The 113271-nt window shown below is 56.2% G+C and carries 120 protein-coding genes, 1 tRNA gene and 5 pseudogenes (2 of these 126 cut by a window edge); 43 read left to right on the top strand and 83 right to left on the bottom strand.

The features are described from left to right. Positions 1-767 carry the 5' end (the start) of an ATP-dependent endonuclease gene (locus MKR05_RS19895; RefSeq protein ID WP_023289003.1) on the bottom strand. 892 nt of this gene lie to the left of the window's left edge, so only the first 767 of its 1659 coding nucleotides appear in the window; its start codon is at positions 765-767; its stop codon lies beyond the left edge, outside the window. A 418-nt stretch (positions 768-1185) separates the two neighbouring features. Between MKR05_RS19895 and aqpZ the strand changes: the two genes are divergently transcribed. The 4 genes from aqpZ (at position 1186) to hcr (ending at position 5671) form a co-directional block, all read left to right on the top strand. Next, a complete protein-coding gene (gene aqpZ / locus MKR05_RS19890; RefSeq protein WP_004201355.1) occupies positions 1186-1881 on the top strand; it encodes an aquaporin Z in 696 nt (231 codons plus the stop codon). 115 nt (positions 1882-1996) lie between these two features. Then, positions 1997-2896 (top strand): lysine exporter LysO family protein, encoded by a 900-nt coding sequence (locus MKR05_RS19885; protein ID WP_023289001.1) that lies wholly within the window; start codon positions 1997-1999, stop codon positions 2894-2896. A 143-nt stretch (positions 2897-3039) separates the two neighbouring features. Further along, complete coding sequence (hcp, locus tag MKR05_RS19880) at positions 3040-4692, top strand: hydroxylamine reductase (protein ID WP_023289000.1); 1653 nt, start codon at positions 3040-3042, stop codon at positions 4690-4692. 10 nt (positions 4693-4702) lie between these two features. After that, positions 4703-5671: an NADH oxidoreductase gene (hcr, locus tag MKR05_RS19875; RefSeq protein ID WP_238875050.1), complete on the top strand. Its 969-nt coding sequence runs from the start codon at positions 4703-4705 to the stop codon at positions 5669-5671. A gap of 86 nt (positions 5672-5757) precedes the next feature. Here hcr and MKR05_RS19870 read toward each other — a convergent pair whose 3' ends face one another. Beyond that, entirely contained in the window at positions 5758-6192 is a 435-nt protein-coding gene (locus tag MKR05_RS19870; RefSeq protein WP_032455253.1) for a DoxX family protein, read from the bottom strand. A gap of 151 nt (positions 6193-6343) precedes the next feature. Here MKR05_RS19870 and poxB point away from each other — a divergent pair, with 151 nt between their 5' ends. The 4 genes from poxB to MKR05_RS19850 all read left to right on the top strand — a co-directional run bounded on the left by poxB (position 6344) and on the right by MKR05_RS19850 (position 11656). Then, on the top strand, positions 6344-8062 hold the full coding sequence (gene poxB, locus MKR05_RS19865; protein WP_238875052.1) for a ubiquinone-dependent pyruvate dehydrogenase: 1719 nt from the start codon (positions 6344-6346) through the stop codon (positions 8060-8062). Positions 8063-8100: 38 nt separating this feature from the next. After that, complete coding sequence (gene ltaE / locus MKR05_RS19860) at positions 8101-9102, top strand: low-specificity L-threonine aldolase (RefSeq protein WP_238875055.1); 1002 nt, start codon at positions 8101-8103, stop codon at positions 9100-9102. Between the two features lie 10 nt (positions 9103-9112). Further along, on the top strand, positions 9113-10555 hold the full coding sequence (locus MKR05_RS19855; RefSeq protein ID WP_048297143.1) for an SDR family oxidoreductase: 1443 nt from the start codon (positions 9113-9115) through the stop codon (positions 10553-10555). Between the two features lie 87 nt (positions 10556-10642). Further along, a complete protein-coding gene (locus MKR05_RS19850) occupies positions 10643-11656 on the top strand; it encodes an NAD(P)-dependent oxidoreductase (protein WP_002896399.1) in 1014 nt (337 codons plus the stop codon). Here MKR05_RS19850 and MKR05_RS19845 read toward each other — a convergent pair. Then, a complete protein-coding gene (locus MKR05_RS19845; protein WP_044521894.1) occupies positions 11653-12483 on the bottom strand; it encodes an N-acetylmuramoyl-L-alanine amidase in 831 nt (276 codons plus the stop codon). The genes MKR05_RS19850 and MKR05_RS19845 overlap by 4 nt on opposite strands. A gap of 31 nt (positions 12484-12514) precedes the next feature. Then, complete coding sequence (locus tag MKR05_RS19840) at positions 12515-13654, bottom strand: GGDEF domain-containing protein (RefSeq protein WP_044521893.1); 1140 nt, start codon at positions 13652-13654, stop codon at positions 12515-12517. A 361-nt stretch (positions 13655-14015) separates the two neighbouring features. Between MKR05_RS19840 and yahO the strand changes: the two genes are divergently transcribed. The 7 genes from yahO to artJ all read left to right on the top strand — a co-directional run bounded on the left by yahO (position 14016) and on the right by artJ (position 19071). Next, positions 14016-14288, top strand: a complete 273-nt coding sequence (gene yahO / locus MKR05_RS19835) for a DUF1471 family periplasmic protein YahO (RefSeq protein WP_023288992.1) — start codon at positions 14016-14018, stop codon at positions 14286-14288. Between the two features lie 254 nt (positions 14289-14542). Beyond that, complete coding sequence (locus MKR05_RS19830; RefSeq protein WP_023288991.1) at positions 14543-15058, top strand: lipoprotein; 516 nt, start codon at positions 14543-14545, stop codon at positions 15056-15058. 226 nt (positions 15059-15284) lie between these two features. Beyond that, a complete protein-coding gene (gene artP, locus MKR05_RS19825; RefSeq protein WP_032428704.1) occupies positions 15285-16013 on the top strand; it encodes an arginine ABC transporter ATP-binding protein ArtP in 729 nt (242 codons plus the stop codon). A gap of 20 nt (positions 16014-16033) precedes the next feature. After that, positions 16034-16765, top strand: a complete 732-nt coding sequence (gene artI, locus MKR05_RS19820; protein WP_002896390.1) for an arginine ABC transporter substrate-binding protein ArtI — start codon at positions 16034-16036, stop codon at positions 16763-16765. 6 nt (positions 16766-16771) lie between these two features. After that, positions 16772-17488 (top strand): arginine ABC transporter permease ArtQ, encoded by a 717-nt coding sequence (gene artQ / locus MKR05_RS19815; protein ID WP_023288989.1) that lies wholly within the window; start codon positions 16772-16774, stop codon positions 17486-17488. After that, entirely contained in the window at positions 17488-18156 is a 669-nt protein-coding gene (artM, locus tag MKR05_RS19810) for an arginine ABC transporter permease ArtM (RefSeq protein WP_004201338.1), read from the top strand. The genes artQ and artM overlap by 1 nt, the downstream gene beginning before the upstream one ends. A gap of 183 nt (positions 18157-18339) precedes the next feature. Continuing rightward, a complete protein-coding gene (gene artJ, locus MKR05_RS19805; RefSeq protein ID WP_032455247.1) occupies positions 18340-19071 on the top strand; it encodes an arginine ABC transporter substrate-binding protein ArtJ in 732 nt (243 codons plus the stop codon). An 84-nt stretch (positions 19072-19155) separates the two neighbouring features. Here artJ and MKR05_RS19800 read toward each other — a convergent pair whose 3' ends face one another. The 12 genes from MKR05_RS19800 to MKR05_RS19745 form a co-directional block, all read right to left on the bottom strand. After that, positions 19156-20628 carry an ATP-binding protein gene (locus MKR05_RS19800; protein ID WP_238875057.1) on the bottom strand — a complete coding sequence of 491 codons (1473 nt, stop codon included), beginning with the start codon at positions 20626-20628 and terminating at the stop codon, positions 19156-19158. Beyond that, positions 20625-21341: a response regulator transcription factor gene (locus tag MKR05_RS19795; RefSeq protein ID WP_023288987.1), complete on the bottom strand. Its 717-nt coding sequence runs from the start codon at positions 21339-21341 to the stop codon at positions 20625-20627. The genes MKR05_RS19800 and MKR05_RS19795 overlap by 4 nt, the downstream gene beginning before the upstream one ends. Positions 21342-21419: 78 nt before the next feature. Beyond that, a complete protein-coding gene (rlmC, locus tag MKR05_RS19790) occupies positions 21420-22547 on the bottom strand; it encodes a 23S rRNA (uracil(747)-C(5))-methyltransferase RlmC (RefSeq protein WP_238875059.1) in 1128 nt (375 codons plus the stop codon). 41 nt (positions 22548-22588) lie between these two features. Beyond that, positions 22589-23077 (bottom strand): YbjO family protein, encoded by a 489-nt coding sequence (locus tag MKR05_RS19785; RefSeq protein ID WP_023288985.1) that lies wholly within the window; start codon positions 23075-23077, stop codon positions 22589-22591. Positions 23078-23134: 57 nt separating this feature from the next. Continuing rightward, a complete protein-coding gene (gene potI, locus MKR05_RS19780) occupies positions 23135-23980 on the bottom strand; it encodes a putrescine ABC transporter permease PotI (protein ID WP_023288984.1) in 846 nt (281 codons plus the stop codon). Further along, positions 23977-24930: a putrescine ABC transporter permease PotH gene (gene potH, locus MKR05_RS19775; RefSeq protein ID WP_004201331.1), complete on the bottom strand. Its 954-nt coding sequence runs from the start codon at positions 24928-24930 to the stop codon at positions 23977-23979. The genes potI and potH overlap by 4 nt, the downstream gene beginning before the upstream one ends. Before the next feature lie 10 nt (positions 24931-24940). Next, positions 24941-26074: a putrescine ABC transporter ATP-binding subunit PotG gene (potG, locus tag MKR05_RS19770; protein ID WP_044521950.1), complete on the bottom strand. Its 1134-nt coding sequence runs from the start codon at positions 26072-26074 to the stop codon at positions 24941-24943. Positions 26075-26235: 161 nt separating this feature from the next. Then, on the bottom strand, positions 26236-27348 hold the full coding sequence (potF, locus tag MKR05_RS19765) for a spermidine/putrescine ABC transporter substrate-binding protein PotF (RefSeq protein ID WP_102005528.1): 1113 nt from the start codon (positions 27346-27348) through the stop codon (positions 26236-26238). Between the two features lie 348 nt (positions 27349-27696). Beyond that, positions 27697-28176, bottom strand: a complete 480-nt coding sequence (locus MKR05_RS19760; protein WP_002896365.1) for a YbjN domain-containing protein — start codon at positions 28174-28176, stop codon at positions 27697-27699. Positions 28177-28264: 88 nt separating this feature from the next. After that, positions 28265-29167 carry a 30S ribosomal protein S6--L-glutamate ligase gene (gene rimK / locus MKR05_RS19755; RefSeq protein WP_023288981.1) on the bottom strand — a complete coding sequence of 301 codons (903 nt, stop codon included), beginning with the start codon at positions 29165-29167 and terminating at the stop codon, positions 28265-28267. 114 nt (positions 29168-29281) lie between these two features. After that, positions 29282-30004: a nitroreductase NfsA gene (gene nfsA, locus MKR05_RS19750; protein ID WP_101861861.1), complete on the bottom strand. Its 723-nt coding sequence runs from the start codon at positions 30002-30004 to the stop codon at positions 29282-29284. After that, on the bottom strand, positions 29988-30275 hold the full coding sequence (locus MKR05_RS19745) for a YbjC family protein (RefSeq protein ID WP_004201326.1): 288 nt from the start codon (positions 30273-30275) through the stop codon (positions 29988-29990). The genes nfsA and MKR05_RS19745 overlap by 17 nt, the downstream gene beginning before the upstream one ends. Before the next feature lie 202 nt (positions 30276-30477). Between MKR05_RS19745 and MKR05_RS19740 the strand changes: the two genes are divergently transcribed. Next, entirely contained in the window at positions 30478-30741 is a 264-nt protein-coding gene (locus MKR05_RS19740; protein WP_002896352.1) for a GrxA family glutaredoxin, read from the top strand. A gap of 6 nt (positions 30742-30747) precedes the next feature. On the opposite strand, the gene ybjM is transcribed toward MKR05_RS19740, so the two are convergent. Beyond that, the gene (gene ybjM, locus MKR05_RS19735) at positions 30748-31131 is read right to left on the bottom strand and encodes an inner membrane protein YbjM (protein ID WP_002896351.1); all 384 of its coding nucleotides are present in this window, start codon (positions 31129-31131) and stop codon (positions 30748-30750) included. Between the two features lie 267 nt (positions 31132-31398). On the opposite strand from ybjM, the gene MKR05_RS19730 reads away from it, so the two are divergent. Continuing rightward, positions 31399-33084, top strand: a complete 1686-nt coding sequence (locus MKR05_RS19730) for an aspartate:alanine antiporter (RefSeq protein WP_004179131.1) — start codon at positions 31399-31401, stop codon at positions 33082-33084. A gap of 178 nt (positions 33085-33262) precedes the next feature. On the opposite strand, the gene MKR05_RS19725 is transcribed toward MKR05_RS19730, so the two are convergent. Beyond that, on the bottom strand, positions 33263-33826 hold the full coding sequence (locus tag MKR05_RS19725) for a TetR/AcrR family transcriptional regulator (protein ID WP_044521890.1): 564 nt from the start codon (positions 33824-33826) through the stop codon (positions 33263-33265). 82 nt (positions 33827-33908) lie between these two features. Here MKR05_RS19725 and MKR05_RS19720 point away from each other — a divergent pair, with 82 nt between their 5' ends. Continuing rightward, positions 33909-35111, top strand: coding sequence for an MFS transporter (locus MKR05_RS19720; protein ID WP_044521889.1), 1203 nt, complete (start codon positions 33909-33911; stop codon positions 35109-35111). Beyond that, positions 35111-35923 carry a Cof-type HAD-IIB family hydrolase gene (locus tag MKR05_RS19715; RefSeq protein ID WP_238875353.1) on the top strand — a complete coding sequence of 271 codons (813 nt, stop codon included), beginning with the start codon at positions 35111-35113 and terminating at the stop codon, positions 35921-35923. The genes MKR05_RS19720 and MKR05_RS19715 overlap by 1 nt, the downstream gene beginning before the upstream one ends. A gap of 38 nt (positions 35924-35961) precedes the next feature. Here the strand turns inward: MKR05_RS19715 and kdeA are convergent, their stop codons facing one another. Next, the gene (gene kdeA / locus MKR05_RS19710; protein WP_004201293.1) at positions 35962-37194 is read right to left on the bottom strand and encodes a multidrug efflux MFS transporter KdeA; all 1233 of its coding nucleotides are present in this window, start codon (positions 37192-37194) and stop codon (positions 35962-35964) included. Between the two features lie 326 nt (positions 37195-37520). Here kdeA and ybjG point away from each other — a divergent pair, with 326 nt between their 5' ends. Next, positions 37521-38114, top strand: a complete 594-nt coding sequence (gene ybjG, locus MKR05_RS19705; RefSeq protein WP_023288976.1) for an undecaprenyl-diphosphate phosphatase — start codon at positions 37521-37523, stop codon at positions 38112-38114. Positions 38115-38216: 102 nt separating this feature from the next. Next, the gene (gene deoR / locus MKR05_RS19700; protein WP_023288975.1) at positions 38217-38975 is read left to right on the top strand and encodes a DNA-binding transcriptional repressor DeoR; all 759 of its coding nucleotides are present in this window, start codon (positions 38217-38219) and stop codon (positions 38973-38975) included. Positions 38976-39028: 53 nt separating this feature from the next. Here deoR and dacC read toward each other — a convergent pair whose 3' ends face one another. The 3 genes and pseudogenes from dacC to MKR05_RS19685 all read right to left on the bottom strand — a co-directional run. Further along, on the bottom strand, positions 39029-40231 hold the full coding sequence (gene dacC, locus MKR05_RS19695; RefSeq protein ID WP_004201290.1) for a serine-type D-Ala-D-Ala carboxypeptidase: 1203 nt from the start codon (positions 40229-40231) through the stop codon (positions 39029-39031). Between the two features lie 1053 nt (positions 40232-41284). Next, positions 41285-41707: a hypothetical protein gene (locus tag MKR05_RS19690; RefSeq protein WP_284118564.1), complete on the bottom strand. Its 423-nt coding sequence runs from the start codon at positions 41705-41707 to the stop codon at positions 41285-41287. A 77-nt stretch (positions 41708-41784) separates the two neighbouring features. Further along, positions 41785-41955, bottom strand: a pseudogene (locus tag MKR05_RS19685) (helix-turn-helix domain-containing protein); the annotation flags it as partial. 17 nt (positions 41956-41972) lie between these two features. Between MKR05_RS19685 and MKR05_RS19680 the strand changes: the two are divergent. After that, positions 41973-42068: pseudogene (locus MKR05_RS19680) on the top strand (hypothetical protein); the annotation flags it as partial. A 197-nt stretch (positions 42069-42265) separates the two neighbouring features. Here the strand turns inward: MKR05_RS19680 and MKR05_RS27070 are convergent. The 50 genes and pseudogenes from MKR05_RS27070 to MKR05_RS19435 all read right to left on the bottom strand — a co-directional run bounded on the left by MKR05_RS27070 (position 42266) and on the right by MKR05_RS19435 (position 77015). Next, on the bottom strand, positions 42266-45670 hold the full coding sequence (locus MKR05_RS27070; protein ID WP_284118588.1) for a hypothetical protein: 3405 nt from the start codon (positions 45668-45670) through the stop codon (positions 42266-42268). Between the two features lie 98 nt (positions 45671-45768). Next, positions 45769-45966, bottom strand: coding sequence for a hypothetical protein (locus MKR05_RS19670; protein ID WP_004152577.1), 198 nt, complete (start codon positions 45964-45966; stop codon positions 45769-45771). After that, positions 45966-46832, bottom strand: coding sequence for a hypothetical protein (locus MKR05_RS19665; RefSeq protein WP_151819803.1), 867 nt, complete (start codon positions 46830-46832; stop codon positions 45966-45968). Before MKR05_RS19665 ends, MKR05_RS19670 begins: the two co-directional genes overlap by 1 nt. After that, positions 46832-47605, bottom strand: coding sequence for a DUF2612 domain-containing protein (locus MKR05_RS19660; protein WP_284118562.1), 774 nt, complete (start codon positions 47603-47605; stop codon positions 46832-46834). The genes MKR05_RS19665 and MKR05_RS19660 overlap by 1 nt, the downstream gene beginning before the upstream one ends. Next, positions 47602-48798: a baseplate J/gp47 family protein gene (locus MKR05_RS19655; protein ID WP_284118560.1), complete on the bottom strand. Its 1197-nt coding sequence runs from the start codon at positions 48796-48798 to the stop codon at positions 47602-47604. The genes MKR05_RS19660 and MKR05_RS19655 overlap by 4 nt, the downstream gene beginning before the upstream one ends. Further along, positions 48798-49151 carry a hypothetical protein gene (locus MKR05_RS19650; protein ID WP_004152573.1) on the bottom strand — a complete coding sequence of 118 codons (354 nt, stop codon included), beginning with the start codon at positions 49149-49151 and terminating at the stop codon, positions 48798-48800. The genes MKR05_RS19655 and MKR05_RS19650 overlap by 1 nt, the downstream gene beginning before the upstream one ends. Position 49152: 1 nt before the next feature. After that, on the bottom strand, positions 49153-49806 hold the full coding sequence (locus tag MKR05_RS19645; protein ID WP_224050055.1) for a Gp138 family membrane-puncturing spike protein: 654 nt from the start codon (positions 49804-49806) through the stop codon (positions 49153-49155). A 62-nt stretch (positions 49807-49868) separates the two neighbouring features. Then, the gene (locus tag MKR05_RS19640) at positions 49869-51098 is read right to left on the bottom strand and encodes a GIY-YIG nuclease family protein (RefSeq protein WP_171879177.1); all 1230 of its coding nucleotides are present in this window, start codon (positions 51096-51098) and stop codon (positions 49869-49871) included. 87 nt (positions 51099-51185) lie between these two features. Next, entirely contained in the window at positions 51186-51518 is a 333-nt protein-coding gene (locus MKR05_RS19635; RefSeq protein WP_032419940.1) for a hypothetical protein, read from the bottom strand. After that, entirely contained in the window at positions 51518-52582 is a 1065-nt protein-coding gene (locus tag MKR05_RS19630; RefSeq protein ID WP_114262518.1) for a hypothetical protein, read from the bottom strand. The genes MKR05_RS19635 and MKR05_RS19630 overlap by 1 nt, the downstream gene beginning before the upstream one ends. A gap of 2 nt (positions 52583-52584) precedes the next feature. Next, positions 52585-52887 (bottom strand): phage baseplate plug protein, encoded by a 303-nt coding sequence (locus tag MKR05_RS19625; protein ID WP_039108748.1) that lies wholly within the window; start codon positions 52885-52887, stop codon positions 52585-52587. Then, positions 52888-53463 carry a phage baseplate protein gene (locus MKR05_RS19620; protein WP_025269945.1) on the bottom strand — a complete coding sequence of 192 codons (576 nt, stop codon included), beginning with the start codon at positions 53461-53463 and terminating at the stop codon, positions 52888-52890. Beyond that, positions 53463-55385, bottom strand: coding sequence for a hypothetical protein (locus tag MKR05_RS19615; RefSeq protein WP_284118557.1), 1923 nt, complete (start codon positions 55383-55385; stop codon positions 53463-53465). The genes MKR05_RS19620 and MKR05_RS19615 overlap by 1 nt, the downstream gene beginning before the upstream one ends. Further along, the gene (locus MKR05_RS19610; RefSeq protein WP_114507749.1) at positions 55375-55527 is read right to left on the bottom strand and encodes a DUF6889 family protein; all 153 of its coding nucleotides are present in this window, start codon (positions 55525-55527) and stop codon (positions 55375-55377) included. Before MKR05_RS19610 ends, MKR05_RS19615 begins: the two co-directional genes overlap by 11 nt. A gap of 41 nt (positions 55528-55568) precedes the next feature. Continuing rightward, a complete protein-coding gene (locus tag MKR05_RS19605; protein WP_284118556.1) occupies positions 55569-56018 on the bottom strand; it encodes a phage tail assembly chaperone in 450 nt (149 codons plus the stop codon). Between the two features lie 3 nt (positions 56019-56021). Next, positions 56022-56462 (bottom strand): DUF3277 family protein, encoded by a 441-nt coding sequence (locus MKR05_RS19600; RefSeq protein WP_025269949.1) that lies wholly within the window; start codon positions 56460-56462, stop codon positions 56022-56024. Positions 56463-56472: 10 nt separating this feature from the next. Then, positions 56473-57624 carry a DUF3383 family protein gene (locus MKR05_RS19595; protein WP_284118555.1) on the bottom strand — a complete coding sequence of 384 codons (1152 nt, stop codon included), beginning with the start codon at positions 57622-57624 and terminating at the stop codon, positions 56473-56475. A 1-nt stretch (position 57625) separates the two neighbouring features. Beyond that, entirely contained in the window at positions 57626-58177 is a 552-nt protein-coding gene (locus tag MKR05_RS19590) for an LIC_12616 family protein (RefSeq protein WP_284118553.1), read from the bottom strand. Beyond that, positions 58170-58574, bottom strand: coding sequence for a hypothetical protein (locus MKR05_RS19585; protein WP_009652660.1), 405 nt, complete (start codon positions 58572-58574; stop codon positions 58170-58172). Before MKR05_RS19585 ends, MKR05_RS19590 begins: the two co-directional genes overlap by 8 nt. Then, a complete protein-coding gene (locus MKR05_RS19580; protein ID WP_284118551.1) occupies positions 58574-59071 on the bottom strand; it encodes a hypothetical protein in 498 nt (165 codons plus the stop codon). Before MKR05_RS19580 ends, MKR05_RS19585 begins: the two co-directional genes overlap by 1 nt. Then, positions 59068-59487 (bottom strand): DUF4054 domain-containing protein, encoded by a 420-nt coding sequence (locus MKR05_RS19575; protein WP_040181211.1) that lies wholly within the window; start codon positions 59485-59487, stop codon positions 59068-59070. Before MKR05_RS19575 ends, MKR05_RS19580 begins: the two co-directional genes overlap by 4 nt. Continuing rightward, on the bottom strand, positions 59456-59737 hold the full coding sequence (locus tag MKR05_RS19570; RefSeq protein WP_040181209.1) for a hypothetical protein: 282 nt from the start codon (positions 59735-59737) through the stop codon (positions 59456-59458). The genes MKR05_RS19575 and MKR05_RS19570 overlap by 32 nt, the downstream gene beginning before the upstream one ends. 39 nt (positions 59738-59776) lie before the next feature. Next, positions 59777-60718 carry a DUF2184 domain-containing protein gene (locus MKR05_RS19565; RefSeq protein ID WP_110247629.1) on the bottom strand — a complete coding sequence of 314 codons (942 nt, stop codon included), beginning with the start codon at positions 60716-60718 and terminating at the stop codon, positions 59777-59779. 11 nt (positions 60719-60729) lie between these two features. After that, complete coding sequence (locus MKR05_RS19560) at positions 60730-61224, bottom strand: hypothetical protein (RefSeq protein ID WP_000528476.1); 495 nt, start codon at positions 61222-61224, stop codon at positions 60730-60732. 3 nt (positions 61225-61227) lie between these two features. Beyond that, positions 61228-62430, bottom strand: a complete 1203-nt coding sequence (locus MKR05_RS19555) for a DUF2213 domain-containing protein (protein WP_243237710.1) — start codon at positions 62428-62430, stop codon at positions 61228-61230. A gap of 55 nt (positions 62431-62485) precedes the next feature. Then, positions 62486-62908 (bottom strand): hypothetical protein, encoded by a 423-nt coding sequence (locus tag MKR05_RS19550; protein WP_072040652.1) that lies wholly within the window; start codon positions 62906-62908, stop codon positions 62486-62488. A 38-nt stretch (positions 62909-62946) separates the two neighbouring features. Beyond that, positions 62947-63495: a phage minor head protein gene (locus MKR05_RS19545; RefSeq protein ID WP_135653351.1), complete on the bottom strand. Its 549-nt coding sequence runs from the start codon at positions 63493-63495 to the stop codon at positions 62947-62949. Positions 63496-63550: 55 nt separating this feature from the next. Beyond that, positions 63551-65002 (bottom strand): DUF1073 domain-containing protein, encoded by a 1452-nt coding sequence (locus MKR05_RS19540; protein ID WP_135653311.1) that lies wholly within the window; start codon positions 65000-65002, stop codon positions 63551-63553. 237 nt (positions 65003-65239) lie between these two features. Further along, on the bottom strand, positions 65240-66640 hold the full coding sequence (locus MKR05_RS19535) for a PBSX family phage terminase large subunit (RefSeq protein WP_047664966.1): 1401 nt from the start codon (positions 66638-66640) through the stop codon (positions 65240-65242). Next, on the bottom strand, positions 66591-67079 hold the full coding sequence (locus tag MKR05_RS26990) for a hypothetical protein (RefSeq protein WP_004218030.1): 489 nt from the start codon (positions 67077-67079) through the stop codon (positions 66591-66593). Before MKR05_RS26990 ends, MKR05_RS19535 begins: the two co-directional genes overlap by 50 nt. A 345-nt stretch (positions 67080-67424) precedes the next feature. After that, the gene (locus tag MKR05_RS19525; RefSeq protein ID WP_124982883.1) at positions 67425-67676 is read right to left on the bottom strand and encodes an Rz1 lytic protein; all 252 of its coding nucleotides are present in this window, start codon (positions 67674-67676) and stop codon (positions 67425-67427) included. Further along, the gene (locus MKR05_RS19520; RefSeq protein ID WP_185954831.1) at positions 67561-67950 is read right to left on the bottom strand and encodes a DUF2570 domain-containing protein; all 390 of its coding nucleotides are present in this window, start codon (positions 67948-67950) and stop codon (positions 67561-67563) included. Before MKR05_RS19520 ends, MKR05_RS19525 begins: the two co-directional genes overlap by 116 nt. Next, a complete protein-coding gene (locus tag MKR05_RS19515; protein WP_135653350.1) occupies positions 67947-68444 on the bottom strand; it encodes a lysozyme in 498 nt (165 codons plus the stop codon). Before MKR05_RS19515 ends, MKR05_RS19520 begins: the two co-directional genes overlap by 4 nt. After that, positions 68422-68691: an HP1 family phage holin gene (locus tag MKR05_RS19510; protein WP_012542609.1), complete on the bottom strand. Its 270-nt coding sequence runs from the start codon at positions 68689-68691 to the stop codon at positions 68422-68424. Before MKR05_RS19510 ends, MKR05_RS19515 begins: the two co-directional genes overlap by 23 nt. Positions 68692-68898: 207 nt before the next feature. Continuing rightward, positions 68899-68973 (bottom strand) — tRNA-Gly (locus tag MKR05_RS19505). Positions 68974-69142: 169 nt separating this feature from the next. Then, a complete protein-coding gene (locus tag MKR05_RS19500) occupies positions 69143-69721 on the bottom strand; it encodes a DUF1133 family protein (RefSeq protein WP_101837499.1) in 579 nt (192 codons plus the stop codon). Between the two features lie 17 nt (positions 69722-69738). After that, positions 69739-70377: pseudogene (locus MKR05_RS19495) on the bottom strand (phage N-6-adenine-methyltransferase); the annotation flags it as partial. Next, positions 70370-70678 carry a Ref family recombination enhancement nuclease gene (locus tag MKR05_RS19490; protein ID WP_025713730.1) on the bottom strand — a complete coding sequence of 103 codons (309 nt, stop codon included), beginning with the start codon at positions 70676-70678 and terminating at the stop codon, positions 70370-70372. The gene MKR05_RS19490 and the pseudogene MKR05_RS19495, both read right to left, overlap by 8 nt. A gap of 145 nt (positions 70679-70823) precedes the next feature. Next, positions 70824-70991: a hypothetical protein gene (locus tag MKR05_RS19485; protein ID WP_162921945.1), complete on the bottom strand. Its 168-nt coding sequence runs from the start codon at positions 70989-70991 to the stop codon at positions 70824-70826. 552 nt (positions 70992-71543) lie between these two features. Then, positions 71544-71813, bottom strand: a complete 270-nt coding sequence (locus MKR05_RS27065) for a hypothetical protein (protein ID WP_032454813.1) — start codon at positions 71811-71813, stop codon at positions 71544-71546. Positions 71814-71859: 46 nt separating this feature from the next. After that, on the bottom strand, positions 71860-72255 hold the full coding sequence (locus MKR05_RS19480; RefSeq protein WP_064162773.1) for a hypothetical protein: 396 nt from the start codon (positions 72253-72255) through the stop codon (positions 71860-71862). Next, positions 72245-72718, bottom strand: a complete 474-nt coding sequence (locus MKR05_RS19475) for a hypothetical protein (protein ID WP_064176219.1) — start codon at positions 72716-72718, stop codon at positions 72245-72247. Before MKR05_RS19475 ends, MKR05_RS19480 begins: the two co-directional genes overlap by 11 nt. Continuing rightward, positions 72715-73095, bottom strand: coding sequence for an HNH endonuclease (locus tag MKR05_RS19470; protein ID WP_284118544.1), 381 nt, complete (start codon positions 73093-73095; stop codon positions 72715-72717). Before MKR05_RS19470 ends, MKR05_RS19475 begins: the two co-directional genes overlap by 4 nt. Beyond that, complete coding sequence (locus MKR05_RS19465) at positions 73095-73571, bottom strand: hypothetical protein (RefSeq protein ID WP_284118543.1); 477 nt, start codon at positions 73569-73571, stop codon at positions 73095-73097. The genes MKR05_RS19470 and MKR05_RS19465 overlap by 1 nt, the downstream gene beginning before the upstream one ends. Next, positions 73564-74355, bottom strand: coding sequence for a hypothetical protein (locus MKR05_RS19460; protein ID WP_029499288.1), 792 nt, complete (start codon positions 74353-74355; stop codon positions 73564-73566). Before MKR05_RS19460 ends, MKR05_RS19465 begins: the two co-directional genes overlap by 8 nt. Then, on the bottom strand, positions 74348-74569 hold the full coding sequence (locus MKR05_RS19455) for a hypothetical protein (protein ID WP_023158880.1): 222 nt from the start codon (positions 74567-74569) through the stop codon (positions 74348-74350). Before MKR05_RS19455 ends, MKR05_RS19460 begins: the two co-directional genes overlap by 8 nt. After that, the gene (locus MKR05_RS19450; RefSeq protein WP_064162771.1) at positions 74569-74964 is read right to left on the bottom strand and encodes a hypothetical protein; all 396 of its coding nucleotides are present in this window, start codon (positions 74962-74964) and stop codon (positions 74569-74571) included. Before MKR05_RS19450 ends, MKR05_RS19455 begins: the two co-directional genes overlap by 1 nt. A 26-nt stretch (positions 74965-74990) precedes the next feature. Then, complete coding sequence (locus MKR05_RS19445; RefSeq protein ID WP_152843176.1) at positions 74991-76085, bottom strand: hypothetical protein; 1095 nt, start codon at positions 76083-76085, stop codon at positions 74991-74993. A 265-nt stretch (positions 76086-76350) separates the two neighbouring features. Continuing rightward, complete coding sequence (locus MKR05_RS19440) at positions 76351-76764, bottom strand: toxin YdaT family protein (RefSeq protein ID WP_064175994.1); 414 nt, start codon at positions 76762-76764, stop codon at positions 76351-76353. Further along, positions 76764-77015 carry a YdaS family helix-turn-helix protein gene (locus MKR05_RS19435; RefSeq protein WP_044351551.1) on the bottom strand — a complete coding sequence of 84 codons (252 nt, stop codon included), beginning with the start codon at positions 77013-77015 and terminating at the stop codon, positions 76764-76766. The genes MKR05_RS19440 and MKR05_RS19435 overlap by 1 nt, the downstream gene beginning before the upstream one ends. 106 nt (positions 77016-77121) lie before the next feature. On the opposite strand from MKR05_RS19435, the gene MKR05_RS19430 reads away from it, so the two are divergent. From MKR05_RS19430 to MKR05_RS19385, 9 genes and pseudogenes are all read left to right on the top strand, one after another. Then, positions 77122-77523 (top strand): helix-turn-helix domain-containing protein, encoded by a 402-nt coding sequence (locus MKR05_RS19430; RefSeq protein WP_064175995.1) that lies wholly within the window; start codon positions 77122-77124, stop codon positions 77521-77523. A gap of 173 nt (positions 77524-77696) precedes the next feature. Further along, on the top strand, positions 77697-77873 hold the full coding sequence (locus MKR05_RS19425) for a hypothetical protein (protein WP_160124493.1): 177 nt from the start codon (positions 77697-77699) through the stop codon (positions 77871-77873). 428 nt (positions 77874-78301) lie between these two features. After that, on the top strand, positions 78302-78595 hold the full coding sequence (locus MKR05_RS19415; protein WP_130948995.1) for a host cell division inhibitory peptide Kil: 294 nt from the start codon (positions 78302-78304) through the stop codon (positions 78593-78595). Between the two features lie 72 nt (positions 78596-78667). Then, positions 78668-78889, top strand: coding sequence for a hypothetical protein (locus MKR05_RS19410; protein WP_284118541.1), 222 nt, complete (start codon positions 78668-78670; stop codon positions 78887-78889). 231 nt (positions 78890-79120) lie between these two features. Then, positions 79121-79347: pseudogene (locus MKR05_RS19405) on the top strand (hypothetical protein). Continuing rightward, a complete protein-coding gene (locus MKR05_RS19400) occupies positions 79344-79688 on the top strand; it encodes a hypothetical protein (RefSeq protein ID WP_064175997.1) in 345 nt (114 codons plus the stop codon). The pseudogene MKR05_RS19405 and the gene MKR05_RS19400 overlap by 4 nt, the downstream one beginning before the upstream one ends. An 87-nt stretch (positions 79689-79775) precedes the next feature. Beyond that, positions 79776-79991 carry an excisionase family protein gene (xisR, locus tag MKR05_RS19395; protein ID WP_023297262.1) on the top strand — a complete coding sequence of 72 codons (216 nt, stop codon included), beginning with the start codon at positions 79776-79778 and terminating at the stop codon, positions 79989-79991. Then, positions 79991-81277, top strand: a complete 1287-nt coding sequence (locus MKR05_RS19390) for a site-specific integrase (RefSeq protein ID WP_087776126.1) — start codon at positions 79991-79993, stop codon at positions 81275-81277. Before xisR ends, MKR05_RS19390 begins: the two co-directional genes overlap by 1 nt. Positions 81278-81374: 97 nt before the next feature. After that, positions 81375-82001: a glutathione S-transferase family protein gene (locus MKR05_RS19385; RefSeq protein ID WP_023288974.1), complete on the top strand. Its 627-nt coding sequence runs from the start codon at positions 81375-81377 to the stop codon at positions 81999-82001. A 2-nt stretch (positions 82002-82003) separates the two neighbouring features. Here MKR05_RS19385 and MKR05_RS19380 read toward each other — a convergent pair whose 3' ends face one another. Further along, entirely contained in the window at positions 82004-83113 is a 1110-nt protein-coding gene (locus MKR05_RS19380) for a PQQ-dependent sugar dehydrogenase (RefSeq protein ID WP_044521879.1), read from the bottom strand. A 115-nt stretch (positions 83114-83228) separates the two neighbouring features. Beyond that, positions 83229-83612 (bottom strand): biofilm formation regulator BssR, encoded by a 384-nt coding sequence (gene bssR / locus MKR05_RS19375; RefSeq protein ID WP_023288972.1) that lies wholly within the window; start codon positions 83610-83612, stop codon positions 83229-83231. Positions 83613-83983: 371 nt separating this feature from the next. On the opposite strand from bssR, the gene MKR05_RS19370 reads away from it, so the two are divergent. Continuing rightward, complete coding sequence (locus MKR05_RS19370; RefSeq protein WP_044521877.1) at positions 83984-85225, top strand: oligosaccharide MFS transporter; 1242 nt, start codon at positions 83984-83986, stop codon at positions 85223-85225. 235 nt (positions 85226-85460) lie between these two features. Then, a complete protein-coding gene (rimO, locus tag MKR05_RS19365; protein WP_044521875.1) occupies positions 85461-86786 on the top strand; it encodes a 30S ribosomal protein S12 methylthiotransferase RimO in 1326 nt (441 codons plus the stop codon). Positions 86787-87717: 931 nt separating this feature from the next. Here the strand turns inward: rimO and gsiD are convergent. The 5 genes from gsiD to iaaA form a co-directional block, all read right to left on the bottom strand. After that, complete coding sequence (gsiD, locus tag MKR05_RS19360) at positions 87718-88629, bottom strand: glutathione ABC transporter permease GsiD (protein WP_023288969.1); 912 nt, start codon at positions 88627-88629, stop codon at positions 87718-87720. Position 88630: 1 nt separating this feature from the next. After that, on the bottom strand, positions 88631-89551 hold the full coding sequence (gene gsiC / locus MKR05_RS19355; protein WP_130952937.1) for a glutathione ABC transporter permease GsiC: 921 nt from the start codon (positions 89549-89551) through the stop codon (positions 88631-88633). 72 nt (positions 89552-89623) lie between these two features. Then, complete coding sequence (gene gsiB / locus MKR05_RS19350; protein ID WP_044521865.1) at positions 89624-91165, bottom strand: glutathione ABC transporter substrate-binding protein GsiB; 1542 nt, start codon at positions 91163-91165, stop codon at positions 89624-89626. Positions 91166-91197: 32 nt separating this feature from the next. Continuing rightward, positions 91198-93057 (bottom strand): glutathione ABC transporter ATP-binding protein GsiA, encoded by a 1860-nt coding sequence (gene gsiA / locus MKR05_RS19345; RefSeq protein ID WP_023288967.1) that lies wholly within the window; start codon positions 93055-93057, stop codon positions 91198-91200. A 16-nt stretch (positions 93058-93073) separates the two neighbouring features. Further along, a complete protein-coding gene (gene iaaA / locus MKR05_RS19340) occupies positions 93074-94015 on the bottom strand; it encodes a beta-aspartyl-peptidase (RefSeq protein WP_238875157.1) in 942 nt (313 codons plus the stop codon). A 235-nt stretch (positions 94016-94250) separates the two neighbouring features. On the opposite strand from iaaA, the gene moeA reads away from it, so the two are divergent. From moeA to MKR05_RS19310, 6 genes are all read left to right on the top strand, one after another. Continuing rightward, complete coding sequence (gene moeA, locus MKR05_RS19335) at positions 94251-95486, top strand: molybdopterin molybdotransferase MoeA (protein ID WP_238875154.1); 1236 nt, start codon at positions 94251-94253, stop codon at positions 95484-95486. Further along, positions 95486-96241: a molybdopterin-synthase adenylyltransferase MoeB gene (gene moeB / locus MKR05_RS19330; RefSeq protein ID WP_023288964.1), complete on the top strand. Its 756-nt coding sequence runs from the start codon at positions 95486-95488 to the stop codon at positions 96239-96241. Before moeA ends, moeB begins: the two co-directional genes overlap by 1 nt. A 156-nt stretch (positions 96242-96397) precedes the next feature. After that, positions 96398-97297, top strand: coding sequence for a glycyl-radical enzyme activating protein (locus MKR05_RS19325; RefSeq protein ID WP_072413642.1), 900 nt, complete (start codon positions 96398-96400; stop codon positions 97295-97297). A gap of 5 nt (positions 97298-97302) precedes the next feature. Then, complete coding sequence (locus MKR05_RS19320) at positions 97303-99735, top strand: formate C-acetyltransferase/glycerol dehydratase family glycyl radical enzyme (protein WP_248569286.1); 2433 nt, start codon at positions 97303-97305, stop codon at positions 99733-99735. A gap of 179 nt (positions 99736-99914) precedes the next feature. Next, the gene (locus MKR05_RS19315) at positions 99915-100730 is read left to right on the top strand and encodes a Cof-type HAD-IIB family hydrolase (protein ID WP_023288961.1); all 816 of its coding nucleotides are present in this window, start codon (positions 99915-99917) and stop codon (positions 100728-100730) included. Between the two features lie 140 nt (positions 100731-100870). Further along, positions 100871-102136 carry a DUF1479 domain-containing protein gene (locus tag MKR05_RS19310; protein WP_044521849.1) on the top strand — a complete coding sequence of 422 codons (1266 nt, stop codon included), beginning with the start codon at positions 100871-100873 and terminating at the stop codon, positions 102134-102136. Here the strand turns inward: MKR05_RS19310 and MKR05_RS19305 are convergent. Continuing rightward, positions 102133-103206: a LacI family DNA-binding transcriptional regulator gene (locus MKR05_RS19305; protein ID WP_238875150.1), complete on the bottom strand. Its 1074-nt coding sequence runs from the start codon at positions 103204-103206 to the stop codon at positions 102133-102135. The genes MKR05_RS19310 and MKR05_RS19305 overlap by 4 nt on opposite strands. Before the next feature lie 300 nt (positions 103207-103506). On the opposite strand from MKR05_RS19305, the gene MKR05_RS19300 reads away from it, so the two are divergent. Both MKR05_RS19300 and MKR05_RS19295 read left to right on the top strand, forming a co-directional pair. Further along, on the top strand, positions 103507-104808 hold the full coding sequence (locus MKR05_RS19300) for an MFS transporter (protein WP_004886240.1): 1302 nt from the start codon (positions 103507-103509) through the stop codon (positions 104806-104808). Positions 104809-104823: 15 nt separating this feature from the next. Beyond that, the gene (locus tag MKR05_RS19295) at positions 104824-107187 is read left to right on the top strand and encodes a glycoside hydrolase family 31 protein (protein WP_238875148.1); all 2364 of its coding nucleotides are present in this window, start codon (positions 104824-104826) and stop codon (positions 107185-107187) included. 375 nt (positions 107188-107562) lie between these two features. On the opposite strand, the gene MKR05_RS19290 is transcribed toward MKR05_RS19295, so the two are convergent. Further along, entirely contained in the window at positions 107563-109155 is a 1593-nt protein-coding gene (locus MKR05_RS19290; RefSeq protein ID WP_023288955.1) for an ABC-F family ATPase, read from the bottom strand. Positions 109156-109203: 48 nt separating this feature from the next. Between MKR05_RS19290 and MKR05_RS19285 the strand changes: the two are divergent. Together MKR05_RS19285 and ldtB are read left to right on the top strand one after the other, a co-directional pair. Continuing rightward, positions 109204-110118: pseudogene (locus tag MKR05_RS19285) on the top strand (tyrosine-protein phosphatase). A 177-nt stretch (positions 110119-110295) separates the two neighbouring features. After that, positions 110296-111210, top strand: coding sequence for a L,D-transpeptidase (gene ldtB / locus MKR05_RS19280; RefSeq protein ID WP_032428696.1), 915 nt, complete (start codon positions 110296-110298; stop codon positions 111208-111210). 147 nt (positions 111211-111357) lie between these two features. Here ldtB and MKR05_RS19275 read toward each other — a convergent pair whose 3' ends face one another. Both MKR05_RS19275 and MKR05_RS19270 read right to left on the bottom strand, forming a co-directional pair. Next, a complete protein-coding gene (locus MKR05_RS19275; RefSeq protein ID WP_044521840.1) occupies positions 111358-112074 on the bottom strand; it encodes a GntR family transcriptional regulator in 717 nt (238 codons plus the stop codon). 68 nt (positions 112075-112142) lie between these two features. Then, on the bottom strand, positions 112143-113271 hold the 3' portion of the coding sequence (locus MKR05_RS19270; RefSeq protein ID WP_032455223.1) for a glycoside hydrolase family 1 protein. The gene runs 248 nt beyond the window's last position; the window shows 1129 of its 1377 coding nt (coding positions 249-1377); the start codon falls outside the window, past its right edge — the gene reads right to left on this strand; the stop codon is at positions 112143-112145.

The raw sequence follows: 113271 nt of genomic DNA, 5'->3' as shown, positions 1-113271 counted from the left end.
TTGTCGATCATCCGGTTGATAATATCCAGATAACGCCAGCTACGCTGTTCATCATGGGAACGCCGCCGCATCAGGCGATGTCGCGTCTGGGCGCTGCTTTGCTCGGCAAAATAATGCTCCAGCAGCTGCACCATGGCCGACAACCCCTCGCGGATCTGACCGTCGGATAAATTTTGCGGGTGGCTGACCAGTTCGCGGGACAGAAAATCCAGCTGGCGGGCGGTGATCTCTATCTGCGGCGAGTGCGGTACCGTTCCGTTATGAATACGCCGCATAAAGCGCGCGTCGCGCAGGCGCAGCACCGGCATCAAACGCACCAGGTGTCTGGCCAGCTCATCGATATCCTCCAGCGCCAGCGCTTCGCCTTCGCCATCGATAAAACTGCGCAGGGTCATCACGCTGTCATCATCGGCGAGTTCGCCTTCCAGGCGGTAGAACACCCGGTGATACCCGTCATCACAGGGCACCCAACAGCGCTGAAGCGGACGGAAACGCCGCACCCGATGGCGTCCCGGCTCCGTTTCGCGGAAGGTCAGAATAATATGCAAATGGTGCTCGCGCCCCTGGATGTCGCCCGCGGGGAACCAAAAGTCATCGCGAACAAAGTGATAAAGATCGAACTCTGGCGACAAAAGCAGGGTCAGCGCATCAAGCAGACTGGACTTCCCCCACGCGTTTTCCCCGATCAGGACGTTATTTTGCTCAAGCATCAACGACAGACGATTGATACCGCGAAAACCGACGATTTCTACGCGCTCAAGAAGCATATCCCCTCCGCTACACCACCACTCTCCTTCAGTAATCAACAGTATAGCGAGGGCGGCGGCAAGATGACACTCCGCTTAGTCACCTCGCGCATCCTATTCAGCAGGTTAAATATATTCATAAAATTACACATTTACCGCCTATTAACCGCTGTTGATTATTCATCAAACAAAATAGTTTTATTTCAGACGTTATGTTCTACACTATTGATAATCTTGGATGGATATAGGAATAGTTAAACTGGCAAACGCAATCCCTTCACCTTGCCCTAAATCAAATAATATCAATATATTTAACTGGCTCTGGGATGGCGATTATCTCTAGAATAACGCCGCTTTATTTTTATCGTCGTCCCTTATCACGATAAATAAAGAACGGCACGGTCCGCTCGTGCGCGTATACATTTAAATTGAGGTGGTTATGTTCAGAAAATTAGCAGCCGAATGCTTCGGCACCTTCTGGCTTGTATTTGGCGGCTGCGGTAGCGCCGTCCTTGCCGCAGCATTTCCCGAGCTGGGTATCGGTTTTGCCGGCGTGGCGCTGGCATTTGGTTTAACCGTATTAACCATGGCGTATGCGGTTGGCCATATTTCCGGCGGTCATTTCAACCCGGCGGTGACCTTAGGCCTGTGGGCCGGCGGTCGTTTCCCGGCGAAAGAGGTCATTGGCTATATTATCGCCCAGGTGGTCGGCGGAATTATTGCCGCCGCGGTGCTGTACGTAGTGGCCAGCGGTAAAGCCGGCTTTGATGCCGCCGCCAGCGGTTTTGCCTCCAACGGCTATGGCGAACACTCCCCGGGCGGCTTCTCTATGCTGTCGGCTATCGTTATTGAAATCGTACTGACCTGCGGCTTCCTGCTGGTTATCCATGGCGCTACCGACAAACACGCGCCTGCGGGCTTCGCGCCGATCGCTATCGGCCTGGCGCTGACCCTCATCCATTTGATCAGCATTCCGGTCACCAACACCTCGGTCAACCCGGCGCGCAGCACCGCGGTGGCGATTTTCCAGGGCGGTTGGGCGCTGCAGCAGCTGTGGCTGTTCTGGGTCATGCCGATCGTCGGCGGGATCCTCGGCGGCGTGCTGTACCGCACTCTGCTGGAAAAACGCGATTAATCTTTTCTAAAGCCCGGGTCCCCGGGCTTTTTCTTTCTGGCGACAGCTTTACTCGGCCCGGCTATTTGGATAGTGTCATGAGCGCTATTCTCATCATGCAAGGGTTGCATCGTTCATGTTCTCAGGACTGTTCATCATTCTGTTGCCGCTGGTCGTCGGCTATTTACTGCCTCTTCGTCACTCCTCCGCGTTAAAACTGATTAACCGGATGCTGAGCTGGATTGTCTATGTGATCCTCTTTTTTATGGGTATCAGCCTGGCGTTTCTCGACAATCTGGCCAGCAATCTGCTGGCGATATTGCATTACGCCGCGGTGAGCGTGGTCATCATTTTACTGTGTAATATTACCGCTCTGCTGTGGCTGGAAAGAAAAATGCCCTGGCGCAGTCTGCATCGTCAGGAGAAATTACCCTCGCGCCTGGCCATGGCCCTGGAATCACTCCAGTTGTGCGGTGTGGTGGTGCTCGGTTTCTTGCTTGGCCTGACCGGCCTGTCTTTTTTACAACACGCCACCGAAGCCAGCGAATATACGCTGATCTTTCTCCTGTTCCTCGTCGGTATTCAATTACGCAATAATGGAATGAGTCTGCGACAAATAGTCCTCAACCGGCGGGGAATGATCGTCGCCGTGGTGGTCACGGCCAGTTCATTACTCGGCGGCATCCTCAACGCCTTTATTCTGGATTTGCCGCTAAAGACCGGTCTGGCGATGGCCAGCGGCTTCGGCTGGTATTCACTCTCCGGTATTTTACTGACCGAATCCTTTGGCCCGGTGATCGGCAGCGCCGCCTTCTTTAACGACCTGTGCCGCGAGCTGCTGGCCATCATGTTAATTCCGGGCCTGATTCGCCGTAGCCGCTCCACGGCGCTGGGGCTGTGCGGCGCCACCTCCATGGACTTCACCTTACCGGTGCTGCAGCGTTCCGGCGGCGTGGAGATCGTCCCTGCCGCCATCGTGCACGGTTTTCTGCTGAGCCTGCTGGTCCCGATCCTGATCGCCTTTTTTGCCGCCTGAGCAGGCGCTGGCGGCAGACTTCCTGCCGCCAATTTTGCGCTAAATCAATCTCCCTTTAAGTTGTATCAGAAATACCTTTTCTCCTCACGCGCTCGGGCATAACCTTAAACATGTATATCAAATATAACTTTAAAGGTGTGACCATGTTTTGTGTGCAATGTGAACAAACCATTCGTACCCCGGCCGGCAACGGCTGCTCTTACGCGCAGGGGATGTGCGGTAAAACAGCGGAAACCTCCGATCTGCAGGATCTGCTGATTGCGTCATTGCAAGGCCTCTCCGCCTGGGCGCTCAAGGCCCGCGAATATGGCATTATCGACCACGACGTCGATAGCTTTGCGCCGCGCGCTTTTTTCTCTACGCTGACTAACGTTAACTTCGACTCCCCGCGTATCGTTGGCTATGCGCGCCAGGCTATCGCCATGCGTGAAGCGCTTAAAGCGCAGTGCCTGAACATTGATGCCCACGCGACGGTTAACAATCCGATGGCCGCTCTGCAACTGGCTAGCGACGATCTGGGCGACCTGCAGCGTCAGGCGGCGGAATTTACCCCGAATAAAGACAAAGCGGCCATCGGCGACAACATTCTCGGCCTGCGCCTGCTGTGCCTGTACGGCCTGAAAGGCGCTGCGGCTTATATGGAACACGCGCACGTTCTCGGCCAGTACGACAACGACATCTACGCCCAGTACCATAAAATCATGGCATGGCTGGGTACCTGGCCTGCCGATATGAACGCGCTGCTGGAGTGCTCAATGGAGATCGGCCAGATGAACTTCAAAGTCATGAGCATTCTGGACGCCGGTGAGACCAGCAAATACGGTCATCCGACCCCAACCCAGGTCAACGTTAAAGCGACCGAGGGCAAGTGCATCCTGATCTCCGGCCATGACCTGAAAGATCTCTATAACCTGCTGGAGCAGACCGAAGGCACCGGCGTTAACGTCTATACCCACGGGGAAATGCTGCCGGCGCACGGCTATCCGGAGCTGCGTAAATTCAAACACCTGATTGGGAACTACGGCAGCGGCTGGCAGAACCAGCAGGTGGAGTTCGCCCGCTTCCCGGGCCCCATCGTCATGACCTCTAACTGCATCATCGACCCCACCGTCGGCGCCTACGACGATCGTATCTGGACCCGCAGCATCGTCGGCTGGCCGGGCGTGAACCACCTGGAAGGTGAAGACTTCGCGCCGGTTATCGCCCAGGCGCAGCAGATGGCGGGCTTCCCGTACAGCGAAATCCCGCATCTGATCACCGTCGGCTTTGGCCGTCAGACCCTGCTCGGCGCGGCGGACACACTGATCGATCTGGTCAGCCGGGAAAAACTGCGTCACATTTTCCTCGTCGGCGGCTGCGATGGCGCCCGCGGGGAACGTAACTATTTCACCGATTTCGCCACCAGCGTGCCGGACGACTGCCTGATCCTGACCCTGGCCTGCGGTAAATACCGCTTCAACAAGCTGGACTTCGGCGATATCGAAGGCCTGCCGCGTCTGGTGGATGCCGGGCAGTGCAACGATGCCTACTCGGCGATTATTCTGGCGGTCACGCTGGCGGAAAAACTGGGCTGCGGCGTCAACGATCTGCCGCTGTCGCTGGTGCTTTCCTGGTTCGAGCAGAAAGCGATCGTCATCCTGCTGACGCTGCTGTCTCTCGGCGTGAAAAACATTGTCACCGGCCCGACGGCGCCTGGCTTCTTCACTCCGGATCTGCTGGCTATCCTCAATGAGAAGTTTGGTCTGCGTTCCGTGACCACCGTGGAACAAGATATGCAGCAGCTGCTGAGCGCGTAAGGAGTCCCTGATGACCATGCCAACCTCACAATGCCCGTGGCGAATGCAGGTGCATCACATCCATCAGGAAACGCCGGATGTGTGGACCGTTTCATTGCTCTGCCATGACTATTATCCGTACCGTGCCGGGCAGTACGCCCTGGTCAGCGTGCGCCATTCGGCAGAGACCCTGCGCGCTTACACTATTTCGTCCACGCCGGGCGTCAGCGAATATATTACGTTGACCGTTCGCCGTATTGACGATGGCGCGGGCTCACAGTGGCTCACCCGCGACGTAAAGCGCGGCGACTATATCTGGCTGTCAGACGCGATGGGGGATTTCACCTGCGAGGATAAAGCGGATGATAAGTTCCTGCTGCTGGCCGCTGGCTGCGGCGTCACACCGATCATGTCGATGCGCCGCTGGCTGGCGAAGTACCGTCCGCAGGCCGACGTGCAGGTGATCTATAGCGTTCGTTCGCCGGAGGATGTGATCTTTGCCGAAGAGTGGCGCAACTATCCGGTTACCCTGGTGGCGGAGCACCACGCGACGCACGGTTTTGTCGCCGGCCGTCTGATCCCGGAACTACTGCAGAGCGTGCCGGATATCGCCAGCCGCACCGTGATGACCTGCGGGCCAGCGCCGTATATGGAGAAAGTTGAACAGGACGTTGCCGCCCTGGGTGTTACCCGCTTCTTTAAGGAGAAGTTCTTCACCCCGGTGGCGGAGGCCGCCACCAGCGGGCTGAAATTCACCAAACTGCAGCCGGCGCGAGAATTTTACGCGCCGGTGGGCACCACCCTGCTCGATGCGCTGGAGAGCAATCAGGTGCCGGTGACCGTCGCCTGCCGCGCCGGCGTCTGCGGCTGCTGCAAAACCAGAGTCGTTTCCGGGGAGTATAGCGTCACCAGCACCATGACGCTGACCGACGGCGAAATCGCCGACGGCTATGTGCTGGCCTGCTCCTGTCACCCGCTGGGCGATCTGGTTCTGGCCTGACCTTAAAAGGCCGGATGACGCTATGCTTATCCGGCCTCTGTTTCTGCTTTACGTCGTACGCAGTTGTTCCGCCTTTCGGCGCATGGCTATCGCCAGACCGACTGACCGGCCAGCGAGTAACGCCCGGCGCCCAAAAGCGCTATCGCCAGCGCGCCAACAAAAAAATAGACCAGATTCTCGATCGCCCACGCGCCCACCGCATCAAGCGCAAACGTCTTGCCGAGACCGACCATCAGCCACGCCACTACCATGGTGAAAGCCAACACCAGCGCCGCTGGGCGCGTCAGGATGCCGACAATCAACAAACAGGGGGCAACCACTTCCCCCACCAGCACACCGTAGGCGATAAACCCCGGCAACCCCTTCGCCACCAGCATCCCGCTAATGCCGTCCACGCCATCCAGCAGCTTGTGCAAACCGTGAAACAGCATTAACCCGCCGACGGCGAGTCGTAACAAGAGTTTACCGGCATCTTCATGCGACAGCGTTCTGTTTACTGTGTTTAACAATCCTTTAACCATTTGATGTGCTTCCTGTTTTACACCCTGTGAGACCCCAGAGTATGCCCAATACTTCAGCAATAAAACCAGCGAAAAATTGAGGGAAATCGGCAACGTACGCTGCAGTTTCATCTAAGCTTGAAGGCGTTATCAAAAAAAGGAGATGGAGATCATGAAACAAACCGTGGCCGCATACATTGCCAAAACGCTGGAACAGGCCGGCGTGAAACGTATCTGGGGCGTCACCGGCGATTCCCTCAATGGATTGAGCGATAGCCTGAACCGCATGGGCACCATCGACTGGATGGCCACCCGGCACGAAGAGGTCGCCGCTTTCGCCGCCGGCGCGGAGGCGCAACTGACCGGCGAACTGGCGGTCTGCGCCGGTTCCTGCGGACCGGGTAACCTGCACCTGATCAACGGTCTGTTTGACTGTCACCGCAACCATGTCCCGGTGCTGGCCATTGCCGCCCACATCCCTTCCAGCGAGATTGGCAGCGGCTATTTCCAGGAGACCCATCCCCAGGAGCTGTTCCGCGAATGCAGCCACTACTGCGAGCTGGTCTCCACCCCGGAGCAGATCCCGCAGGTGCTGGCGGTGGCGATGCGTAAGGCGGTGATTAACCGCGGCGTTTCGGTGGTGGTTCTGCCCGGCGACGTGGCGCTGAAAGCCGCCCCGGAGAGCGCCAGCAACCACTGGTATCATGCGCCGTTGCCGACGGTCTCCCCGGCCGACGAGGAGCTGCGCAAGCTGGCGCAGCTTATCCGCTACTCCAGCAATATCGCGCTCATGTGCGGTAGCGGCTGCGCCGGCGCCCACCAGGAGCTGGTGGAGTTCGCAGCGAAAATTAAAGCCCCCATCGTCCATGCGCTGCGCGGTAAAGAGCATGTGGAGTATGACAACCCGTATGATGTGGGCATGACCGGGCTGATTGGCTTCTCTTCTGGCTTCCACACCATGATGAATGCCGACACCCTGATCCTGCTCGGCACCCAGTTCCCCTATCGCGCCTTCTATCCGACCGACGCCAAAATTATTCAGATCGACATTAACCCCGGCAGCATCGGCGCGCACAGTAAGGTTGATATGGCGCTGGTGGGCGACATCAAATCAACGCTAAAGGCGCTGCTGCCGCTGCTGGAAGAGAAAACCGATCGCCGCTTCCTCGATAAGGCGCTGGAGCACTATCGCGACGCGCGAAAAGGACTCGACGATCTGGCGAAGCCCAGCGAGAAGGCGATCCACCCGCAATATCTGGCGCAGCAGATCAGCCATTTTGCCGATGAAGACGCCATTTTCACCTGCGATGTCGGCACCCCGACCGTCTGGGCGGCACGCTATCTCAAGATGAACGGCAAACGCCGCCTGCTGGGTTCATTCAACCACGGCTCCATGGCCAACGCCATGCCGCAGGCCATTGGCGCCAAAGCCACCGCGCCGGAGCGTCAGGTGGTGGCCATGTGCGGCGACGGCGGGTTTAGCATGCTGATGGGGGATTTTCTGTCGCTGGCGCAGATGAAGCTGCCGGTGAAAATTATCATCTTTAACAACAGCGTGCTGGGTTTCGTGGCGATGGAGATGAAGGCCGGGGGCTATCTCACCGACGGCACGGAGCTGCACGAAACCAACTTCGCCCGCATCGCCGAAGCCTGCGGTATTAAAGGTATTCGCGTTGAGAAAGCCGCCGAGGTGGATGAAGCGCTGCAGACCGCCTTCCGCACCGACGGTCCGGTGCTGGTCGACGTCGTGGTCGCCAAAGAGGAGCTGGCGATCCCGCCGCAGATCAAGCTGGAGCAGGCGAAAGGCTTTAGCCTGTATATGCTGCGGGCGATCATCAGCGGGCGCGGCGATGAAGTCATCGAACTGGCGAAAACCAACTGGCTCAGGTAAAACAGAAGCAATACTCTGAACCAGAACAAGGAAAAGCCGTGATCGATCTGCGCAGTGATACCGTTACCCGTCCCGGGCGCGCTATGTTGGAAGCCATGATGGCCGCCCCGGTCGGGGACGATGTGTATGGCGACGACCCTACCGTCAATGAACTTCAGCGCTACGCCGCCGACCTGGCCGGCAAAGAGGCGGCGCTGTTTCTGCCCACCGGCACCCAGGCCAACCTCGTCGGCCTGCTCAGCCACTGCCAGCGCGGCGAAGAGTATATCGTCGGCCAGGGGGCGCATAACTATCTGTACGAAGCCGGCGGGGCGGCGGTTCTCGGCAGTATTCAGCCGCAGCCGATTGACGCCGCGGCGGACGGCTCGCTGCCGCTGGATAAAGTCGCAGCGAAAATCAAACCTGACGATATCCATTTTGCCCCGACCCGCCTGCTGAGCCTGGAAAACACCCATAACGGTAAGGTGCTGCCGCGCGACTATCTCCAGGAAGCCAGGGCGTTTACCCGCCAGCGCGATCTGACGCTGCACGTCGACGGCGCGCGCATCTTTAACGCCGTGGTCGCCTACGGCTGTGAGCTGCGCGATATCGCCCAGTACTGCGACTCCTTCACCATCTGCCTGTCAAAGGGGCTTGGCGCCCCGGTTGGCTCGCTGCTGGTCGGCAGTGAGGCGTACATTCGCCGCGCCGTTCGCTGGCGGAAAATGGTCGGCGGCGGGATGCGCCAGGCGGGCATTCTGGCCGCCGCCGGGCTGTACGCGCTGAAAAATAACGTGCAGCGCCTGCAGGAGGATCATGATAACGCCGCGTGGATGGCGGATCAGCTGCGCGCCACCGGCGCCGACGTCACCCGTCACGATACCAACATGCTGTTCGTTCGCGTCGGTGATGAACAGGCCCGGGCGCTCGGCGAGTTTATGCAGGCGCGCGGCGTGCTGATCAACGCCTCGCCCATCGTCCGTCTGGTCACTCACCTGGATGTCAATCGTCAGCAGTTGAGCGAAGTGGTCGCCCACTGGCAGGCTTTTTTACAACGCTAAGGAGTCAGGCGTGTCGCAATCGGTTTTGGTGCTCGGCGCCAGCGGCTATATTGGTCAACATTTAGTCCGCGAATTAAGCGCGCGGGGTTATCCGGTGCTGGCGGCGGCGCGCCATACCGACCGACTGCAAAAACTCGCTTTGCCCGGCGTCACCTGCCGGTCAGTCGATCTCAATCAGCCGCAGGCTCTGCCTGCGCTGCTCACAGGTATCGATACCCTTTACTATCTGGTACACGGCATGGGCGAAGGCGGCGATTTTATCGCCCATGAGCGTCGGGTGGCGACGCATGTTCGCGATGCCCTGCGCCAGACGCCGGTGCGTCAGATTATTTTTCTCAGCTCGCTGCAGGCTCCAGCGCAGGAGCAGTCCGACCATCTGCGCGCTCGTCAGGTCACCGGCGATCTCCTGCGCGAGTCGGGCGTGCCGGTAACCGAGCTGCGGGCCGGAATTATCGTCGGCGCCGGCTCCGCCGCCTTCGAGGTGATGCGCGACATGGTCTATAACCTGCCGGTGCTGACCCCCCCGCGCTGGGTGCGTTCGCGTACCACCCCTGTCGCGCTGGAAAACCTGCTCGTTGACCTCGTTGAGCTACTGAATCATCCTTCCGACGCGCACCGCGTCTTCGAAGCCGCCGGTCCGGAGGTGTTAAGCTATCAGCAGCAGTTCATTCGCTTTATGGCCGTCAGCGGCAAACACCGCCCGCTCATTCCGATTCCCCTGCCGACGCGCTGGATCTCGGTGTGGTTCCTCAATGTCATCACCTCGGTGCCGCCGACCATCGCCAAAGCGCTAATTCAGGGGTTGAAGCACGATCTGATCGCCGATGACCGGACGCTGCGGGCGCTGATCCCGCAAACGCTGGTCCCCTTCGATCAGGCGGTTCGCCGCACCCTGAAAGAAGAAGAGCAGCTGGTAAACTCCAGCGACTGGGGCTACGACGCCCAGGCTTTCGCCCGCTGGCGACCGGAGTATGGCTATTATCCGAAACAGGCAGGCTGCACCATCACCACTCAGGCGAGCCGCAAAGCCCTGTGGCAGGTCGTTAACCAAATCGGCGGTAAAGAGGGTTATTTTTTCGGCAATCTGCTGTGGAAAACCCGCGGCGCGATGGATCTGCTGGTCGGCCACCGGCTGGCCAAAGGGCGACCGCAGCGCGACTATCTGCAGACCGGCGATACGGTCGACAGCTGGAAGGTGATTATCGTGGAGGAAGAAAAACAGCTCACTCTGCTGTTCGGCATGAAAGCGCCGGGACTGGGCCGGTTAAGCTTTACCATTAACGATAAAGGCGATCGTCGTGAACTGGACGTCCGCGCCTGGTGGCACCCGCACGGTATGCCGGGCCTGGTCTACTGGCTGCTGATGATCCCGGCGCACCTGTTTATTTTCCGCGGTATGGCGCAACGCATCGCCCGGTTGGCCGAACAAATCTCAGGCAGAGTCGAAGGATAAGCATTATTCTTTCATGATTCTCATTGCATAGTCGGGAGAATCACGGAAAAATGCGCACGAAATTCTTTTCTGGGACAGTAGAGTAATATGAAGGTACTGGTTACCGGTGCGACCAGCGGATTAGGCCGCAACGCAGTGGAATATCTGCGCAACAAGGGCATCAGCGTGCGAGCGACCGGGCGCAACGAAGCGATGGGTAAGCTTCTGAGCAAAATGGGGGCGGAATTCATCCCGGCAGATTTAACCGAGCTGGTCTCTTCGCAGGCTAAAGTGATGCTCGCCGGTATCGATACCCTGTGGCACTGCTCAAGTTTCACCTCGCCCTGGGGCACGCAACAGGCTTTCGATCTCGCTAACGTCCGCGCCACCCGCCGCCTCGGCGAATGGTCGGTAGCATGGGGCGTACGCAATTTCGTCCATATCTCTTCGCCCTCGCTCTATTTTGATTATCACCACCATCGCGATATTCAGGAAGATTTCCGCCCGCACCGCTTCGCCAATGAGTTTGCCCGCAGCAAGGCGGCCAGCGAAGAGGTGATCAACCTGCTGGCGCAGGCCAACCCGCACACCCGTTTTACCATTTTGCGCCCGCAGAGCCTGTTCGGGCCGCACGATAAAGTCTTTATTCCCCGGCTGGCGCAAATGATGCAGCACTACGGCAGCGTCCTGTTGCCGCGGGGCGGCAGCGCGCTGGTCGATATGACCTATTATGAAAATGCCGTCCACGCGATGTGGCTGGCGAGCCAGCCTGCCTGCGATCATCTTCCCTCCGCCCGCGCGTGGAATATCAGCAATGGCGAACCGCGCACCCTGCGCAGCATCGTGCAGAAACTGATCGATGAGCTGGGCATCAAATGCCGGATCCGTTCAGTTCCCTACCCGATGCTGGATATTATCGCCCGCAGCATGGAGCGTTTTGGCGATAAAACGGCCAAAGAGCCGGCCTTTACCCACTACGGCGTCTCTAAACTTAATTTTGATTTTACGCTCGATATCACGCGCGCGCAGGATGAGCTGGGCTATCAGCCGGTGGTGACGCTGGACGACGGGATTGTGCGTACCGCCGCCTGGTTACGCGACCACGGTAAACTTCACCGCTAACCCTGGCCATATTTCTCTAACAGCGCCTCGGCTATCGCTTCGGTTTGCGCATCCGCTACGCCATCCCAGCGCTGGGGGCGGAAGTGCATCTGGAAGGCGATAATTACCCGTTTCTTCTGCGCGGGAGTCATCTCCGGCGTGACCTGATAGCCGTAGCGCGCCAGCAAATCCAGCACCTCCTCAGGGTCCACTGGCTCACTGGGCGGCCGCCCGTTCAGATAAAAAGCCACCCGCTGCTCGTCCGGCCAGGCGCCAATCCCCTGCTGCGCCAGCTGTTGCCAGGGGAACAACGGCCCCGGATCGTCTTTGCGCTGCGGGGCGATATCGGCATGGGCCACCACGTTCTGCGGCGCGATGTGGTAGCGGGTGATAATATCGCGCGCCAGCGGGATCAGGGCCGCGATCTGTTCCGGGTGAAAGGGGGTAAAGCTTTTACCTCCCGCGGTCTTCTGCCAGCCGCGGTTTTCCAGTTCAATACCGATGGAAGTATCGTTGATGCGCGTGCTGCCGCGCCAGTAGCTTACACCGGCGTGCCAGGCCAGATCCTCTTCCGGCACCAGCTGCCAGATCCGCGGTTTATTATGGTGGCGCGGCGGCTGTTCAGGAATTAAATAGTGGGAGCTGACCTCTTTATCGGTCAGGGTCGCCAGAGAAGTATCAAAGTTGTCTGCCGTATAGTGGATCACCAGCACTTTTATTCGCGGATAGGCCGCCTGCGCCGGATGGCGGATGTCCAGCTGGTATCCATCGCGATCGATAATCCCTTTTTCGCCGGCACAGCCGCTTAGCAGTAACGCCAGCAGCGCGATCAGCGCAATCCGTGTCATTCTTTCATCCTTGCCCGGCAGCGTCTCCGGGTTAATAAGACCATCGATTTCGTCCTTTATTTTTCGCCTGGTACAGCGCGCTGTCCGCCCGGGCGATCAGCGTCTCCATCGGAACCGTGCCGTCGGAGGCGACGACCCCCATACTGACGGTCACCACCGAGGCCACCGCCGAAGCCTCATGGGGGATCGCCGCCTCGCTAATTTTCTGCTGAATGCGCTCGGCAATGGAGGTGGCTCGCGCTAAGGAAACCCCCGGCAGCGCGATGACAAACTCTTCGCCGCCGTAGCGGGCGACCAGATCGCCCTCTGCCCGTACCGCCATTTTAAGCACCTGGGCGACAGTCGATAAGCAATCGTCGCCAGCCTGATGGCCATAGTGGTCGTTGTAACGCTTAAAGTAATCGACGTCGATCATCATCAGCGCCAACGGCGTTTTTTGCTGCCAAATCTCCGCCAGATAGGCATTCAGCGCCCGGCGATTCGCGGTCCCGGTTAATGCATCCTGGTTGGCAATACTTTCCAGCCGCTGAATAAGCCGCATATTTTCCTGATGCGTCTTCCAGGCCTCATCATACCAGCGCTTAAGAATACGCCTGCCATAGAGTAAAATCGCCGTAAAAATGCCCCACAGGATCAAAAAGCGGACCTCAGTGTGAGGGTGGTTCTGTATACCCGCCAGCAAGGCGGTTCCCCATAGCGGAAGCATAAAAGCGATAATGCCGGGCCAATGGTGATACAGCGCGGCGAGGCCGGTGGTCATTAATATCACCAGCAGCGGCCAGGCGAAGGGCAGTGTCCAGAAAAAGATAAAACAGTAATTACTCAGGGACCAGCACAGGCTGAGTGCCAGCTGCAGGCCGGTGATAATACTCAACGTATAGCGCCCCTGCGCCAGGCGCGGCGTGACGGCAATAATGGCTAAAATTACCGAAATAATAATAACCGCGATCAGCGCGACTTCGACATAAGGAATAACCGCCTGGTGCGTTAACAGCTTCTTATCAAAATGAGTAAAGATAAAATTGCGGAAGAAAACCATTAACGCAAAAGCGATATTGACAAAGGCCAGCCAGGGCATACTCATGGATAGCGCATGGCGCTGGACATTATCTCTGGTGGCCCACAGCTCGGTTCGCAGCTGGCGGACGCCCTCTTGCTTATTTGTTAACATCTTATCTCCCTGGTGACCTGCATGACCATGGGCGCAGACCCTGCTTTGCTTTATGATAAACCATGTTTCCGGGAATGTCTGTCAACGCTGCCCCCCTTTCTGCCCCGGCGCCTTAAGCTGATTTTCTGCTAACGTCAGATGAAAAGGGTCTGGTCCTCTCCCTATGTGTATCCGGCAAAAAAAAGCAAGCATTATCAATGCGAAATACGTCATCTTTTCTTTAAAAAAGAGTTAACTAACCGTCATAAAATTGCAGTATTCCACTTGAAAAAAAAACGGTGTTAGTACAATCTGAAACCGCTCATTGGTGAGATAAAACAAGAGCATGATGATAGCAAGATAAACAATGGAGTCTAAAAATATGAAATATGCAGCTTTAGTGGCAGGTGCAGCATTGTTTTTAACGGCGAACGCCTTCTCTGCAGAAATTTTAACGAAAGAAGCCTTCGATAAGGTCCATACGCAATATACTAAAATCGGTACCATTTCTTCTACCGGTCAGACTGCACCCAGCGATGCCCGTGAAGAACTGATTAAAAAGGCCGATGAGAAAGGCGCAGACGTTATCGTGCTCTCTTCCGGTAATACCGATAAAAAACTGCACATCTCCGCTAACATCTATAAGAAGAAGTAATTAATCTTATATTTCAAGAAACATTATCATATTGCCCGGGTAATGTTTCTTGTTTGCCCAAAAAGTCTGTTAATTTTTAAACGGCCCCCAGATTTTCCTGCCTTAATATCATACAGCGATCTCCCCTGTCGATGTCCTGCCCTAAGGCCGTAGTCACATCAAGGACTTAGCTCTTTGCGTCAAGTACAATCCGCACGCTATACGCTATGCTTTAACGGAAACTGAAAACGTAGTTCGCTTATAAGGAAATCATCATGCGCTACAAACTTCTTGCAGCACTTCTCCCTTGCGCGCTGGCGCTCAGCGCCTGTACGACCGTCACCCCGGCCTATAAAGATAATGGCACCCGCAGCGGCCCCTGTGTCGAAGGCGGCCCTGACGACGTAGCGCAAAAATTCTACGACACCCAGCTCCAGAACCGTACGCAGGATCCGGCGGCGCTGCGCCCCTATCTCAGCGACGGCCTGGCGAAGTTACTCAATGACGCCCGTCAGGATCCGGCCAACAGCAAACTGCTGCAGGCTAACCTGTTCTCGAGCAGCAGCACCCCGGCGGACAGCGCCGTCGTCGCCAGCGCCTCAACCATCCCTAATCGCGATGCGCGCAACATTCCGCTGCGCGTGGAGCTAAAGCAGGGAACCCAGAGCTGGAAAGACGAAGTGCTGATGATCCAGGAAGGCCAGTGCTGGGCCGTCGATGACGTTCGCTATCTCGGCAACAACAGCCACGCGCCGGCCGGGACGTTACGACAGAGTCTGGAGAAACGTTAGTTCCGGAGTTGAAGCGACGTCGCTGAAACGATAACCCCGGTAAAATGTCGGTATTCGCCCCGAGAATGCCGACATTTACTCCCCCCTCACCCACCAGGCAATATTTTGTGCTAACTTTAAAGCTAAACGTGGTTTAGATTTAACTTTTAACGCATAAATATTGCATAACTATTCTGCCAAAGGTAGTATTTGCGGCCTCAATAGCTATTCGTATCAGACTGCCCAGATGAGTATTAAACTAAACGGCATTAATTGCTTCTACGGCGCGCACCAGGCGCTGTTCGACATCACGCTGGATTGCCCGCAGGGGGAAACGCTGGTGCTGCTCGGCCCCAGCGGTGCCGGGAAGAGCTCGCTGCTGCGCGTACTCAACCTGCTGGAGATGCCTCGTTCCGGTTCATTAACCATCGCCGGTAACCATTTCGACTTCACCAGAGCGCCGTCCGATAAAGCGATTCGCGAACTGCGGCAGAACGTCGGCATGGTCTTTCAGCAGTACAACCTGTGGCCGCACCTGACGGTACAGCAGAACCTGATCGAGGCCCCCTGTCGCGTACTGGGGTTAAGCAAGGATCAGGCGCTGGCTCGCGCAGAGAAGCTGCTGGAGCGCCTGCGTCTGAAGCCCTACAGCGATCGTTACCCGCTGCATTTATCCGGCGGTCAGCAGCAGCGTGTGGCGATCGCCCGCGCGCTGATGATGGAGCCGCAGGTTCTGCTGTTCGATGAGCCTACCGCGGCGCTCGACCCGGAAATCACCGCCCAGATCGTTAGCATCATCCGCGAGCTGGCTGAAACCGGCATCACCCAGGTTATCGTCACCCATGAAGTTGAAGTGGCGCGCAAGACGGCAAGCCGGGTGGTGTATATGGAAAATGGCCATATCGTCGAGCAAGGGGATGCCTCCTGCTTCACGCATCCGCAAACTGACGCGTTTAAAAACTATCTTTCACACTGATGTTTTTCGGGGAAATGACGATGAAAAAAGTACTGATTGCCGCCCTGCTCGCAGGCATGAGCCTCTCCGCTTCCGCCGCGCAAACCATTCGTTTCGCCACCGAGGCCTCCTACCCTCCGTTTGAGCTGGTGGATGCCAACAACCAGATCGTCGGTTTCGATGTGGATCTGGCTAACGCGCTGTGTAAAGAGATCGACGCCACCTGTACCTTTACCAACCAGGCCTTTGACAGCCTGATCCCGGGCCTGAAATTCCGCCGTTTCGACGCGGTCATGGCCGGGATGGACATCACGCCTGAGCGTGAAAAGCAGGTCCTGTTCTCCACCCCGTATTATGACAACTCGGCGCTGTTCGTCGGTCAGCAGGGCAAGTTCACCAGCATTGACCAGCTGAAGGGCAAAAAAGTGGGCGTACAGAACGGCACCACCCACCAGAAATTTATCACGGATAAACATCCGGAAATCACCACCGTGCCTTACGACAGCTACCAGAATGCGAAGCTGGATCTGCAGAACGGTCGTATTGACGCGGTCTTCGGTGATACCGCCGTGGTCACCGAATGGCTGAAGAGCAATCCGAAGCTGGCGGCCGTGGGCGATAAAGTGACCGACAAAGCCTATTTCGGCACCGGGCTGGGCATTGCCGTGCGTCAGGGCAACACCGACCTGCAGCAGAAATTTAACGCTGCGCTGGAAAAAGTGAAGAAAGACGGCACTTACCAGACCATCTATAACAAATGGTTCCAGAAGTAAGACTGAATGAACGAAATTTTTCCATTAGCAAGCGCCGCCGGGATGACCGTCGGCCTTGCCGTTTGCGCGCTCGCCATCGGCCTCGTCCTGGCGATGCTCTTCGCGGTACTGGAGTCAGTGAAATGGCGCCCGGTAGCCTGGCTTGCAACCGGCATTGTGACCATTCTGCGCGGCCTACCGGAAATTCTGGTGGTGCTGTTTATCTATTTCGGCTCTTCCCAGCTGCTGCTGACGCTCTCTGACGGTTTTACCATCCCGCTCGGGTTCACGCAGATCCCGGTGCAGATGCAGATTGAGAACTTTGACGTCAGTCCGTTCCTCTGCGGGGCGATCGCCCTGTCGCTGCTGTATGCCGCCTACGCCTCGCAAACGCTGCGCGGCGCGCTGAAAGCCGTTCCGCAGGGTCAGTGGGAGTCCGGCCAGGCGCTGGGGCTGTCGAAAGCGGCCATTTTCTTCCGCCTGGTGATGCCGCAGATGTGGCGCCATGCCCTGCCCGGTCTCGGCAACCAGTGGCTGGTGCTGCTGAAGGACACCGCGCTGGTGAGCCTGATCAGCGTCAACGATCTGATGCTGCAGACCAAAAGCATCGCCACCCGCACTCAGGAGCCCTTTAACTGGTATATCATTGCCGCGGCAATCTATCTCGTCATCACCCTGTTGAGTCAATACATCCTTAAGCGGATTGACCAGCGTGCGACGCGCTTCGAACGGAGACCAGGCTGATGCTCGACTACTTACCCGAACTGCTGAAAGGCCTGCATACCAGCCTGACGCTGACCGTGGCGTCGATTATCGTGGCGCTGATCCTGTCGCTGATCTTTACCATTATCCTGACGCTGAAGACGCCGGGGCTGGTGTGGATAGTGCGCGGCTACATCACCCTGTTTACCGGTACGCCGCTGCTGGTGCAGATCTTCCTGATCTACTATGGCCCCGGGCAGTTTCCTTCGCTGCAGGAATATCCATGGCTGTGGCATCTTATCTCCGAGCCGTGGCTGTGCGCCCTGATCGCCCTGTCGCTTAACAGCGCCGCCTATACCACCCAGCTGTTTTACGGCGCCATCCGGGCGATCCCCGACGGGCAATGGCAGTCGTGCAGCGCGCTGGGGATGAGTAAAAAGGATACCCTGGCGATCCTGCTGCCGTACGCCTTTAAACGCGCGCTGTCGTCCTACTCCAACGAAGTGGTGCTGGTGTTCAAAAGTACTTCTCTGGCCTACACCATCACCCTGATGGAAGTGATGGGTCACGGCCAGCTGCTGTACGGACGGACCTACGACGTGATGGTGTTCGGCGCCGCCGGGATTATTTATCTCATCGTCAACGGGTTGCTGACCCTGTTGATGCGCCTGGTGGAGCGCAAAGCGCTAGCTTTCGAACGGCGTAACTAGCGCCTGGCGTATTTGCATAATAAGCGAACAACAAGACGGACAAGTCTAATACCTGTCCGTCTTTTTTTATATCAAATAAAATATTTAATCATTTTTATTGCATACAAATTCATTTAATGGCATTGTCACCCTATGCCGCAGACACGGCGAATAATCATAAGATTGACAGACGGGAGTTCCACGATGAAAAAGTTAGTTCTGGCTGCACTGCTCACCACGTTCACCTTCGGCGCCGCCGCCGCGGAGAAAATCAGCTTCGGCGTGTCCGCGACCTATCCGCCGTTTGAATCGATGGACGCGAATAACCAGATTGTCGGCTTTGATATCGATCTGGCCCATGCGCTGTGCAAACAAATGCAGGCAGACTGCACCTTTACCAACCACGCGTTTGACAGCCTGATCCCGGCGCTGAAGTTTAAGAAGTATGACGCGGTGATTTCCGGAATGGATATTACGCCGGAACGCAGCAAGCAGGTGGCCTTCACCGACCCGTACTACGCCAACTCCGCGCTGGTGATCGCCAAAAAAGACGCGTTCCACTCGTTCGATGATTTGAAAGGCAAACGGATCGGCATGGAAAACGGCACCACCCACCAGAAATATCTGCAGGATAAACATCCTGAGGTGAAGACCGTCGCCTATGACAGCTACCAGAACGCGATTATCGACCTGAAAAATGGCCGTATCGACGGCGTGTTCGGCGACACGGCGGTGGTCAACGAGTGGCTGAAAACCAACCCGCAGCTGGGGGCAGCCACGCCGAAAGTAACCGATCCGCAATACTTCGGCACCGGCCTTGGGATTGCCGTGCGCCCGGATAACAAGGCGCTGCTGGAGAAACTGAACGCCGCGCTGAAGGCGATTAAAGCCGACGGTACCTACCAGAAAATCAGCAACCAGTGGTTCCCGGAGTAACTTTTTTGCCGGGGGGGCGCTGCGCTTACCCGGCCTGCTCCGTCCCCGTAGCCGGGTAAGGCGTGGCCGCCACCCGGCAATTTCTCAAAGTGGCACGAAGAACCTGAACCGCGCCCCGCTTACCGACTCCACCAGCCGGATCCCGCCCCCATGCAGCTCCAGCATCCGTTTCACAATCAGCAGCCCTAACCCACCGCGATCCTCCCGCGACGCCTGGGTAGACAACGCCGACGGCCGCTGGAACAGATCATCGCGCAGCGCGGCATCGACGCCCGTTCCGTTGTCTGCCACTTCAACCTGGAGCTGTTGATTCTCCTGCCAGACCGCCAGACGGATCTCCCCGCCGACGGGAGTATGCCGCATCGCGTTATCGAGCAGGTTGGTCACTACCCTCTCAATCATCGACACATCGGCGTTGATCAGCGGCAACGGCCCCGGCACATCAATTTGCAGGTTCACCGCGCGCGTGCGGGCGGTGAGTTCAAACTTCTGCGCCACGTCGGAAATCAGCTCCCCCATCGCGAAACGCTCGCGCTGCGGCTTAATGCCCCCGTGCTCCAGTCGCGCCAGCTCAAACAGCTGCTGTGAAAGATGGCGCACCTTGTTGCCCTGGCGCAGGGCGATGGTGAGATACTGCCTGCGCTCCTCGGCGGTCAGCCGTTCGTCCTTCAGAGTCAGCGTTTCCAGATACCCCAGCAGCGAAGTCAGCGGTGTGCGCAAATCGTGGGAAATATTGGCCACAAATTCTCGGCGCTGGCGGTCGCTGTCGGCCAGCCGATCCCACTGACCGGCTATCTGCCGGGCAAGGTCAATAAAGCGGTTCTCAAGGACCGCTACCTCGTTACCTGGCTGTGGCTCCGGCGTGCGGGCCGCCAGGGTTTTGATGGCGCTGATGCTGTCCCGATCGTTCGCCGCCACCTGGGCGGTGAGCTGGCGGACAGGCCGGGTAACCCAGAACCATGCCAGGCCTCCCGCCAGCAGACCAAACAGGGCCACCAGCAGCAGGGTCCACAGAACAATGCTCCACAGCGTTTTTTGCCAGGCGTCGGCCGCCAGCTGATTAAAGGTCTCCCCCTGCAAAATGATATACAGGTAGCCGCGCAGCTGGCCGTTGACGCGCAGCGGGGCGGCGCTGAAGACTTTTCGCCCGTCAAGGCTGCGGGGATCGTCGCCATACACCGGCGACGTACTGCCGGTGAGAAAAACCTGTACCGGCGCCATGTCGATCCGCTGGCGTTGGATATGGCCCGGCGGCGCCGCATCGGCCAGCAGGTCGCCATCCGGCGACAGCAGATAGAGCTCCACGCTGGGATTAAAAGTCATCAGGCGGTCAAACAGCGACTTCAGGGTTTGCCGGTTGACCTCGCCGTGGGCGTCCAGCAGCGGTTCGCGGGCCACAATTTGCTGAGCCAGCCCGGCGGAGAGGCGCTGCACCATGGCGTTGCCATACTGCGCGCTGCTGTGTAACTGAACGGCGCACACCGCCGCCGCGCACAGCATCAGCAGGGAGACCACCACCAGCGCCAGCCGCTGGCTGAGGCTCAGTCGGCGGATCACGGGGCGGCCTCCTGGGTCACCGGGGCGAACTTATAGCCTTTTCCCCAGACGGTCAGAATGATGTCCGGCTCGGCCGGGTCACGTTCGATTTTGCTGCGCAGGCGGTTGATATGAGTATTGACCGTGTGCTCATAGCCCTCATGCTGATATCCCCAGACCTGCTCCAGCAGCGCCAGCCGGGAAAACACCTCCCCGGGATGGCGGGCAAAGTAATACAGCAGCTCGAATTCGCGCGGGGTGAGGTCCACCATCTCGCCGCGCAGCCTCACTTCGCGGGACAACGGATCGATGCTCAGACCATGGCAGGACAGGCGCCCGGCGTCCATCAGCAGGTTCTGCCCCATCGCCTCCTGGCGACGAAACAGCGCTTTAACGCGGGCGATAAGTTCCAGTAACGAAAAGGGTTTCGCCAGATAGTCGTCGGCGCCCATCTCCAGGCCCAGCACACGGTGCATTTCGCTGGTGCGAGCGCTGATGATGATCACCGGCAGATAGCGGGTCATCTGGCGGATGCGCCGGCAGATCTCCAGGCCATCGACGCCGGGCAGCATCAAATCGAGGATCACCGCATCCCAGACCCGCGTTTCCAGTCGGGCGAGGGCCTGGCCGCCATCGGCCTCATGCACAATCTGATAGCCCTCATCCTGCAGATTGAGCCGCAGCAGCGTGGCTATATCCTCATCATCTTCCACCAGCAGAATGGTTTTGGCCATTAGATTCCCCCCACCAATAACAAAACATGCTGCGTCAAGCTTACCCGATTTCGGCGGCGCAAAGCCTTCACATTTTGTTTAAACTTCGCGGACCAGCAGGGTCAGCACTTCGTAGTGGGCGGTATGAGGGAACATATCAAACAGCTGGACCCGCTCGACGCGATAGCCGCTAAGACGGGCAATGTCGGTCGCCATGGTGCGGGCGTTACAGCTGGAATAGATAATGTAGGGCGGCGCCATGCGGCTTAAATAGTCGCACAGTTCAGCGCCAATGCCGCGTCGCGGCGGGTTGACCAGCACCAGCTGCGGGATATCCGCTTCATGCGTGGCGAACCGCGTGGAGTCCAGCGCCTGAAAATGCAGATTGCCGAGCCCCAGCTGCGCGGCAGACTGCCTGGCGCAGGCGATCGCTTCCGGGGCAATCTCTATCCCGGTCAGGCGCATCGCCGGCGTCGCGCAGTGCAGGCCAAAACCGCCGACGCCGCAAAACAGATCCCACATATGCTGGACCGGCAGCGCGCGCACCCAGTCGCGGGCGGTGGCGTACAGCCGGCTGGCTACCGTCGGGTTAGTCTGAAAGAAGCTTTGCGGACGGATCCACAGCGGCACCTCATTAAAGACCTCGCCCAGCGCCTGCTGTTCGGTGAAGAAGATCTCCTGTTCGCCTTCCATGATTGCCATATGCACCGGCTGGATATTCGCCGTGATCACCTTGAGCTGCGGGAGCTGTGCCTGCAGCCAGGGCAGCGCGGCGCGCAGCTGGGCCACCTTGGCCTCTGAGCGCAGCACAAAGCGCAGCATCATCTCCCCCTGCTGGCTGGCGGTCAGCAGCAGATATTTCAGCTCCCCGCGCTTGCGCGCGACGTTGTAGGGAGTTAACCCGGCGCGGGCGATAAAGGGCTTCAGGCCGGCAAACACCGGCGCAAACTCGGCGGGATAGAGCGGGCAGTCGGTGAGGTCCACCGGGGTGCCATCGCGGTGCAGCATCCCCAGCAGCGGACGCTCAACGCTGCCGCTGACCACCATTTTGGCCTTGTTACGGAAAGCCGCCTCCGGCCCGCTGACCGGCTCGCCCCAGTCGGCGACGGGGATTGCCGCCAGCAGCGTGCGCAGGTCGGCCATTTTATCGGCGAGCTGTTGCGGAACCGACCGTTCCAGCCATTGACAGGAACGGCAGCGGCCGACGTCGTAGAGTGCGCAATGCATAATTGACCTTCAAAATTCCAGGGGCGGGGATTGTATCACCGTTATTGCAGGCGGAAAAACCGACGGCAGGTCGCTGGCACAAACAGCAGCGTCAGGACCAGCAGATCCGGCAGTTTTTGCATCACCAGCGAGTGGAAGATCTCCCGTTTGGATTCGCCGGGAATACTGAACAGCTCCGGATACCCGTAGCCCAGCGACGCCGCCCACAGGTAGCCGGCGGCTATCATCTGCGTCAGCAGATAGACCCAGCGCGCCCAGTTGCGCCCTTTCACCAGCGAGAAGGCGCACCAGATTTCGATAAACACCAGCGCCAGGCTGCCGAGGAAGACCAGCGTCAGGTTCCAGGTCTGGACGCTACGGTGTATGAATTCGTTCAGCCCCTGCAGGCCCAACAAATTGAGGATCATCAGCAGATCCAGACCGCGAATCAAAATAATCGCAAAGGCCGCCACCTGCACCAGCGCAGGGACGTTAAGGCGGGCATGCGATGAGCGAGTTTTCGTAAACAATCCCAACGTAATGTCTTCCATGAAAACGGCGCCACAGAGTGGCGCCGACCGGAGGCTGCTGTACCGATTTTAGGTGGTTCAGCCTTGTCTTGCACGCTGGATATCGCGCACTCGCTGCTTTTCTGCGCGGGCCATCAAATACCAGGCGATAAAACCAACAACGCCGACCACGCCGAGGATGAGCGTCGCCAGGGCGTTAATCTCCGGGTTGACCCCCATGCGCACGCTGGAGAAGACCAGCATCGGCAAGGTCGTGGCCCCGGGACCGGAGACAAAGCTGGCGATCACCAGGTCATCCAGCGACAGCGTGAAGGCCAGCAGCCAGCCGGAGATCACCGCTGGCATAATCATCGGCAGCGTGATGACGAAGAAGACCTTCAGCGGCGCGGCGCCCAGATCCATCGCCGCCTCTTCGATCGAGTGGTCCAGCTCACGCAGGCGCGAGGAGATCACCACCGCCACGTAGGCGGTACAGAAGGTGACGTGCGCCAGCCAGATGGTCAGCATCCCGCGATCCGACGGCCAGCCGATAGCATGTCCCAGCGCCACGAACAGCAGCAGCAGCGAGAGCCCGGTGATCACGTCCGGCATGACCAGCGGCGCGGTGATCATAAACGCGAAGCCGTTGGAGCCGCGAAAACGTCCAAAGCGCACCATCACCACCGCGGCGATGGTGCCAAGGATCGCCGCCGCCGTCGCCGCGCAGGCGGCGATAGTCAGGCTGAGCCCCACCGCGCTCATCATCGCGTCATCGTGGAACAGCTCGCTATACCAGCGCGTTGACCACCCGGCCCAGACCGTCACCAGCTTTGAGCTATTGAAGGAGTAGATCACCAGCATCAGCATCGGGGCATAGAGGAAGGTGAACCCGAGCACGAGGATCAGAATGCGCCACGGCGAGCGTACTACCGGCAAGTCGTTCATCCCTGCTCTCCCATCTGTTTTTGCTGGTGCTTATGGAACCACATGATCGGCACGATCAGCAGCAGCAGCATGACAATCGCTACCGCCGAAGCCACCGGCCAGTCACGGTTGTTAAAGAACTCCTGCCACAGCACGCGGCCAATCATAATGCTGTCCGGCCCGCCCAGCAGCTCCGGGATCACGAACTCCCCCACCGCCGGGATAAACACCAGCATGGAGCCAGCGATAATCCCCCCTTTGGTGAGCGGAACGATCACCTGAAAGAAGGTCTTCAGCGGCCGGGCGCCGAGATCCAGCGAGGCCTCCACCAGCGAATAGTCGATGCGGGTCAGCGCGGTGTAGATAGGCAGCACCATAAACGGCAGATAGGCATAGACGATACCGATATATACCGCCAGGTTGGTGTGCAGGATCTCCAGCGGCTGATCGATAACCCCTAGCCACAGCAGGAAGTTATTCAACACCCCGTTGCTTTTCAGCAGTCCCATCCAGGCATAGACGCGGATCAAAAACGACGTCCACGACGGGAGGATCACCAGCAACAGCAGAATATTGCGCGTCGACGGCTTGCTGTGCGCCACCGCCCAGGCCAGCGGATAGCCCAGCAGCAGGCAGCAGAGCGTCGAGATGCCCGCCACCTGCAGCGACTGCAGATAAGCCTCAAAATAGAGCGGATCGTCGGTCAGCTGCAGGAAGTTGGCAAAGTTAAGGGTCAGCGTCAGCTGACCATCCGCCCACTCCATCAGATCGGTGTAGGGAGGGATCGCCCGCGCCATCTCGGCAAGACTTATCTTGAACACGATCAGGAACGGCAGCATAAACAACAGGATCAGCCACAGATAGGGCAGCGCGATCACCAGCTTGCGGCCATGCGCCATCTGCAGGCGCGCCGCCCACAGCGCGAAGCCGCCCGGTTTTTTCGCCCCTGACGGGGATTCAACGGTACTCATCGCCCTCTCCTTACACCGTCAGTACAACGCAGCTGTCCGCATCCCAGCATAAACGCACCTCGTCACCCCAGGTGGGCGTTCCTTTCCGATGGCGGTGCTCATTCTGCAGCTGGGCGCTGATCATCTGCCCGCTTTGCAGGCGCACATGGTAGATGGAGAGATCCCCCAGATAGGCGATATGAATCACCTCGCCGACGGCAAAATTGTAGCCATCCGCCGGCGGCTCATCGCACAGCATGATCTTCTCCGGACGCAGCGCCACCCACACCGGCACGTTGTCCACCACCGAGGCGTCGGGGTCGACCTTCAGCGGATGCACCAGTCCCGGCGAGCGCAGCACCAGGCCATCTTCCAGACGCTCTTTCACCAGCCCTTCAAAGACGTTCACCGAGCCGATGAACTCGGCGCTGTAGCGGGTGGTCGGGTGCTCGTAAATCTCTTCCGGTTCGCCAATCTGCACAAACTTGCCGCGGTTCATGATGGCGATACGGCCCGCCATGGTCATGGCCTCTTCCTGATCGTGAGTCACCATCACGCAGGTCACGCCAACGCGCTCAAGAATATCCACTACTTCCAGCTGCATGCGATCGCGCAGCTTTTTATCCAGCGCCCCCATCGGCTCGTCGAGCAGCAGCAGCTTTGGTCGTTTCGCCAAGCTGCGCGCCAACGCGACGCGCTGGCGCTGACCGCCAGAGAGCTGGTGCGGCTTACGTTTAGCGAACTCCTGCATGTGCACCAGAGCCAGCATCTCCTGCACCCGGGCGGTGATTTCCGCCTTAGGCAGACGATCCTGCTTCAGACCGAAAGCGATATTCTGCTCAACGGTCATATGGGGAAACAGGGCGTAGGACTGGAACATCATATTGATAGGCCGCTGATAGGGCGGTACGCGCGCCAGATCCACGCCGTCGAGCATAATCTGTCCGGCGGTCGGTTGCTCAAAGCCCGCCAGCATGCGCAGCAGGGTCGATTTCCCGCAGCCTGATGCGCCCAGCAGAGCAAAAATTTCGCCTTTATAAATAGTGAGACTGACATCGTCGACAGCGTGCTGGCCATCAAACGACTTGGTTAAGTTACGGATTTCCAGCAGCGGGGTCAGCGCTTTGGGGGCTTTCGCCTGTGGGCGGGGCATTACGTCGTTCAATCGGGTGCTCTCCGGCAAAAAAACGATCACCATATGGTCCGGTGCCATACTTCGTGCTTAACAGTGCAGGTGCACCATCCTGGTGCTTCTGCTCGCCGGGCGCGCTGCCATTTCCCGGCGAGTGCCGTTCTGATACGGCCCGCTTACCGGGCCGTCAGAGTTTATTTACCGCTCTTCACTTTGGTCCACGCGCGGGTGCGCACGCGGTCGATCTTCGGATCCTGCACCTTCAGCGTGAACAGTTTGGCGAACACATCCGCTGGCGGATAAATCGCCGGGTTGTTACGGATAGTCTCGCTGACCAGCGGCGTAGAGGCCTTGTTGCCGTTGGCGTAGAACACCTGGTCGCTGATTTTGGCGATCACATCCGGGCGCATCAGATAGTTAAGGAACTGATAGGCCTCATCTTTATTTTTAGCGTCGGCCGGCATCGCAAAGACGTCAAAGAACGCCAGGGCGCCTTCCTTCGGAATAAAGTAGGAGACGTTGACGCCGTTCTTCGCCTCTTTCGCGCGGTTCGCCGCCTGCCAGACGTCCCCTGCCCAGCCGATCGCCACGCAGATGTCGCCATTGGCGAGGTCGTTAATATATTGCGAAGAGTGGAAGTAGCGGATGTTCGGCCGCAGCTTCAGCAGCAGATCGGTGGCCGGACCGGTGTAATCATTCGCTTTGCTGCTGTTCGGATCCTTGCCAAGGTAGTTCAGCACGGTGGCGAAAATCTCTTCCGGCGCGTCGAGGAAGGAGACGCCGCAGCTTTTCAGTTTTTCAAGGTTCTCCGGCTTCAGCACCAGATCCCAGCTGTCGACCGGCGCATCTTTGCCGAGGACGGCTTTCACTTTATCAACGTTGTATCCAATGCCCGTCGTCGCCCACAGGTAAGGCATGGCGTATTTATTCTCCGGGTCATGCTTGGCGACCAGCTTCAGCACTTCGGGGTCGAGATTCTTCCAGTTCGGCAGCTTGCTCTTATCCAGCGGCTGGAACACGCCCGCCGCCAGCTGGCGCTCAAGGAAGCTGGCCGATGGCACCACCAGATCGAAACCGGTGCTGCCGGCCATTAATTTACCTTCCAGCACTTCATTGGAATCAAAAACGTCATACACGACTTTAATCCCGGTCTCTTTTTCGAAATTGGCCACAGTGTCCGGCGCAATATAATCAGACCAGTTATAGACATGCAGGTTTTTTTGTTCGGCGGCGAGCGAACCGGCAGAGACGGCCATCAGCGCACCCGTAACCAGACCTGTTAACCATTTTTTACCAAAGGCGGTCATATCTCTTTTCCTTCTCAACGCCCGTTAACTTACGGGCTCAAATATACGCATTTCTACGCATGCAAAAATCATGCATATTTTTTCATTGCCTGAGAAAAGGAGAGCGGATCTCTCCCGGAGTGGTTGCTCGCAACTGGAAGCATCGCCAGAATAACTGTAGCCAGAATAAGAGGCTATAGCCCAGGTAAAAAAACGCCTTTTATCAAATTTTTATGCAATAACGGTCTACGTGATAAGCCAAAACGGCCTGAATGGCGGTGAATAATGCTTTAAAGAAAGGTTAAATGCAGAATAAAAGCGGGTAATACGCAGCCGCTGCGGTAGTGGCTGCGCTAATTTTAGGCAGGTTTAGTGAAGAAAATGGTATTGCACGTTTTCTGCGGCCGGCTCTTCTTCTTCGCCTTTGTACAGCAGCTGATTGGCGCCGGCTTCGAGGATCACCATCGAGATCTGCTCCTCGCTTTGGCGGAAGAACCAGGCGAACTGCTCCATCGTCACCCCGGGGCCGATAGACAGCGACTGGCAGACCACCAGCTTGGGCAAATTATCGTCCTGAATGTCGATAAACGCCTTCACGGTTAACGAACTGGCGTTGATGGCCGAGAGATCCGCCGACAGCGCCAGTAAAGCAGACGGCTTTACCTCCGCCAGGGCGGAAAAGAGCACCACGTTATCCACCAGGTCAATTTTGGCATCAAAAATACCGTCGAAATTCTGCATATGCGGCAGGTGCAATGCCTGACAGGAATCGCACTCAAAAAAGCTGATGCCGATCTCATCCAGCCAGCGACGTAGCGTATCCAGACCTGGAACGACCAGTGAATCCATAGTGCCTGTGACCTCTTACAGTGGAAAAACGACGCCATAGCTTACGCAAAAAAAGCGCCGCATACCATGACAGTCTTGCATCCGGCGGTTAGCCGCCTATTTTCAAACAGAATTCCGGTGTCGCCTGGCGCTCGATCCAGGCGATCATCCTGCTGGCGATGTCCACGCCGGAGGTGGTTTCCACGCCTTCCAGTCCGGGCGAGGCATTCACCTCCATCACCAGCGGCCCGCGGGTGGCGCGTAAAATATCGACACCGGCGACGTCCAGGCCCAGGGTTTGCGTCGCCTTGATGGCAATGGCGCGCTCCTCATCGCTAATCTGCGCCACCGTAGCCATGCCGCCACGGTGCAGGTTAGAGCGAAAATCGCCCTCTTTCGCCCGCCGTTCGATCGCCGCCACCACCTCATTGCCGACCACCAGGCAGCGAATATCGCAGCCTTTCGCCTCGGCAATGTACTCCTGCACCAGGATGTGGGCGTTCAGCCCGCGAAAGGCGTCGATCACGCTCTCCGCCGCCTGGCGGGTCTCCGCCAGCACCACGCCGATCCCCTGGGTGCCCTCCACCAGCTTCACCACCAGCGGCGCGCCGCCGACCATGGCGATCAGATCGCTGGTGTCATCGGGGGAGTGAGCGATGCCGGTCAGCGGCAGATCGATGCCCTGGCGCGCCAGCAGCTGCAGCGAGCGCAGCTTATCGCGAGCGCGGGTGATGGCGACCGATTCGTTCAGCGGATAGCTTCCCAGGAGCTCAAACTGACGCAGGGCCGCGGTGCCATAGTAGGTAATCGCCGAGCCAATGCGCGGGATCACCGCATCAAAGTGCGGCAGCTGGCGCCCTTTATAGTGGATCGAAGAGGCCACCGGGCTGACGTTCATATAACAGGAAAGCGGATCGAGGATCTCGACCTGATGCCCGCGCTGTTGCGCCGCTTCGCGCAGGCGTCGACATGAATAAAGCGTTCCATCCCGGGATAATATGGCAATTTTCATCCTGCACCTCTGCAAAAAGACCCGCACTGGCGGGCCTCAGCTATCGAACACACTTCCACCTTTCCTGCCGCCAGCGGCGGATACCGCCTGGCCGGAGCAGCAGTGTACACGTAATCAGCGCGTTGCCCACCCCTGCTTATGCAGATAGTCGAGAATAAACGGACGACTCTCTTTCACGATAGTGCGACGGATATGATCGCTCCAGGTATCGCGGCGGGCGTTGCTGCCGCGCGACAGATAATAGTGCGCCAGCTGTTCGTCATACTCCCCCAGCAGCGCGTTATCCAGCGGCTGATAGCGGTTCTCATGCACCAGCATGGCGGCCGGCATCCGCGGCTTGATGTCCGGGTTATCCGCCGGCCAGCCAAGGCAAAGACCGAACAGCGGCAGGACGTGCTGCGGCAGCTCCAGCAGCTCGGTCACCGCCTCAATGCTGTTGCGCAACCCGCCGATATAGACGCCACCCAGCCCGAGGGACTCGGCGGCGGTCAGCGCGTTTTGCGCCAGCAGCGCCGTATCGACAACGCCGATCAGCAGCTGTTCCGCCAACCCCAGCTCCGCCTGCGGGCAGATCTGCAGGTGGCGGTTAAAGTCGGCGCAGAAGACCCAAAACTCCGCCGCCTGGGCGACGTGCTGCTGGCCGCCGGTCAGCGGGACCAGACGTTCACGCAGGGCCGGGTCGGTAATACGGATGATGGAGGTGCACTGTAAAAAACTCGAGGTAGATGCCGCTTGCGCGCTGGCGATAATCGCCGCGCGCTGTTCGTCGCTCACGGGCGCATCGGTGAAGTGGCGGATAGAACGGTGGCTGCGCAGCAGCTCAATGGTCGGCGTCATTTCGTTTTTCTCTGTCAGACAAGGATTCAGGCTCAGGAGAGTGGGTTAACTGCGGGGCCACGATCTGCGCCATCCGCCACATCACGACGATGGCGGCGGGGATCATCAGCACGATCCCGGCAAAGAGCATCACCAGCGCCGCGGTCGGGCTGGCAATGGGCGCAGGCAGCTGGACATACTGGTTAAGCGAGAGCCAGGCGAGGGTTAACAGCCCCATCCCGAGGATCTCAACCAGCAGTATGCTTTTTGGCAACGGGGCAAATTTTCGCATCACGCCTCTCCGGTTGATAAACGCGGCGCGCCAGCCAATGCCACCGCGCCGCCGGGTCAGTATACGGGTTTTGATAGTACGACATTTATCAAACATAGCCGTAAACCATCGAAGCAAAAGGCAGAACCTTCTTTCCCTCACCGGCCAATGCAGGCATCATAAGCGCCATTCGCCATCCGGCTGAGGTTTAAGGAGAGAAGCAATGTTTACCGTTATTTTTGGTCGTCCAGGCTGCCCTTACTGCGTTCGCGCCAAAGAGCTGGCAGAAAAACTGACCAACGAGCGTGATGACTTTAACTACCGTTACGTGGATATTCACGCCGAAGGCATCAGCAAAGCTGATCTGGAAAAAACCGTCGGCAAACCGGTTGAAACCGTACCGCAGATTTTCGTCGACCAGAAACACATCGGCGGTTGCACCGATTTCGAAGCCTGGGCGAAAGAGAACCTTGGCCTGTTTGCCTGAGTAAATTTATTTACTCGATGAATGACTGCGCCAGGTATCAAGCCAGGCGCAGATAAACAAAAAGCACAACGCCCCGAGCGCACACCAGAACACCGCGCTCAGTACCCACGCCATCTCCTGCCAGAACGTCCGGTGCGTGACGAAAAACAGCCGCATCGTCACCATACAGACCGGCGCCGCCAGTATCGCGCCGAGCAAAGGACGCAGCACCCGCCGTCCGGGAGAGAGACAGCTCGCCGCCGCCCCTGGCAGCAAAAAGAAGAGCAGGCCCAGCTCCGGGTTGCCGCTGGCGCGAAAGGCCCCTTTCATATGTAACAACAACGATAAGCACACCACAATGAACAGAACGAAGCCACAGATAATGCCGGCCCAACTACGCTCAGATTTCACCGTATCCTCCTGATGTTGCCTCTAACTCACGTCCACGTCGCCCAGTCAGATAAAGCATTTCGGCAATCCATGCCAATAACTCCCCTACCAGCCTAAAAACGATTGTCACTAGCCGCCGCATCCAGGAAGGATTAAACTAGCGGGTATATTTTTGCTGGTTATAACAGGGTGCCAGAATAGGTTCGCGACAACGCGAACGCCTGAGCAACCTTAGACCAAATAACCATTTCCTTCAACAACTTACTAGTAAACGAGAAGTTGGCTTTCGTGAATATAAACGTCGCAGATTTGTTAAACGGGAATTACATCCTGTTATTATTCGTTGTACTTGCATTAGGACTATGCCTGGGAAAACTGCGTCTCGGCTCAGTACAACTTGGTAATTCCATTGGCGTTTTAGTCGTTTCTCTATTATTAGGTCAGCAGCATTTCGCGATTAACACCGATGCCCTTAATCTCGGCTTTATGTTGTTTATTTTTTGCGTCGGCGTGGAAGCCGGTCCTAACTTTTTTTCGATTTTTTTCCGCGACGGGAAAAACTATCTGATGCTGGCCCTGGTGATGGTCGGCAGCGCGATGCTGATCGCCATGGTGCTGGGTAAAGTGTTCGGCTGGGATATCGGGCTCACCGCCGGTATGCTGGCGGGGGCGATGACCTCCACCCCGGTGCTGGTGGGCGCGGGGGACACCCTGCGCCATTTCGGCCTGCCCAGCGATCAGCTGGCGCAGTCGCTTGACCACCTGAGCCTCGGCTATGCCCTGACCTACCTGGTTGGTCTGGTGAGCCTGATCGTCGGCGCCCGCTATATGCCCAAGCTGCAGCATCAGGATCTGCAGACCAGCGCCCAGCAAATCGCCCGCGAGCGCGGCCTCGATACCGATTCCAAACGTAAAGTCTACCTGCCGGTGATCCGCGCCTATCGCGTCGGCCCGGAGCTGGTGGCATGGGCGGATGGCAAAAATCTGCGCGAGCTGGGCATTTATCGCCAGACCGGCTGCTATATCGAACGCATCCGCCGCAACGGCATTCTGGCCAACCCGGACGGCGACGCGGTGCTGCAGATGGGCGACGATATTGCGCTGGTGGGCTACCCGGACGCGCACGCCCGCCTCGACCCGAGCTTCCGCAACGGTAAAGAGGTTTTCGACCGCGACCTGCTCGACATGCGCATCGTCACCGAAGAGATTGTGGTCAAAAACCACAACGCCGTCGGCCGCCGCCTGGCGCAGCTCAAGCTTACCGATCACGGCTGCTTCCTGAACCGGGTCATTCGCAGCCAGATCGAGATGCCTATCGACGACAACGTGGTGCTGAATAAAGGCGACGTGCTGCAGGTCAGCGGCGACGCCCGCCGCGTGAAGACCGTAGCCGACCGCATCGGCTTTATCTCCATTCACAGCCAGGTGACCGATCTCCTCGCCTTCTGCGCCTTCTTTATCGTCGGCCTGATGATCGGCATGATCACCTTCCAGTTCAGCTCCTTCAGCTTCGGCATCGGCAATGCCGCCGGCCTGCTGTTCGCCGGCATCATGCTTGGCTTCCTGCGCGCCAACCACCCAACCTTTGGCTATATCCCGCAGGGGGCGCTGAACATGGTGAAAGAGTTTGGTCTGATGGTGTTTATGGCCGGGGTCGGGCTCAGCGCCGGGGCCGGGATCAATAACGGGCTGGGCGCCGTCGGCGGCCAGATGCTGGCGGCCGGGCTTATCGTCAGCCTGGTGCCGGTGGTGATCTGCTTCCTGTTCGGCGCCTACGTGCTGCGCATGAACCGGGCGATGCTGTTCGGCGCCATGATGGGGGCCCGCACCTGCGCCCCGGCGATGGAGATCATCAGCGATACCGCGCGCAGCAACATCCCGGCGCTCGGCTATGCGGGCACCTACGCCATCGCCAACGTGCTGCTCACCCTCGCCGGGACGCTCATCGTGATCATCTGGCCAGGGCTACAATAAATTTTTTGCGAAAAAAGCCGCCACAGGCAGAACTTTTTCTCAGGGCATCAGTCATAAGTAATGCCACTGCTTTTCTTTGATGTCCCCATTTTGTGGAGCCCATCAACCCCGCCACTTCGGTTCAAGGTTGATGGGTTTTTTGTTGCCTGCGTTTAGCCATTCCGGCTGAAACGCCGCCTCAGCGCCCCTCTTCCTGCGCCCTCTCCCCTGCCAGCTGCCCGACCATCATGCGGATCGCCGCCTTCGACAGCGGCGCGCGGTCGGTGACAAAGTGCAGGGTCATCCCTTCAATAAAGGCGTCAAGGCCGCGGGCGGTGTCGGGGGCAAACCACTGCTCCAGCGTCTGCTGGCTGCGCCGCATCCAGTTCTGCATCACCGCCTTCAGCGCTGGCTGGCTGCTGCAGAACGCGTACAGCTGGTACATCAGCTCCATATTGCGCGCCGTGGTCACCTGGGCGCTGAAGATCAGCTCCGCGATGGCATCGCAGGCTTGTTGCCGGTTCGTTACTCCGGCGAAGCTTTGCTGATACTGCGCCGACATCTCGGCGGTAAACAGGTTGAACGCCTCCGCGATCAGCGCCTCGATGCCGCTGAAATAGTAGGTCAGCGACCCCAGCGGCACATTCGCGCAGGTGGCGATTTTACGGTGCGTCACCGCATGGACGCCGTGCGCCGCGATGGTGTCCAGCGTCGCCTGCAGGATGCGCTCGCGGCGCTGCGGATCGTTCGGTCTACGGGCCATGATTTTCCTCTTCCGGTTTATGTACAAATGTACACATGCTTGCTACTGTTGTCTTCACTCTTCTCCTTTAAGGCGTTTACGGATGACGACGCAATCTTCGCGCAGAGCGCTCCAGCTTCGACTGTGGGCGCTGTTTATGTTCTTTTTCATCCCCGGCTTATTAATGGCCTCCTGGGCCACCCGCACGCCGGCGATCCGCGATCTGCTGGCGCTTTCTACCGCAGAGATGGGCGTCGTGCTGTTTGGCCTGTCGGTGGGATCGATGAGCGGTATTCTCTGCTCGGCGTGGCTGGTGAAGCGCTTTGGCACCCGCAAGGTCATCCGCACCACCATGTCCTTCGCCGTACTCGGCATGCTGGTGCTCAGCCTGGCGCTGTGGGTCACCTCCGCCCCGCTGTTCGCCTTCGGTCTGGCCATCTTTGGCGCCAGCTTTGGCTCGGCAGAGGTCGCCATTAACGTCGAGGGCGCGGCGGTTGAGCGGGAGATGAATAAAACGGTGCTGCCGATGATGCACGGCTTCTACAGCTTTGGCACCCTGTTCGGCGCCGGGGTGGGCATGGCGGTGACCGGGTTCGGCCTGCCCGCCGCTCCGCATATCCTGGCGGCCGCGCTGGTGGCCATTCTGCCCATCGCCATTGCCATCCGCGCCATTCCGGAGGGTACCGGTAAAAATGCCGCCGAAGCCGCCCACGGCGAGGCGAAAGGTCTGCCGGTATGGCGCGACGCGCAGTTGCTGCTTATCGGGGTCATCGTCCTGGCGATGGCCTTTGCCGAAGGCTCGGCCAATGACTGGCTGCCGCTGCTGATGGTGGACGGCCACGGCTTTAGCCCCACCTCCGGCTCGCTGATCTATGCCGGCTTCACCCTCGGCATGACGCTGGGCCGCTTTACCGGCGGCTGGTTTATCGATCGCTACAGCCGGGTGACGGTGGTTCGCGGCAGCGCGGTGATGGGCGCCCTGGGTATCGGCCTGATTATCTTCGTCGATAACCCCTGGGTGGCGGGCATCTCGGTGCTGCTGTGGGGCATCGGCGCCTCGCTCGGCTTCCCGCTGACTATTTCCGCCGCCAGCGATACCGGTCCGGATGCCCCTAAGCGCGTCAGCGTGGTGGCGATTACCGGGTATCTTGCTTTCCTCGTCGGGCCGCCGCTGTTGGGCTTCCTCGGCGAGCACTTCGGCCTGCGCAGCGCGATGCTGGTGGTGCTGGGCCTGGTGATGGTGGCGGCGCTGGTCGCCCGCGCGGTGGCTAAGCCACAGTCTGAACCCGTTATGGAGAACAGCTAATGAGCATCAAACTGATTGCGGTGGATATGGACGGCACCTTTTTAAGCGATGCCAAAACCTACAACCGGCCGCGCTTCCTCGCCCAGTATCAACGAATGCGCGAGCAGAACATTCGCTTCGTGGTCGCCAGCGGCAACCAGTACTACCAGCTGATCTCCTTCTTTCCGGAGATCGCCCACCAGATCGCCTTCGTGGCGGAAAACGGCGGCTGGGTAGTGAGCGGCAATGAAGATGTCTTCAACTGCCAGCTGCCGGTTCACCATTTCAACGCCGTGGTCGATCATCTGCAGACGCTGCCGAATATCGAAATCATCGCCTGCGGGAAGCGCAGCGCCTACACCCTCAACCGCTACAACGACGCGCTGAAGACGGTGGCGGCGAAGTATTATCACCGCCTTGAACTGGTGGTTGATTTTAACCATCTCGATGACACCATCCTCAAATTTGGTCTCAACGTGCCGGATCGCCTGATCCCGGAAATTCAGCCGAGGCTGCACGCGGCGCTGGGGGACATGGTGACCGCAGTGGCCACCGGCTACGGCAGCATCGACTTAATTATCCCGGGGGTGCACAAAGCCAACGGCCTGCGTATTTTGCAGCAGCGCTGGGGCATCGAGGATCATGAGGTGGTGGCGTTCGGCGACAGCGGCAACGATATCGAAATGCTGCAGCACGCCGGGTTTGGCTTCGCCATGGCCAACGCCCGGGAAGACGTCAAAGCCGTCGCCCGCTATCATGCGCCGCACAACAACGAAGAGGGGGTTCTGCAGATTATCGATAAGGTGTTGGATCGCGAAGCGCCGTTCGCCTGATAAGACCCGGATGCAAGCGCATCCGGGTTGAAAACCGGTTACCCCTGCTGCGAATTGCCGACGCTTTTATCTTTCAGGAAGTAGATCATCAGCCCCAGCCACAGCACCCCGCCCAGCAGGTTAAACAGGCTGAACAGCCCATTGCCGCCCAGCTCGTAAGCATGTTTGCTGAGCTCGATGCCGACGGTGAAGATCAGCATCTGCAGCATTCCCATCGCCGCCGAAACCGTGCCTTTGCTCATCTCGCTGGCGAACAGGGTTAAGCGCACCAGGCCGGCGTTCGCCAGGCCAATCCCGAAGGCGTAGAAGCTCAGGCCGGCGGTCATCCACAGATAGGCGTGGGAAGAGACCACCGTCGCCGCCGCGGAGAGGAGCAGGCCAAACACGATCGGCCAGCCGCCCATGATAATCAGCGAGCGCACGGTACGGCGCGAAGTCAGGCGCGCCAGCACCAGGTTGCCGGCAATCAGCGCGCCGAAAATCGGCACCTGCAGCATGCCATACTCATAGCTGGTGGCTTGTTCGCCGCTGATAATAATGACCGGCGACTGGGCAATCCACGCCAGCAGCGGCAGGCTGACAAAGCCGGTGGCCAGCGCGCCGGCGACGAAGCGCAGGTTTTTCAGCACCAGGCGATAATCGCGGCCCAGCTCTTTGACCGACAGCTTTTCACCCAGCCGCGTCGCGGTCTCCGGCATCGCCCGCTGCAGGCCGACAAACGAGATGGCCGCCAGCACGGCGAACAGCACGAACATCATCTCCCACGGCAGGATATGCACCCAGGCGGCGCCCACCAGCGGCCCCAGCAGCGGAGCAATCAGCGCCACGTTGGCCATCAGGGCAGTGATTTTAATACACACCGCCTCCTCAAAGGACTCCTGGATCGCCGCGTAGCCGACCGCGCCGATAAAGCACAGGCTGATCCCCTGCAGGAAGCGCAGCAGGGTGAACTGCTCAATGGTCTGCGCCAGCAGCGTCGCCAGGCAGGTGACGATAAACCACACCACCCCGGTCAACATCACCGGACGGCGGCCAATACGGTCCGACAGCGGCCCCAGCAGCCACTGTAAAAACATGCCGCCGGCCAGATAGGCGGTCATCGAGGTGGGTACCCACTCGTTGCCCACCTGGAATTCCTGAACCACGGCCAGCATACCCGGCTGGATCATATCGTTGCCGATATAGGTGGAAAACTCGTACAGCACCAGACATAGCGGGAACAGCAGCGCCTGCCTTCCGAGGCGGCGGCCTGAAAGCGAATAATTTTGCATGAAATCTCTTATCTATCAAAAATCGCGCAAAGTGTAATGAAACTCCCGGCGCGGAGATAGTGAATTGTGGGTGACACCGCACAATATTGCGAGTTGCGCGCCACCGTCAGGCTTCTTCTTTGCAATTCACTCGGCGTATATATTCCGTTTATGTTTCAGCAATGTGACAAAGGATATACTGACGCTTTTCAGGGGGTTAGCGCCGCGCCTCAGGAGGCGACATTTCATAACAACCTGATCTTTAAGACAATGCTGCTTTATCTCCGCACCGCTTTTATTTAGGGTAGGCGGCTTATTTGCTATCGGACCAACGAGCCTGGAAGTCTATGCTGGAAAATATAAACTACGCGCTGTTCGCCCTGCTCAACGCGACCCCGGCCTCGCCGCAGTGGGCCATTGAGGTGGCGATTTTCATCGCTAAAGATCTGATTCTGATCGTGCCCCTGCTGGTGGTGACCTTGTGGCTGTGGGGGCCTGCCCAGCGGCAGATGGTTTTTAAGCTGATGCTGGCGCTGACGATCAGCCTGACCGTCTCATGGGCGATCGGCCACCTCTATCCGCACGATCGGCCATTTGTCGCCGGCGTGGGCTATAACTTCCTGCACCATGCGGCGGACGACTCCTTCCCCAGCGACCATGGCACCGTCAGCTTTACCTTTGCCCTGGCCTTCCTGTTCTGGCATCGCCTGTGGTCCGGCGCCCTGCTGATGGCCCTTGCCGCCGCCATCGCCTGGTCCCGCGTCTATCTCGGCGTCCACTGGCCGCTGGACATGGTTGGCGGCCTGCTGGCCGGGATGTGCGGCTGCCTTGGCGCGGCGCTAATCTGGCATACTGTCGGCCCGGCGCTGTACCGTCAGCTGCAGCGCCTCTATCGCCTCTGCTTCTCCCTGCCGATCCGCAAAGGCTGGGTGCGCGGCTAAACGCCGACCGTCGCGGCGGCCACCGCGTGACTAACCCGCAAGCGACAGGTAAAATCCCGCTAACGCCCTGCCTCCGCAGGGCGATTTTAGCGCAGAGGGAATATGGAAACTCGCCGTGACGAACGCATCAGTCAACTCATTCAGGCACTCAAGCGCAGCGATAAGCTGCATCTGAAAGAAGCGGCCTCCCTGCTTGGGGTGTCGGAAATGACCATTCGTCGCGACCTCAACGGCCACAGCGGTCCGGTCGTGCTGCTCGGCGGATACATTGTGCTGGAGCCGCGCAGCGCCACCCATTACCTGCTCAGCGACCAAAAGACCCGGCTGGTCGAGGAGAAACGCCGCGCCGCCCGCCATGCGGCTGCGCTGCTGGAGCCCCATCAGATGGCCTTCTTCGACTGCGGGACCACCACCCCGTGGATCATCGACGCCATTGACGATGCCCTGCCCTTCACCGGCGTCTGCTACTCCCTGAACACCTTTCTGGCCCTGCAGGAAAAGCCCCAGTGCCGCGCGGTCCTGTGTGGTGGAGAATTTCATGCCAGCAACGCGATTTTTATGCCGCTGAGCCTTGAGGATACCCTCAGCCATCTGAGCCCTGACATCGCCTTTTACTCGGCGGCGGGCATTGACTGCGAACAGGGGGCGACCTGCTATAACCTGGAGGAACTGCCGGTCAAACACTGGGCGATGCGACACGCACGCTACCACGTGCTGGTGGTCGACCACAGCAAGTTTGGCAAAGTGCGTCCGGCGCGCATGGGGGCGTTAGCGAAGTTTGACGTGATCGCCAGCGATATCTGCCCGGATGATGAGCTGGTGGCGCTGGCGAAGGCACAGCAGATCTCCCTGCTGTATTGAAGCGTCACTATTGAAGCGTAACTGACCGCGCCCCGCCGGGCGCGGTCATGGCATCAGGAGAACCAGCTGCCGAACCAGCCGTGCAGTTTCATCAGTACGAAGTCGATCATCCGGCTGAAGAAGCCGCCCTCTTTCACCGGCTCCATGACGATCAGCGGGCGCTGCTCGATGGTTTTATCATTCAGCTTAAAGTCGATAGTCCCGACCACCTGCCCCTTCTCCAGCGGCGCGGTAAGCTGCGGCTGGTTTAAGGTGTAGCTGGCTTTCAGGTTTTTCAGCTGGCCCTTCGGCAGGGTGATAGAGCCCGCTTCGCCGGCCCCCAGTTTCGCTTCGCTGCTGTCGCCAAACCACACGCGCTGGGTGACGAAGGTGGCATCCGGTTTAATCGGCGTCACGGTTTCATAGAAGCGGAAGCCCCAGGTCAGCAGTTTTTCCGACTCGTTAAAGCGAATGCGGTCGGTTTTGGTCCCCAGCACCACGGCAATCAGACGCATATCGCCCTGAGTGGCCGAAGATACCAGGTTATAGCCGGCCCCGGCGGTGGTCCCGGTTTTCACGCCATCGGCGTTGAGGTTGGTGCTCCACAGCAGGCGGTTACGGTTTGGCTGGCGAATTTTATTAAAGGTAAACTCTTTCTCTTTATGTACCGCGTACTCTTCCGGTACGTCGTGGATCATCGCTTTGGTCAGTAACGCCATATCGCGGGCGGTACTGAACTGCCCCGGCGCATCGAGGCCGTGGACGGTCATAAAGGTGGTGTTGGTCAGCCCCATTTTTTTGGCGTAGCCGTTCATCAGGCTGACGAAAGCGTCCTGGCTGCCCGCCACGTAGTCCGCAATGGCAATGCTGGCGTCGTTTCCGGACTGAATGATGACCCCTTTGTTCAGATCTTCTACTGAAACCTGCATGCCGGGCTTGAGGAACATCACCGATGAACCGCGCAGCGCTGGGTTGCCGGTCGCCCAGGCATCGCGCCCGACGGTCACCATATCGGTCAGTTTAATTTTTCCCGCTTTTATCGCCTGCCCCACCACGTAGCTGGTCATGATCTTCGTCAGACTGGCCGGGTCGAGTTTTTCATCGGCATTGCCTTCGCTCAGCACCTTCCCGCTGGCGTAGTCCATCAGGATCCAGGCGCGAGCGTCAATCGAAGGGGCGTCGGGGAGTTGTTCTGCAGCCTGCACCGCAGGTGCGACAAGAAATAACAGCGCGCAACCTGCCGCGAGGCCGCGAAGGGAAAAAGCGTCATGCATCATAAGAGCCACCCAAGTATCCTTTCCAAACAAAATATGCCGCGCCACTCTGACCGCGCCGCAGCAACCGGTGAGTAAAGCGTACAAATGACCTTAAAGAAACAGCGAGTTGGTAAAGTTTTTAAAGTTTACGCAATAACATGCCGCTGTGCTTTAATCAGAACAATTTTTTTGATCGTGATTGCCTAAATATTAACTTTATTATGGCAAGAAAAAACTTACCGTTCAAAAATCAATGATATAGCCACATTTCAATAAGATACAAAAATTTATGGCAAGACAAATGCGGACAAATGCGGACATTTGGTTGCCCCAAATCATGCCCCAAAAGCCGATTTGCCCCAAAATCTGCCCCACGATTACAGCCCTTCATTCGGGTTGTAAAGCTGGAACGTGCGATCGTCACCTTCTGAAAACACTGTTTATATATACAGTATTTTTATTCTCTAATCTGATCAATAGAGGTTTCAACTATCAATCAGGCGCACCGAGAGGAAACCTGTCACCTTTGAGACACAGAAATTGGTTTCACTTAGTGATTATGTTGTCTATGTGCCAGCGATGAACTATCTTTTCTCAAAACCTGCTACTGCAAAATGGATTTAAGATGTCACAGACGGACTTGCTGATTGTTGTTTTTACTCTGGGCATTTTAGCCTTTGGCTATTCCATATGGTTCATTTCGAGCAGAATACTTTTATCGATATTTCATAGACTTACAAAGAATATATGAATTGGGATGGTATAGACCCAAATTCATGGTCCTTGCCCCTCGACGTCGGAAGGTACTTACAGATCATCTTCGCTCTTAACCTATCACATCGGCACCTACTCCATGATGTAACAGCTCAGACCTGAAATATCTGGAAGCTTTAGGCATATTCTTGGAAGATAGACGAGCGCAAAGACGCACACAGCAATGATGTTATGTAGTATTTTCCCCTTGAGTGTGCCTGCTCAAGGGGATTTTTTATCGCCGTATTGTACTGGCAAATATTTGTAAATCGTCTTCACTCCCACGCCTGTCACATCGGCCACACGCTACTGGACAGGCGCTTAGTCCGGTATGTTTCTCGCGCTACTACTGCTTACGTTAACGTCTGGTAATGATCTAGCGGCGCGACGTAAAGCGGCGTTGAAAGCAATTATAGTGACCGGCCGGCGATGGTACTTCACACGGTTAGAATGACTCTGAAATAAATAAACATCTTCTGGATAGCGTTCTCTTCTACGAGCAATCATCGCCTCCACTGAAGGGGTTGATTTAACACGTAGCTCCTTCAGGTGACCCTGTTTTCGTATCAGTATCAAGTCACCATCAATATCATCATATCGAATACTCAGCAGCCTTCCAGCGCTTAAACCCGTGTGAAAAATTAACGCCCACAAGTCAGCCCATGTATCTGAGATGGAAACAAGATTGCTGTTAATAGTTAAAAATTGCTCAAAACTTATTGTTTTCTTACCGTTCACGAACAAACCAAACTGTTTTCAAAGCTGAATGAATTGATTAAGCCAAACGTAACATATCAGGAAAAGTAGTGAAATCTTTGTCTTCAAGTCGCCGGGAGGTACTTGTAGATTGTTTTCACGTCTACACCTATTACATCAGCTACCTGCTGCCGGGTTGCGCCCGTACTCAACATCCTGCGGCACCGCTCCACCACTTCTTCAGTCATTACCCGGCGGCGGCCGCCGACTCTCCCTGGCACGTGCGCAGCACCGAGGAGATCCTCGCCGCGTTCTGATTTATATTGGGCTTCCCAAGTTGGTGCACCCGAAATGGGTGCGCCTTGGCATCACCAGCCTTGAAGAGTATGCCCGCCACTTCAATTGCGTGACGCGGTAAATTTAAAAATCGACAAATATCGTCCAGGAGCGCCATTTTTAATGGCTGGAGATAGCATCCAACATACGTTGTTTGCAATGTTTGGCGAAATTTAATGATTTTTCATGCCCCATCCATGCCCCAAATATCAATTCTTCTTTGTTCTTGATAAAGCGCGGCCATCAACTCCATGGCAGCCGCTATCACAATTAACCTACAACTCTCCCCTTTGCGAGCTGATGCACAAAATACCCAGCCATCATCTCAATCATAACCTTGTTATGACTTGAGATTGTCGTTGGTATGCCAGAGGCAAGACGCGGAGAGAAGTCATAGAAACGTCCGGACGAATACGGGTTGGTAAGATAATCTTTTTCATAGGCCTGAACACAAGCCAGCAAGGCGTTCCCGGTAGATACTCGTCGAACCAGCATCATCGTCAATGCAACGCTAACCGGAGTCGAAATGATCCCCCTTCGGCTTTCAGAGATAATGAAATCAATCCCCCGTAGCCTGCCATCACCGCACAGTCCCTGAAGTCCATAGTTGACGTTGTTAAACAGGGGCGTTCCGCCGAGTAACTCCGTCATCATGAGGTAGTCAGGCGCCAGGTCCATGTCGTAGTTGTACCACCGGCTCCTTGCCAGGGAGGTGCTGACAGGCATCGAATCCAGCATGCTTGGCAGATAGCGACCAACAGTGCTGCTATTGGTCAGATTCGTCATCACCGTGTTATAGCATGACTGGTACGAACCATCAGTATCCATCCCGGCGTGGATTGCCAGCGCGATAAGCAGCATGCCGTAGATATTAATATTCACAGCTGCGCTTACCGCAGTCGATGAATAGGTGTTAGGCACACCTCCTTTTGCTGCGACCGCTGTTACCATCGCGTCAGCCCAGGACTTAATATACGGCTGCATCGCTGTCGTTGTTGTAGTGTCCCCCATAAACTCAGCCGCACGATATACAGAAACACACGGCTTGAATACAGGAGTGACTAAATCAGCGACGTTAAGTACACCCTCCAGATAACGCGTCCCGATATTTGTGGTGCGCCAGTTATCATCCCAGCACCGTTTAAATCTTGCCCATACTGCCGCAATATTAGGTGATGGCTTTTGCAGTTCACGATACGCAAGATATCCCCACGGGGTGGCTACGTCATATTGACCGGCGTTAGCATCCATGCCGCCAATTCCAGCTGAATCTCCATTCATCCAGAAGTCAGCAACCCCATCAAGCAGCTCCTGCAGTTTCCGCTCCGCTTCTTTCACTGCGAAGTTTGGAAGCGCTCCGCCCCGGGCAAAACCAACCGGACGGTTATAAACTTTCTTCGCAAGTGTCAGTGGGTCAGTTTCTGTTTCATTGGCGTTCAGCCAAATCTCGATTGACCACGTCCAGTTTTTCTCAACTGGCCAGTTCAGTAAAGAGTAATCGGTAAAGGATGAATATTGCCATCCAGTGGTTACACCCAGCGTATAAGACGAAGCGGTATTGGTCATCGTGATGCCGGTAGGCCTTGTCGGGCCTGCAGATGTTCCGTCCCTGTGAATATCACCATTTACAATGGTGGGCACGTAAGAGAATTTACCACCGCCTGCGGTATTTCCATTGGTAATTGCAGCTGCCGCTGTTCCCGTATAGGCAGGAGTCGTTCCAGTTGGATATATGATATTTGATCCAATGGTTTCACCATACATTTTTCCTACAGGTATTTCCTGAAGGGCGGTAACCATGTTTTTCACAATGACCACGCCGTTCTTAAAGATACGGTAACGAGTGGTCGCCTTGAGAACACCGGCAGAGTAAACAGCACTGGCAGCATTGTAGCCAATGCGCTCAACTTCGGTAAAAAGCGGACCGGAATTGATGACCTTCAGCGTAACGTTATCGGTGAAATACTCGATAACCTGAGCACCTGCGTTCACATAGCGGTGTTGCGGACTAAGGGAACAACGAATTCTGTTAGTGTCATCATTTTTAGCGGCATCAATAGACGTGAGCCCATATGCTCCGCCAGCAAAGCCAAAGCGGTAATATAAATTACCCACTTTAATGTTGTAGCGCTTCAGGGCATCAGAAGGGGCGTAATACTCAAGCCCATCTGTGTACACTGTATCGTCATAGCGATAACCATAAACATCGACGTTATAATATTTCTTTTGTCCCGCAGCTACAGAGTCAATAATCCAAACCGAGCCTGTCTTGAACGATCCATCAGGGTGATAACCCTCATTTGACTGAAACCGAAGGTTAACGAAATCATCCGCAGAGAACTGAGCGTCGAATACGTTTCCAGCAGAGTCTGATACTTTAATGCAGTTTTGACCAAAGACCATTCCCTCAGGGAAGCTTACCTTTAGCTCGATAGGTCCGCTATAATTAGATGCACTGTCGTTTGCCACATCCGTAACAAAACGGGTAAACGGATTGTTGTTAGTATCCTGCCTGGACACTCCGTTGTAATAAAGAATGTCAGCATCAATAGTCAGATAAGCATTTACAGAAATAGTCGCAGGCTCAGCGCTTAACTTAGCAATATATGCAGTTTTAGCTACCGAAACATCGGTACTTCTGTAATAAAGATTAACGTCATTGAATGAATTATAGAAATAATTCTTAACCCCTTCCTTTGTAAGGTCATATCCAGCCCCGGTAATAACAGAGTACGGGAACGTCAGCTGAATTGACGTTGAACTGTCAGAGTTGGTGTACAGCGTGCAATAGTTACCATCAGTACCATACGCACCGGCATTACCAGAAATAAAATCACCAGACTTGTCGATGACGGCATAAGCAGTGATCGATTTGTAGGTATTGATAAGCGGTACGTTGGTAAATATTGCTCTGGCAACTGAATTGGTCGCATCAAACAAAACTGTTGCTGGTCTTAACTTTGCCAGTTGAACAGAGTGATAAGGAGAATTAAGAACATTATCGGCAAAGTATTCAGCTGGTAGTAATTCAGCAACTATAGTGGTTACACCACTTTGTAAATCAGTTACCTTCAGCGTATTTTTCTGATTGCGAGCATCAGACGTTTCAGCTGCTGACAGAGAATTAATAAGTAAAACGGATTCTTTGCCGACATTTACTACAGTGTCACCAGGGGTGGTAATGCTTGTAAACTTAGTTAACGGAAGCGCTAAAATCTCGCTTAGCAAAACGTTTGTTGAACCAATTTTAGCATTTAAGTCTTCATAAGCAGCGCTTACTTTTACATTAACCAATTCAGTGGAAGGCATTTTCCTTCCAGTTTCCTCAAGTGTACCGCCGTTATTGATCACCTCAACCGCAAGAGCGCTGTCGTCAGGGCTGCGGTAATAGGTGGCACTACCATCGGGAATGTTGGCAATATCAGCCTGCGCTGCCGCAAGTGTCATATACTGCCGGCTGAGAGGGATCAGGTTCTGCCTGGTTTCCTCAACTACAGCATCCCTTTCTTCTTGCGAGGTTTCAAAATCTGCTTGCTGCTGCGTTAGCTGGTTGTCCGCCTTAACATTAACGCCATGCAAAGTATCTAACTGTTCGCCTGTGCGTGTGGTAATGGTTTCATCGCTGCTATTAACGAACTTGTCAATAGACTGCATATTATCCCATGCATCAGGCATGGATGCAGACGGCACAGGATTGCCGGTATCGTATTCACTCATGGTCGCCCCAATAAAAAAAACCGGCATATGCCGGTTGATTGGTAATTTACATGCACTTAGATGATGTTATTTATTTTTGAGAACTCTTTGTCGTCATAGAATAAACCATCATCTTTGTTATAAAACATTCCGGGCTGGCAAAATATGTTTTCTTGATATTCCACAAGGTCTGCACCAGCGTACTCATAACCATTTTCTGCAATAATTATATTGATGACTATCCCGTTTTCAATGACCGCATAATTTCCTGCCATTATGCCAGCTCCTCAATGATAACGTAGCCATTAGCCCCTTTCCCTGACGCCCTGGCCACTGAGTCATACGATGCACCAGCACCGCCGCCACCGGGAAAGAAACCATCATCTCCAGATGTACTGACGTGAGGAAGACCACCATAACTGCTGTGAGACGCGCCACCCACACCGCCCAATGCGCCGACCGCCCCCTGGCCACCTTGCCCGACCACTGAAAAAATAGTCCCTACAGAGGGCGCGCCGGGAGTACCTCCAGCAGAATTACCCGTTGAATTGCCGCCCTTCCCACCGCCTGCAGAAATGCCAAGATCAACAATGGTAGTATCACCACCATCGCCACCGTTTCCGGAATTTCCTGCCACAACAGCAGCGCCACCAGCACCGATAACGATATTTGCTCCAGTGATGCTACTTACATCATACAAGCCCTCCACATAAGCCCCACCAGCGCCACTTGATGCTCCCGCCCCTGCTGTGTCCGTTCCCTTCCCACCCCCGCCTGCACCCCATGCCTTAATTCTGACTTTTTTAGTGCCAGCAGTTTTTACCCATGCTCCGCTAGCGGTAAAAACCTGAATGCGGAGCAGGCGTCCTTCTGCCTGATTATTAAGTGCGGACTTGAGAATATTTAGTAACGTGGCAATGTTCCCATTATCCAGGACATCGCTTCCTGTGCTATCCGCCATAAATTGTGCAAGGACGGCAGCAATTGTAGAGGATTGCCGGAGTGCTTTATTTACTTGTGCTGACGAGGCTTTGCCGGAAAGAAACCCTGATGCCAGTGCAGATAGCGCTTCATAATCAGCCTGTGATAATACGTTTGCCCCGCTACCAGTAGCGAAGGGCTTAAAATCGTTAGTCGCCATTAAAATCTCTCTCCCCATGACCCGCGGTCGAAACCAGCGATATAGTCATTTTCGATATCGAAGCCAAAAAACTGATAACCATCACTGACGGCCTCTATTTCACGGACACGAACTCCGGCGGCCTTAACCGTCATATAACCGTTTTGAATCGCCCACCATAGCTCGCTGTTAACCTGGTCAATCGGGTTAATGTCATAGCGCGATGGTACGTAACCTGCCGGTAATGCGATAAAGGGGCCTTTATTGACGGCGCTATCCAGAATTAACCGGTCTATTTCACTTAGAGCTACCGATGGGTCACCGAGTATCCAGATGGAAATCGACATATCCTGGTTGTCGACAATAGCCATTCGGATCCCGGACCCGGCAAGGGCGGTATCAAGAATTGGAGGAAGCGAGTCGTTCTGTCCATCCCAGTTGTTTATCGCCACTTTCACCTTCAGCATTAGCCGATATATTTCATCGCTTAGATCGATAAAACCGTCGTTTGGGTCATATGGGCCCTGCCAGACTCCCTGGTCCCAGCCAACCCGCTCGGTGTCCCACGAAAAATAAATCCCGGTTACTGGTGTAGCCACGCGCCGGGAGCGCCCAACCCATTCGCCCACGACGTCGAGCTGTACGCCTACGGCGGTATCAATATCAAAATCAGGGATTAGCCGCGACATTGCATCGGAAACATCACTCAGTGGCCTGGTGGATAGATCGACGTGGGCAAAGAACTTTGGTTTACCGGCGTGGTAGTTGGTTATGCGGTCAGTGTATCTGCTCATGAGACCACCAGATTAATATTGCTGACGGCGCAGGATGCCGACTGGTCAAAGGCAATATCCACGTTTGCCGCAGCTACGCCACTGGCAGACGTCCCGATCAGCAACTCGGTAATGTCGTAATACCGGGCATTGCCTCCACTAACGACGCCCAGGTTAGCCGGTGAGTAAACGCGACTGAGAAGAACGCTGGCGCCGATTGCCAGAGAGTTAATGTAGGCAGATACAGCCGCCTTTATCTCTTCGCCAACCTGGGATGTGTAACCCGTAAGAGGCTCGATAGTGATTTTGACGTAAATGGGTACATCTACCGGCCTTGAAAAACCTACCGGATGAGGGTTTCCGTACTTATCAGGCACAACAATCACCGTACTACCGTAGGGTGTTACGCCCTGCCCTTTCACACCACGAATGCTGTTTGCAATGACCGTCGCATCACCACCTTCAACAATGGCGGCGATTGAGTGCGGCGGCAGGCCATTTGCATCAGTGGTATCTGTATCGTTCTCATACAGCTTGTGTCGCGTTACGCCGTTGATATTTGCTATCGCGCCATCTACCGCCTCAAACGGCGTCAGAGACGGTAAAGCAACGCTCTGTGATTGCCGGACACGCAATTCAGCATTTGTTTCGGCAGCAACGCCAACGGTGGCCGCTTGCGGGTTAGTTACTGATACCCAGCCCCGTGTCGGGGTGTTTATCTTATTGACTGACCCGGCATGGGCCGCCACAGCGCCAGCAACAGAACACGTCGCTGTAGCAATAACCGTCCCATCAATACCAATTGTCACCTGAGCAGGAAGATTCCAGATGATGCCGTTGGCATCTTTCACAGAGCCATTTGTGATTAACGTTCCGGCCTCACCCTCGATCAGCTCATCGACCGTAGAGTTTGTCGCAGCACGGCGAGTGATGCCGTTAATTTTGACGTTACTGGTTAATGCATCGTCCAGCGCCGTCGACGGAGAAAATGACCGGTAAACAGAAATGGCCGTGTTGTTGGCATCGTGAATGGCCAGAGCCACCAGAGCGACCATCTGGCCGTCTTTGCTGTCAGGGTCGAGATAGGCATCACTGCCATAAATCTGCTGAAAATAGCCGGTGATGGTGTCCAGAACGGTCTGATAGTCGGGCGCACTTATCCCCTCAGCGGTTACCGTTGCCGATAAGCCGAGTGTGTCGAGGTCCAAAGACATTACGCCTCCGAAGTTACTGTGGTTGTCCCGTAGATGGTTTCCACCGTTGCTGTGAACGTTACACGGCGCGTGGTGCCGTCAACGGTGGTATTAAATGCAGTGATTGAGCTAACCCCCTGCGTTTCGAGGATCCGCTTACGGATAGCGAGGTTGTAGGTATCCGGCTTTTGCTTACCCAAAACGGACTGAATCCACGGGGTTCCCTCCGTGGTATCGAGGAACCACTGCCCGTACCAAAGCAGAAAGCGCGTTTTAATGGCCTGTGCGACAGCCTCGGGGGAGTTAACCAGCCAGGTATCATCACCCTGACCGAAGGTGTAATCCCCATCGTCATCTTCTCGACGGTATCGCATATCATCCTCCGAGTGGTGCTGTACTGCTGCCACCAGACTCAACGCCACCATGCGTATGCTTATCAACGATTGAGCCATCCACCAGCTGCAGGCGGCCGTCCGAAAGAATTTTAAGCCCGTTCAGGTTAAAACCTCCCGGCGCCGTGCCGTTGATAGCTCCACTGGCAGGATTGAGGCTCAACTTTGTTTCCCCGTCATCACTGCGCAGCTCTACCGCATTGGTGCTGATACCGCCGATTTTCTTCGCTTGCGACTGCGGACCCACGATACAAAATGCATCCGACAAATCATGCATGCGGCCGTCTACTGGTTCCTGTACCCCGCCACTCTGCCACCAGAAATCAATGCAGCGGTCGGCAAAGATAACCAGGCACTCATCACCTTCTTTGATCGGGAAAGTCAGCGTACAGCCGCCGCCACGAGGAAAGACGACGGGAACATCCACCAGCAGCGGATAGTCCTTTGTGCTTTTGTTGCCGTCGTTGTCACGCTCGATGTAGCGGATCGCCGGCTGAACAACAGCCGTAATTGATGCGGGGTCGAATGACTGGATGATACCAGGTAGCGCAACGCGCAACTGTTCGTTTAGTGTCTTCCGTTCAGACGCCAGAACCTCCGCCAGCGCACCACTACGGGTTTTATCGGATACGGCCATTTGCTTTACTCCGGGCATTAAAAAACCCGCCGAAGCGGGTCTGTTTTATGTATTAGTAAAATCTAAGACGCAACTAATAGTTCTTTATTATTTTGGGCTTCTTCTGCTATCTCAAGAGAGCGGTAGTATTGCAATGCAGCGGGATCTGCAACGTATTCAACTTTACCGTGATGCTCCTCAACGCACTGAATTATTTTGTTTAATTCCGTTTTAAAGAACTCTTTGCGAAGGTTAACCTTATTCATTCGCTCACTGCTTAGTTTGTTATGCAATGCATACTCAAGGGCTGGCGCATCGTCACAGCTAATCATTGCGTGCACATCGAATTCGAATGGCACGCTTGCTCCGCTTAGCTCACTTACTCGGTCGAGTGGCTCCAGGCGGCGCGTCATGCCTATTTTGAATACATTTTCACCAAATGAACCGATATTTGAAATGATATAAACATGGCCCTGTTTAGTCATCTGAGCCATTGATTTCGCTCGCTCATACTGCTTGTGAACGTCCTCAATCTCTTGCTCCAACTGACGGCGGGTTTCTTCTAGTTCCTGGCGGTGTTCTTCATCAGCAGCCAATAGCGCTTCTTCTACTGCTTTGCGCCGTGCTTCAAGCTCTTGCTCTTTGGCTTCAGCTTCTTGTTGCTGCCTTTCCAACTCTTCAGCACGCTGCCTTTCCTCTCGCATTTGACGTTTAATTTCATTCTGGGCGTCACGCTCATCCTGTGCAGCCTGCAGTTCCAGGACCTTATCCCTAAATTCTTTTTCTACCACCTTCCAGTCAGAATGGTCGCGTAGTTGGAAGAAATCATATTTAGCAATTAACGTCTGGTAAATTGCTTTTTCTCTTCTGATATCTTCGAGTTTTTTCTCGAAGTTTCTCAGAGTGACAGAAGCGAGAAGGGTCTTACGTTTGTATCGGTAGGTATCATCAAGAACCTTCTGTATCTCTTCTTGTGCTGAGTGGTGCTGTTCACGGAATATGGTTTCAAAATCAAACGCAAAATCGACAGCCTTACCGAGGATTTCCTTACTTTTTATCCTATTTATCTCGATAATCTGCCTGAGCTCGTTTTTCAGATTGTTATGCTCAACTTCACGAGCAATATCTTTATTCTTATACTTTTCAATTACTTCTTCTTTTTCTTCAATTTCAGCCGCCAGTGATTTTTGATTCCTTAGCTCAAGATACTCAACAACCTTTTTATGCTTGCTTATCAAATACCTATAAGTTATATAAGCACCTATAGCAGCCCCCACTCCTAAGACTATCAATATTGGATACAGCGCTTCCATTTACAGTTACCCCAGATTAACAATTAGAATCATCTGGAATATACAGGATCTAACCTTTAGAGCGCCATACCAAGGCGGCCTTATAGCTTAGCCAGAGACCTTTTTGCAGGGGAAGGAACCTATGATCTTCGGGGCATCCATGCTGTTTTGCAATAGCTGGACGTTGAGGAATGCCTTTCCGTCGCGCTTTACAAACTCAAAGCCATAGTTGTTACCATCACGCGCAGGCATAAGGCCCATGTCCATTTTCATGTTCGCGTAGTCGCCACTCTTACCCAAAAACTTTATTTTCTGAGATGTGACTGTTTCTCCGTTGATAACGGTCATTCCATCACCTGTCATCACATAATTTCCACACTGAATTGCAGCCATTACTGGGGTTGAAATCACCGAGAACAACGCCAAACAGAAAATTTTCATTAAAGCCCTCTTTCCCTCGCCGATGAGGAAACAAGATCCATCGCGCCACGCGCCTCACACATCATATCCATGTACCACGCCTGGCCCCTTGTGTCGCCAGTGTACATAATGCCACGGACAATATAAACGCCGTCAGTCGCAATACTGGCAGGCTGCGCAGTGGTGCCTTCAATGGTGATGTTTCCGTTGTTGTTCTGGTCAGTGATACGCCCTTGGGTCATGGCGATATCGTTATTCCCCAGCGCGGTACGGAACACGGAAGCCTGATTCAGCTCGATCAGGCCATTAACGCGGATGTTAGGGTTAATCAGGCAACGGACGTTAACGCCGCTACCAATGGTCTGCTGAGGCATACCCACAAGGCCGGTGGCGCTGTTCAGTTTAATGGCTTCGTGAACAACCTCATTTTTCGCCACCATTTCCCGCTTACCGTCGACAAACATCCAGTCAGCCTTGCATTGCTCGGCGACGTTATCCATCAGATGCCGGGTCATACCAAAAAGCACCCTGCCGCGAGGAAACACCGTTGCAGGCATTGCAGGGGTATTCCCTTCCGTGGCCCCGTTAGCGTTGAAGTCCTTCATGAGCACTGCATTGACGTCAGAGACCGTATAGCCAGCCGCCAGCGTCTGCGCAGTGATCGAGGTGGCGAATGCCCGATCAGAATCAGCCGCCTGAATGAGGACAAAGCTATCAACGGGGTTATCTTTCCCTGTGATGGTGTACCGGATTTCCCCGTCGAAAATCAGCCCATAATTTCGACCATCCATCTGCCCGACTTCATCGGGGTTTACTGTCCTGACGACGCCTACCTGGCTGGCGGGAACGTCAGCTGCAATGCCATCGTAACCAGCGATAACCCTAATCCGGGAGAATTCCTCTCCGACGATCCGGTTTACGGTATCAGCTGAAAGGTTATAGATTTTAAAAGTTCCTACTCGCGTTTCGCTGCTGAGGTTAAACCAGTCGATAGTAAAAGTGCTCTTAAAGCTACCAAAATCAGTAGCATTCCCCTTCGAATCGACTAACTGCAATTCGAAGTGCCGCATCCAGTTCTGAGACATTTTTACTCCGTTACCGCATAAAGATGGCTATAAATCCCCAGATCGGCCTCAGTGGGATTTTCGCTGGACTGGTTGTCGCAGCCCACATAAAGCGAAAAGCCAAGCCCGAGATAGCGATACTGCGCCAGCAGGTCGGTGCCGGTGATAAGCGGGATCCCCTTTATCAGGTCCGCACCGCTGCTATCCATAATATCCAGACACCAGAAAGCAGCACGCCAGGTCACAGCCATTTGCAGACTTTGACCTGCCACGGATATGGAGAATCGCTGGTTTTCCGGGGAAAGAGGGATTTCGCTGATCGTCATTTACCCTCCCGCTACAAAGCCACTTAACCGGCTCAATATTGATTCATTTTTTTGAACTGGCGTTTTCACCCCGGAGTTTTGCACAGCAGAGGTGTTCGCTCCTAACTTCATATTGGACTTTGGAGCCACCTGCGTGGTGGTTGTGCTTGTGATAATCACTTCCCGGAGCGTCAGCACGGCAGAGAGAATATTTTCCGACGTCCTGTCGGTAGTGACCTCAAGCGCACGGATCAGCATATTGGTGTAAATCCGCTTACCGGTCACCACATCTAAAGGCACCCTGCTGCTCTGCAGATTTAACAGCTCCTGATAAGTCTCCTTCGGGCCAATACCAACGCTTAGCCCAAGAGAAGATGTATCTACGAAGTCAAGTAAGGAACCGCCACCAGCAAAACCGACCTGCATTACCACTTCCGAAGGACGTCGAAATGCATGGTCGGAAATTGCTGCGCCTACCTCTACGGGATGCTCAGTTATTTCAAGAGAGTCATCGTGCTTTTCCGAAATAACAACACTGGGGACTATCAGCCCGATCCGCCTGCTCTGCTGCTGAAAGAGAGTAGAAAGAATATCCATCATCCTGCTCCAGTTTGGTTATTTCTCAGCACCCTGGCATTAGCATCAAGCTGTCGGCGACTGACTTCCTGCCCAATTTCCTGAGCATTACCGCCATAGATGTTGTAGGTGTTTTGCTGATTCACCTGCGCTCCAGCAGCCTGATGGGCAAGCGGGCTATTCCAGTTCGAATACCCCTCTTTGCGGGCCATAGACTGCATGAGCATAGCCATCGTATTGGGGTCGGACAGGTTTAATGCTGCCGTCGGCGATACACCCATCCAGCCAGCAACATCACGGGCATATTTGGCAGGATCGTTGTTATCGGCCGCAGGTGCCCAGGTGCTGACGATATCCATGATAGTCTGCAGGCGGCGCCCGGTCGTTTTACCAGTAAAGTACCGCATGAGCTGGTTTTTCATGGCCTCCCAGCCTTCCAGCGCAGAACCAAACGCACGAAAACCACCACCGCCTACGGGCCGAATATTGCCGGGGTTATTGTTGCGATCGGCAAGCGTGTTCTGCTCATGCTGATACCAGCCGCCATCACTGAAACGGGATTTAACCTCCTCCCAAAATCCCAGAACTTTACCTCGCGCATTGACTGCGCTACTGGTAACACCAGGAAGGACGTCAGGTTGATCGCTACCTTGTTTGAGAAGAGCCTTACCAATACTTGCAGCATCTGACCATCGACCGTCCTTGATAGCGTTAAGCAGGTCGCCGATCATACTCAGCATCTTGCTAAACTCACCCATCTGGGTAATGAAGTTGCTGAAATCCCATTTTAAAGACCAGGATTTAGGATCGATATTGAGTAGCTTTGCCAGCGCTTTTCCGAGATCGAGGACAGTCTGTTTCAGGTCACCGACCATTTTCAGTGCTGCGTCTACTTCAGGCTTCCATTTCCCCCAGTCAACGAGGCTCTTACCGCCCTCCTTCCAGGTCTGGTAATCCTCCCATAGCAAAGCGATGGCAGCGGCAAGACCGAGAACCCACGTAATCGGCGATGCGAGCATAGCGCGGTTGAGCATCCACCACGCTGCGGTTAGCGCTCCAATTAGTTCGATCAGCTGCTGCGACTGCTTATCAAGAGAGTCCCACCAGTCGCTGATACTCTGACCCAGCTGGATGAGGCGGTAAATTACCCTGCCTACCATCTCACCAGCCCAGAGAATCCCTTTGACGGTGCTGGTTATCGCGCCTTCAATTTTCGGGAAGTTTTCCAGAATTTGTCGACGCAGCCTGTCCAGAGAGCCAGCAAGGCCATCAGCGAGGCTAGAGCCTATTTTATCCCGCGCCATGCCTGCCATCAGCCCAAAGGAGCGCAGCGAGGTCATGAATTTATTGGAGCTGACGGCGGCCACATCGGCGTTATAGCCGATCGCCTTCGTCATCGCGGTGTATTCGCCACTAAACTGGCCGATACCGCGACGCATTGCCATCAGGGTGTTTTCATCCAGGCCCAGCATTTGAGCGTACTGGTTCGCGCGGTAATACGGCATGCTGCTAAGACGCTGGCCGACGCCGGTAAAGATCGTCGCCATATCCCTCATGTTGCCGCTGGCATCACGCGTTTGAACCCCCAGCCGGTTCAGGAAACCCTCAGCGCCGGGATTGTTACGCATGAACCTGGCAAGATTTTCGAGAGAGCCGCGGGCCCCGTCGACACTGCCGCCAACCTGACTAACCGCATACCCAATCTGCTTAATGCCCTCCACCGTCGCGCCTGTGCGCTGAGAGGCCCAGTACAGGTCGTCGAGACCGCTGGCAATTTTCGCGGTGAATGCAACGACGGAAAGCGCCGCCGCCTCAACTTTGACGCCCAGTTCAATCGCTTTAAGCGTTGTCCCGGCAACGACGGCATCGAATTTTCTGGCGCCAGCCTCATCAACTTTGAACCCAAGCGAGATCAGAAAGTCCTTGAGCGTTTCAGCGTTCATTAGCCTCTCTCCATTTCGCTATACGGTTTTCGTTATCGGCTTTCAGGTCCAGCCAGTCATTCAAACGGGCAATATCAGCCAGATCGACTGATCCATCTTTCAGGGCGGTGTAAGAGATGAGCCCGGCATCCACCGGGCGCATCAGGAAATCCTCACCTTCTGGCATGGATTCGAGGACAGGACCTATGGCTGGGTAGGCGTCCCGCTGCCGGGGAGTTCTTTCAAAAAATTTCCCAGGCTGTCGGCGACCACCCGCGCCACCAGCTGCAGCATCGTGAACAGGTCGATATCGTCGAACATCAGCGCGCCCTGATCGAAAATTTTCACCCACCCTTTTTCATGCTGGCGCATAACGACGCCCAGGCACGGATGAATAATCGCGTTAACGTCCTCTTCAGGCAGTGCTGCCAGCGTATCGGCAATCTTCGGCAGGACGATATCCAGAGCGTCGAATGCCCTTTTCTCACCGAAAACCAGCTTGCCCTCGCTATCTCTGACCATCATGGATTTCAGCGTGCCAAAGTCAGAAACCAGCCCGGCCAGCACCGGCAGCAATTTGCGACTAACCTTCAATTGCTGGAAAACATCAAGCTTTGCGGTGCGGTATTTAACGCCTTTGATTTCAAATTCCATCTGTTAAAACTCCCCAAGCAGCTGATCAATCTTGCCGCAGTCAAAGACCCAGGAAACCGTATTGCCGACTTTGGCGTTAGCGTGATCGGGTTGCTTCTGGAAAGCACAAGAACGCGCTGTAGTGGTATCACCTGATACTTTGTTGCGAATGACGATGACGTTATTGCCCCACGTTGCCGAGGACAGGCTCTGTGCGTTGTACATCAGCGAGAGCTTTTTGTTTACCGGGGAGGTTTTCAGCAAGGTTACCGTGATAGTGCCGCTTTTTCCGGCGTGCAGGCTGTGCATCACCTCGCCATCGGCGCCGATGGTCATGGTGTTTTTGGCCTCTGTCATTGTGACAGTAATGCCCTCTTCGGCGTTCGCTGAGCCGTAGCCAAGCTCAACTAACCCGGTAGGCCCTGCGAGAGAGGCCGAAACATCAAGAAACGAATACGTAGACATCTATGGCTCCTTAGCGCACGACCGTGATTGCGACGGTGCCGTAATGAACGGCTCCGGCCAGTTTCCCGGCAACCTGAATTGGCACACCTTTACGCGCTTCGCGATCGACCTGAAGCTGGTCATCAACGTTTTCTGCCCAGGTGTAATAGCCCTTCGTCAGCATGTCACCGGTATTGAGCTGTCCAATCGGGCCACCAGTCCATTTGCCCGGCGCAAAGAAACCGTTTTGCACAGCCTTATCGAGCACCAGCTCAATGTTGGCGATACGGGTTGTGGTACCGGCGTCGGTCTGGGGGATTTTGGTTGTGCTCGTATAGAGCGTGTTGTAGTCAGCCGTCTGCACGGCGTTCTGCAACCAGTCGAGGCCATGGCGCTCGTCGAAGAAATCGCCGTTTGCCATAACGCCTTGCTCAAGAATCGCTGTATCGTTTTCGTAGTACACGTAAACGTTGCAGTTCTTCGCCTCCAGGTTGTTAGCCTGCGAGGTGCCCAGGGTTTCGTAGGTCACGCCCGGCAACTGTTTAAACTTGAGGGTGATCGTCGTGTTGCTTCCAGTGAAGTCAACAGTAAACGCACGCGCAAACGAGGACAGCGCAGCATAGCGGCTGCTGGTCGAGTACTGGATAAAGGTACGGCTATATTTCGCTGCTTTCAGCCTGGAAGCCAGATCCGTCGTGGTAGCCGCGTCAAGAATCGTTGAATCAGCCGAGGTAACGCCAAAGATGCGGGATACACTCGCGGCTTCGATAGCCGCCGCCACACTGATAATGTCGGTGTCGGAAGGATAATCAGCTACCGGCACGGCAAGATGAAGGCCATACCATGAATTCCAGTCCAGCAAAGCGTTAACCGCCTGCAGGAGGCTTTCTGCGCTGCCTGTTTCGCCAGTAGCCAGCGTTTTCGCCCAGCGACCGACATACACCAGAGTCGGCTGAGGTTGCTGGGAGAACCAGATAACAGCCGCTGCATACTCCTGGCTGTCTACACCAAAGTCATCGCCGATATCATCAGCGCTGGAGTAAAGGCGCAGCCGCTCAGAAATCGGAATAACAGTTGAGTCGCCCAGGATGAGCATTGAGCCAAAATTGCGCCCCTGCGCGGCCCGAGCAGAAAGCGTCACCGTCACGTTAGCGATACGGTTAAGGGGAAGCCCTTTTTCCATGTTAGTCTCCGGTAACTATCGTGACGTTAGGGTCAACGACAGATTTAACGTTGTAGGTACGGGTGTTTTTGCGGGAAAGGGTCACGGCAAGGTCATACCGGCGCACCCACTGGTTGTTGATCAATTCGGGGAGGTTTCGTATATCATCAGCGCTCACCAGCGACAAACCTGAGATTCGTCGCAACGTATCTGCGTTTTGATCTATAAACATTCCGTCGCGAAACCGCGTGGCCATCCCGGAACCGCCGGGGCCATAGAAACAGAAAAGCACCTGCATGCTCTCCCATGACCATTGCTCGCTTTGCTCTTCGCTTACCTGGACATTTGCAGGAGTGCCGGGACGTAAGAGCGTGGAGAAGTTAAACCCGCACCACGTCTCACCGTTCGGTGGTATTTTGGACTGGGGATCGGTAAACCGGGGCAACACCAGGTTAACTGATATCCCCGTCACGCCTCTTACCCAGCGACTCAGTTGCTTTTCCAGCTCCTTATCGTACTCAGGAGCTTCCCCGACGGGGGTTAGATACCCAGGCTCTGTGCTGTCGTTACTCAACGGGGATCCCTCCGTTAAACTCCAGCAGCTCGCAATGTGCCTGTACGAACCCGGCACCGTATCGGGTGTACGGATCGACAAAGGTCACGCGGTACCGTCTGCCGCTGTATAAAACGATATCAGCGTCCAGTTCTGGCGTTGAGTCACTGGCTGGCATCCCCTGAGTTAGCCTGAACTGGGTAACAATGAGGATGGCGCCATTGATGTTTTGCCCGGCGGCCATTCGCTTTGCCTCAAGCGAGCGATCGACGGTTACGACACCAGAGAACGGAATAGCCTGCGCGGTATTGGTCGGAAAATTATCTTCATCCACCGTCTGCACCTGTCGATAACACACCAGAGACAGGTCGACAAAGTCCGGATCAAGCAGAACATCAGTCACATCGAGAAACGGCATTATTTTTTCCTCACTACGTAGGTGATTGAGTCCATCAGACTGTGCGTGTCATACAGTGGTTTGAAGTCCTGCCCGTTTTTTCGACGCTTGGCCTTTGTTTTTTCTGACAATGGAGTCAGACGATCACCAGCACCTATTACCGCCTTAGAAGCTGAGCTGGCAATCTGTCCAGCGGCTTCAAGATGCTGCTCTGCCACACCGGCATTACCTTCAAGAGCAGCCTGAGCGGCAAGCTTTAAACGCTCGGTGGTTTTATCCCGCGAATCTTCAATTCCCATATCGAGGAAAGGCCTGGGTGGAAGCGTCACAACCTCCGCGTCAATTTCCACCGTGGCACCGGTTGATTGCAGGTAACCAATTTCTGCGTTGCTCAGCGGCGCATCATCGCGCGGAGGACCTGCCGGGATACCAACCAGCACATCAGTGCCTGACAGTTGTTTCAGCGCATCCAGAACGACACTGTAATTGTCTTCCCGAATTGTGAGCCCGCTTTTCATTCCGGCGTCCCCAGTTGAACCGCTCCGGCACCAAACATCATCAGGTATTCCCAGAACTCCGATCCGTAACGGGAGTTGTTCCAGAAACCGGCATTAGGGTCCAGAGTTGCGCTTGCGTCATAACTGGCTGAAACCTTATCCACTGATTTCGCGGTCTGTATGCCGCTATTTACACCACCAGCAGTACCCACAGCCATACCACGCATATCGGCGGCGTAAAGGTACATGTAGTGCGCAACATACAGCCCGACGATGTAGGGAAAGATATCCACGCCAAAACGCGACTCACTCAGCATGGCATCAGCAAGATTCAGTCGAGCCTGGATCATTGGCGTGGGGTACTTTGTTCCGTCAGCGAACTGGGGGAAGGTTGCCCTGAACTGCTCAGGCGTCGGCAGACTTTGATTTCTTGCCATTAACGTTAGCCTCCGGCAATTGCGCTTCGAGTTCAGCAATGCGCGCGTCTTTCTCAGCGATTTTTGCTTCCAGCTCAGCAATGCGCGGGTCCTCTGCGACCGCTGGCGCTTCGCCATCCGGTGAGCAGTGCGCTTTTACGAACCAGTGCTCAGCAACGGTGTCATCGACGTCGTGGAAGCCAACCTGGAAATGCTTTTGCTCTTTGCCGTCGTTGAAGTTAAACGGGGAGAGTACGTAAATCTTTTTCATTGCAAGTCCTCAGGAGCGGCCCTTTCGGGCCGCCGCAGGTTAGATGCCGTCGACGTAGGCCAGAGTTTCCGGATAAACCGGCTCTACTGCACCCAGCTTGCCGTAATAGGTTACGAGCTGATACAGGCCGCGATACTGGATCGGCACGCTCATCAGCGGAACCATCGGGAAGCGAACGTATTTCTTGTCGTTGGTGTAGAACATCATGCGATCAGAGTTCGACACGCCACGACCTTTCGCCCATTTCACCGGACGGATGTTCAGAGGACGCCCGTTCTGGTGGTATGCGATGGTGTTGGTTTCCAGATAGGTCAGCAGTGACTGGTTACCAGCGCTGGATACGATGGTGCTTGCCAGCAGAGAGAACTGCTCCGGCGGGATAAGCAGGTCCGTCGGTACCATGGAGTAAGCCGAGTTGGCCCACGCTGCACTCAGCCCGGCATTAATGCTCGCCCGGATTTCGTCAGCGGTGGAGGTCGCCCAGGTCTTCGCTGCGTTGGTCGGCGTTACCTGCGTCAGGTTCATCAGGCCTTTAACGTTCAGACCGGAATCGCCGATATAAACCTGCTCGTCCGTGTCCATGTTCCACTTCAGCTGCATGCCGTCGTACTTCTGCGTGTCGATCGGGCGACCAACCTGCGCAGCTGCCTGCAATTCAGGAACGGTCCAGCCAAGCTCCATACCCCACAGTGTGAGCGGGAAGCCAGTTTTTGCGATGTCGACGTTAACGCCAGCCAGCGCGGTAGGGATTTTGCTCAGCCAGTTTTTACCGTTGGCATTCGGTGTACCGGCAGCGGCAAAGGTGGTGTTAGTGAACGAGCTGATCTCGTCAGCAATAGACACGTCTTCACGCAACTGGATATCGCGCGACCAGGTGAAATTCACCAGCGGCAGATTCAGTGTCTGATCGAGACGCTCCAGCTCATGGACAAGAAAGGCACCAGTGCCGTCGACTGTCGCCTGGTCAAATGTCATTGGCATTTGCGATTTCCTTAAATATTGAAGGCCAGCTCAATGTTGCCGCTGGTGTCGCCAGGGCCATTGAAGTAAGCGTTAGTGATCTGGACGGTATTCGAGCCATCAGCGGCGGCAAGGAACGCGCCGAGAGGGCTTGAGGCGGATGGTGTGGCCACTCGCATGTAGACCGGGCCATGCAGCGCAACGCTGGATGCATCCGCGCCGATGTTTACCGTGACGTAACCACGTACCAGGCAATCGCCGGTGAAGTTTTTACCGCTACCTACCTGCTGGACTTTATCCGGCTGGCTGGCGGTCGGATACGGACGAACGTAAATGCCCACCAGCACCGACGCTGTATCGCTCGCAGCGATTGGCACAAATTTCCCGGAGGAAATCTTGCCGCCAAGGCCGTAAGCGGGGAAAAGGTTGGAGGAGTCCAGCAGTTGAGGTTCAACCGTCAGATCCTGCGGACGAGAAATTGCCCCGGCGATGCCCGCTGGCATCCGGTAAAGAAATGTATTACCCATTGGTTAGCCTCGTTTAGACCAGAATTCCTGCGCGGCCTGATTCATACCGGCAATGGTTTTAACAGTGGTGGCAGTCTGCGTTTGCAGGCTGTCGACGGTTTTGGTATTGCGGTTTTTCGCCAGCTCAGAAACAGCCGTGAAAGCCATATCTACCGTGGCTTTTTTCAGCTTACTGATATCGGCATCACCGACAATAGAGCGCACCAGAGATTGATCTGCAGAGGCGAGCACCTGACGCTTGAATGCTGTCGGCTTCGCCTTCTCTGGCAACTGGATGCCTGGCTGAATCAGATCGGCACGGTAAGCGGCGTCGCCGGTAACCTTACCCTCTTCTTCCTTTTTCTCCTCTTCGTCCTCGGCATCGCAGGTACCAGGAGCAGCTGCCGCAGGCGTGAGTTTGGCAACCGCCTCAATCAGCGCCTTACCCCATGCAGGAATTTCTTCCTCGCCATCGCCGGTACCAGGCAATGCCGGGCCGGGAAGCGGATTTTGCGGCGCAAGGTTGATGACCACGCCGCCAGGTGTCATAGAGGTCGACACATCGTTATCGCCCGTGACATCATCAGGCGGGTTATCAATGAGACTTGCCATTTCGGCAGCGTCCCCGGTTTTACGGGCCTTCAGGAGCCGGGTAAACCAGTTTTTAGTAGTGCTTGGCATAGAATCCCCTATTGCACAACGGAAACCGGCCCGCCCGTTAGGGACAAGGGCCAGATGGTTAGCGGTAATCGCAGATTGCTTTGCGAGACCAGGTGAAATTTGTTCGTAATCGGCGTCGTACCCGCAGCTGACCTCGTCATCACCATCATCAATGGCCTGCAGGGCTTCCGGGGTTTTAACGATGACATCAGCCAGCAGCAGATCGGTTTTATCGTCCGTGCCACGTCGTACGTTCTGGATGTGCCCGTGAGCCAGCTGTCGCCAGTTATCAGGGGTAACAAAGATGATCTGCCCGTCAAAATCTCGCGGATGGCCGATAGTGACTGCCATGCCTTCGAATGACGCCATGGCTCGCTCGCTGAACACCTCTTCTGGCATCCGGCGAACGATGACTTTCCCTCTGTCGTTTGGGACAAGCTCAGGCCGCTCTGTGGCGTCGTACTCCTGCTCACCAGTCCTTGCGATCGGGACGTCCTTAAACAGGACTGACCCATCAGCAAGTTGAAAGCGAGTATTACCCAGGCGGGTTTTAAAGAAATATTTCATGGGTTACCTGCTGAATGGCGGGCAAAGAAAAGGCCGCTGAATAGCGGCCTCGTTGTTAGTTACTATTTAATCTTTCTCGTAATATCTTGGCTTTCTTAAGCTTTACTTTTGCCGATTCGAGAGTTTCTCTTGCTTGTTGCACCCTCCTGGCATCCTTGTTTGGATTATTTCCACGCCCTCCCCAGTCCGGGCTAGATATCCTTTCCCAAGCTTGTTTTGCGGATAATAAATAGCGTTCAGCACCTTCCACATCAGAGGCATTTCTTAACCACTCTAAATAGAACTTGGTAGCTTCTTCACAATTTTTTAAGAAATTCTCAATATCAGATTTTCTTGTTTTCCCCGTTGGCAGCGAGAATGGGCACCATTCAGATTGCTCTAGGGGTCTAAAATACCAAGAATATACCCATTGCCCGTTGATATAATCGCGTTCATGGGTGAATTCTAACCCGTTAAGCTTATGTATGTTTTGCTTCATTTGCTATCCCTATCGAGTTGTTACTAATGCATTATGCATTATTTTCTAAACTCAGGGATCTGCACTTCTGGCCAGCAATCGCAGTTCGGCAGGCATCCGGCGTGGCCGGTCATACCGTCAAGCGTTGGCGGGTTATCCCAGCGCACAAATTTATCTTTCATTTCTCGGTGCGATGGCCTGGTACCCGCCCCCTTGATGCGCCACCAGTACCCCTCAGAACCAACGGACAGTGCCCGAGCCTGAGTTAATGCGGTAGTGGCGCGGCCTATCTCAGTGCGGGCTATCATCCGCGCCCTGCTGGCCGCCACGTCACCGGATTGCATGATCATCTCGTAAAGCTGATCGGGGCGCTCACCATGAATGACAGCCTGTATCGCACGCTCCTGAATTTCCCTGACTCGTCCGGCCGCCTCTAATGGCAGAGACTTCATGTAGCGAATCTGTCGGTAAACGATGTCCTGTGCGACCATGCCGACAGGAGTGTTACCAATCACGTCACGCAGACCAGCAGATATTTCTTCCGAAACAGAACGCCACTGATTCCACTCTTCACGCTCCACCTGGGCAAACATCTTTCGACCGACCATTTCGGCCCAGTCGTCGATCACCCCGGAGTAGTCAACAAGCGATTTAGCAATGCTCTCAGCGCTTGCCTGTGAACCATCGTATGAACCCGTTACGATTTGGTTTATCTGGTCGACTATCGCCAGTAGGCTTTTCTGATACTGGACCTCCGATCGGCGGCGGAGGGCTGGTTTCAGATTCAGTCTCCTGCCACTGTTTCGCCGCATTCTGAATATCCTCATCGCTAATTGAAGCACCGATGCCGGTAACGTCAGACAGTTCGCGCAAATCGGTCAGCGCAGCAGCCGGGGACATTCCCAAATCACGCACCGCGGTTGCCAGAGCGGTAGTCGTGTTGGTCGCCACCGTAGAGCGATCGGTGTCGCTCATCTGCCACAGGGGGTTAAACTCAAAGGTGAAATCTTGCGGCAACGGCTCGCCAAACTCTGAGCGATGCAGTACATCGAATAACAGGCGGATGTGAGGCCGTAAATCTCGCTCCTGAAGCGTTCCCACGTCGTCGTAGTAGTTAGCGAGGTCAGCGTCACCGGTTGAAAAACCCTTCGGTGACTGACGGAACAAGCGGACAAGAGGGATGCCAACAGCACCCGCAATATCCTCTTTAAACTCGCTAAGCAGGTCAGACAGGCCCGCGAAAGAATAAGCATGCGTTTCAAATTCGTCCTCCGAATCAAACAGGGATATACCCTCGTTTGTCTGGTACTGGCGGACCATTTCCATATTCTTAATAAGCGCTTCAAACGGCTTACCGCCAATGGCTATGATTTCACGCAGCTTTTTAATCTTTGCTGTTCGCAGGTGTGCCTTGTATGCAAGCTGGGCGGCGCCGACGCTGGTGCTATCGTAGGAAGTCAGACGATCGAAGATGCGCTCGACAATGGACATCCCCCATTCGTTTTCGGTGATTTTCTGCTGATACGGCAGTTTCACACCATCCATGCGGATCAGGCGGCTGTGGTGAACAGTCCAAGGAGGAAGCCCCTGCGCCGTTGTCACGATTTCATAGAATTCAGGCTTGCCGAGGTTAGGGCCAAGCGCCTTAATGCGCCTGGTGAGCTGTGGGTTAATCATCCAGCGGTCAAGTACAGCCAGACCTTTAAAGCTGCCCTTGCCAACCTTATCCAGCACCAGCGGCGTCAGCGGCGCCTGACCTTCAATCAGAATCAGTGCCACCGCCCCGCCATACAGCCGGGACCATTTCAGCGTCTCGTTGATGCAATCCCAAAGCTGAAGCTCATCGAACCGCGATTCCAGAATGCCACGGCGTTTCGGGTCTATCTCACTGGTGATCCGCACTCCCTTTTTGGTCATATCGTCCGCTTTAGAATCGACTGCGGCGCCAATAATCCAGGAGGAACGATAAGCCCACTCGATGAGCAGGCGGTTGCGGCTGGTATAGTTCGCCCTGTAGGTCGATGCGGCATGCTGGTTAGGCTGCTGCATACCGACACGGGCAACAAAGTTATCGTACGAATCCGCCGTGGCGACTCGTCCTGTTTTCTTCGCCATGGTGACTATTCTCCGGCTTTTTCGGTACTCGTGGCGGATAGGATAATTTGTTAAAAAACGACCCGATTTAACATAATGACTGTTACCCGCACCAGCCGGATCCCTCCCATGATGAAATGTCCGCCAAAGGCTTATTTCGTCAGGATAAGTAGCAGAAAGTGCGTGAATAAAACGTGCATAAACAGGGTCAAAAAGTGAATAGGGATTTTTCGGCGTGAGGTGGCTATTTCCTGATGTTTAACCTCTTCCCAAGGCTTCCCAGATATCCATTGCCGTATCAGTCGGGGCGAATGCCATAATGAATGCATCAGCCACGTTCGGTGACGGAACATCACGCTTAGCGAGGTCTTTCTTGCTCTCCACCATTACGCGACCATTCTTGTCAAAATCACGGTGCGGGGTGGTAAGTTCCAGCTTGAGCTTTTCCAGCAGCGGACAGGATGAGTCAATGCTAATCAGCTCATCTACCGGGTACTGCTCGCCGTTCTTTACCGCGTTGAAGGTGTTACGGAAGCGATCCGCTACCAGCCACCAGGCTTGCGCTTTGAGGTTGGCGAAAAAATCCTTGTTCGGGATGCCAATATATTCGTAGTCCGGCTCATTCACACCAGCGCCAGCATTGAAACGCTGATAGTTGATGCGGGATGCATTCATGTTTTCGCGCTTACGATCCTCATTAATTTCTGAGAATTTCGCGCCAGCAGATGCCCCAACGCCGATTGAGTCGTAGACGATATCAGCATCACGCTCCAGTGCCGCCTGATAGGTACGCTGGCAGCTCTTCAGCAATTCGTCTTCTTTCGCCTTCCACTCATCCGCCCAGTACACGACGGAGCCGTGACGATAGACGTTAGCGCACTTATCGGCGCCGCTATCAGCAACGTCGAAGCCAATACGCTTGCGCCCGCTCGGCTCGAAATTAAGGACTTTATGGGCATCAACGGCCGCCTCAATCCATGACAGCTTGATAATGGCCGCATCATCATCCGACTCTGGCACGCCTTCGTAGACATGCTTAAACCCATCCGGATCCCGGCGCTTAGCGGCTTCGATAACCTTCAGCATAGTGTCGGACAAAAAGGGGTTTTCATCGTAGTTGATTTTGCGTATCAGCGTATCTTCTGGCGGATCGACCACAAAGTTACGCCACACGAAATCAGTCACCAGCCCGGGGTTAAAGATAAACCAGCACTCTGAGCCCTCTTTACGGATGGTAGGCTCCAGTATCTTCCACTGGTATTCCGTCAGCGCGTGGGCCTCTTCGAGCCACAGAACGCTGATACCTTCCAGAGACTTAATCTCTTCAATGTTGCGCCAGAGCCCATAAAAGACGAATTCAGACCCGGTCACCCGGTTAATGATTTTGTTGTTCAGAATGCGGAAACGATGCCGCAGGCCAAAGCGGTCAATCTGAATTTTGAGCAGGGTATACACCGACTCTTCAATTTTGTTCTGGATCTGACGTGCACAGCAAAAGCGCAGGCTGTATTTATTCGACAGAAATATGGCTATGCCAGCGGCATCCCACGATTTTGACGATGACCGGCCACCATAAAGCACTTTGTTACGCGCCTGCGTCGTCCAGAAGCTACGCAGGACCGGATTCAGCGTCGGTTTGGATGTCAGAGTAGAAGTCATTGAGGTCACGCTCTCCGTTGCCATCATCAATACCTGCATCACGGCGAAGACGATCGGCCTCCAGCGACACCTTATCAGTAGCAGCTTTGCGATAGTCCGTATCAGCAAATATTTTGCCTACCGTCGCAAGCGTGCCGACGATGGACTCAATACGAACGGTATTGCGCATCATCGCCTTCTCGGCGGCGCTGATATTTTCCATCAACACCTTTCTTTCCTGGTCCCCTTCAGCATCATCCAGCTTGGTCAACCACCGGCCAATATTCTCTGCGGCGACAAGGTTGTTAGCCCGAAGGCGAAATAATTCGTCTTCGAGTGTCAACGCTTTCGCGTCTTCAATGACCTCATCTTTAAGCAAAAGGCGGCGGGCGTAACCACCATGCTTTAACGCCTGCTGGTTGCCGGGTTGAAATGGGTTAGTCGGCGGATCGGTACGCACCCCGCGTATCGGTTTCGTATCTGGTGGAGGTTCGGATTTTGGTTGCGTACTTTTTTGCGTACGTCCAGCGCTGGCAGGCTTTTCGCTGGTACGCGCCTTACTCTTTTGCGTACCACTTTGCGTACCATTTTTGCGTACCTGCGTACCGCTATTGCGTACCCAGTCAAATTTTTTAGCCCTCTTCCTGATAGCCCCTTCAGTAACGCCGTATTTATCGCCTATATCACGGAGACTAAGGACTCCGGCCCGGTATGCCGATTCGATGGCCTCCCAGTCCGGTTTTGCCATAATTTTGTCCTCGCCTTGACATTATCGAGCCACCTCTGGAAGTGGCTCTGTAATGCCCTACTGACGTTTTGTTTCCGCCTGCCTGATGTCAGCCTTATCCCTGTTGCACTGGCCAAGCGCTGATAGCAGACTGACGTTTAAATCCAGGCTCTGGCCCCACGTCAGGTTGTCGGGGATTTCCGGTTGCGGGGTGTCAGCCGTCAGGCTGGCTGGTAACGGGACCACCGGCACTTTGACGTAGACCGTTCGCGTATTGCTGCAGCCGCTTAACTGCGCCAGCAGGCACAGGGCGATTAGTGCAATCATTATTCGCAACAGCAACCCGGATATCAGCCGAGGCTCCCGATGCGTCCAGTGCGATCTGCTCTTTTGCATGCTGATTGGCCTCGACGATAGTGTTGAAGATGGTCATGGTGCTCAGAACGTTGGATGTGATGGTCTGGGCTGCGTTTACCTGCTGTTCTGCATTGTCAGCGCGAGTTTTTTCCGCCTGATACGCCTCATGGAAGTGACTCAGGCCCCACCAAAGGATAAGAATCAGGCTAATTATGGCGGCGCCAAAAACTGCAATTGTGCGGCTCATTTCTGCCCCCACAAACAAACTTCGCGCTCAATCTCGCGGCGAGTCACCAGGCCTTTCCACTGCTTGCCCTTGGCGTAGGTCCAGCGGCGCAACTGGTCACATGCACCTTTCTGGTCGCCCTGGTTGATTTTGCGCAGCAGCGTGGAGGTCTGGAAATTGCCAGCGCCGACGTTATACGCGAATGAGTAAAGCGCCCCACGCATTGTCTCGGGGATCGGCTTCTGGATGTATGGGTTAATCTGGCGAGCGACGGTGTTCAGGTCTCTACTGAGAAGCGCACGGCATTCAGCCTCGGTGTACTTCTTGCCGAGCATGATGTCTTTGCCAGTATGGCCATAGCAGACAGTCCAGACGCCTACCACATCCTGATAGGGGTCATAGCGCACACCTTCAAGACCATCATTACCAGTTGGGCCGGTGATGAGTGCAGAAGCAATGGCTATGGCGCCACCGCCGATGGCAGCGATAACGCTATTCCTCAGTTTTGGTGTCATAGCCATTGAGCCGATCCTCGCGTTCTTTCCGCCGGTAGTACCAGTTCACCCCACAGGTGGTAATGGTGCAGGCGATACCGACAATAATTGCCCAGTCACTTAGGGTCATCCCCGCTATTTTGTCGGCCAAAATCCATACCTCTGCCTTAACTGCCCCGGCATACGCCTTTGCTGAGACACCGCAGCCCGTCAGTGCGGTCCCGGTGCCGTATGAAAGTCTGCTGTAAATGGTGCTCATTTTTGTCATAACCTCACCTCCGTTGATGACGGATGGCGCTGTGCGTAAAAGGGGGAAAGAGGCCCAGACCCTGCGGGCTGATTTATCAACAAAGCACGTCAGGGATGATTCCCGAGGGTCTGGGCATGCTCAATAAAAAACCCGCTCAAGGCGGGAAGAAATACCAAGGGTAAAAGTGACGGCGCGGTAGCCGTAATGGTCCCAAGGTTGAGGGATTGGAGCATCTGGCGGGGATCGAACCCGCATATTCTGGGTGGAAGCCAGACGTAATTACCAAACTACGACAGATGCAATCTGGTTCAGGGCTCTGCGCGGAAGGGCTTTAACGTGTCGTGCAGCACATATCTACCCAAGAGCCCTTACCGGATTGCAGAAACGACAAAGCCCAAGGGGGTTAGCCTTGGGCCTTTAATTTTTTCTTGCTGCTCAGTTCGCTTTAACGTCCCGAGCCTATCACAATTCAAGCACTTTCCGCGCAACTATTCAAGTAAAATCTGTCGCTATTTGTGCCAAACGCGTCACACATTGGTGCGTAAAGCATCGATTCTGCTAAATTTAGCCAAACATCAACCCTGCTCTCGCAAGTCCTCAAGCACCATTCTGGATGCTTTTCGTTTAGCTCTTTTGCCATGGCCTTCTTGCTCATGCGATAAACATACCGATCCTTGATTAGCTTATAGAGAGCTTTATTCCCGGAGCGCACAAGCTCGGTGCTAAGCACTGAATCAATTTTCAATCCCTCCTCGTCAGTACAAAACGCCAGGCCGCTTTTATTTTTACCGCTGAGGATTTCCTTGAAGAAGGCTTCCAACTCAGGTTTGGTAATGCCCGATTTCTTCATACGGCGCAGTGCATCATTGATGGCAGTTTTCGTTATCTTCCCGGATGCCAACAGCTGGTTAAACATGTTGCCGCCGCTACCGCCTCCAATGTATGACCAGCGGCCCCACATGCGCAGCTTTCCCTGTATCCAGATGCTTTCCAGCGTACGGAGGCGAATCATTTCACCTGACTTACCAACTTCAGAAGGGTTGATCATATATTCACCTCATTTTGGGTATTGCTCTGGCCAGCAGCAAACTGCGCCAGTGACATAAATGCGCGGCCCTTCGCTTCGAGTTCCGCTCGATTGATGTAACTAAACCGCTCTCCAGCCCATGACTTATCAAACACGACAATGGCGCCAGCGAAAAACGCACTGGTCGGCCTTTGTTTGTCGTCGGCTGGCTTAAACCACTCGGGCAGATCGAAACCAATTCGCCCACGAATAAAGCAGACGTGATCCGCATCTTCCGGCCACCATGTTTCGCTTGTGGCTGACTTCACCAGGAAGACATAGCGACCGCCCTTCTCTCGTTGAGCAGCTGCATAGTTCATGATGTGCGTCATGCCAGTGATGGCCTGCTTTTCGTGGTACTGAGAGCGGCTGTAAGGTGGGTTTCCGTAGGCTGCGCCGCCGATTGAGGAAAGCATTTCCGACCAGTCTTGTATCAGCGCGTTATCTTCTGCGGTGTACCAGACAGGACATTTTGCGTTGCTGTCGTCTGCGAACAGGTCCAGCATCAACGGGCCAAACATCGCGTTAATACCCCAGAACAGCAGGTCCGGAGTTCGCCACTGGTCGCCGACTTCTTTCAAATAGTGATGGGGTGCTGAACGCAGCGCCGTAAGGGCCTCACAGTAAAAATTAGTCATTCACGCTCTCCCCTAACTCCTGGAGTACCTGACTCAGTAACTCAGCCTCAGCACCGAACTTTTCTTCCCATGACTTACGGCCAGCATGAATAGCAACGCCGTAGCCACCAGTACGGTGATGGGCATGGCATAGCGGAATGACATGGAAGTTATCAGCGCGGACAGATAAGCCAGTACCAGAACTGCAGTGATGGATTTCAGCAGGCGATTCGCCGTAATTGAGGTTCCGGCATACGATGCAACCCAGCGCAGCTACGCGGCTCAGATGGAGCTTTTCAGCCTTGGTTTTGGATTTGCTCATATCGCACCGCCATGGTGCGACAGACAAGCAAAAACACCGCGCACAAAGGCACGGCGTTGAATGGAATTACTTCGTTTTTGCGTCATCACTTTTCTCCGGTGATGGCGCGATAGGTTCGGTGTTCAGCCGAAGTGATTAGTATAAATCAGCTTTTCTTCTTCCGGAAGAAGCTTTTGCATTGCTTGTGAGATTCCTCGGTATTTATGATTTCCCCATCCTCTAATGGGGTAAGAACAAAAATCCCCCCTGGCAGACTATCAACGACATAACGCCCCAGAATGCGAATTGCTTCAATAATCTCTTTCTCACTCATTAGTTAGCACCTTGTGATTATTCCATAAATATTGGTTCTTGCTTTTCCTGTACAGGGATGGCTAAAAATGAACTCGCGACGTTCTGGAATACAATGACATATTTAAATCGCCCATCAAGACCCTATTTTCACGGGAAGGGATGAATGAAAACAAAAATATAAAAATATATAAATTCAATATCTTAAATGAAAGGAAAAAACATAAAAAAGTCATTCACATTTTTTCTCTGGCGCAACCCCCTATTTCACTCAGATAGAAGAATTTAGCCAATTTCAGGATTTAATTAATTACATGAAAAATTGAGTAGCAGAAAACACTACCGCGACAAAGAATGCACATTTTGTGTTGTGCGCAACCCCCTATTTAACCTAACTAAAGGTCTTCATGTAACTTCAGAGCTTAACGATTACAATTCTGTACTATGCAGCATAAAAAACCATAAGAATGGGTGATGCATATTTTGGATAGCGTGCAACTCCCTATTTACTCACATAATGAATAGAAATGTTCAAGATTTTCTTATGATTAAACAAACCCGCCGAAGCGGGGTCTCATTGAGGGGATTTTTCGGCGACCTTGCTGTGAACTTCCCACAGGCTAATGCCGCAGCTCGCGCAGAAGTTAGCAAGGTAGTCCAGCCCAGACCACTCGCGAATCCCTCCGCGAGCAGCCTCCACAAACACAGCTATATCTTTACCCCGCCACAAGCCGAACAATCGCCAGCCGCCACCATCAGGACTTTTTACAGCGGCTATGCGAGTCAGTACGCCGGTCTGATACAGCTCCGTAAATGCGGGCTTCTTCCTGGTTATCATTCGCATAAATACAAACCTGTGATTTGTTGATAACAAATATCGCGTTTGCGTTTTATTGTTTTGCCCCTTGCTCAGTGTTTTTCAGGTCGTTCTCTGCAAAGAGAATTGCGGTCTTGGCTGAGCGCAAGCGGGCCTTTGCGTTTTTCTCTTCGCGTTCGAGGTTGGCGACGGCCTCGCGCAACTCATCACGACGGTTATGAAGCTGCTGAATCTCTCTCACCACAGCCTCGCCATCAGTCGCGCATTGAAGAACGTACTGGAATGGGTCAACAGCGCAGCCGCATTGAAGACACAGAATGATTCGCCCCTTCTCATCGACTTCAACGGCTTTATGCTTGCAGTGTTGCTGCCTGTAGTCCTTTCTGTCGGTTACGGTGATGTTCAGTAGCTTCTCTTCGTCGCGCTTTGGCTGCACCAGAGTGATGACGTTGTCGCTGTCATTTTTCATCTGGCACCTCCTGCGGCGCTGCTGCGAGCATGGCGGCACGGCGGTTTACTACCTCGATGAGCGCCTCTTCGGCATCACACAGGCAATCAGCGATGCCACGGCGATCGCCGTCGAAATCATCCAGGTCGAGGCGTATACGAGCCACCTTCTGCAATGCTTCCAGCACATCATCAGGCACTGCCGGCGCTGGCTGCGCGTGGCGATAGAGCGGCGCTATGTTTCGTTCTAGGTCGGTAATGACGCTCCAAATTGGTACTGACTCGGCGCCTTGTTTCGCCATATCACGATAACTGTCGGCATACGCCAGCACAGGATTGCGATCCGGCTCGCTGTCCATTGCGGCCAGCGCCATGCGGGCCACTCGCTTGAGAATCTCTATGTCGGCAAACCCAAGCCGATAGCCAGCCTTTAAATCAAATACTGCCTGAACGTTTTCTTCTCTGGTTATGGTTGATTTGGTCATTGGTTGGCTCCTTCTGCCTGATACTTTTCGAACCAGAACACTACCGGCGCGTTAGTTGGTTGAACCAGGCCGAATGATTCCGCTGTACGGTAGCTTCTCGATACTCGGCGAGTCACATCAACTTGAGTTGCAATGCGATTGCGAAAATCCTCAACCGTGCTGCACATTTTGAACAGGTTGCATGGGATGCATGCCGGAACCATATTGCTGACTGTATCGTTTTCTGGCCTGTCCATTGCGTAGCCGTTACTAATATTCCTTCGCACTGCTTCGACGTGGTCAGCGTGCCATTTATCGCCAAGCTCACAGCCGCAGTAAGCACAGCGGCCGCCAAACTTCATGCGCAGATCTGCGCGCTGTTTTTTGGTCAGTGCCATCACTCAGCCTCCCACTTGATGCCAGCGGCGGCCAGAGCCTTCTCCATATCCTCTGCGTTGTAGTAAGGGAACGGGCAAAGAAGGAATAATTTAGGGTGTCCAAGTTTTCGATGCGGCAGCTTCACGGTGCGGGACTCCAGCTCGGCGATACGGTCTGCATTTTCAGCACGCTCAACAGCCCAGCGCTGAGTAAGCGAATCAAGCTCGCAGTTTTTTCTATCCAGTTCGACGATCCGCTGCTGCGCCTTCTCCAGCGCCTCTACCAGCGCATCAACGTAGCCAGCGGCACGGAGGGCAAACTCCGTGATCGATAGCTCAGCTTCAGTCTCTTTCCCGTAGCTTTCGCACTCTGAAACAACGGCAAAATAGTCAGAATCAATTTCGTTATCTGCCAGGTGGCGTAGCAGGTCGGCTGTCTGCTGCCCGTTTGCAATCAGCAACTCGTTCCGCTGCGCCAGTTCGGTGATATCAGTCATGACTGGCCTCCCCAAGCACCCAGCGCAGAGCCGCAGCATAATCGCCAGTGGCACCTTCGAGGGCTTTTGTTATTTCTTTGCGTGATTTGAGACGTGGCTTAGTTTCGCCAAGAACAGCGCGCTGCCGACGGGCTTTTTCGTGGCCAGTTGTGCCTGCGGTCGCCTGCTCGATTTCCGCTACCTTTTCCCGCTGTTCTTCGGGTTTCAGTGACGCCAGTTGACGCGCCTGTGTAACCGTCACTGTGCCGGACTCTACAGCGTCTTTGACTGCCTGGGTGGCATCCAGCAGTGACAGGGTTGCACGTACGGTCTGGACACTCACGCCAAACATCAGCGCTAAATCGTCCTCGTCGTGCCCGCGCTCCAGCGCATCAGCCATTTTCTTTGCTCGGCCCAGTGGTGTATCTGCCTGGCGGATTTCGTTAGCGCTCACCATCGCCTGCGCCATGCGAACGGCTGAACCGCGTTTAGTTACCGCAGGAACCAGTAATGGAGATTCACCCTGTTTAACCAGGCGCTTATTAGCCTCCAGGGTATGACGCACGCGCTGACGACCATCCACCACACAGGCCAGCCCGCTTTCGGGGTCTTTCCAGACGATAATCGGCTCAAGAACGCCCTGGTCCATAATGTTCAGTACCATTGCTTCGCTGATAGGCAGGTGGATACGCTCATCGTAAAGCGGGTGTGTTTTGTCGGTAACCAAGTGCAGGTTTTCCGGTTCGAACATCAGAACGTTGGTTTTTCCGCTGGCGCCATACGCGTCGATCGAGTTTTTAGCCATTTTTCACTTCACCTTTTTTCTGTTCGACCTGCTGAGACCATTTTTCAATCAGCCGGATTTTCGATTTACTCTTGCCACCAGCCCAGTAGCTATCCTGTACGCGGAGATGTCCGTAAGGGCATCTCAGGGCCCCGGAACAGGCGCCCGCCTGGTAATCCCGAAAATAGAACTCCGCAGCCGAACCACAGACCGGGCAATCAGGTATCTCTCGCATCACCGGGTCACCTCGCGGATTTTCTGGAATTTAGTGCCGTGGTGCGGATTACCAGGATTAGTAACCTTCGAATTCATAAACCCGGCGGCCACCAGACGTTCACAGCGGTAGCGAGGGCGATCAACGAAACCAGCCAGGGACTGCCACTCAAACCAGACGCCAACCGGCACCGACTGGAGCAGTTTGATATCCAGCGCTGTGAGATTGCTGGTTACCGCTACGGGCTCGGTACTTCCACCCGGCATCCAGTAGCCATTCAGGTTTTGCGCTTTGCCTTCGCGCTCCAGCACCATCAGGCGGGCCAGCATTTCAGGTGCTGTCAGGTCGAAATAAACAGCCAGCTCACGGCAGGTGACCTTCTCCAGCTCTTTCAGCACGTCAGTAATTTTTTCCATCAGAGATATCCTCACGGTTAAATTTGTTAGCCCCGGAAACCTTTCGGGATGTCGGTATCCAGTTTGCTGCTCACACCGAACGAGCTGCCGGTTGCCAGGTTCGCCGGGCATAACTTCAGAGCCAGCTCCTGCCATTTGCTGCGTAGGGTTTTCACGGATTGAACTCGGGAGCACCAGAACTGATCGCGCTGAATGCGCTCAATCATGGTGCGGATTTGGTCATGGCTGCAGCCGTGCTCCTGGCGCAGCATGCAAATTTCTTGCGCCCAGGCTGCGAAGTTCGGCTCTCTTGGTTTTGCCAGAGTGCCGTCGAACTCTGCTGCGCGTTCGTACAGCTCGATGATGGTCGACCAGAACCACGTAGCGAGGTCGAAATCATCATCGGTAGCCAGGTTACTGGCTTCGGTAGCGTCAGGAATGACTGCTTCCGGGATGGCGGTTTTCTGAGTCGATTCAGAAAAGTTATCCACAGGAGAAATCTCTCCCGCGAGGTTTTTATGATCTGTATGTAATGATCTGTTTTTAAGATCTGTATAGAGATAGGATTCGGCTTGAGAGCCGATTCCAGGATTCGGCTCATGAGCCGTTTCCATTCGGCTCTTGGGACGAATGCATTCGGCTTGAGAGCCGATTCCATTACTTTCAGCAACTTGCTTCGATTCGGCTTTTGCGTCGTTTCCATTCGGCTTATAAGCCGTTTCCATTACTTTCAGTGACTTATTCCCATTCGGCTCTTGAGCCGAATCCAGTATTTGCGGGAATATCCGGGAAATGAGCGCTTCCTGGTCAATTCGGTAATGCTTTTTGGGTGTTCCACCCACCTGGCGAAGCTCTTCTTCGATAACGCCAGACAGGTACTGATCCGTAATTTTGAACATCGCTTTTCGGACAACATCGCCATCTTTAGCGCGAACCTCTTTCGCAAGCGCCGCATGTTCCTTGTAAAACCAGCCATCATCCAGACTCGACTTACCCGACCAGAACACCAGCTGATTGAGAATCGCTGCCAGCAAATGCTGCTGCCTGTCTCCAGCAAATAAATCCAGATAGGGTCCAGGAATCGTTATGCAGTTCCCCTGCCCCGACATGGCCTGAACAATTTCAAAGACCTGATTGTTCATTCCGAAACCTCGTTGTGTAACCGTAAAAACTCGCGTAATCCCACCCAGCCAACGGTCCCGCAGACTTTTCGATAGGAGACGTCTTTCTCAGTTGCCGTGAGTACCGTCACCATGTGCCCCTTGTGTCTGTGCTGAAAGCGTGCTCCCGCCTTGGGTATCCCGTTACTTGCGCAATCCCCTTCGGATGGCACATACGCCGGATAAGCCTTTTTAAGGCGTGCAATCAATTCAGCAGCAGACTGGTTACACATAGTCACCTCCGGAATCAGTGGTACTTCGGCACTTCAACAGCTCCAGGCTGATAAGCCTTTCTGTAGACGGCTTCAATAGCGTCATCGTGAGCATCAATTGCCGTTCCAATAGCGTGCTGAGCCGCAAGCAGCGCCCGGCGCTCAATGGTGTCGTAGATGCTCAAGCGATGACGGATTTCACGCGGCAGAACACGCAGGATTGCCGGGAGCAGCAAACGGATTTTTTCGCGCTGTAGTTCGGTCTCACCTTTCAGCCAGCGATGGAAAATGTTCTGCTGGTTACTCCAGGTTTTCCCCGGCACCAGGCGCAGCTGATCGCCACCAATACGTGCATATTCTTCAGCGATAGCATTTGCCGCGAACGCCTGACCAACTTCCGCAGCCCATGCCAGCAGGACCATTTCAACGTGCTCGTGTTTGATTTCCATCAATCAGACTCCTTCATTGCTGTAGCCGTATCATTCTCAGGAAGGCCACTGGTTGGGTTTGGGTGAAGATCAGGCCGCAACTCATGCGGGGTAATTCCAGTTGCCTCGTAAACCTGAATTACTCGCTTTGGTGGAACCTGACCCTGGTACTTGTGAATCCATCGACTCAGCGATGACGGTTTAATGTTCAAGGCAAGTGCAAGCCGACGTTTTCCACCTGCAGCTGAAATTGCCTTATCAAGACCTGACATATGAACCTCTCTTTTAGCCATTGTGCAATTATATTGAGCTAATGGCTAAAAAAAATCAACAACAAGAAATTATTAATGTGTTAGCCAGTGGCTTACAATTGTTGCTATGAAGACAGAAACCCAGCATGAATCAGGCTCAAAGCCACAAAGCACGCTTGCCGCAAGACTTGATGAGTTGATGAAAGTGAATCATTGGTCTCGCACAGAAATGGCTCGGATTGCGGGAGTTAGTCCTACCTCTGTAACCAACTGGTTTAAGAGGGAAACCATAAGCAAGGAGTCAGCAGCCAAGCTAGCCAAGGCCGCTAAAACCTCGCTCTCATGGATACTTACAGGAGCAGAGGAACTCGGCGGGACATACACTGAAGACGAAATTGCACTTATTGAAGTTTTCCGCGAATTGCCGCCTATCGAGAGGCGCAACATGCTGGCTGCATTCCAAATGCGGCTACAAAAACTCAAAGATTTTTACTCTGACAACGTAGATCCGACTACCAGAGAAAAATAAATTCACTTCAATTTCAAAAGAATGCCGCCGATTGGCGGTATTTTTTTAGCCTTTGACTTATCTTTTGGTTGATTTTATTTAGCCTGTAGCTCACCATAAGTACATCGACACAACGGTGCGATAGGTTAAACGTTCCGCTACCCGGCGATAAGGGCTAACTAAACGAGGTAAGTATGAGCAAATTAAGACTCTTGAAGGTCACCGTTCGGAAATCCGGCAACCCCGTTTACTTCGGTCGTACCCGCGTTGCACGCAATGCGCAAAAAGAAGTTCGCCTTACCCATGGCCGTACCCTGTCAACTGGCTGCATTGACACAAAACAGCGCTACCTAAAACTCACGGCCATCTGATTTTTCAGGTTGGCCACCTTTGCAACAGACCTTGCAATGCAGTGAATGCGGCTATGCGCACGCGGTTCAGTTAAAGCAGTACCACTTGTTTCCCAAAGTGGGGTGGAAAGAAAGCTGCCGATACCAGTTGTTAACTGGCTGGTATCACCGGGAGGCACCCGGCACTGCATTGCAAGGTCTGTTGGTACTCAAATTCACATGACAATGAGGGGTAGGAAATGATCCGCGAACATGAAGTACCTTCGTGGTACCGGTTCTGCATAAAGGTTGCTCTGCTTGTGGTTGCAGTCGCATGGGTAAGCTTTGAATTTTGCTGGGGTGCCTCATGAGCAAAAACGGCATTCGTTCCCTGGTTATCGCGCTGGCCATCGGATTGGTTTTCTGGGGCGGCCTGGCTGTCGAAATTATGTATATCAAAGGGGTGTTCAATGGCTAATTTACTGCATGGTAACCCGGCTTTTAAAGCAGCGCAAAGCAAGCTGGCTATTGCGCAATTTATTGGCAATGGTGAAATGTGGGCCGAAGCTTTTTCGTCTATGAAAGATATTTTTGAGAAAGCAAAGCACGCAGAAGATTTTATGTTTTGCAGTCGCGAAGAATCTCTCTCAGCCCTGAAATTAAATGATGTCATTTTGAATTATGACATGTATGGCGATTTGGTTTCTGTTAACGCAGACTCTGGCAATGTACGTTATAAAATAAATACCGAAGTATCTTACTAATACCATCATCTTTTATTTAATGCCTTAACTGGCAGGTATGAACACACATTAAATTCAACCGGAGATATGTAAATGGAAGAATTAAAGTTGCACTGTCATGGTTGCGGCGGTTATTTTGCTCGCGATGAGTTGCAATACCGCCCCTCTGGAAGAGGTGCTTATCGGAGAGACTTTTATTTCTGCCCGGTATGCAATGAGAAAGAAAAGCAGAAAATCGCCCTCTCCGCTGCTGCTTCCTCGTTTCGTAAAACCTTGCCGTCACGACCTGGACACCTTGCCAACAAGCGCTGGTAGGTGAAGGATGATAATCACATCTAACCGTATTCCACCGCATGTAAACGAAAAGGCATCGCAAATCCTCAGCTTGTATAGCAAAGGAAACATAAAGCCATGTCGCATCAAATGCGGAAATTTAAGTTTAAAGATTGGAAGAAAATGGCGTTTATTATCCCGCAATAACGGGAACTGCTGGGAAGTTATGAGCCATGAAAAATACAACCAACTTAAAGACAGGAAAGCACAATCATGAAAATAGAATTTAACGATAAATGTGCAATTGCTACCGCCACGATTACCAGCACGGTTTTTGAATTCCGTCTTCATAACCGCGCTGTTGATACAGCGCTATTTCTTGCTCCTTCGGTTCGCGCTAAGCGTAGCGGTTTCTTTATTTTAAAAAAACGGTAATTACGGGTAAAACCTCTCACGTACTGAGTGCGTATAAAGCGATTAAAGCGGAGGCATCACGATGAGCAAATCCTTAAATGCGCGTTGTATCCGCCGCTGGAAAGTGAAATTTAAATCTATCTGCGATTCAAAAGTTAACCCCTACTGGCGCAAAAGCGACCTGCGCGGGTATATCCGCGAAGCGGCGCTTACCACCGCTTACAGCATGGTCGAGAGCATGGCTGAACGTAACGCCAAGGTTGACTATGACGGATCGCTGTGTGGCTGGACGCCAGAATTTTCGGCCTGGTATCGGGAACGCCATGAGCAGTACCTGAAAGAAGCGCGTAACTACCTGGACGAAGACGCTACCAACGACGAAATCGACGAAGAGATCGAGAACGAACTTGATGCATGGAACGACTGAAATATCGAGTATCAATACTAAACTGATTTCCAATAATCAACATTAAACCGGGGAACTGATTATAGTTTCCCGGCCATGAGGTTATTTATGGCCGATATTACTCAAGAAGATGAATGGGTGATGGAAAAGGGAATTGTAGCGAAGATGTATATGACTCCCCGGCAAATTAAATCTTACCGGGAGGGGAGATGGATTGAGGGGGTTCATTATAAGAAGCACTCACCTGACCCCGAAGCTTCAGAAGGAAGGGTGACTCTTCTCTACAACTACACCAGGATTAATAGGCTTGTCGGGGAAACATAATGAATATGCCAGCTGGCGTAGAGCTGCATGGGAAGGGAATAAGAATTAGCTTTCTATATCGCGGCATACGGTGCCGCGAAGTTTTGCGGGGCTGGACTGTATCAAATAGCAATATACGAAAGGCTGGTAACCTCCGTGCTTTAATAGTAAGTGAGATTCAGCAGGGGAAGTTTGACTATGCAGAGCATTTTCCTGAATCAAAAGCGATTAAAAAATTTACCACGACACAAAAAGTTAAAACCTTTGGTGAATTATGCAAAGTTTATCTTGATGCCAAAAAGCTTGAGGTTTCAGCTGCCTCATACAGAGGTGCAGAATCACGAATAGCAACACTTTGCGCTATCGTCGGAAGTAATACGCATATTGCAGATATTCAGCATACCGATCTGTTGAATTACAGAAACTTGCTGTTGACGGGAAACACCTTTAGCGATCATGCGCCCTGGTTAAAAAGAAAAGGTCGGGCTGTATCCACGGTCAACGGCCTGATGAACAACCTGACTGCGTTGCTCAAACTGGCTAACCTGAGCGGTTTTATCGAGCATACCCCGCACGAAGGTATAAAGATGCTCAAGCGCTCCAGGAGAGACCCGGATCCGCTTCTCCAGAGTGAGTTCGAAGGTTTTATAAAAGCGCTATCTCCTCGTTATGTTTTACTCTGGACTACAGCTATCTTTACCGGCCTTCGGCATGGAGAGCTTACAGCTTTAGCCTGGGAAGATGTGGACCTTGATAAGGGTGAACTTCACGTTAGGCGTAATCAGACTAACGAGGGACTGTTTGTGCCACCTAAAACCGAAGCGGGGATCAGAACTGTAACCCTGCTTGAGCCTGCGCTGAACGCTTTACGTGAGCAATTCAAGCTAACTGGCGCATTAAGCAAAACCGAAATCACCTTCCATCACCGCGAACATGGTTTAACTGAACAACAAAAACTGCGGTTCGTGTTTATCCCGCCCAAAAACTGGCGCGGGGAAACGAAGTATTACGGATCTCAGTCTCTGGGGTATAGTTGGGAGGCAGGATTAAAGAAGGCAGGTATCAGGAACAGGCGCCCTTACCAGTCGCGCCACACTTTTGCGTGCTGGTTATTAACTGCCGGTGCTAACCCGTCGTTTATCGCCGGACAGATGGGTCACGAAAACGCGAAGATGGTTTATGAGATTTACTCGAAGTGGATCGGAGAGATGGACCGCAACCAGGTGGAGATGCTGAATAGCAGTTTTTCTGACGTTGTGTCCCAAGGGTGCCCCAAACGCAAGGTAGTTGGTATAAAAAACGTTTGATTTCAGCAAAATAAAAAAGCTTGCCGGAATATTAACTTTATCCCAACATGATCGCCGATCGCGCTGCAACGGCAGTGAAACAAACTCAGGAGCGAAAATGATTACACTGTGGGGACGTAATAACTCGACCAACGTGAAGAAAGTGCGCTGGGTGCTGGAGGAGCTGGATCTGCCGTATGAGCAAATCCTCGCCGGGCTGGAGTTTGGTCTCAATCGTGACCCGGAATATCTGGCGATGAACCCCAACGGGCTGGTGCCGCTGTTAAAGGACGACGCCACCGGGGTGGTGTTGTGGGAATCAAATACGATTATTCGCTACCTTGCCGCCCAGTATGGCGCTGACCGTCTGTGGCTGGCCGCGCCGGCGCAGCGCGCGCAAGGCGATAAGTGGATGGACTGGTCCAACGGCACGCTCTCTCCCGCCCATCGCCCGGTGTTAATGGGCCTGGTGAGGACGCCGCCGGAGCAACGCGACCCGGCGGCCATCGCCGCGGGGATCAGCGCCTGCGAAGCGCTGTTCGCCATGCTGGATGACGAGCTGGCGAAAACGCCGTGGCTCTCCGGCGGGCAGTTCGGCCTTGGCGATATTGCCGTCGCCCCCTTCGTCTACAACCTGCTGTCGATCCTCGACAGCTGGCAACCGCGTCCCCATCTGCAGCGCTGGTATCAGCAGATTAGCCAGCGTCCGGCCTGGCGCGAAGTGGTGCAGATCCCGGTCACCTGAAATTAACTCTCCGGACTCAGCCGCAATAGCTCGCCGTTAGACTCGTCGGTTAACACATACAGATAGCCGTCGGGTCCCACGCGGACGTCGCGGATCCGTTTCCCGCGCGCCTCCAGCAGGCGCTCCTCCTCACGGACCTGATTGCCGTCCACCGCCAGAACAATCAGCGACGTCTCCTTCAGCGCGCCGATAAACAGCTTATGTTGCCACTGGGGAAAGGTCTGCGCCGCGTAAAAGGCCATCCCGCTCACTCCCGGTGAGACCGGCCAGACATGCAGGGGAGGCTCGGTCCCCGGCACCGTCTTGCCCCTGGCCTCCGGAATGGGCAGGCCGCTGTAGTTAATGCCGTGCGTCGCCAGCGGCCAGCCGTAGTTTTTTCCCGCCTGCGGGATATTAATTTCATCCCCGCCGCGCGGACCATGCTCGTTCAGCCACAGCGCCCCGCTCCACGGATTCATCGCCATACCCTGCGGATTGCGGATGCCGTAGGCCCAGATCTCCGGCCTCACGTCGGCCCGGCCAACAAAGGGGTTATCCGGCGGAACGCCCCCGGTCTCCGTCAGACGGACCACTTTTCCCTGCAGCTTGCCGAGATCCTGAGCGGTGGGACGCTGATTGTTCTCCCCGAGGCCAATAAACAGATGCCCTTTGCCGTCGAATACCAGCCGGCCACCAAAATGATTGCCGACGGAGAGTTTCGGCTGCTGGCGAAACACCACGGTGAAGTTCGTCAGCTGCGTGGCATCCTGGCTCAACTGCCCGTAGCCCACCGCGGTGCCCGCTTTGCCGCTGGCGTCGCTCTCCGCATAGCTTAGCCACACCCGCCGCGACTGCGCGAAATCCGGGGCCAGCGCCACGTCCAGTAAGCCTCCCTGGCCGTTGGCCCACACCTGCGGCACGCCGGCTATCGGCGCCGACAGGCCTTTACCCGGCTGCCAGCGCTTGAGCTCGCCGCCGCGCAGAGTAATCAACATGCCCTGGTCGCCGGGGAGAAACGCCAGGCTCCACGGATGGGCCAGCCGGTTCTGCAATACTTCCACCCGCACCGCGGCCTGGCTCAGGGCCGGCAGCGACAGGGCGCTCAATAGCAACAGCAGCGGGATCGGACGCATGGCATTCTCCTTTCGTCAGCTCTGCGCTAAAGGGTAGCCAGCGGGGAGATTTGCGCGGGGATTTTTACATAACCTTTAACAGGGGAAGCGTCCACTTCCCCTGGGTTTCAGCCGATCAGGCATGAGGGATTGGCGACAATTTATTCAATTTATGAATATTTGAAGTCAATCCTGTCAGACAGCGTTCTAGCTTCTCTACGTTAACAGCGATGTACAGCGGACAATCATGATGTCCGCTCATCAGGCATACTGCAGCGGCGGCGACGGACTCGCCGGCCAAACGAAGGGCATCCCTCTCCTCCGGTGAAATGACATTCTGCAGGCGCGGCGCCTGGGCACGCATTTCACGGCAAAGCTCAAACAAGTTTTCACGCAGATGGTCATTTTCGCTGACTGACATGTAGCCTTTGGCCTTTCGCAGCTGCAGATAGGCGTCAATATCGATATTGGCGTTAATGAGCTTCTGCAAAAGGTGGCGGTATAGTCTGTCAACGGTCATCACGGTTCCTCCTCTGTCGTCCTTTACCTCATCCATAATACGGTTATTTTTTGTACAAAATGATGCGCCAGGTCAATTATTCCCAAGCCTTTAACACCCTTTACAATGTAACAACCTTGCCGCATTGTCAGGTATATAACAAAGATTATGTTATACGATCACATTTGATTTCACAAAGAAATTAATTCGCATTCGCCGCCATAAAAAGGCCAAAATAGTGCTGCAATGATCACACTATATCGCTGGAGCTATTGCGCGATGGCCACTCAGGATGCCATAACAAATCATTAATGTAATACGTATAACATTTAATAAAAACAGCGACCGCGGTTCGCTGATGATCTCTCTGCCCCTTTGCAAGGAACTGAACCATGACGCCCGGTAAAAGAAACTACCTTCTGTTGAGTCTTTTCGATTTCCTCTACCTGTTCGCCTGGTCGTCGACCATGGCTTTCTTTGTCATCTGGACCACCCAGCACCTTGGCATCAGCGCCACGAAAACCGGCCTGCTCTATTCGATCAACGCCTTTATCGCCCTGCTGATGCAGCCTTTCTTCGGCTTTATCTCCGACAAGTTCGGCCTGAAAAAACGCCTTATCTGGCTGCTGGTGGCGCTGCTCCTGCCGGTAGGCCCCTTCTTTATCTACGTTTACGCGCCGCTGCTGATGCATAGCTTCTGGATTGGCGCGCTGCTGGGGGGCATCTATCTGGGGATCATCTTTAACTCCGGCTGCGGGGTGATCGACTCTTATATCGATAAGATTTCCCGCCGCTACCAGTTCGAATACGGTCGGGTGCGGATGTGGGGCTCGTTAGGCTGGGCGGCCGCGGCCTGGATCGTCGGTAAATATATCGACAGCAATCCCAATCTGGCCTTCTGGCTCGCCAGCCTCGCCATCGTCATCGCCGCCGTCTGCTTTATGCTGACCAAAATCGAATTAACTGACGCCGATGTGGCGCGAAGCGAATCGCTGAAGGTCTCCCATGCCCTTGAGCTGGCGAAGAACAGCCAGTTCTGGATGCTGCTGATCTTTACCCTGTTCGTCACGCAGATTTATGACACCTACGATCAGCAATTTGCCCAGTACTTCTCGCTGCAATTCCCGACGCCGGAGGAAGGCAACCGCTGGTATGGGATCCTCGCCTCCATTCAGGTGTGCGGCGAAACGCTGTTCTTATGCCTGATGCCGTGGTTTGTTAACCGGACCGGCGCCAAATGGGCGCTGATCATTGCCGGGCTGATCATGTCGGTACGTATTGCTGGCTCGGCGGTGCCTCTCGGCCCGGTGTGGATTGGCGCAGTAAAAATGATGCATGCCCTGGAGAAACCGTTAATTCTGGTGTCGGTCTTTAAATTCATCGCCGCCAACTTCGACCACAAGCTCTCTTCAACAGTCTATTTACTGGTGCTGTTTGTCGCCTCGATCGCCACCGCCATCTACTCGCCGCTGGCAGGCTATCTGTACGATACCATTGGCTTCGCCGACACCTATCTGATCCTCGGCGGCATAGCCGGGCTCTTTACTCTGATCTCTGTCTTCACGCTGCAGGATAAGCGCGAGCCGAAAAAGCCCGGCGTCGCCCCCTCCGGAGCCGTCACCCCGGCGCAATAAGTCTCTGCCCGGCAGCAACGCCGGGCATGAGTCGCCGCCCGCGCGCACGGCGTGCCGGAAGCGTTTCCCGCCCCTCTGCCCCGGGGCGTGCGGGATCCGCTGTAGCGGCAGGGTCGTGAAAGGCAGGGTTGGGTGCGCTTTTTCACCATTAACCGTGACGGAGCTATACTCTTTTTCGCAAAGATCTGTAGAATTCCTGCCCTGACCATTCCAATAATTGAACACTTTTTAAGCTATGAGCAATGTCACGCACCAGCCGAAAATCGGCTTCGTCTCCCTGGGCTGCCCGAAAAACCTCGTGGACTCAGAGCGTATCCTGACCGAACTGCGCACCGAAGGTTATGACGTCGTACCTACCTACGACAACGCCGATATGGTGATCGTTAACACCTGCGGCTTTATCGACAGCGCTGTGCAGGAATCGCTGGAAGCGATCGGCGAAGCGTTGAAAGAGAACGGCAAGGTGATCGTCACCGGCTGTCTCGGCGCAAAAGAGGATCAGATCCGCGAAGTGCACCCGAAGGTGCTGGAGATCACCGGTCCGCACAGCTATGAGCAGGTGCTGGAGCACGTCCACCACTATACGCCAAAGCCGAAGCACAACCCGTTCCTGAGCCTGGTGCCGGAACAGGGTGTTAAGCTGACGCCGCGCCACTACGCCTACTTAAAAATTTCCGAAGGCTGCAACCATCGCTGCACCTTCTGCATTATTCCGTCCATGCGCGGCGATCTGGTGAGCCGTCCGATTGGCGAAGTGCTGGCGGAAGCCAAACGCCTCGCTGACGCTGGCGTGAAAGAGCTGCTGGTGATTTCGCAGGACACCTCCGCCTACGGCGTCGACGTCAAGCACCGCACCGGTTTCCACAACGGTATGCCGGTGAAGACCAGCATGGTCAGCCTGTGCGAAGAGCTGGCGAAGCTCGGCATCTGGGTGCGCCTGCACTATGTCTACCCGTACCCGCACGTCGACGATGTGATCCCGCTGATGGCGGAAGGCAAAATTCTGCCGTACCTCGATATTCCGCTGCAGCACGCCAGCCCGCGTATCCTGAAGCTGATGAAGCGTCCAGGATCCGCGGACCGTCAGCTGGCGCGCATCAAGCAGTGGCGTGAAGTCTGCCCGGATCTGACCCTGCGCTCCACCTTTATCGTGGGCTTCCCGGGCGAAACGGAAGAAGATTTCCAGATGCTGCTCGACTTCCTGAAAGAGGCGCGTCTCGACCGCGTCGGCTGCTTCAAGTACAGCCCGGTTGAAGGCGCCACCGCCAATGAGCTGGCGGACCAGGTGCCGGAAGAGGTGAAAGAGGAGCGCTGGAACCGCTTTATGCAGCTGCAGCAGCAGATCTCTGCCGAGCGTCTGCAGGAAAAAGTGGGCCGCGAAATCCTGGTGCTGGTGGATGAAGTGGATGAAGAAGGCGCCATTGGCCGCAGCATGGCCGACGCCCCGGAAATCGACGGCGCGGTCTACCTGAACGGCGAAACCCGCGTTAAGCCGGGCGACGTGGTGCGGGTGAAAGTCGAGCACGCCGACGAATACGATCTGTGGGGAACCCGGATCTAGTCCAGCTTCCCGGATAGCAGCTTATCGCATTCCCCTGCCTGGGGGGTCCTCCCGTAGGCTCCCCCCCAGGCCCGGCAAGCGCAGCGCCGCCGGGCAAGCATTGATTACCTTCAGGCAACCCTGTTGCGCCGTTATTTTGCCGGGTGGCGGCTGCGCCTTATCCGGCCTGGAGGGTCCTCTCGCAGGCTGACACATCGTAGGCCCGGTAAGCGCAGCGCCACCGGGCGATGACAGCAGGTACGGAGCCACTTTTATGCCGGGTGGCGGCTCCGCCTGACCCGGCCTGGAGGGTCCTCTCACAGGCTGACACATCGTAGGCCCGGTAAGCGCAGCGCCACCGGGCGATGACAGCAGGCACGGAGCCACTTTTATGCCGGGTGGCGGCTCCGCCTTACCCGGCCTACGGGGTCCTCTCACAGGCTCATACCTCGTAGGCCCGGTAAGCGCTGCGCCACCGGGCGATGACAGCGGGCACGGAGCCGTTTTTATGCCGGGTGGCGGCTACGCCTGACCCGGCCTGGGGTTCGTGCGACCTGTCGTTAATTTATTCACCATGGTTGCTGAAACTGCCGGTGCTGACGGCCTCAAAATCGCTGAGACGTTCCCGGAAGGCCGGGGCAGCCCGCATGGATGCGGGCTGAGGGCCGTGTTTTGCATGGACGCTGCCTCGGCCCGACCCGAAGCCTGCAGGGAAAAGTCGAAGGCACCACGCAGTGGCGATTTTGCTGGCCGGAGCCCGGGGGTACAGGGGGCGGCGGCGACTGGCCGCCCCCTGTGCGCTCCCTGCGCCATGATTGACATAACGCAGAAAATTAACCGGGAGCGCAATATGCGCTGACGCCACACGTGATAAACGCTTTTCCCGGATGAGAAAGGGGCAACCGATGCAGCTTATCCCCCCGTCGTGCGCCAGACCGTCCCCCGACGTCCCCTACCCCTTTAACTTCGGATCCAGCGCATCGCGCAGGCCATCTCCCAGCAGATTAAACGCCAGCACGGTCAAGAAAATCGCCACCGCCGGAAACAGCGCCACGTGCGGAGACATCACCATATCCGCCCGCGCCTCGTTGAGCATGGCACCCCACTCCGGCGTGGGCGGCTGCGCGCCGAGGCCGAGAAACGACAGACTGGCCGCCGAAATAATCGATACCCCAATGCGCATGGTGAAATAAACCACGATTGACGACACCGTCCCCGGCAGGATGTGGTGGAAGAGGATGGTGGCATCGCTGGCGCCAATGCTGCGCGCCGATTCAATAAAGGTCTGCTGCTTTAATACCAGGGTATTGCCGCGCACCAGCCGGGCGAACGCCGGGATCGAGAAGATCGCCACGGCGATAATCACGTTGGCCATCCCGCTGCCCATGACGGCGACCACCGCGATCGCCAGCAGGATCCCCGGAAAGGCGAACAGCACGTCGCACAGACGCATAATCAGCCGGTCCCACCAGCCCTCATAGTAGCCGGCCAGCAGCCCAAGCACCGTGCCGATGGCTGCGCCAATCAGCACCGCCAGCACCCCGGCGGCCAGCGAGATCTGCGCGCCCACCAGCACCCGGCTGAAAATATCGCGCCCCAGCGAGTCGACGCCGAACCAGTGCACCAGCGAAGGCCCCTCGTTAAGCCGGTCATAGTCGAAATAATTTTCCGCATCGTACGGCGCTATCCATGGGGCGACGATGGCCACCGCAATCAGCAACAGCACAAAAATACCGGCGCCCATGGCCACCGGCTGACGCCGAAAGCGCCGCCAGAACTCATGCCAGGGGGTATGGATCTCGCCGGGCCTGATGCCCGGCATGGCGTTCAGCGCCGCCTGCCTTCTCCAGTTAAGCAATCGCACCTTACTTATACCTGATAGCCGGGTTTATGGCCGCGTACAGCACATCCACCACTAAATTGATAAGAATAAACTCCAGCGAAAAGAGCAGCACTTCCGCCTGAATCACCGGGTAATCGCGCATTTCTACCGAATCGACCAGCAGTCGCCCCAGCCCCGGCCAGTTGAAGACCTTCTCCACGACGATCGAGCCGCCGAGCAGAAAGCCGAACTGCAGCCCCATCATGGTGACGACCGGGATCATCGCATTGCGCAGACCATGCTTGAGCACCACCCGCGTTTCGCTCACCCCTTTCGCCCGGGCGGTACGCATATAGTCTTCATGCAGCACATCGACGAACGACGCGCGGGTAAAGCGCGCCATCACCGCCGCCACCGCCGCGCCGAGGGTCAGCGAAGGCAAAATATAGTGCCGCCAGCTGTCGGCCCCCACCGTCGGCAGCCAGCCCAGCTCAACCGAAAACACCTGCATCAGCAGCATACCGAGGGCAAAGGCCGGAAACGAAATGCCGCTCACCGCCAGCGCCATTCCCAGACGGTCAGGCCAGCGATTGCGCCACACCGCCGCCGCGATCCCCGCCGCCATGCCAAACAGCACCGCCCAGCTCATGCTGGCCAGCGTCAGCCACAGGGTGGGCATAAAGCGGCTGGCTATCTCACTGGCAACGGGACGCCGCGAGGCCATGGACATGCCAAAATCGCCGCGCAGCACGTTGGTGATGTAGTGCCAAAACTGGACGTGCAGCGGCTGGTCAAGCCCCAGCTGCTGACGCACCATCGCCACCACCTGGGCGTCGGCTTCCGGTCCGGCAATCAGCCGCGCCGGATCGCCGGGCAGCATATGGACGAAGAGAAACACCAGCACCGCGACGATTAGCAGGGTGGGGATCAGCCCCAGCAGGCGGTTAATCACATAGTTGAGCATCGTACCTCCACCACCCGCCCCGCGGAAAAACCGCCCTCCTCCCACCCGTGCCGGAGGGCATCATCTCGACCTTCACGGTGTTAAATCTGCCTGTTCGAAGCTAAAGCCGGTGTCCGGCTGGATATAGAAGCCGGTGAGATTCTTGCTGTGGGCAGAGACCAGTTTCTCCACCACCAGCGGCACCCACGGCGACTCTTTCCAGATAATATCCTGCGCCGCTTTATAGAGTTTGGTTTTCTCTTGCGGATCGGTGGTTTTCAGCGCCTCGCTCAGCGCGCTATCTACCTGCGGGTTGCTGTAAAAGGCGGTGTTGAACAGGGTCGGCGGCCAGTTTTGGGAAGCAAACAGCGGCGACAGCGCCCAGTCGGCTTCGCCAGTGGAGGCGGACCAGCCGGTATAGAACATCCGTACCCCGCTCTCTTTCTGCCCTTTACCTTCCACTTCCGCCGCTCGCTGACCGGCGTCCATCGCCGTCACCTGCGCCTTAATGCCCACCTGCGCCAGCTGCTGCTGGGTAAACTGCAGCACTTTCTGCGCGGTGCTGTGGTTATGTGACGACCACAGCGTCGTGTTAAACCCGTTGGGGTAGCCGGCCTCTTTCAGCAGTTGGCGCGCTTTCGCCGGATCGTAAGGCCACGCGGGGTAGCTCTGGGCGTAGGCAATCGACGGCGGCACCACGCCGGTCGCCGGGGTGGCATAGCCGGCAAACGCCACCTTGACCAGCGCCTGGCGGTTGATGGCGTAATTGATCGCTTCGCGCACCTTCGGATTATCGAACGGCTTCTGCGTCACGTTCATGCTGATGTAACGCTGCATGATCGACGGACTGGCCACCAGCTCCAGTTTGCTGTTTTTCGCCAGCAGCGGCGCCTGCTCATAGGGGATCGGGAAGGCGAACTGCGCCTCGCCGGTCTGCAGCATCGCCGCCCGGGTATTGTTATCGACCACCGGTCGCCAGGTAATGGAATCCAGCTTCGGTAGCCCCGGCTGCCAGTAGCCATCGAACTTGCTGACCTTCACGAAGTCGGTCTGGTTCCAGGTATCGAGCTTATACGGCCCGGTGCCCACCGGGTGGAAGCCGATATCTTTGCCATATTTTTTCAGCGCCGCCGGCGAAATCATCGCCGTCGCCGGATGGGCGAGAATATTAATAAACGCCGAGAACGGCTGCTTGAGGGTGATTTTCACCGTGGTTGGATCGACCGCCTCGGTGCTGGCGATATTTTTATACAGGTTATAGCGCTTAAGATGGTTTTCCGGGTTGCTGGCGCGGTCGAGGTTAGCCTTGACCGCCTCGGCGTTAAAGTCGGTGCCATCCTGGAATTTCACCCCGCTGTGCAGTTTGATGGTGTACACCAGGCCATCCGGCGACACGGTGTAGCTCTCGGCAAGGACATTTTGCAGCTTCATCTCTTTATCAAGGCCGAACAGGCCTTGATAAAAGGACTTCGCCACCGCCTGCGACAGGGTATCATTGGCATCATAGGGGTCGAGCGTCGTGAAGTTAGACCCGACCGCCACCACCACATCTTTGGCGGCAAAAGCGGGGGCGCTCGCCAGGGCCGCCGCGATACTCAGCGCCAGCCACCATTTGCGTGAAACAGGTTGTGTCATCGTGTTCTCCTGAAAAGGTGCGTTATGTGTTGTTATGCTCTGCCCAGCACATCGGCGGCGTCGCGGGCGACGAAGTGGCCCGGCCCAACCTGCTGCAATGGCGGGCTGGCGATCTCCTCGCCCCGCTTATAAATATTGCCCGGAACGTCATCTGACAGCAGGACCCGTTGCGGATGACGGTAGGCCGGGTCGGCCACCGGTACGGCGGCCATGAGCTTACGGGTATAGGGGTGCTGCGGGTTTTCAAACACCGCGCGGCGCGGGCCGATTTCGACAATCCGGCCGCGATACATCACCGCCACGCGGTGGCTGATGCGCTCCACCACCGCCATATCATGGGAAATAAACAGAAACGCGATGCCCATTTCGCGCTGCAGGTCGAGCATCAGATTGATAATCTGCGCCCGAATGGAGACATCCAGGGCCGACACCGACTCATCGGCAATCACCACCTTCGGATTAAGCGCCAGCGCGCGGGCAATGCAGATCCGCTGCCGCTGCCCGCCGGAAAAGGCGTGGGGGTAGCGCCAGGCATGCTCCGGCTGCAGCCCCACGCGCTTTAGCAGCCAGGCGACCCGCTCGCGCGCCGCCTCCCTGTCCAGCAGGCCATGCACCCGCAGCGGCTCCATAATCGAATCGCCGACCGTCTGGCGCGGATCGAGCGAGGCGTAAGGGTCCTGAAAAATAAACTGAATATTGCGCCGCAGGGACTGCAGCTTGCTGCCGGAGAGGGTATCGATCCGCTGACCATCGAAGGTAATGGTGCCCCCCTGGGTCTCAACCAGCCTCAGCAGCGCCCGGCCGGTGGTCGACTTGCCGCAGCCGGACTCGCCCACCAGCGACAGGGTCTCTCCCGGCCAGAGATCAAAACTCACCTTCTCCACCGCATGCACTTCGCGCGTCACGCGATTGAGCAGTCCGCCGCGCACCGGGAAACGGGCCACCAGATCGCGCACCTGCAGAATAGGCTCCCCCGCCACCACCGTGTCTGGCGTGTCTGTCTCCGCCAGCGGCTGCCCCGGTAGCGGAAAGCGGCGAGGCAGATCCTGACCGCGCATCTCCCCCAGCCGGGGGACCGCCGCCAACAGCGACTGCGTATAAGGGTGCTGCGGGGAACGGAAAATCTCCTCGACGCTGCCGGTCTCCACCGCCTCGCCGCGATACATGACCAGCACCCGATCGGCGATATCGGCCACCACCCCCATGTCGTGGGTGATAAAGATCACCCCCATCGCCATCTCCTTTTGCAGGACGGCGATAAGTTGCAAAATTTGCGCCTGAATGGTGACATCCAGCGCCGTGGTCGGCTCGTCGGCAATCAGCACCGCCGGCCGACAGGAGAGCGCCATGGCGATCATCACCCGCTGGCGCATACCTCCGGAGAGCTGGTGCGGATAGCGTGAGAGCATCTCTTCCGCCTGGGGAATACGCACCTGGTCGAGCATCTTTTTCGCCGCGCGCAGCGCCTCTTCGCGCCCCAGCCCCTGGTGCAGGCGCAGGGATTCGGCGATCTGCTCGCCGATGGTGAATACCGGGTTCAGCGAGGTCATCGGCTCCTGAAAAATCATCGCCAGATCCGCGCCGCGTACCCGGCGCATTTCGGCCTCCGATTGCTCATTGAGCGCGATCACCTGCCGGTTGCGCCGTCGCAGCCACAGCCCCTCGCTACTCACCTCGCTGCTGGCGGCGTCAAGCAGACGCATCAGCGCCAGCGCGGTGACCGATTTTCCCGAACCGGACTCCCCGACAATCGCCAGCGTCTCGCCGCGGCGCAGGCTGAAGGAAAGCTGACGCACGGCCTGCACCTCTGGCGCATCCTGCTGGCGGAACGCCACGTTCAGGTTGCGCACCACCAGTACTTCGCAGGTATCCGTTTCGTGAGTTTGCGGCACTCTCCTCTCCCTTGTTCTATTCGCGATAAATGCCAATGGTCGGCGTATCGCCGGCATAGCACCAGGCGCGGTACATGCCTTCGCTGTTAAACGGTAAAACGACGTTGCCTTCGCGATCGACGGCAATCAGCCCGCCGCTGCCGCCGAGGGCCGGCAGCTTCTCCATCACCACCCGCTCGCAGGCGGAATAGAGACTGAGCTGACCGTACTCCATCAGGGCGGCGATATCGTAGGCCGCCAGGGTACGCATAAAGACTTCGCCGGTGCCGGTGCAGGAGACCGCCACGCTGGCGTTGTTGGCGTAGCACCCCGCGCCCGGCAGCGGGCTGTCGCCGACGCGTCCGGGCAGTTTGTTGGTCATGCCGCCGGTGGAGGTCGCCGCCGCCAGATTGCCGGCCAGATCGAGCGCCACCGCCCCGACGGTGCCCATTTTCTGCCGTTCGTCGAGCGGAGCGGCGTGATGGTCAAGGATGATCTCCCCGCCCGCTTTCGCCTCCTGCAGCTGCAGCAGACGCTCGGGGGTGGAAAAGAGATCGTTATCGACGCGCGCCATTCCGTGGGAGAAGGCGAAATTTTCCGCCCCCTCGCCGATCAGCAGCACGTGCGGGCTCTCCTCCAGCACCAGACGCGCCGCCAGCACCGGATTACGTAGATGTTTGACCCCGGCCACCGCCCCCGCCTGCAGGCTGTAGCCGTCCATCACGCAGGCGTCCAGCTCGTGGGTTTGATCGTGGGTAAATACCGAGCCCATCCCGGCGTTAAACAGCGGACACTCCTCCAGCAGACGGACGGCCTCGGTCACGGCATCCAGCGCACTGGTGCCTGCAGCCAACATTTTCTGCCCGCTTTCGACGATAGCCGACAGCGCCGCCACGTACTCCCGCTCCCGCTCCGGCGTCATCTGCGCGCGAGAAATCGCCCCTGCGCCGCCGTGAATTGCTATAACCGCCTTGCCCATTTCGCCAGTCCTTAACGATGAAGTGGATAGCCCCCGCCCTGTCGTACCGCGTCGCGGCGCCGGTCACGTCAGGAATAAGGGTATTGATATCATTATATTGCTGAATGCCTTATACAATTTTTGAATATAGAAAGAGCGGCGGTCGATGTAAAGCCTCGTACCCAGGTGGCATACAGCCCGCGCCGCTTTTCTGCCATAATAGGCGTTTTCGCCGTTTTGCCCGCAGGAGTGCCCCATGGATTTTACCGCCGGACTGATGCCGCTCGACACAGCCCTCACCCAGATGCTCGATCGTATTACGCCGCTGAGCGCGACGGAAACTGTACCGCTGTTGCAGGCCTTCGCGCGCGTCACCGCCCATGACATTATCTCCCCGCTGGATGTCCCCGGCTTTGATAACGCGGCGATGGATGGCTATGCCGTCCGGTTGAGCGACCTCAACGACGGCGCGGCCCTGCCGGTCGCCGGGAAGGCCTTTGCCGGCCAACCGTTTCACGACGCCTGGCCCACCGGCACCTGTATCCGCATCATGACCGGCGCGCCGGTGCCTGCGGGCTGCGACGCGGTAGTCATGCAGGAAGAGACCGAACAGACCGACGCCGGCGTGCGCTTTGCCGCGCCGGTGAAAGCCGGGCAGCATATTCGCCGCCGCGGGGAAGATATCGCCCACGGCGCGGTGGTCTTCCCGGCGGGAACGCCGCTGACGGTAGCCGAGCTGCCGGTGCTGGCCTCGCTGGGCATTGCCGACGTCAAGGTGGTGCGCAAGGTTCGCGTCGCGGTCTTCTCGACCGGCGATGAGCTGCAGCTGCCGGGTCAACCGCTTGGCGACGGCCAGATTTACGATACCAACCGCCTGGCGGTGCATCTGATGCTCGAACAGCTGGGCTGCGAGGTCATTAACCTCGGCATTATTCCTGACGATCCGACGCAACTGCGTGAGGCCTTTATCGCCGCCGACCAGCAGGCCGACGTGGTCATCAGCTCCGGTGGCGTCTCGGTGGGCGAAGCCGACTACACCAAAACCATTCTTGAAGAGCTGGGGGAGATCGGCTTCTGGAAGCTGGCGATCAAGCCGGGCAAACCCTTCGCCTTCGGCAAGCTCAGCAGCAGCTGGTTCTGCGGCCTGCCGGGCAACCCGGTTTCCGCCACCGTCACCTTCTGTCAGCTGGTACAGCCGCTGCTGGCGAAGCTCTCCGGTAAGCACGGTCCGCTTCAGGCGACCCGCCTGCGGGTGCGGGCCGCCGCGCGGCTGAAAAAGTCCCCGGGCCGCCTCGATTTTCAGCGCGGTATTCTGCAGCGCAACCCGGACGGCGAGCTGGTGGTGACCACCACCGGTCATCAGGGCTCGCACATTTTCAGCTCTTTCAGCCTCGGCAACTGCTTTATCGTGCTGGAGCGCGAGCGCGGCCACGTTGAAGCGGGCGAATGGGTCGACGTTGAACCGTTCAGCCATCTGTTTGGGGGGCTGTAATGGCCGTGGAGCTGAGCGATGAAGAGATGCTGCGCTATAACCGGCAGATTGTTTTGCGCGGTTTTGATTTTGACGGCCAGGAGCGGCTAAAGGCCGCTCGCGTGCTGGTGGTCGGCCTCGGCGGACTTGGCTGCGCCGCCGCGCAGTATCTGGCCGCCGCCGGGGTGGGACAGCTCACCCTGCTCGATTTCGACACCGTCTCGCTCTCTAATCTGCAGCGCCAGACGCTGCACAGCGACGCCGCCATCGGCCAGCCGAAGGTGGACTCCGCCCGCGAGGCGCTGGCGCGCATTAATCCGCACGTTCATCTGGTGCCGCTCAATGCCTTACTGGACGAAGCGGCGCTGGCGGGGCAGATTGCCGGGCACGATCTGGTGCTCGACTGCACCGACAACGTCGCCATTCGTAACCAGCTCAACGCCGGCTGCTTCCGCCACCAAACCCCGCTGGTTTCCGGGGCGGCGATCCGTATGGAGGGGCAGATCAGCGTCTTCACGTATCAGGAGGGCGAACCCTGCTACCGCTGCCTGAGCCGCCTGTTTGGCGAAAACGCCCTCACCTGCGTCGAAGCCGGCGTGATGGCCCCGCTGGTGGGCACTATCGGTTCCCTGCAGGCGATGGAGGCCATTAAGCTGTTGACCGGCTACGGCACGCCCGCCAGCGGGAAAATCGTGATGTACGACGCCATGACCTGCCAGTTTCGTGAAATGAAGCTGATGCGCCACCCGCAGTGCGAGGTATGCGGTACGCGCTAACGTACAGCCGCCGGCGAGGGTCGTCGCCGGTGAAGTTGTGACCTCTGCCGTTATTCTATCCCCTGGCGATTATCGCCATCCCGCTTGTTGATTTGCGTCAATATAACTTTCATTCGAAAGTGTTTTTATATTCATACGCAAACAAGAGGGTAAGCCATGATCTTCAATATCCAGCGCTATTCCACCCATGACGGCCCAGGGATCCGCACCGTCGTCTTCCTGAAAGGCTGCTCGCTGGGCTGCCGCTGGTGCCAGAACCCGGAGAGCCGCGCCCGCAGCGAAGACCTGCTGTATGACCCGCGCCTGTGCCTGGCCGGCTGCGAGCTGTGCCAGCAGGCGGCGCCGACGGTTATCACCCGCACCCTCGAGGGTCTGATCATTCACCGGCAACACGTTAACGACAGCCATATCGCCACGCTGCGCGACTGCTGCCCCACCACCGCGCTCACGGTGTGCGGCGAGGAGAAGAGCGTCGAGGAGATCATGGCGACGGTGCTGCGCGACAAACCCTTTTACGATCGCAGCGGCGGCGGCATCACCCTTTCCGGCGGCGAACCCTTTATGAACCCGGCCCTGGCGCAGGCGCTGTTGGAGGCCAGCCATCAGGCGGGTATCCATACCGCGGTGGAAACCTGCCTGCACGTACCGTGGAAATACATTGAGCCGGCTTTACCCTTCATCGACCTGTTTCTCGCCGACCTGAAGCACGTCGACGAGGCCGTTTTCCGGCAGTGGACCGACGGCAGCGCCCGCCGGGTGCTGGACAACCTGCAGCGCCTGGCGCAGGCGGGGAAAAACATCATTATTCGCGTGCCGTTAATCCAGGGATTCAACGCCAGCGAAGCCGACATTACCGCCATCACTGATTTTGCCGCCGACCGCCTGCGGGTCAGCGAAATCCATTTCCTGCCCTACCACACGCTGGGAATGAATAAATACCAGTTACTCAGTCAGCCCTACACCGCACCGGACAAACCGCTGGATGCTCCCGAGCTGCTCGCCTTTGCGCAGGATTATGCGCGGAGCAAGGGGCTAACGGCGATCTTACGAGGATAACCCCTATGACTACCCTGAAACTCAACACCCTCAGCGCCCGTATCCAGGCCCATAAAATGGCGTTGGTGCATATCGTCAAGCCGCCGGTCTGTACCGAACGCGCCCGCCACTATACCGAGATGTATCAGCAGCATCTTGATAAGCCGATCCCGGTGCGCCGCGCCCTGGCCCTGGCTCACCACCTGGCCGAGCGCACCATCTGGATCAAGCACGATGAGCTGATCGTCGGTAACCAGGCCAGCGAAGTGCGCGCCGCGCCAATCTTCCCGGAATACACCGTCAGCTGGATCGAGAAAGAGATCGACGATCTCGCCGACCGCCCCGGCGCCGGCTTCGCGGTCAGCGAAGAGAACAAGCGCGTGCTGCACGAAGTGTGCCCGTGGTGGCGCGGCCAGACCGTGCAGGACCGCTGCTACGGCATGTTTACCGATGAGCAGAAAGCGCTCCTCGCCACCGGCATTATTAAGGCCGAGGGCAACATGACCTCCGGCGACGCCCACCTGGCGGTCAACTACCCGCTGCTGCTGGAGAAGGGACTGGACGGCATGCGCGCGAAAGTCGCCGAACGCCGGTCGCGCATCAACCTGACGGTGCTGGAAGACCTGCACGGCGAACAGTTCCTGAAAGCGATTGATATTGTGCTGGCGGCGGTCAGCGACCATAGCAAACGCTTTGCCGCGCTGGCGCGCGAGATGGCGACGGCAGAATCCCGTGACGCACGCCGCGATGAGCTGCTGGCGATTGCCGAAAACTGCGACATCATCGCCCATGAGCCGCCGAAGACCTTCTGGCAGGCGCTGCAGCTGTGCTACTTCATTCAGCTGATCCTGCAGATTGAATCCAATGGCCACTCGGTCTCCTTTGGCCGCATGGACCAGTACCTCTATCCGTACTACCGCCGCGACGTTGAGCTGCAGCAATCGTTGGATCGCGAACAGGCCATTGAGCTGCTGCACAGCTGCTGGCTGAAGCTGCTGGAGGTCAACAAGATCCGCTCCGGCTCGCACTCCAAGGCCTCGGCCGGCAGCCCGCTGTATCAGAACGTCACCATCGGCGGCCAGAACCTGGTGGAAGGCCAGCCGCAGGACGCGGTCAACCCGCTGTCGTACGCCATTCTGGAATCCTGCGGTCGTCTGCGCTCGACCCAGCCGAACCTCAGCGTGCGCTACCACGCCGGAATGAGCAACGACTTCCTCGACGCCTGCGTCCAGGTGATCCGCTGCGGCTTCGGCATGCCGGCGTTTAATAACGACGAGATCGTGATCCCGGAATTTATCAAGCTGGGAATCGAGCCGCAGGATGCCTACGATTATGCGGCCATCGGCTGCATCGAAACCGCGGTCGGCGGCAAATGGGGTTATCGCTGCACCGGCATGAGCTTTATCAACTTCGCGCGGGTGATGCTGGCGACGCTGGAAGGCGGCCGCGATGCCACCAGCGGCCAGGTGTTCCTGCCGCAGGAGCACGCCCTGTCGAAAGGCAACTTCGCTAACTTCGACGAGGTGCTGGCCGACTGGGACCGCCAGATCCGCTACTACACCCGTAAGTCGATTGAGATTGAGTATGTGGTCGATACTATGCTGGAAGAGAACGTCCACGATATTCTCTGTTCGGCGCTGGTGGACGACTGCATCGAACGGGCGAAGAGCATTAAGCAGGGCGGCGCTAAGTATGACTGGGTGTCCGGCCTGCAGGTGGGCATCGCCAACCTCGGCAACAGCCTGGCGGCGGTGAAAAAGCTGGTCTTCGATCAGGGCGTTATTGGCCAGCAGGAACTGGCGAAGGCGCTGGCGGAAGATTTTGACGGCCTGACCCACGAGCAGCTGCGCCAGCGGTTGATCAATGGCGCGCCGAAGTACGGTAACGATGATGACAGCGTGGACGCGTTGCTGGCGCGGGCCTACCAGACCTATATCGACGAGCTGAAGCAGTATCACAACCCGCGCTATGGCCGCGGCCCGATCGGCGGCAACTATTACGCCGGCACGTCCTCTATCTCCGCCAACGTTCCGTTCGGCGCGCAGACCATGGCGACGCCGGATGGCCGTAAAGCGCACACCCCGCTGGCGGAAGGGGCCAGCCCGGCCTCCGGAACCGACCATCTGGGGCCGACGGCGGTCATCAGTTCGGTAGGTAAACTGCCCACCGGGGCGATCCTCGGCGGCGTGCTGCTAAACCAGAAGCTGAATCCGTCCACCCTGGAAAACGCGTCCGACAAGCAGAAGCTGATGGTGCTGCTGCGCACCTTCTTCGAGGTGCATAAAGGCTGGCATATCCAGTACAACATTGTCTCGCGCGACACGCTGCAGGAGGCGAAGAAACATCCTGATCAGTACCGCGATTTGGTGGTGCGCGTCGCCGGGTACTCGGCGTTCTTTACCGCTCTGTCGCCGGATACCCAGGACGATATTATCGCCCGTACCGAGCATACGCTGTAGCCCTTCAGGCCCGCTGGCGCGACGCTTAGCGGGCCTCCCCTGTCCTGCTGGCCGGGAAAGGCAAGGCCGCCTCCCGGCATTTTCTGAATGCGTGAACTTTCATTCGAAATAAATTTGTGCTCCCCATCACATTGTAATTAGAATGTTACTGGTCGAAGTTAAGCCAGGAGCATCCCCTTATGACCGTTAAAGTTATCGTCACCGATATGGACGGAACTTTTCTCAATGACGCCAAAACCTACGACCGCTCACGGTTTCTGGCGCAATTCGCCCAGCTGCAGCAGCGCGGCATTGAATTCGTTGTCGCCAGCGGCAACCAGTACTATCAGCTGATCTCCTTCTTCCCGGAGATCCGCGAGCAGATCTCGTTCGTCGCCGAAAACGGCGCGCTGGTCTTTGAGCATGGTAAGCAGCTGTTCCACGGCGAACTGACCCGCCACGAATCGCAGGTGGTGATTGGCGAATTACTCAAAGATCCGCAGCTGAACTTCGTCGCCTGCGGCCTGCACAGCGCCTACGTGAGCGATAACGCCCCGGACGCCTTCGTCGACCTGATGTCAAAGCACTACCACCGTCTGCAGCGGGTAAGCGACTATCACGCCATCGACGATACGCTGTTCAAATTTTCTCTGAACCTGCCGGACAGCGAGATCCCGCAGCTGATCGATAAACTGCACGTCTCGCTCGACGGCATTATGAAGCCGGTCACCAGCGGCTTTGGCTTTGTCGATTTGATTATTCCCGGTCTGCATAAAGCCAACGGCATCAGCCGCCTGCTCAAGCGCTGGAACCTGTCGCCGCAGCAGTGCGTGGCCATCGGCGACAGCGGCAACGACGCCGAAATGCTGAAGCTGGTGAAATACGCTTTCGCCATGGGTAACGCCGCCGACAGCATCAAAGCTATCGCCGGATACGCGACCGACGATAATAATCATGACGGCGCGCTGAACGTCATTCAGGCCGTCCTCGATAACCGCGCTCCCTTCAACGCCTGACCGCTCTCCGGGGCTGCGCGCCCCGGCTTGTCCATTTTGTGCGCCGCAGCAAGATTTTAAACTTGCATTAACTCCATTTTAACTTAAATTAACGTTTGTAAGATTTAATACTTTCGAATGAAAGATACAGCGAGGTTATTATGGCTGCTCTCCCGACCCACGAAACACTCCCCGCCGACCACAAAGCGGCGATTCGCCAGATGAAGCAGGCGCTGCGGGCGCAAATCGGCGACGTCCAGGCGGTGTTCGATAAGCTCTCAGCGCGCATCAGCGAGCGCCTGCAGGAGATTGAGACGCTGAAAGCCGCAGGCCAGGAGGTCTGGCCAACCATTCCGTTCCGCGATATCGCCGAGGGAACCGTGAGCGATGCCCAGCGCGCGGCCATTAAGCGCCGGGGCTGCGCGGTGATCAAAGGCCACTTTCCGCGCGAACAGGCGCTGGCCTGGGATACCGCGATGCTGGAATATCTGGATCTGAACCATTTTGACGAGGTCTACAAAGGGCCAGGCGACAGCTTCTTCGGTACGCTTGAGGCTTCGCGGCCGGAAATCTATCCCATCTACTGGTCGCCCTCGCAAATGCAGGCCCGCCAGAGCGATGAAATGGCGGCGGCGCAGTCCTTCCTTAACCGCCTGTGGCGCTTTGAGCAGGACGGCAAGCGCTGGTTCGATCCGGACGTCAGCGTCATTTACCCCGACCGCATTCGCCGCCGTCCGCCGGGAACCACCTCGAAAGGGCTGGGCGCGCATACCGATTCCGGTGCGCTGGAGCGCTGGCTACTCCCCGCCTACCAGCAGGTCTTCGCCAACGTCTTTAACGGTCATGTCGACGCTTACGATCCGTGGGACGCCGCGCACCGTACTGAAGTGGAAGAGTACACGGTCGACAACACCACCAAGTGCTCGGTGTTCCGCACTTTCCAGGGCTGGACCGCGCTGTCGGATATGATCCCGGGTCAGGGACTGCTGCACGTGGTGCCGATCCCCGAGGCGATGGCCTATGTGCTGCTGCGCCCGCTGCTTGACGATGTGCCGGAGGATGAGCTGTGCGGCGTCGCGCCGGGCAGAGTGCTGCCGATCTCTGAGCAGTGGCACCCGCTGCTGATCAAAGCCCTCAGTTCGATCCCGGCGCTGAACGCTGGCGATTCCGTCTGGTGGCACTGCGACGTCATTCACTCGGTGGCGCCGGTGGAAAATCAGCAGGGCTGGGGCAATGTGATGTACATTCCGGCGGCGCCGATGTGCGAGAAGAACCTCGCCTACGCGCAGAAAGTGAAAATCGCTCTGGAAAAAGGGGCCTCGCCGGGTGATTTCCCGCGCGAGGACTATGAGGCCAGCTGGCAGGGGCGCTTCACCCTGGAGGATCTGAACATCCACGGCAAACGGGCGTTGGGTATCGCGGTTTAATCGTCATACAGCCCCTGCGGCTCCACAGCGGTATGGCCTTTGCCCGGCCGGATCCGCCGTACCGAATCGCGCACCACCAGCGTGCCGTGCAGCAGCAGCGAACCGTGCGGCGCCTCCGGGCGCAGCAGGCGCTGCTGCAGGAGGTGCACCGCCTCGCTGCCCAGCTCATCCCGCGGCACATGCACCGCGGTCAGCGGCACCTCCTGGATCGCCGCCAGATTAAACCCGTCGATGCTCATCACCGAGACATCCTGCGGCACCCGCAGGCCGCGCTTTTGCAATGCGCTGACCGTGCCGGCGGCCATAAAATCGCCGCCCACCAGGAAAGCGGTGGGCAACGGCCTGCCCTGTAAGCCATCAAGCCAGGTCCCCACCTGCTCTTCGGTCTCTCTGGCGCTAAAGTTGGCGATGCTGATGAGATCCCGGCTGGCGGTAAAGCGCAAATTGCGCGCGCGCCACGCCTCCTGGATCCCCCCCAGCCGCAGCTCCATGGTATAGCGGCGCAGGCACATGACGTTCATCACCACGCGATGCCCCATATCAAACAGATAGCGGGCGGCGCACAGGCCAATCAGACGATGATCGGGGGCAATGGACGGCAGCCGCATCCCTTCATCCCGACAGTTGATCAATACGCAGGGTTTGCCCAGGTCCGCCGCCAGGCCATGAATATGCGGATCGTCGATCCCCAGCAGCACCGCGGCCTGGGTCTCCGCTTCGTTCATGCGGGCAAGAAACAGATTGGTGTCGCTGTCGTTCTCGTCCAGCGCGCAGTAGCGCAGGCGCACTTCATGCGCCGCCAGCGCGTTATTGATGCTCTGGATCACCCGGTAGTAGAAGATATCCGACCGCTCATCGAAGGCGCGCTGTGGGGCAAACACCAGTAGATTATTGAGCAACAGACGTCCGGCGGCCAGTCCCTGCATGACTCCCAGCTCGCGGGCGCACTCCAGCACCGCCCGGCGCGCCTTGTCGCTGGTATTCGCCTTCCCGGCCAGGACGCGCGAAACGGTACTGGCCGACAGCCCGGTGCGGGCGGCGATTTCGGCGACGCGCAGCTTTTTATCCATTTTGTGATCCAGCTCCGATTGGAAAATGAAAGAATTTTCATAATCGCCAAAGCGCTCCCTGTAAGCAAATGACAGCGCAAAATTTGAGATCCCGGTCATTTCATGAAAAAACTTGCATAAATAGCGCTTTGCCCGACGTTTTTTCTCCCTTAGCCTGAATTGGTCCAACATCTCCCATACTAGTTATACCAATGGTGTTGAGATAAAAAAATAGACTATTCAAATAGTTAACAACACTACGTGACCGCTCACGGATTGAGAACGTCACTTTCCCCCTACTAACGTCATGTGGAGTGTGCTATGAGTCAAGGCCTCAACAATGATATCGCGGTCAGCAAAACGCGCCGGGTGGTAAAAAACCTGCGCTGGTGGGTGCTGGTCCTGTTTTTACTTGGCGTCACCGTCAACTACATCACACGCAACTCGCTGGGGATTATCGCCCCGGAACTGAAAGCGACGCTCGGTATCACCACCGAACAATATTCCTGGATCGTCGGCGCGTTTCAGTTGGCTTACACGATTTTCCAACCGCTCTGTGGCTGGCTTATCGACGTCATCGGCCTGAAGCTCGGGTTTATGATCTGCGCCACCCTGTGGGCGCTGGCCTGCATCGCCCACGCCGGGGCCGGCAGCTGGCTGCACCTGGCTATATTGCGCTTCTTTATGGGCGGGGCCGAGGCGGCCGCCACCCCGGCCAACGCCAAGACCATCGGCGAGTGGTTCCCGAAGTCTGAACGGCCAATCGCCGCCGGCTGGGCTGGCGTCGGGTTCTCCATCGGCGCCATGCTCGCCCCGCCGATCATCTACTTCGCCCATGCCTCCTTCGGCTGGCAGGGGGCGTTTATGTTTACCGGCGCGCTGGCCCTGCTGTGGGTGGTGCTGTGGTGGGCCTTCTATCAGAACCCGGAAAAGCACCCCAATCTCAGCAAAAGCGAGCTCGAGTACATCAAGCAGGATAACGAAGCGCCGCCGGTGAAACAGCCCTTCTTTACCGCACTCAAAACCGTCTCGAAGAATAAACGTTTCTACGGGATCGCCATTCCCGCGTTTATGGCCGAGCCCGCCTGGGCGGTGCTGAGCTTCTGGGTACCGCTGTACCTGGCCAAAGAGCACGGCATGGATCTCAAGCAGATTGCCATGTTCGCCTGGCTACCGTTCCTCGCCGCCGACCTCGGCAGCGTGGTCAGCGGCTACCTCACCCGCCTGTACGTTCGCTGGTTCGGCTGTACGCGAGTCAACTCGGTGATCGCCAGCTCGGTGACCGGCGCGTTTCTGATGATCTCCCTGGCCCTCGTCGCTATCACCCGCGATCCCTATATCACCATCGTCCTGATCTCCATTGGCGGCTTCGGGCATCAGATCATCTCCTGCATGCTCAGCGCGCTGGTGGTGGAGTCGTTCGACAAGGGACAAATGGCGACGGTGAACGGTATGCGCGGATCCGCGGCGTGGATCGCCAGCTTCCTGTTCTCGTTATTAATCGGGGTGACCGCCGACAAAATTGGCTTCAACCCGCTGTTCATCGCCATGGGTTTCTTTGACCTGATTGGCGCCGTTTTCCTGGTGGCATTTATTGCTGAACGTCGCGCCAAGCGCGCCTGAGAGTGGATGTAAGATATGAAGACGTTGAAACACTGGAGTTTGCATCAACAGCTGGAGCATCACGTTGAACTGACGGTCGATGGCCAGCACACCCTGTGCCTGTACGTACTGGAAGAGAATCTATTCCGCGTGCTGCTGAAACGCCAGGGCCAGCTGGCGCTGGATCGCACCTGGAGCATCGCTCCGCAGCAGGATGTGCCGTGGGAAGGCCGCGCCCGGGATGACCTCAGCGGTTTTAGTCTCCCGGCCTGGCAGCTGACCCAGGAGGGCGATACGCTGACCATCGCCACCCGCCAGCTGCGCGTCATCGTCCATCAGCCGCTGTGGCTGGAGTGGAGCTATCGCGACGACGCCGGGGAATGGCAGCAGCTTGCCAACGACCGCCCCACCAGCGCCTATCTGGCCAATGCCCACGGCGACGGCGTCGCCCACTATCTGAGCCGCCGCAAAGACGAGCGTTTCTATGGCCTGGGCGAAAAGGCCGGCGACCTGCAGCGCACCGGTAAGCGTTATGAAATGCGCAACCTTGATGCCATGGGCTACAACGCCGCCAGCACCGACCCGCTGTATAAACATATTCCGTTCACCATCACGCAACGCAGCGACGTTAGCTATGGCCTGTTTTACGACAACCTGAGCAGCTGCTGGCTGGATTTGGGTAACGAAATCGACAACTATCATACCGCCTATCGCCGCTGGCAGGCAGAAGCCGGCGATATCGATTACTACCTGTTCACCGGTAAACAGGTGCTGGATGTGACCAAGGCCTTCGTCCGTCTGACCGGTAAAACCCTGTTCGGGCCAAAATGGAGCCTCGGCTACAGCGGCTCGACCATGCACTATACCGACGCGCCGGATGCGCAAAATCAGCTGATGAACTTCATCCGCCTGTGCGATGAGCACGCTATTCCGTGCGATTCGTTCCAGCTCTCTTCCGGCTATACCTCGATTAACGGCAAGCGCTACGTCTTTAACTGGAACCACGACAAGGTGCCGCAGCCGAAAGCGATGAGCCAGTCGTTCCACGACGCCGGGCTGAAGCTGGCCGCCAATATCAAACCCTGCCTGCTGCAGGACCATCCGCGCTATGGCGAAGTGGCGGAGTGCGGTCTCTTCGTGCGCGATTCGCAAACCGACGCTCCGGAGCGTTCCAGCTTCTGGGACGATGAAGGATCGCATCTCGACTTTACCAATCCGCAAACCGTGGCCTGGTGGCAGGAAGGGGTCACCAGCCAGCTGCTGGAGATGGGCATTGATTCGACCTGGAACGATAATAACGAGTATGAGGTGTGGGACGGCGAAGCGCGCTGCTACGGCTTTGGCCGTGAAATCGCCATCAAGCATATTCGCCCGGTGATGCCGCTGCTGATGATGCGCGCCTCGATGGAGGCCCAGCAGCGCTTTGCGCCGCAAAAGCGCCCGTATCTCATCTCCCGCTCCGGCTGCGCCGGGATGCAGCGCTACGTCCAGACCTGGAGCGGCGATAACCGCACCAACTGGGATACGCTGCGCTATAACATCCGCATGGGGCTGGGCATGAGCCTTTCCGGGCTGTTTAACGTCGGCCACGACGTCGGCGGTTTCTCCGGCGATAAACCTGAGCCGGAGCTGTTCGTGCGCTGGGTACAAAACGGCGTGATGCACCCGCGCTTTACTATTCATTCGTGGAATGACGACCAGACGGTCAACGAAGCCTGGATGTATCCGGCCGTCACCCCGGCCATTCGTTCCGCTATTGAGCTGCGCTACCGCCTGCTGCCCTATCTGTACACCCTGCTGTGGCAGGCGCATGCCGACGACGAGCCGATGCTGCGCCCGACCTTCCTCGATCATCAGCACGACGCGCAGACCTTCGCCGAATGCGATGACTTCCTGCTGGGCCGCGATCTGCTGGTGGCCAGCGTGGTCGAGCCTGGCGCCCGCCAGCGTGAGGTGTGGCTGCCGGATAATCAGGCCGGATGGTACGATTTCTACAGCCACCAATGGTTCGCCGGCGGCCAGTGGGTCACCCTCGACGCGCCGCTGGAAACGCTGCCGCTGCTGGTGCGCGCCGGGGCCGGACTGCCGCTCAGCGAGCGCATCCGTCATGTTGCTGCGCAACAGGACGATCGCCGCGAACTGCAGCTGTTCCCGCTGAAAGGCGTCGGAACCACTTCGGGTCTGCTGTTTGAGGATGACGGCGAAAGCTGGGGCTATAAACAGGGCGATGCGCTGTGGCTGGAGTGGGAAATGGCGTGCGACAGCAGCACTATCAACCTGAAGGTCAACGCCCGCGGCAATTATCGCCCGGCGTGGAAAGCGCTGAAGCTGTCATTACCGGCGGGAGAAAAACGCAAACTGCTGGTGAATGGCGTCGAAGGAACGGAGTGGAGGCTCTGAGCATATGCCGGGCGGCGGCTTACGCCTCGCCCGGCCTGGATTTAATAATGTTCCCGGATGGCGCTACGCTAATCCGGGCTACAAACTGGTGGCCTCAAAATCCCCGGTGGCGCTACCGCTTACCGGGGCTACAGCACTGTGCGGTTTGGTAGCCCGGGTAACGGACAGTTTCAGTAACCATGGGTACAAGATAGAGCTCTTAAGCTCACAATAGCACGGACCGTAGGCCGGATAAGGCGCAGCCGCCATCCGGCGCGAAAGTGGCTCTTTACCCGCGGTTATTGCCCGGCGGCGCTACGCTTGCGCGGGCCTACAGATCACATGCCAGGCGTAGCCCGGGTAAGGCGTAGCCGCACCCCTGGTAACGAAGCGGGATTACTCGATACCTTTGCTGCGCAGGTAATCTTCGTAGTTGCCGCTGAAGTCGATCACCCGTTCCGGGGTAATCTCCAGCACGCGGGTGGCCAGCGAGCTGACGAACTCACGGTCGTGGGAGACGAAGATCAGGGTGCCCTGATACATCTCCAGCGCCATGTTCAGCGATTCGATGGATTCCATATCCAGGTGGTTGGTCGGTTCATCCATTATCAGGATATTTGGCTTCTGCATCATCAGCTTACCAAACAGCATGCGGCCCTTCTCACCACCGGACAATACTTTCGCCGGCTTCTTGATGTCATCCTGGCTAAACAGCAGTCGGCCAAGGATACTGCGCACCGCCTGCTCGTCGTCACCTTCCTGTTTCCACTGGCTCATCCACTCGAAGACCGTCAGGTCGTTTTCGAACTCGTACTCATGATCCTGCGCATAGTAGCCGAGTTGCGCGTTTTCAGACCATTTCACGGTGCCGTTGTCCGGCTGCAGTTCACCCACCAGGGTTTTCAGCATCGTGGATTTACCCACGCCGTTGGCGCCCAGAATGGCAATCTTCTCGCCCACTTCCAGCAGCAGGTTGACGTTTTTGAACAGCGGACCGTCTTCAAAGCCTTTGGTGAGGGCTTCCACTTCCAGCGCGTTACGGAACAGTTTCTTATCCTGCTCGAAGCGGATAAACGGGTTCTGACGGCTGGAGGCTTTAACCTCTTCCAGCTTGATTTTGTCAATCTGACGCGCGCGCGAGGTGGCCTGACGCGATTTAGAGGCGTTGGCGCTGAAGCGGCTAACGAAGGACTGCAGGTCGGCAATCTGCGCTTTTTTCTTGGCGTTGTCCGCCAGCAGACGTTCACGCGCCTGGGTGGCCGCCGTCATGTATTCATCGTAGTTGCCCGGATAGACGCGCAGCTCGCCGTAGTCCAGATCCGCCATGTGGGTGCAAACCATGTTCAGGAAGTGACGGTCGTGCGAGATGATAATCATGGTGCTGTCGCGATCGTTAAGCGTCTGCTCCAGCCAGCGAATGGTGTCGATGTCCAGGTTGTTGGTCGGTTCATCGAGCAGCAGAATGTCCGGGTTAGAGAACAGCGCTTGCGCCAGCAGGACGCGCAGCTTCCAGCCTGGGGCGACTTCGCTCATCGGGCCGTAATGTTGTTCAACCGGAATGCCCACGCCCAGCAGCAGTTCGCCCGCGCGCGCTTCAGCAGAGTAGCCATCCATTTCTCCATATTTCACTTCCAGGTCGGCCACTTTATAGCCATCTTCTTCGCTCATCTCGGCGAGGGAATAGATGCGATCGCGCTCCTGCTTCACTTCCCACAGCTCGCCGTGGCCCATGATGACCGTATCCAGCACGGTGAACGCTTCAAAGGCGAACTGATCCTGACGCAGCTTACCGATGCGCTCGTTCGGGTCGAGAGAAACGTTGCCCAGCGTCGGTTCGAGATCGCCGCCGAGGATCTTCATAAAGGTCGATTTACCGCTGCCGTTGGCGCCGATCAGACCATAACGGTTGCCGCCGCCAAATTTAACGGAGATATTTTCGAACAGCGGCTTACTGCCAAACTGCATGGTAACGTTGCTGGATACTAGCACGGGGATATCCTGAAAAAAGAGTATGAGGGGTGTGATACAGCAGACATTATGCCAGTAAATGACGCACTTTTCACGGTCTGCGGTAAATTCCGCCGCGGCGCTTGTGCTAAGGTCTTTGTCAGATGCGCCAGAGACTGCGCGCAAACCGTTATTCTGTACGTGATGATGAGGAGTCCCATGACCACCAGCCAACCGCGACATCCGGCCTTTTTATCCCTGCAGGGCGGCATTAATTTTCGCGACCTGGGCGGCCAGCGCGCCGCCGACGGACGCCGGGTACGCAGCGGCAAGCTGCTACGCTCCGGTGCGCTAAACCGGCTAACGGCAGAGGATCTCGACCACCTGGATACCCTGCCGCTCAGCCGGGTGCTCGACTACCGCGACCCCGGTGAAGTACAGCGCACGCCGGACAAACTGAGCACGCTCACCCACTATCTCAACGCGCCGGCCAATCCGCCGATCGGCGAGGTCAACGCGAAGGTCACCGAGCTGAATGCCGTCACCCTTAATGCGCTGAACGGCGAGCAGTTTATGCTGCAACTCTATCGCCAACTGCCGTTTAACAATCCGGCCTATCGCCAGCTCGCCGCATGGCTGACGACCCCTTTCGACGGCGCCTTGCTGCAACACTGCGCGGTCGGTAAAGATCGCACCGGCGTCGGCTGCGCGTTAACCCTGTTCGCCGTCGGATGCGACAGCGAGACGGTGATGGAGGAGTATCTCCTTACCCATGGCATGCTGACGCAGGTGGAGGCCTGGATGCTGGAGATGCTCGGCAACGACCTGACGGCCCAGGGGCGCCAGAGCCTGGCGGCCATCCTGACGGTGAAAGAGTCCTATCTCGCCGCCGCGCTGTCGGCCATTCAGCAGCGCTATGGCAATGTCGACGCCTGGCTGGCGGAAGAGTACCAGCTTACCGCCCCGGTCCGCGCGGCGCTGCAGGCCCGGCTGCTGGAAGACTAACCCTCGTCGCCCCGAACGCCAGGGCGCGGCAGCCGAGGCGACAGGGAAAAAAATGTGATTTCGTACACATCTGATTTACCTGTTCAGCGGAATGCACATATAATGCGCTCCCATCTACTGTCTCAATCATTAACAAAGGCCTGTGTGGCGTTGATTTCGCACACGACATTAAAAACTATGAAATTATCTACACTCTTAGCGGCAGCCTTCGCCATCGTAGGCTTTTGCAATACAGCGTCTGCTGTCACCTATCCTTTGCCAACCGATGGCAGCCGTTTGGTTGGTCAGAACCAGGTCATCACCATTCCGGATGATAACAAGCAGCCGCTGGAATACTTCGCGGCGAAATATCAGATGGGGCTTTCCAACATGCTGGAAGCCAACCCGGGGGTGGATACCTATCTGCCGAAGGGCGGTAGCGTCCTGAACATCCCTCAGCAGCTGATCCTGCCGGATACCGTCCATGAAGGGATCATCATCAACAGCGCCGAAATGCGTCTGTACTACTACCCGAAAGGCACCAACACCGTGATTGTTCTGCCGATCGGTATCGGCCAGTTAGGCAAAGACACGCCAATCAACTGGACCACCAAAGTCGAACGTAAGAAGGCTGGCCCGACCTGGACGCCGACCGCCAAGATGCATGCGGAATACGCTGCCGCCGGCAACCCGCTGCCAGCCGTCGTACCGGCCGGTCCGGATAACCCGATGGGCCTGTACGCGCTGTATATCGGCCGTCTGTACGCCATCCACGGTACCAACGCTAACTTCGGTATCGGCCTGCGCGTGAGCCATGGCTGCGTACGTCTGCGCAACGATGACATCAAATTCCTGTTTGAGAACGTGCCGGTCGGCACCCGCGTGCAGTTTATCGATGAGCCGGTAAAAGCCACCACCGAGCCGGACGGCAGCCGTTACATCGAGGTTCACAACCCGCTGTCGACCACCGAAGCGCAGTTCCAGGGCGGCGAGATCGTGCCGATCACCCTGACTCAGCCGGTACAGGCGATCACCAGCCAGTCTGATGTCGATCAGAACGTGGTCGAGCAGGCTATCCAGAACCGCTCCGGTATGCCGGTGCGTCTGAACTAAGTTCTGCATGACAATAAAAACGGCGGGCCTGATGCCCGCCGTTTTTTTTATCGGTGTTGTGCCGGGCTGCGGCTGACGCCTTGCCTGGCGACTGAACCTGACAACACCCTGGCCCTGCTAAGCGCTGCGCCAACCGGGGCCCCCGGTCTAGCCGTTATTCACCAGAATAATCCCGCCGTGGTCGTAGCGATAGTGGCAGTGGGCGTACTCCAGCGGCGTGCCGTCTTCCAGATAGATAACCTGCTCCACCTCCAGCACCGGATCGGTGGGCTCGCAGTGAAGATGCTGTTTATCCAGTTCATCCGGCTTCATCGCCCGCACCACGCGGTAAGATCCCATCAGCTTCAGCCCCAGCGTCTCCTGGATATAGCGAAACACCGAGCTTTCCAGATGGCTTTTATTGAGCCCCGGCACCAGCCCCACCGGCATGACCGTCAGATCCAGCGACACCGGTTCCCCGTTGAGCAACCGCAGGCGAACAAAGTCATACACCGGGGCATCGGCGTCGATCAGCAGCGAACTCTGCTCCTTGTCAGTGGGAAAACGCACCTCAAAGCGCACCACTTCGCTTTGTACCTCGCCAAGATGCTCCCAGGTTTTGGTGGCGCCGAAATAGTCGCTGCCGGGCAGCTCCCACTGCGACAGCTGAAGGAAATTTTTCCGCACAAAGGTGCCCTGCCCTTTGCGGGTATAGATCAGCCCTTCGACGATTAACTGGCGCATCGCCTGCTGGATGGTCATCCGGCTGGTGCTGAACTCTGCCGCCAGCGCAAACTGGTCAGGTAACGGCGCGCTGGCAGGATACTGCTGGCTGATGATCCGTTTTTTTATTTCCCGCGCGATTTGCAGATACTTCGCCGTCATTCCCCGGTCCTTATACATTCAGTGAGTGGCTGGCGGGCAGGATCCACGGCCTGACCGCCAGAACACCATTACATCACGTCGCCATTGCTGTGGATCACCTGCTTCAGCCACGCATAGCTCTTCTTCGGCACCCGCCGCAGATCCTTGAGGTCATGGTTCTCGCGATTGACGTAGACCACGCCGTAGCGCTTACGCATATCGCCCTGCGAGCTGAGGATGTCGATTAATCCCCAGCCGAGATAGCCGATCACCTGCGCCCCATCCTCAAACATGGCCGCTTTCATGGCGTTGATATGGTCGCGATGGTAGGCGATGCGGTAATCGTCGGCAACCGGATGTTCACCGTCCCACGACTCAATCACCCCGATGCCGTTTTCAATCGGGAAAACCGGCAGGCGCCAGTCGTTATAATAGCGGGTGATAATGGTCCGGAAGCCCAGCGGATCGATCTGCCAGTTCCATTCTGTCGCGTTCAGGAACGGGTTATCCTGATTGCCAAACAGCATATAGTTGTTAACCGCCGTTCCCGGCGGGATCGCATCGCTGTTCAGCGTCCGGCTGGCGTAATAGCTGAACGCCAGATAATCGACCTTCACCGTCGCCATCAGCGCGAGATCCTCCGGACGATAGATATCATCGAACCCTTCGGTGGCGACAAAATGCATCACTTCCGGACTGTAGCCCTCCCCGGCGTAAGCCCGCAGCAGGTTCTGGTTTAAAAACTCGTCCAGCTGCTGGGCGCACAGGATATCGCGTGGTTTGCAGGTCGCCGGATAAACCAGGGCGTGGGCCAGCATCCCGCCCATCAGACACTGCGGCTTCGTCTGATGCAGGTGATCGGTCAGATGGACGTGCGCCATCATCACATGATGCTGGATCAGGTACAGCTCGCGCAGGGTCTTCTCCCCCTGCAGGTAGCCGGAAATCAGAAACGCTTCCGGCGAATGGTACAGATTCTGTTCATTAAAGGTGAGCCAGTATTTCACCTTGTCGCCATAGCAGGCGATCATCTTCTGGCCATAGCGAATAAAGGCGTCCATCACCCGGCGGTCGGTAAACCCGTTGTAGCGCTCCGCCAGCGAGAGCGGCATATCGAAGTGGTACAGACAGATCATCGGCTCGATGCCGCGGGCGATCAGTTCATCAATAAACTGATGGTAGAAGGCGATGCCCTCTTCATTGAACTCGCCGTCTCCC

Source organism: Klebsiella sp. K5-204 (assembly GCF_030128585.1).
GTDB classification, from domain to species: Bacteria; Pseudomonadota; Gammaproteobacteria; order Enterobacterales; family Enterobacteriaceae; genus Klebsiella; species Klebsiella quasipneumoniae.
This window is presented reverse-complemented; position numbering and strand designations above follow the sequence as displayed.

Excerpts from the sequence above, each read along its gene's own strand:
- rlmC (WP_238875059.1), bottom strand. The coding sequence starts at position 22,547 with ATGCATTGCGCACTCTACGACGTCGGCCGCTGCCGTTCCTGTCAATGG.
- MKR05_RS19625 (WP_039108748.1), bottom strand. The coding sequence starts at position 52,887 with ATGACGATCAGCGAAATCCCTCTTTCCCCGGAAAACCAGCGATTCTCC.
- MKR05_RS19295 (WP_238875148.1), top strand. The coding sequence starts at position 104,824 with ATGAAGACGTTGAAACACTGGAGTTTGCATCAACAGCTGGAGCATCAC.
- MKR05_RS19390 (WP_087776126.1), top strand. The coding sequence starts at position 79,991 with ATGAATATGCCAGCTGGCGTAGAGCTGCATGGGAAGGGAATAAGAATT.
- MKR05_RS19540 (WP_135653311.1), bottom strand. The coding sequence starts at position 65,002 with ATGGCGAAGAAAACAGGACGAGTCGCCACGGCGGATTCGTACGATAAC.
- MKR05_RS19665 (WP_151819803.1), bottom strand. The coding sequence starts at position 46,832 with ATGGCGACTAACGATTTTAAGCCCTTCGCTACTGGTAGCGGGGCAAAC.
- MKR05_RS19840 (WP_044521893.1), bottom strand. The coding sequence starts at position 13,654 with ATGTTAACAAATAAGCAAGAGGGCGTCCGCCAGCTGCGAACCGAGCTG.
- MKR05_RS19445 (WP_152843176.1), bottom strand. The coding sequence starts at position 76,085 with ATGAACAATCAGGTCTTTGAAATTGTTCAGGCCATGTCGGGGCAGGGG.
- MKR05_RS19560 (WP_000528476.1), bottom strand. The coding sequence starts at position 61,224 with ATGGGTAATACATTTCTTTACCGGATGCCAGCGGGCATCGCCGGGGCA.
- MKR05_RS19550 (WP_072040652.1), bottom strand. The coding sequence starts at position 62,908 with ATGAAGCAAAACATACATAAGCTTAACGGGTTAGAATTCACCCATGAA.
- MKR05_RS19670 (WP_004152577.1), bottom strand. The coding sequence starts at position 45,966 with ATGGCAGGAAATTATGCGGTCATTGAAAACGGGATAGTCATCAATATA.
- MKR05_RS19450 (WP_064162771.1), bottom strand. The coding sequence starts at position 74,964 with ATGGAAAAAATTACTGACGTGCTGAAAGAGCTGGAGAAGGTCACCTGC.
- artM (WP_004201338.1), top strand. The coding sequence starts at position 17,488 with ATGCTCGACTACTTACCCGAACTGCTGAAAGGCCTGCATACCAGCCTG.
- moeB (WP_023288964.1), top strand. The coding sequence starts at position 95,486 with ATGGCCGTGGAGCTGAGCGATGAAGAGATGCTGCGCTATAACCGGCAG.
- MKR05_RS19640 (WP_171879177.1), bottom strand. The coding sequence starts at position 51,098 with ATGGAAGCGCTGTATCCAATATTGATAGTCTTAGGAGTGGGGGCTGCT.
- rimO (WP_044521875.1), top strand. The coding sequence starts at position 85,461 with ATGAGCAATGTCACGCACCAGCCGAAAATCGGCTTCGTCTCCCTGGGC.
- MKR05_RS19600 (WP_025269949.1), bottom strand. The coding sequence starts at position 56,462 with ATGTCTACGTATTCGTTTCTTGATGTTTCGGCCTCTCTCGCAGGGCCT.
- rimK (WP_023288981.1), bottom strand. The coding sequence starts at position 29,167 with ATGAAAATTGCCATATTATCCCGGGATGGAACGCTTTATTCATGTCGA.
- MKR05_RS19440 (WP_064175994.1), bottom strand. The coding sequence starts at position 76,764 with ATGGAAATCAAACACGAGCACGTTGAAATGGTCCTGCTGGCATGGGCT.
- MKR05_RS19460 (WP_029499288.1), bottom strand. The coding sequence starts at position 74,355 with ATGGCTAAAAACTCGATCGACGCGTATGGCGCCAGCGGAAAAACCAAC.
- MKR05_RS19845 (WP_044521894.1), bottom strand. The coding sequence starts at position 12,483 with ATGACACGGATTGCGCTGATCGCGCTGCTGGCGTTACTGCTAAGCGGC.
- moeA (WP_238875154.1), top strand. The coding sequence starts at position 94,251 with ATGGATTTTACCGCCGGACTGATGCCGCTCGACACAGCCCTCACCCAG.
- MKR05_RS19745 (WP_004201326.1), bottom strand. The coding sequence starts at position 30,275 with ATGCGAAAATTTGCCCCGTTGCCAAAAAGCATACTGCTGGTTGAGATC.
- artP (WP_032428704.1), top strand. The coding sequence starts at position 15,285 with ATGAGTATTAAACTAAACGGCATTAATTGCTTCTACGGCGCGCACCAG.
- MKR05_RS19500 (WP_101837499.1), bottom strand. The coding sequence starts at position 69,721 with ATGATCAACCCTTCTGAAGTTGGTAAGTCAGGTGAAATGATTCGCCTC.
- MKR05_RS19485 (WP_162921945.1), bottom strand. The coding sequence starts at position 70,991 with ATGAGTGAGAAAGAGATTATTGAAGCAATTCGCATTCTGGGGCGTTAT.
- MKR05_RS19760 (WP_002896365.1), bottom strand. The coding sequence starts at position 28,176 with ATGGATTCACTGGTCGTTCCAGGTCTGGATACGCTACGTCGCTGGCTG.
- MKR05_RS19660 (WP_284118562.1), bottom strand. The coding sequence starts at position 47,605 with ATGAGCAGATACACTGACCGCATAACCAACTACCACGCCGGTAAACCA.
- artQ (WP_023288989.1), top strand. The coding sequence starts at position 16,772 with ATGAACGAAATTTTTCCATTAGCAAGCGCCGCCGGGATGACCGTCGGC.
- MKR05_RS19385 (WP_023288974.1), top strand. The coding sequence starts at position 81,375 with ATGATTACACTGTGGGGACGTAATAACTCGACCAACGTGAAGAAAGTG.
- MKR05_RS19275 (WP_044521840.1), bottom strand. The coding sequence starts at position 112,074 with ATGACGGCGAAGTATCTGCAAATCGCGCGGGAAATAAAAAAACGGATC.
- MKR05_RS19650 (WP_004152573.1), bottom strand. The coding sequence starts at position 49,151 with ATGCGATACCGTCGAGAAGATGACGATGGGGATTACACCTTCGGTCAG.
- MKR05_RS27065 (WP_032454813.1), bottom strand. The coding sequence starts at position 71,813 with ATGCGAATGATAACCAGGAAGAAGCCCGCATTTACGGAGCTGTATCAG.
- potF (WP_102005528.1), bottom strand. The coding sequence starts at position 27,348 with ATGACCGCCTTTGGTAAAAAATGGTTAACAGGTCTGGTTACGGGTGCG.
- MKR05_RS19310 (WP_044521849.1), top strand. The coding sequence starts at position 100,871 with ATGGCTGCTCTCCCGACCCACGAAACACTCCCCGCCGACCACAAAGCG.
- hcr (WP_238875050.1), top strand. The coding sequence starts at position 4,703 with ATGACCATGCCAACCTCACAATGCCCGTGGCGAATGCAGGTGCATCAC.
- MKR05_RS19415 (WP_130948995.1), top strand. The coding sequence starts at position 78,302 with ATGGCTAATTTACTGCATGGTAACCCGGCTTTTAAAGCAGCGCAAAGC.
- gsiB (WP_044521865.1), bottom strand. The coding sequence starts at position 91,165 with ATGACACAACCTGTTTCACGCAAATGGTGGCTGGCGCTGAGTATCGCG.
- MKR05_RS19510 (WP_012542609.1), bottom strand. The coding sequence starts at position 68,691 with ATGACAAAAATGAGCACCATTTACAGCAGACTTTCATACGGCACCGGG.
- MKR05_RS19305 (WP_238875150.1), bottom strand. The coding sequence starts at position 103,206 with ATGGATAAAAAGCTGCGCGTCGCCGAAATCGCCGCCCGCACCGGGCTG.
- MKR05_RS19870 (WP_032455253.1), bottom strand. The coding sequence starts at position 6,192 with ATGGTTAAAGGATTGTTAAACACAGTAAACAGAACGCTGTCGCATGAA.
- MKR05_RS19610 (WP_114507749.1), bottom strand. The coding sequence starts at position 55,527 with ATGCGCCCGGTGGATGCCGGGCTCATCTCTTACACCGCCCTGAAAGAT.
- MKR05_RS19455 (WP_023158880.1), bottom strand. The coding sequence starts at position 74,569 with ATGCGAGAGATACCTGATTGCCCGGTCTGTGGTTCGGCTGCGGAGTTC.
- MKR05_RS19635 (WP_032419940.1), bottom strand. The coding sequence starts at position 51,518 with ATGAAAATTTTCTGTTTGGCGTTGTTCTCGGTGATTTCAACCCCAGTA.
- nfsA (WP_101861861.1), bottom strand. The coding sequence starts at position 30,004 with ATGACGCCGACCATTGAGCTGCTGCGCAGCCACCGTTCTATCCGCCAC.
- MKR05_RS19595 (WP_284118555.1), bottom strand. The coding sequence starts at position 57,624 with ATGGAAAAAGGGCTTCCCCTTAACCGTATCGCTAACGTGACGGTGACG.
- potI (WP_023288984.1), bottom strand. The coding sequence starts at position 23,980 with ATGAACGACTTGCCGGTAGTACGCTCGCCGTGGCGCATTCTGATCCTC.
- gsiC (WP_130952937.1), bottom strand. The coding sequence starts at position 89,551 with ATGCTCAACTATGTGATTAACCGCCTGCTGGGGCTGATCCCCACCCTG.
- MKR05_RS19795 (WP_023288987.1), bottom strand. The coding sequence starts at position 21,341 with ATGGCCAAAACCATTCTGCTGGTGGAAGATGATGAGGATATAGCCACG.
- kdeA (WP_004201293.1), bottom strand. The coding sequence starts at position 37,194 with ATGCAAAATTATTCGCTTTCAGGCCGCCGCCTCGGAAGGCAGGCGCTG.
- MKR05_RS19570 (WP_040181209.1), bottom strand. The coding sequence starts at position 59,737 with ATGAAAAAGATTTACGTACTCTCCCCGTTTAACTTCAACGACGGCAAA.
- MKR05_RS19400 (WP_064175997.1), top strand. The coding sequence starts at position 79,344 with ATGAGCAAATCCTTAAATGCGCGTTGTATCCGCCGCTGGAAAGTGAAA.
- xisR (WP_023297262.1), top strand. The coding sequence starts at position 79,776 with ATGGCCGATATTACTCAAGAAGATGAATGGGTGATGGAAAAGGGAATT.
- ybjG (WP_023288976.1), top strand. The coding sequence starts at position 37,521 with ATGCTGGAAAATATAAACTACGCGCTGTTCGCCCTGCTCAACGCGACC.
- MKR05_RS19465 (WP_284118543.1), bottom strand. The coding sequence starts at position 73,571 with ATGACTGATATCACCGAACTGGCGCAGCGGAACGAGTTGCTGATTGCA.
- MKR05_RS19300 (WP_004886240.1), top strand. The coding sequence starts at position 103,507 with ATGAGTCAAGGCCTCAACAATGATATCGCGGTCAGCAAAACGCGCCGG.
- MKR05_RS19885 (WP_023289001.1), top strand. The coding sequence starts at position 1,997 with ATGTTCTCAGGACTGTTCATCATTCTGTTGCCGCTGGTCGTCGGCTAT.
- potH (WP_004201331.1), bottom strand. The coding sequence starts at position 24,930 with ATGAGTACCGTTGAATCCCCGTCAGGGGCGAAAAAACCGGGCGGCTTC.
- bssR (WP_023288972.1), bottom strand. The coding sequence starts at position 83,612 with ATGACCGTTGACAGACTATACCGCCACCTTTTGCAGAAGCTCATTAAC.
- MKR05_RS19490 (WP_025713730.1), bottom strand. The coding sequence starts at position 70,678 with ATGAGCAAATCCAAAACCAAGGCTGAAAAGCTCCATCTGAGCCGCGTA.
- MKR05_RS19785 (WP_023288985.1), bottom strand. The coding sequence starts at position 23,077 with ATGGAAGACATTACGTTGGGATTGTTTACGAAAACTCGCTCATCGCAT.
- MKR05_RS19830 (WP_023288991.1), top strand. The coding sequence starts at position 14,543 with ATGCGCTACAAACTTCTTGCAGCACTTCTCCCTTGCGCGCTGGCGCTC.
- MKR05_RS19655 (WP_284118560.1), bottom strand. The coding sequence starts at position 48,798 with ATGTCTTTGGACCTCGACACACTCGGCTTATCGGCAACGGTAACCGCT.
- MKR05_RS19425 (WP_160124493.1), top strand. The coding sequence starts at position 77,697 with ATGAGCAAATTAAGACTCTTGAAGGTCACCGTTCGGAAATCCGGCAAC.
- MKR05_RS19515 (WP_135653350.1), bottom strand. The coding sequence starts at position 68,444 with ATGACACCAAAACTGAGGAATAGCGTTATCGCTGCCATCGGCGGTGGC.
- MKR05_RS19380 (WP_044521879.1), bottom strand. The coding sequence starts at position 83,113 with ATGCGTCCGATCCCGCTGCTGTTGCTATTGAGCGCCCTGTCGCTGCCG.
- MKR05_RS19740 (WP_002896352.1), top strand. The coding sequence starts at position 30,478 with ATGTTTACCGTTATTTTTGGTCGTCCAGGCTGCCCTTACTGCGTTCGC.
- MKR05_RS19645 (WP_224050055.1), bottom strand. The coding sequence starts at position 49,806 with ATGGCCGTATCCGATAAAACCCGTAGTGGTGCGCTGGCGGAGGTTCTG.
- artJ (WP_032455247.1), top strand. The coding sequence starts at position 18,340 with ATGAAAAAGTTAGTTCTGGCTGCACTGCTCACCACGTTCACCTTCGGC.
- deoR (WP_023288975.1), top strand. The coding sequence starts at position 38,217 with ATGGAAACTCGCCGTGACGAACGCATCAGTCAACTCATTCAGGCACTC.
- MKR05_RS19615 (WP_284118557.1), bottom strand. The coding sequence starts at position 55,385 with ATGAACGCTGAAACGCTCAAGGACTTTCTGATCTCGCTTGGGTTCAAA.
- MKR05_RS19325 (WP_072413642.1), top strand. The coding sequence starts at position 96,398 with ATGATCTTCAATATCCAGCGCTATTCCACCCATGACGGCCCAGGGATC.
- MKR05_RS19565 (WP_110247629.1), bottom strand. The coding sequence starts at position 60,718 with ATGCCAATGACATTTGACCAGGCGACAGTCGACGGCACTGGTGCCTTT.
- MKR05_RS19315 (WP_023288961.1), top strand. The coding sequence starts at position 99,915 with ATGACCGTTAAAGTTATCGTCACCGATATGGACGGAACTTTTCTCAAT.
- MKR05_RS19620 (WP_025269945.1), bottom strand. The coding sequence starts at position 53,463 with ATGGATATTCTTTCTACTCTCTTTCAGCAGCAGAGCAGGCGGATCGGG.
- yahO (WP_023288992.1), top strand. The coding sequence starts at position 14,016 with ATGAAATATGCAGCTTTAGTGGCAGGTGCAGCATTGTTTTTAACGGCG.
- MKR05_RS19605 (WP_284118556.1), bottom strand. The coding sequence starts at position 56,018 with ATGGAATTTGAAATCAAAGGCGTTAAATACCGCACCGCAAAGCTTGAT.
- MKR05_RS19545 (WP_135653351.1), bottom strand. The coding sequence starts at position 63,495 with ATGGTCGGTCGAAAGATGTTTGCCCAGGTGGAGCGTGAAGAGTGGAAT.
- ldtB (WP_032428696.1), top strand. The coding sequence starts at position 110,296 with ATGAAATTATCTACACTCTTAGCGGCAGCCTTCGCCATCGTAGGCTTT.
- MKR05_RS19520 (WP_185954831.1), bottom strand. The coding sequence starts at position 67,950 with ATGAGCCGCACAATTGCAGTTTTTGGCGCCGCCATAATTAGCCTGATT.
- MKR05_RS19575 (WP_040181211.1), bottom strand. The coding sequence starts at position 59,487 with ATGGCAAGAAATCAAAGTCTGCCGACGCCTGAGCAGTTCAGGGCAACC.
- MKR05_RS19720 (WP_044521889.1), top strand. The coding sequence starts at position 33,909 with ATGACGACGCAATCTTCGCGCAGAGCGCTCCAGCTTCGACTGTGGGCG.
- MKR05_RS19470 (WP_284118544.1), bottom strand. The coding sequence starts at position 73,095 with ATGGCACTGACCAAAAAACAGCGCGCAGATCTGCGCATGAAGTTTGGC.
- MKR05_RS27070 (WP_284118588.1), bottom strand. The coding sequence starts at position 45,670 with ATGCCTGATGCATGGGATAATATGCAGTCTATTGACAAGTTCGTTAAT.
- MKR05_RS19715 (WP_238875353.1), top strand. The coding sequence starts at position 35,111 with ATGAGCATCAAACTGATTGCGGTGGATATGGACGGCACCTTTTTAAGC.
- MKR05_RS19580 (WP_284118551.1), bottom strand. The coding sequence starts at position 59,071 with ATGAAAAGCGGGCTCACAATTCGGGAAGACAATTACAGTGTCGTTCTG.
- MKR05_RS19430 (WP_064175995.1), top strand. The coding sequence starts at position 77,122 with ATGAAGACAGAAACCCAGCATGAATCAGGCTCAAAGCCACAAAGCACG.
- MKR05_RS19535 (WP_047664966.1), bottom strand. The coding sequence starts at position 66,640 with ATGACTTCTACTCTGACATCCAAACCGACGCTGAATCCGGTCCTGCGT.
- MKR05_RS19850 (WP_002896399.1), top strand. The coding sequence starts at position 10,643 with ATGAAGGTACTGGTTACCGGTGCGACCAGCGGATTAGGCCGCAACGCA.
- MKR05_RS19555 (WP_243237710.1), bottom strand. The coding sequence starts at position 62,430 with ATGAAATATTTCTTTAAAACCCGCCTGGGTAATACTCGCTTTCAACTT.
- artI (WP_002896390.1), top strand. The coding sequence starts at position 16,034 with ATGAAAAAAGTACTGATTGCCGCCCTGCTCGCAGGCATGAGCCTCTCC.
- MKR05_RS19370 (WP_044521877.1), top strand. The coding sequence starts at position 83,984 with ATGACGCCCGGTAAAAGAAACTACCTTCTGTTGAGTCTTTTCGATTTC.
- MKR05_RS19725 (WP_044521890.1), bottom strand. The coding sequence starts at position 33,826 with ATGGCCCGTAGACCGAACGATCCGCAGCGCCGCGAGCGCATCCTGCAG.
- poxB (WP_238875052.1), top strand. The coding sequence starts at position 6,344 with ATGAAACAAACCGTGGCCGCATACATTGCCAAAACGCTGGAACAGGCC.
- MKR05_RS19410 (WP_284118541.1), top strand. The coding sequence starts at position 78,668 with ATGGAAGAATTAAAGTTGCACTGTCATGGTTGCGGCGGTTATTTTGCT.
- dacC (WP_004201290.1), bottom strand. The coding sequence starts at position 40,231 with ATGATGCATGACGCTTTTTCCCTTCGCGGCCTCGCGGCAGGTTGCGCG.
- MKR05_RS19320 (WP_248569286.1), top strand. The coding sequence starts at position 97,303 with ATGACTACCCTGAAACTCAACACCCTCAGCGCCCGTATCCAGGCCCAT.
- aqpZ (WP_004201355.1), top strand. The coding sequence starts at position 1,186 with ATGTTCAGAAAATTAGCAGCCGAATGCTTCGGCACCTTCTGGCTTGTA.
- MKR05_RS19475 (WP_064176219.1), bottom strand. The coding sequence starts at position 72,718 with ATGACCAAATCAACCATAACCAGAGAAGAAAACGTTCAGGCAGTATTT.
- MKR05_RS19480 (WP_064162773.1), bottom strand. The coding sequence starts at position 72,255 with ATGAAAAATGACAGCGACAACGTCATCACTCTGGTGCAGCCAAAGCGC.
- MKR05_RS19435 (WP_044351551.1), bottom strand. The coding sequence starts at position 77,015 with ATGTCAGGTCTTGATAAGGCAATTTCAGCTGCAGGTGGAAAACGTCGG.
- MKR05_RS19630 (WP_114262518.1), bottom strand. The coding sequence starts at position 52,582 with ATGTCTCAGAACTGGATGCGGCACTTCGAATTGCAGTTAGTCGATTCG.
- hcp (WP_023289000.1), top strand. The coding sequence starts at position 3,040 with ATGTTTTGTGTGCAATGTGAACAAACCATTCGTACCCCGGCCGGCAAC.
- MKR05_RS19585 (WP_009652660.1), bottom strand. The coding sequence starts at position 58,574 with ATGCCGTTTCTCGATGTGACTGATGTTCTGCTTGATCCGGACTTTGTC.
- iaaA (WP_238875157.1), bottom strand. The coding sequence starts at position 94,015 with ATGGGCAAGGCGGTTATAGCAATTCACGGCGGCGCAGGGGCGATTTCT.